The sequence below is a fragment of the Nocardioides islandensis genome, from assembly GCF_015352455.1.
In the GTDB taxonomy this organism is placed as follows: domain Bacteria; phylum Actinomycetota; class Actinomycetes; order Propionibacteriales; family Nocardioidaceae; genus Nocardioides; species Nocardioides islandensis.
In genome coordinates, this window is sequence record NZ_JADKPN010000007.1 from 1 (window position 1) to 112,301 (window position 112,301).

Genomic DNA, 112,301 nt, shown 5'->3' on the forward strand with positions numbered 1-112,301 from the left:
AGCTGGTCGTCGACCCACCGGGCGCTGGGCAACGGGAGGGTGCGGGTCTGCTGGGCGACCCGGCGGGCCTGCCAGGCCGGCACCCGCAGCGCCTGGACCCTCCGCCACAGCCGCGGGTGCCGGTGCACCAGGTCCAGGGCGTCGCCGATCAGCGCGGCGGCCGCCCCGGGGGTGATCCGCAGCCGCACCGCGAGTGGTTCGGCGGTGAACGCCGCCACCTCCGGTGTCCCGTCCCCACCCAGCGCCTCGGGGGACTCCAGGACGTTCGAGCGGTCGGTCGCGGGGTGCAGCACCGCCCACTGGTAGGCCAACGCCAGCTTCCGCGCCGTCGCCCGTCGCTCCTCGGCATCGCTGTCGGAGAGCGCATCGAGCACACCGCTGGGATCGAGGTCGACGACCTCGAACCGCTCCACCACCGCCGTGCTCATGTACCCACCCAAGCACCGACCACCGACAGTCCCCCTGCCTCAGAACCCCTTGTCCACAGTGAGAATCAGGCTGTTTGATCCGCGAGGATTGGGCCGTGTTTCCCGGCCGGTTGACCCGCTTGTCCACTGGCTTCGTGCCTTGCTCTTGATCCGTCACCGGCCGGGAAGTGGCGCGCACCGGCCGGACGGAGTGTGACCTGATAGGAGCTTGGCCGCGCCTCGTCACTGTGCTGTCCGCCCGACCGGCTGCTGTGCGCCGTCCCATCGATAGGCAGAGAAGGGCGGCAACACCCATGGTAGGAACCACTCGATCGCACCAAACGATCACCGGTGGCGTAGACACTCACGCCGATACCCATACCGCGGCGGCACTGGACCCGGTGGGTCGCCTGCTCGGTCACCACACCTTCCCCGCGAGCGTGACCGGATACCAGCGGTTGCTGGACTGGCTCGGCGGGTTCGGTGAGGTCGGCATCGGCGGTGTCGAGGGCACCGGCCCCTACGGCGCCGGCCTGGCCCGACACCTGACCGCCCAGGGGATCGAGATCGTCGAGGTCGACCGCCCCAACCGGCGAACCCGTCGTCGTGAGGGCAAGTCCGACCCGATCGACGCGATCGCCGCAGCGCGCGCGGTGCTGGCCGGAACCGCCACCGGAACCCCCAAGACCCGCACCGGTGTGGTGGAGGCGATCCGCGTACTCCGCGTACTCCGCGTGGCTAGAAGCGGCGCCATCAAGGCCCACACCGCCGCGATCAACGCGCTGCACCAGATGACCATCACCGCACCCGACCCGCTGCGCGACCAGCTGATCGGGCTCAGCTCGGTTCGCCTGGTCACCACCTGCAGCCGACTGCGACCCGGCGAGAACCTGGCCGACCCCGACCAGGCGGTCAAGCTCGCACTGCGGCGCCTGGCCCGGCGCTGTCAGCAACTCCACGACGAGATCCGGCAGGCCGACCACGACCTCCGGTCGTTGATCAGCACCACCGCACCCCAGCTCATCGCCCGAACCGGTGTCGGACCCGAAGTCGCCGGACCGGCATCGACTGAACAGAGGCGGCGACCGCGCCGCCAACAGCGCCCTTCACACCGTCGTCATCGTCCGAATGCGCTACCACCAGCCCACCCGCGACTACGTCGCTCGACGCCGCCAGCAAGGCCTCAGCAACCGCGAAATCAGTCGCTGCCTCAAACGCTACGTCGCCCGAGAACTCCTCCCCCTGATCCGAAAAGCCCTCACCAACTCCCCTTGACGATCTATAGGAGCCTCAAGGGATTCCCGGCACCGGTCTCGTGACGGGACTTCGTCCCTCCTCGACCAGCGGATGTTGCCGGGTCTCGTGACGGGACTTCGTCCCTCCTCGACCGGCGGGCGACCTGCCCGTTGTGTCAGCGAGCCGACAGACGCCGGGCGGCCGGAGGGCGCACAGTAGGGGCGCTTCTTGTGGGGAGGAGCAACGTCGAGCGGGTGTCGGTCCTCCGGGATCGACACCCGCTCCCGTACGTCGGGACCAGCGTCAGTTCTCGGCGGCGCGCTCGGCGCCACGGCGCCAGCGGATGCCCGCCTCGATGAAGGCGTCGATGTCGCCGTCGAAGACGGCCTGCGGGTTGCCGACCTCGTAGCCGGTGCGCAGGTCCTTGACCATCTGGTACGGGTTCAGCACGTAGTTGCGCATCTGGTCGCCCCAGGTCGCCTGCACGTCGCCCTTCAGGTCCTTGAGCTCGGCGGCCTCCTCGGCCTTTTTGATCGCCAGCAGCTTGGCCTTGAGGATCACCATCGCGGAGGCCTTGTTCTGAAGCTGCGACTTCTCGTTCTGGCAGGAGACGACCGTGCCGGTGGGGATGTGCGTGAGCCGGACCGCGGAGTCGGTGGTGTTGACCGACTGACCGCCCGGACCGGACGACCGGAACACGTCCACGCGGATGTCCTCGTCGGGGATGTCGATCTCGTCGGTCTGCTCCAGCACCGGCACGACCTCGACGGCGGCGAACGACGTCTGGCGGCGGCCCTGGTTGTCGAAGGGGCTGATCCGCACCAGGCGGTGCGTGCCCGCCTCGACCGACAAGGTCCCATAGGCGTACGGCGCGTGGATGGCGAAGGTGGCCGACTTCAGGCCGGCTTCCTCGGCGTAGGAGGTGTCGAAGACCTCGACGGGGTACCTGTGCTGCTCGGCCCACCGGACGTACATCCGCATCAGCATCTCGGCGAAGTCCGCGGCGTCCACGCCCCCGGCGCCGGAGCGCACGGTGATGAGGGCCTCGCGCATGTCGTACTCACCCGACAGCAGGGTGCGGACCTCGAGCGCCTCGACGGACTTCTTCACCTTGCCGAGCTCGACCTCGGCCTCGGCCAGGGACGCCGCGTCGTCGACCTCCTGGCCGAGCTCGACCAGCGCCTCGAGGTCCCCGATCCGGCTGTCCAGGTCCGAGAAGCGGTCCAGCTCGCCCTGGAGGGCCGAGAGCCGGCCGGTGACCCGGGTGGCGTTGGCCTGGTCGTCCCACAGGTCCGGCGCCGCGACCTGCTCACCGAGGTCGGCGATCTCGCGGCGCATGCCGTCGAGGTCGAGCACCTGACCGATCGTGCTCATCGTCGCCCGGAGCTGCTTGATCTGGGTGTCGTAATCGGGTCCTGCCACGAGGAGCAAGGCTACGGGGCGGGAGAAGACCCGGCGAATCACCCGCAACCGGCCGCCGCCGACACCTATCCTCGGCGCCATGACGGAGTACGGGGGTTACTCAGCCCCGCCAGTGCCACCTCCGCCTGGCGACGAGGATGAGAAGAAGTCCGACCAACCGGTCGAGATCCCGTTGTGGGCGATCGTCGCCGCCGGGGTGGTCGCCCTCGCCCTCGTGGTCGTCGCCGCTGTGATGGTCCTGCGTCCGCCCGGCCGGGACGAGGGTCCGGTCGGTCCGCTGCCGACCTCCAAGCCGTCGTACCCCGCGACGTGGAACCCCAAGATCAAGCCGATCGCCGACAAGGCGGCCGTCATGCGCAGCCTGGACTTCGACCACCCGGTGCCGGTGCGCTTCCTGACGTCGAAGAAGTTCGACAAGACGCTGACCGGCGAGGGTGAGGAGTTCACCCGGGAGGACCGTGCCCAGCTGGAGCACCAGACCGCCCTGCTCCGCGCGCTGGGCCTGGTCACCGGCGACCTGGACCTGGCGGAGGCGGCCTCGAGCGGGTCAAGCGGCGGCGTGCTCGCGTACTACGACTTCGAGGACGAGCGGATCACGGTCCGGGGGAAGAAGATCACGCCGGCCGTCCGGGTCACCCTGGTCCACGAGCTCACGCACGTGCTCGACGACCAGAACTTCCAGGTCGGCGACCGGCTCGACAAGCTCGAGAAGCAGGCGGAGAAGGGTCCCGACACCCCCGCCGCCGCCGTGCTCCGCGCGATGGTCGAGGGGGACGCCCGGCGGGTGGAGTCGGTCTACCGGGGCTCGTTGCGCGAGGCCGACCGCCGGGTGCTCGCCCGGTACGAGCACCGCCAGTTCGTCGAGGCCCAGGAGCGCGTCGGCGACGACGTACCTCCCCTCTTGGTCACGCAGGCCTCAGCGCCGTACGTGCTGGGTGAGGGACTGATGCAGACCCTGGCGACGAACGGCGGCAACGACTCCGTCGACCGGCTCTTCCGCAAGCCGCCCGTCCACGACTCCATCCTCCTCGACCCCTACCGCGTCATCAGGCGCGACACCGGGGCGACCAAGGTCGCGGTGCCGTCCCTGGCAGCGGGTGAGAAGGAGTTCGTGTCCGGCGAGCTCGGCGTCCTCTCCTGGTACTTCATGCTCGCCGAGCGGCTCCCGCTCGGGCAGGCCCTGACCGCCGCCGACGGATGGGGAGGAGACGCGTACGTCGCCTTCGACCGCGGGGACACCACCTGCGCGAAGCTGGCCTTCGCCGGCCGCACGAAGGAGGCCACCTCGCGGATGCGCTCCGCGCTGGACCAGTGGGCCGCGGCCGCGCCGGGGGAGCAGACCGTGACGTCCGCCGGGGGACTCGTGCGCGTCGCGTCCTGCGACCCCGGCACGGGCGTCTCCGATGCCGCCGACACCTCCCAGGCCGCGCTGGGGCTCCTGGCCACCCGCGCGGCAGCCCTCGTCGCCATCGCCAAGCAGGGGGCGACGCTCGAGGCGGCCTCGTGCGTGGTGTCCAAGCTGCTCGCGACCTTCTCGGTGGACCAGCTCAACGACCCGGAGTACGTGCAGCTGCCGTCCGTCCAGGCGCAGCTGTACCAGATCGGCGTCTCCTGCCGCTGAGGCGACGCCTCAGCGCCTGGCCGAACGCCGGAAGAACCCCTTCTGCGCGGCGTACAGCTTCGGCAGCTCCGCGGCCAGGGCGTCGTACGTCGCGCGGTTGCGCGGGTCGGGCCGGAACGGCTCGTCGGTGGGCACCGCGCCGCGGACCTCGTCGCGGGTGAGGGCGCCCAGCGCGAGGCCGGCGACGAGTGCGGAGCCGCGCAGCCCCGCCAGCCAGGGGTCGGTGACTCGGACGACGGTGCGGTCGGTCGCGTCGGCCAGCACCTGGCACCACAGGTCCGAGCGCGCTCCCCCGCCGACCAGGCGGAGGTCGTCGAGGCGGCCGCCGACGAACCGTTCGGCGGCGCCCAGCAGCCAGGTGGCGTTCAGCGCGACGCCCTCGATCACCGCCCGGGTCAGGTGACCACGTGTGCTGGTCTCCCCCACGCCGTGGAAGCCCGCCCGCGCGTCGCGGTCGTCGACCGGCGACCGCTCGCCGGTCAGCCACGGGGTGAAGACCACGCCCCCGGCGCCCGGCGGCGTCGAGCCGGCCTCGGCCAGCAGCTCCTCGTACCCCGTCGTGGGCGCGGTCGTGTCCCGCCACCACTGGAGGTTGCGGCCGGCCGAGTCCTGGTTGTTGGCCAGCAGGTACGACGCGTTGTCCAGGCCCGGCACGCTGGCCTGCTGGCGGAACACGTCGGTCTTCTTCCTGGCAATCGGAGCGCTGATCCACGCGGTCGTGCCGATCGATGCGTGCGGCTCGCCCAGCCCGATCGCGCCGGCCCCGACCGCCGCGGCGTGCAGGTCCGGCAGGCCGGTGACCGCCACCGCCGCGGGCGGGATGCCGAGGTCGGCGGCGACCTCGGGCAGCACCGGTCCGATGACGGAGCCGGTGGCCACGAGCGGCGGTAGCTGCGCCCCGTCCACGCCGGCGAGCCGGACCAGCACGTCGTCGTACGCGAGCCTGCCGAGGTCGCGGTTGTCGGTGAGCCACGCCGCGGTCATCGACGCCAGGGTGGCGGCCGGCACCCCGGTGAACCGCATGGTCAGGTAGTCGACCGGCTCGAGCACCCAGCGCGCGCGGGCGAGCACGTCGGGCTCCTCGTGCCGGAGGTACAGCAGGTGCCCGACGGGATCCGCGCCCGACGTCGTGGGGATGCCGCCGCTGCGGCGCAGCCAGGTGGCCAGTGGCTTGGGCGCGTACCCGGAGACCGGTCCGCCGACCAGCGCCTTCGAGTACGGCGCGCCGCGGGTGTCGCTCCAGAGCACGCACGGGCCGACCGGCCGACCCTGGTCGTCGACCGGGATCGTGCTGGCCCACTGGCCCGTGACGCTGACGGCGACCACTCGGTCGCGGCCGGGCGCGCGGCGTACGGACTCACCGATCACCCGCCACCAGAGCTCGGCGTCCTGGGTGTGAGCGCCACCGTCGCCCACGGTCGTCGGCACCGGCGTGTGCTCCCACCAGACGACCTCGCCGCGCACCGTGACGAGCCCGACCTTGGGACCGCCGGTCCCCAGGTCGATCGCGAGGACGAGCTCGACTGGATCACTCATGGGGCCGGAGGCAGGGCCTGCTGCTTGTCGAGCATGTCGTCCATGACCATCACGATGAAGTCGGAGGTGGCCTGGTCGAGGCCGCCGGCCACGCCGCCGTAGATGGCGCCGGAGAACGCCTCCTCGCCGGCCGCGTGCTTCTCGTGCGCGTAGGCGACGGCGTCGGCCAGGTCGGCGGCGAACGCGTCGACGACGCCGGCGCGGGTCTGTGGGCGGGTGACGGCCATGTGGATCGCGTTGGGGTACTGCTGGCCGTTGAACCGCCAGCCCTTCGGGCCGAGGAAGTCGACGAGGTGGTAGATCTCGAACTCGTCGCTGGTGAAGGAGAAGCAGAACGTCGGCGCGCCGGCCGTGCCGTCGCCCATGATCCGCAGCTCGGGGTGCGACCGGACGACGTCCATCATCGAGGCGGCGGTCTCGAAGATCTCGACCGCGTGCTCGCGGTAGCCCTCACGGCCCAGGGACACCATCGCGGCCCACGTGCTCGCGATCAGGCCGCCGGAGCGGGAGCCCTCCATGCCGGGCGACATGTACTTGCCGCCCGACCAGTCGAGCAGGTGGAAGTACTGCGCGTTGCGCAGCGCCTTGTCGCGGAACAGCAGCGTCGAGGAGCCCTTGAACGCGTAGCCGTACTTGTGGGTGTCCGCCGAGATCGTCGTGACGCCCGAGACCCGGAAGTCGAACTCCGGGATCTTCAGCCCGGCGTCCTCGGCGAACGGCAGGATGAAGCCACCAAGACAGGCGTCCACGTGCATGCCGACGCCCCGCTCCGCGGCCAGCGCCGCGAGCTCCGCGATCGGGTCGATGGTGCCGTAGGCGTAGTTCCCGGCCGAGCCCATGATCGCGATGGTGTTCTCGTCGATGAGCCCGGCCACGGCGTCCAGGTCCACGGCCGTGGTCCGGGGGTCGACCGGCGCCACCCGCATCTCGATGCCGAACAGGTGGCAGCCCTTGTCGAACGCCGCGTGCCCGGTCTCCGGCTTCACGAAGTTCGGCTGCGTGACGCCGCGGGTCTCGCGGGCGTGCTCGCGGTAGGCGACGAGCGCGTGCAGGATGCTCCCGGTGCCGCCGGTCGTGACCAGCCCGGCCGGCGCACCGTCCTCCACCGCGTCGGCGTGCAGCAGGTCGAGGGCCATCGCGATGACCTCGCCCTCGTACTTGGTCTGGCTGGGGCACATGTCCCGCTGCAGGGCGTTGACGTGGGCGTACATCCCGAACGCCTCGTTGAGGAACTCGTAGTGCTCGTGGTCGCCGCAGTACATCGTCCCGGAGATCTTCCCGGTCTCCCAGAACGCGTCCTCCTCGGTCGCCATCTCCCGCATCTCGGCGAGGACGTCGGTCCGCGGCCGGCCGTGCTCGGGGAGGGTGCGGTTCACGGCGTACCGATCGGCGTACGGGTAGTCGTTCACGAACCCGGATCCTACGGATGGGGCACACTCGCCCCCATGACCGAAGGCACAGCAGCCGACACCAGCTGGCTCGAGTCCATGCCCGAGGTCTACGACCGGTGCCTCGGGCTGGCCACGTTCGCGCCCTTCGCCGCGGACATCTCGCTCCGGGCGCTCGAGCTGCCGCACGCCCGCGTCCTCGAGCTGGCCGCGGGCACGGGCATCGTCACCGCCGGCCTCGTCGAGGCGCTGCCGGACGCCGAGATCGTGGCGACCGACCTGAACCAGGCGATGGTCACCTACGCCTCGTCGCGCACGCCGGGGCCGACCTGGGAGGTGGCCGACGCGCAGGAGCTGCGGTACGCCGACGGCTCCTTCGACCTGGTCGTCTGCCAGTTCGGGGTGATGTTCCTGCCCGACCGCGTCGGCGCGTACCGCGGCGTGCGCCGGGTGCTCGCGCCGGGCGGCTCCTTCCTCTTCAACGCCTGGGACACCCTCGAGACCCACGAGGTCGAGGCCGCCGTCATCGACGCCCTGGCCGAGCTGATCCCCGACGACCCGCCGGACTTCCTGCGCCGGGTGCCGCACGGGTACGCCGACCCGAACCGGATCCGCGCCGACGTCCAGGCCGCCGGCCTCCACGTCGCCGAGCTGGAGCGGGTCGAGCTGGTCGGGCGGGCCCCGTCGGCGAAGGTGCTGGCCGAGGGCTACTGCCTCGGCACCCCGCTGCGCTTCGAGATCCAGGAGCGGGCCGAGCTCGGCGACATCGTGCCGAAGCTGACCAAGGCCCTGGCCCGCCGCCTCGGCGACGGGCTCATCGAGGGGTCCATGGCGGCGTACGTCGTCCGCGCGACCAAGCCCGAGTAGGGCCCCGACGGGAGACGACCGGTGTTCCACCCCTGGGGTACCTCACACCTGGTCGTCCTGGGTGTGTTCGCCGTCGGCGTGGTGGTGCTGCTCGCGATCGGCCCGCTCGTGCGCGGCCGGCCCGTCGAGCGACCGCTCGCCGTCGCGCTCGCCGCCGGCAACATCGTGCTCGGCCTGATCGGGACCGTCACCGAGTTCGGCGACGGGTCGTTCAAGGGGAACCTCCCGCTCCAGCTGTGCGACTTCGCCTGGGTCCCCGTCGCGTGGGCGCTGCTCACCCGTCACCCGCTGGCCCTCGCGCTCGCCTACTACTGGGGGCTGACCCTCTCCCTCCAGGCGATGGCCCAGCCGACGCTCGACGAGGCCTTCCCCGACCCGAACTTCTTCGCCTTCTGGGGCAAGCACGTGCTGCTGGTCTGGGGCGCGGTCTACGCGACGCTGACGCTCCGCCAGGGACCCGACTGGCGCGGGTACCGGCGGGCCGTGGCCGCGACCGCCCTCTGGGTCGGCGTCGCGATGTCGGTCAACGGCCTGCTCGACACCAACTACGGCTACTTCAACGCCAAGCCGGAGGGCACCGTCCTCGACTACCTCGGCCCCTGGCCCTGGTACCTGCTCGCCGAGGTCGCCATCGTCGCCGGCGGCTGGGCGCTGATCACCATCCCCTGGATGCGGAACCGCAGACCGTCCGGGACCGATGTAACACCGGGGACCACTCGCGACAGGTAGGGGCATGAACAGGATCCCCCTGCGCCGTGCGATCGCGCTCGGCGCCACCCTGCCCATCCTCCTGGTCGGAGGCGCCTACGCCGCCAGCCAGGCCGGTCTCGACCACGCCGGTGACCATCCCTCAGACCACCGGGCGTCGCCCGCCGAGGAGGTGCGGCCGACCGGTGCGCCCACGAGCGAGGCCACCCCGAACGGCCCGGCCGCCCTACCCGACCAGGCCTCCGACCGTGCCAGCCAGGCCATCGCCGAACGAGGTCGTGACGCCCACGCCCAGGGCCCCAAGTCCGAGGAGACCACCGAGGCCGCCGACGAGCCGACCGAGGACACGACGGAGTCGGCGGGTCCCGGGTACGGGCCCGGCGTGCACGCGGGGCCGCACGGTGACTACGGCCCGGACAACCACCCGGACAGCACGAACCACCCGGGCGGTGACGACCACCCCGACGCCGACACCCACCCTGACACCACGAACCACCCCGGCAACGCGGAGTAACCCGACCCGGGTGCCGTTGCGGAGGGGTGAGAACCACCAAGACGGTCGTCGACCGGAGCGGTTGATCCGGCGCCGGCTGCCCGAGCATGCTGGGGCCGGACCGACCCGGTCCGAGGAAGGAGCACACGATGCCGCACCCAGGTCCCGACCTGGCCGTGGCCGTGCCCACGCTCGAACCGGACGACCTCCTGGTGGCGCGCCTGGCCGCCGCCGCGGGCCGATCGGCCCAGACGATCGCCGCCGGCTCCCCCGTGGCCGGCAGCACGGGCTGGAAGATCGCCGCGGCGGCGGCCAGTGTCGCCGTCGTCACCACCGGGGGCGCGTACGCCGCCGGCGTGATCGGCGACTCGGGTGAGCCCACGCCCACACCTGTCATCTCGCAGTCGCCGTCCGAGGACCACGCGCCCGATCCGGCCCCGGTGCTCGACGGGGTGGTCGCGCCCACCGACCCTGCGAGCCGACCGTCCGCACAGCCAGCGGGCCAACCCGCAGGCCAGCCGTCCGGCCCGCCCCCGAGCGCCGGACCGACGGCGGCACCGTCCGCGTCGCCTCCCGCGCCACCGTCCGGGGTGCCCACGGGACAGCCGTCCGGCCTGCCGACGGGTGGTCCCGGCAGCCACCCGACCGGCCGCCCGAGCTGGGCGGCCAGTCCGTCGCCGACCCATCGGCCGATCGACCCGGGCTCCGGCGGGCCCACGGATGCACCGACCCACACTCCACCGACCGACGCACCTCGTGGTCGATGACGACGACCTGATCCGCCGGGCCAAGGGCGGTGACGGGGACGCCTGGCGCGAGCTGTACCGAGCCCACGCGGGCCGGCTGGTCGTCTGGCTCCGGGCCGTGTCCGGCACCGACGCGGCGCTGGGGCCCGAGGACGTCGCGGCCGAGGCATGGCTGACCGCGGCCGCCAAGATCGCCGAGTTCCACGGGACCGCCCAGGAGTTCGGCGCCTGGCTGTTCGGGATCGCCCGCCGGGTGGCCGCCAACGCGCGCCGCCGCGCGGGGCGGCGGCGCACGTGGGGGGCCACGCCCGAGGACCTCGACGCGTTCGCCCCGCCGGTGCCTGCTCCCGACGACGTCGAGCGGACGGCTTGGATCAGGTCCGTGCTGGCCGACCTACCGCGACGCGAGCGCGAGGTGGTCGCGTGCCTGGAGGTGATCGGCCTGGACGTCGCCGCCACCGCCGAGGCCCTGGGCATGTCGGCGACCGCGGTGCGCGTCGCCCGTCACCGGGGCCTGCGGCGGCTACGGGCGCTGACCGCGCTGGTCGCTCACGGGATGGTGTAGGTCAGCTCCAGCTCGTCGGCCCACGAGGAGCACGCGCAGCCGTCCGGCGACGGCAGGTCGGCGAGCACGGTGGCCAGCAGGCCCTTGAGCCGCTCGATGTTGGCCGCGAACATCTCGAACACCTCGGCCTGGCCCACGCCCTCACCGCTCTCCACGCCGGCGTCCATGTCGGTGACCAGCGCGATCGCCGAGTAGCACATCCGCATCTCCCGGGCGAGGACGGCCTCGGGGTGGCCGGTCATGTTGACCAGGCTCCAGCCGGCGGCGGCGTAGGACTGCGACTCCGCTCGTGTCGAGAAGCGCGGCCCCTCGATGACCACCATCGCGCCGCCGCGCTTCACCCCCGGGTCGGCCGCGGCCAGGGCGGTGGCGAGGCGGTCGCAGTACGGGTCGGCGAAGGGCGCGTGCACCGCTCCGGTCTGGACGTAGGTCTGGATGCGGCCGCTGGTCCGGTCGACGAGCTGGTCCGGCACGACGACGTCGCCCGGCGCGACGCTGGGCAGCAGGCCGCCGACCGCGCACGGCGCCAGCACCTGGCGCACACCGAGGGAGCGGAGCGCCCACAGGTTGGCCCGGTAGTTGATCAGGTGCGGCGGGTACGCGTGGCCCTGGCCGTGGCGCGGCAGGAACGCGACCGACACCCCGCCGACCCGGCCGACGGCGATGTCGGCCGACGGGGCGCCGTACGGCGTCTCCACCGGCACCTGCGTCGCGTCGTCGAGGAACTCGTAGAAGCCGCTGCCGCCGATGACCGCGACCGACGCGGGTGGGGTGGACACCCCGCCACCCTAGAGTTCTGGTGTGTACGACGAGCAGTTCCTCGGGGCGCCCGTCGCCACGCCCGTCGTGACCGGTGACGCGGCGGCCGACGTCCTGGACGTCGACGGGACGACGCGGTGGGACTACACCCACTTCTCGCTGGTGATGAGCGCCTCGCGCCGGCTGGCCCGTTGGGTCGCCTGGAACATCGACGGGCTGGCGCTGTTCCCGTCCGACTCGATCCCGCGGTCCGACGACTTCCGGCTGGACCAGCGACTGCCGGCCGCGGCGCAGACCGGCGAGGAGGTCTACGCCGGCAACGACCTCGACCGCGGCCACCTGGCGCGCCGCTCGGACCTGCTGTGGGGCACGCTCGCGGAGGCGCAGGCGGCCAACCACGACTCGTTCTTCTTCACCAACATCACACCGCAGATGAACGACTTCAACCAGTCCGGGCTCGACGGGGTGTGGGGACTGCTGGAGAACGCCGTGCTCGAGCAGGCGGACCTCGAGCGCCGCCGGCTGACCCTCCTCGCGGGACCGGTGCTGGGCGGGGCCGACGTCGAGTACCGCGGGGTGCTCATCCCCGGCGCGTTCTGGAAGGTCGTGGTCTACGTGCTCGACGGCACCCTGCGCGCCCGCTGCTTCGTGCTGGCCCAGGAGGTCGACCCGATCCGGGCCGCGGGCACCCTCGACGACTTCGCGACGTACGAGGTGACGCTGGCCGACCTCGAGGCACTCGTGTCCCTGTCCTTCGAGTCGCTGCACGAGCCGTCGGTCGCCGTGCCGGCGGACGTGCCGCCGCGCCGGGTCACCGACGTCCGCGAGATCGACTGGTAACGGCGTTGGTCGCGGCGCTCCCCGGGCGATCTGGAGGTGACATGCTCGCCTCTGCCGAAGGAGCCTCCCCGTTGCCCGCCCAGACCGCCACCCTCTGGTCGACCGACCAGCGCGCCCGCCTGGTACGCCTCTGCGGAGCCGTCGTCGGCGACGCCGGCGCCGCCGAGGACCTCGCCCAGGAGACGCTGCTCACGGCCTGGCGCCTCCAGCACCGGCTGACCGAGACCGACCGTCCGGGCGGCGCGGAGGCCTGGCTGAACGCCATCGCCCGCAACGTCTGCCGGCGCTGGCTGCGGGCGCGCGGCCTCGCCCCTCTGCCCGTCGCCGAGCCCGACCCCGGCGAGGCGCACGACCTGGACTCGGTGCTCGAGCGCGAGGAGCTCGTCGAGCTGCTCGACCGGGCCCTCGGGCTGCTGCCGGCCGCGACGCGGGACGCGCTGGTCGGGCACTACGTGGAGGAGCTCAGCCACGCCGAGATCGCCACGCGGCTCGGTACGTCGGCCGACGCCGTGTCGATGCGCGTCAGCCGCGGCCGGTCTCGCCTGAGGTACCTGCTGGAGACCCGCTTCGCCGGCGACGCGCTGGCCGAGGGCTGGACCGGCCGGTACGGTGCCGGCTGGCGGGCGACGCGGCTGCGGTGCGTCGACTGCGGCCGCGCCGGCGTCGAGGTACGTCAGGACGACGCCGAGGTGGCGTTCCGCTGCCGGCTGTGCGACCCGGCCGGGCTGTCAGTGCACCTGCCGCTCGACGCACCGGTGTTCGGCGCCCTCGTGGGTGAGGTACGCCGGCCCAGCGCGATCCAGGCCCGCATCGCGGTGTGGACCCACACCTACTGGCGGTCCGCGGCTCCGGCGTGCGTGCGCTGCCACCGGCCGGTCACGCCGCGGCCCTACACGCGGCCCGAGCTCGGCCACTGGTCCTCGCGGCACGGGTGGGTGGCGACCTGCGACGGGTGCGGCGAGCAGGTGACCGGCTCGCTGACCGGGCTGGCCCTGGCACATCCCACGGTCCGGGAGGTGCGGCGGCGCGAGCCGCGGCTGCGGGCCCTGCCGGTCCGGGACGTCGTCCGCGACGGGTCGCCGGCCAAGGTCGTCGAGTTCGGCACCGACGACGGTCCGGCCGTGAGCGCGGTGTTCCTGCGCGAGTCGATGCGACTCGTGCACGTCGGCGTGACGTCGGGCTAGCCGTGCTCGCCGTCCTCCGGCGGCGCGACTTCTCCCTCCTCTGGCTGGCCGGCCTGGTGTCGGTGGCCGGCGACTGGGTGCTGATGACCGCGCTGCCGTTCTTCGTGTACGCCGAGACCGGCTCGACCCTGGCGACCGCCGGCATGACGGTGGCCGAGCTGGCACCGGCCATCGTGCTCACCTCGCCCGCCGGCGTCTTCGTCGACCGGTGGGACCGCAAGCGGGTGCTCGTGGTGACCAACCTGCTCCAGGCCGCGACGGTGGCCGCCCTGCTGCTGGTGGGCGAGGGCCAGTTGTGGGTCGTGTACGTCGTGGCGGCGGTCCAGTCCGCCGTCGCGGCGTTCGCCGGGCCGGCCGAGTCGGCCCTGCTGCCGACGCTGGTACCGCGCGACCTGCTGGTCGAGGCCAACGCGATGAACGCACTGAACAACCGGCTCGGCCGGCTCGCCGGCGTACCCCTCGGCGCCGCCCTCTTCTCGTGGTGGGGCCTGGAGGCGGTCGTCGTCGTCGATGCGCTGACGTTCGTCGCCGCGGCCCTGCTGGTCGTGCCGATCGTGGCGCCGCGCCCGCCGCGGGCCGCCGAAGAGGAGGTGCTGGGGTTCTGGCGGGAGTGGCTGGCCGGCGTGGACGTCGTCCGCACCGACCGGACGATCGCGGTGCTGTTCGTGGTGTTCGGTCTGATGACGTTCGGCGGCACGATGCTCGACCCGCTGCACGTGCCGTGGGTGCGCGACCTGCTCGGCGAGGGGGTCGGGGTCGTGGCGCTGCTGTCCATGGTGTCGTCCCTCTCCGGCATCGCCGGGTCGCTCGTGGTCGGCGCGCTGGGCCACCGGGCCTCGCCCCGGCACCTGATCGGCTGGGGCTCCGCGCTGGCCGGGGTGCTGTTGCTGGTGAAGTTCAACGTGCCGGTGCTGTGGCTGGCCGTCGCCTTGTCCGTGGTCGGCGGCGTGACCGCGGTCGCCTCGTCGGTCGGCGTCGAGACGCTGGCCCAGGAGCGCACGCCGGAGCACGTGCGGGGTCGGGTCTTCGGGTCGCTCCAGGCCTCGATCTGGCTGGCCAGCCTGCTCGGCGCGGCGGTCGGCGGCGTGCTCGGCGAGGTGGCCGGCCTGGTGCCCGCGCTCGACCTCGCGGCGGCGCTGGTCGGCCTCTCGGGTGCCGTCGTGCTGGCGATGATCCCCGGTCGGGTCTCGTCAGAGGCCGGCCAGCACGGCTAGCGCGTAGGCGCGCTCCGGCTCGACGTCGACGTGCCGGCTGCCGTCGGTCAGCACGACGGCGTACCCCTCGACCTCGCCGGGCACCCGCTCGAGGCCCGCGAACCGCTCCCCGAGCAGCTCGCGGAGCTGGTGCTCCCACGGCACCCACAGCACCTCGTCGGCTGCCACGCTGTCGAGCGCCCACTCGGTCGTGCCGTTGAACCGGATCAGCCGGCCGCTCGGCAGGTCGCGCACCTCGATGACCATCTCGCTGACGATGAACGGCTCCTCGAAGCCGCGGTCCGGCACGAAGAACCGGTCCCCTGCGGAGGGCGTCCACGCGACGCCGGCGCGCTCCATCGCCGCGCGCAGCGCCCGGGCCGTCTGTTCGGTGATCACAGACCCATTGTCGGCCCATGGTCGCCTGCAGCCCCTACGCTGCACCGGTGGCGGTGCTCGTGCAGCTCGTGGTGAGCGCGCTGATCGCCGCGTTCGGCCTCGTCGCACCCGCCTCCGGGCCGGCCGGCCCGCCGAACCCGGACTACTGCGGCCTGCACTACGGGCAGGCGCTGGGCGAGGTCTTCACGTGGCAGGGCTTCACGTTCCAGAAGTACGTCGGAGACGCGGCCTGCGAGACCCACCGGCAGGGCACGTACTCCGCCGACGACGTCCGCGTCGACGACTCGGGCAACCTGGTGATCTCCGCCAGCCGCGACTGCGGCTGGCCGTCGCCGTGCGGCGCCCCGACGTACTCCATCGGGCGGGTCAAGCTCGTCGAGCCGCAGATGGGTGGCATCGACTTCGAGTGGGGCTTCGAGGCCAAGCTGCCCGAGGCCTCCGTCCCCGGCGCCCGGAGCGCGCTGTGGCTGGTGAACCTCGACCAGATCCACTGCGACCCGCTGTGGGGTGAGCTCGACGTCCTGGAGTGGTACTCCTTCCAGCCCGACAAGGTCCACTCCGCCACCCACGTCACCTGCACCGACGCGACGTACTCCAGCTGGCACCACAAGCCGGACACCGCGGCGTGGTCCGTCGGCGGCCCGACCGGCTTCCACCGGTACGTCGTGCGCAAGCAGGGTCTGACCGTCAGCTACCTCTTCGACGGCGAGGTCTACGCGACCGACACGTGCTCGGACGTGATCGCGGCCTCGACCTGCGCCGCCGTCCTCGACAAGCCGTGGACCGCCATCCTGCAGACCGCCGTCTTCGCCGACGACTCCGGACCCTTCACCCGCCCCGACCCCGACGCGGCGTTCCCCACCCAATCCCTCGTGGTCAGGGACATGTGGGTCAGGCCAGCACCGCGTGTCTAGATCGAGGGGTGTGGACCGTAACCCCCGAGGTGGTCCGCCGTTCACCTAGTAACAGCAGGACCGCGCGCGAGGACAATCCTGATGTCTGCCCCGTGTCCGGCCCCCCACGGAGATCCACACCAGGGCAGACGAATACGGGGAGATTGTCCATGCCTGCACGTCTTCTTCCGGCGGCTGTGCTGCGCCTCGCGACGGCGGTCGTCGTCGCGGTAGCACTCAGCGTCGGATTCGCGACCGCGGCCTTCGCGGTCACCAACGACTACCACCCGACCCAGGTGTCGAGGGACTTCTCGACGTCCGTCGGCGGGTGGACCGGGAGCAGCGAGACCGTCGGTCTCCTCTGCCTGCCGCCACTCACCTGTCCGACCGCCACCACCGCGTACGTCGCCAACGGCGGCACCGGCGGAGCCGGCGACGGCTTCCTCCGGTCCACCTTCTCCGGCGTGGCCGGCGTGGTCGGCACCAGCCGGACCGAGTGGACCAGCCCGACGTTCACCTACAACGGCGCCGGTGGCAGCACGCCGGACTCGGTGTTCTTCACCATGGACCGTCGCGTGGACGCGGCCGCGCTGCTGGCGCTGGTCAGCGGCGCCCGCTACCGCGTGTTCCTCGACGACCAGACGAGCCACACCACCCTGAAGGTGCTCGACCGGGCCGCGACCCAGCAGCCCACCTGGGCCTCGGTGACCGCCGCCACGGTCGTCCCGGGCGACCTGACCGTGGGGCACGACTACAAGCTCCGCATCCAGACCGACATCGACGCCCTCGTGGGCGTGCTGCCGGCCGGCACGTTCGACTACGACAACGTGCTGCTGCGGGCGAGCAAGGCCGACCCGTCACCGACCGACACCGACGGCGACGGCGTCCCCGACTCGAGCGACAACTGCCCGAGCGTCGCGAACCCCGGCCAGGCCGACACGGACGGCGACGGCATCGGTGACGCCTGCGACGCGGTGCCCGCCACCGACACCGACGGCGACGGCATCCCCGACTCGAGCGACAACTGCCCGACCGTCTCGAACCCCGGCCAGGCCGACACCGACGGCGACGGCATCGGCGACGCGTGCGAGAACCCGCCGACGGGGCCGGACACCGATGGTGACGGCGTGCTGGACTCCACGGACAACTGCGTGAACGTCCCGAACCCGAGCCAGACCGACACGGACGGCGACGGCATCGGCGACGCGTGCGACAGCACGCCGGGCGGTCCGGACACTGACGGCGACGGCGTGCCGAACGTGCCCGACAACTGCGACACCAACCCCAACCCGGGTCAGGCCGACAGTGACGGTGACGGCATCGGCGACGCGTGCGACAGCACGCCGTACGGTCCCGACACCGACGGCGACGGCACCCCGGACGGCAAGGACAACTGCAAGACGGCCGCCAACCCCGGCCAGGCCGACACCGACCACGACGGCATCGGTGACGCCTGCGACACCACGCCGTACGGCCCGGCCTCGTCGACCTGCCAGGGTGTCCCCGCGTTCGTCCAGGACGGCAGCGTCAAGGGCGACCGGCTGCGCGGCTCCGCCGCCGGCGACCGCATCCGCGGCGCCGAGGGCGACGACCGGGTCCTCGGTCGGGCCGGCAACGACTGCCTCAAGGGCGGTGCCGGCAAGGACACCATGCGCGGCCAGGCCGGCCGGGACGTCATCTCCGGCAACGCCGGCCGCGACATCCTCACCGGTGAGACCGAGGGCGACGTGATGCGCGGCCAGCGCGGCGACGACCTGCTGAAGGGTGGCCGCGGCAAGGACCGCCTGCTCGGCGGCGCCGGCAAGGACCGTCTGCTCGGCGGCTCCGAGGGCGACCTGCTGCTCGGTGCGTCCGACAACGACCGCATCGTCGGCGGTGGCGGCAAGGACGTCCTGAGCGGCGGCAAGGGGAACGACATGATCCTCGCCGCCGACGGCCACCGCGACATCGTCCGCTGTGGCGGCGGTCGCGACCGCGTGGTGGTCGACGCCAAGGACCAGGTGTCGGTGAGTTGCGAGGTCGTCGTCGTCCGGCGGCGCTGACGCAGGAGGCTGACCAAGGTTCGCCCCCGAGGGGGAGGACCCGTCGTCAGGCTCGCGCCCCCACGGGGCGCCAGCCGGGCGGCGGGTCCTCCCCCACTCGTCCGTCCACGGCCTCGCGCACCAGGTCCGCCTGCCCGGTGTGGCGGCCGTACTCCTCGACCATGTCGAACAGCACCCGGCGCAGGCTGACCGGCCGGCCCACCATCGCTGCCTGGGCGACCTGCTGGTCGAGCCCGGCGTGCTGGATCGCGTCGGCGAACCCCGCGCGGGCGCGCGCGACCGCGCCGTCGTACAACGCGTAGAGGTACGCCGGGTCGTCCTCGGCCGCGGAGGAGAACTCCCAGTCGTCGTCGCCGTCCCAGCCGTTGGCGGCCCACTCCCCCGGCATGGCCTCACCGGCGGTCTTCACGGAGTACGCGTAGTCCTCCTGCGCGGCCAGGTGCTTGAGCAGCCCGCCGAGCGTCAGCGTCGACGGCCCGAACCTGGCGGCCAGCCCGGCCGCGTCCAGGTCGTCCGCCTTGTACCGGAACGTCCAGCGCAGCCGGTCCAGGGCACCGAGCAGGTGCTCGGCCTCGGTGCCGTCGAAGGTGGGCTCCCACGGCCGGTCGTCGGACGTGCTCGTCGCGGGGATGTCGCTCATGGACCCGACGCTAGGCCCAGTTCCGGACGTCACGCGTCCGGAAGCGTGCCCACCGGCTCGTCCTCCTGACCCGGCGTCGGGTCGAGGAACACGTGCCGCACCTCGGGATAGGTCTCCCGGATCCGGTGCTCCACGTGGTCGGCGGCCTCCTCGAGCTCCTCGGGGCTGAAGTCGCTGGCCAGGTCGACCCGGGCCGCCACCAGGACCTGGTCCGGCGCCAGGCGCATCGTCAGCAGCTCGAGCACGCCGTCGACACCGTCGGTCCCGCGGATCAGCCGCACGATGCCCTCCTGCATCTCCTCCGACACGGCCTTGCCGATGAGGTGCTCGGCGTTCTGACGGCCCAGCCCGTAGGCGACCAGCACGAGCAGCACCGCGATCGCCAGGGAGGCGAGCGCGTCGAAGACGTGACTGCCGATGGCCTCGTCCAGCAGCAGCCCGGCCGCCGCCAGCAGCAGTCCGGCGAGGGCGACCCCGTCCTCCCAGACGACCGCGCGCAGCGCCGGCTCGGCCTCGGTCCGCAGGTGCGAGGCCGTCGAGCGGCCGGCCGCCGCAGCCTCGCCCCGCAGCTGCCACACCGCCCGCACGAACGACGCTCCCTCGAAGACGAACGCGACCGCGAGCACGACCAGCGACCAGAACGGCGAGCCGGTGTCGCTCGGGTGCAGCAGCGCCGCGACACCCTGGTACGCCGCGAAGCCGGCGCCCAGCACGAAGATCCCGACCGCGGCCAGCAGCGACCAGAAGTACCGCGCCATCCCGTGCCCGAACGGGTGCCGGGGGTCCGGTGGCCGCTGGCTGCGCCGCAGCGCGGTCAGCAGGAAGGCCTGGTTCATGGTGTCGCCCACCGAGTGCGCCGCCTCGGCGAGCATCGCCGAGGACCCCGACGCCAGACCGGCCACCAGCTTGGCCACCGCGATGAGCAGGTTCGCGGCGCCGGCCACGAGCACGGTCCGCGCGGACTCCTCCTCGGCCTCGCTCACCCGGACCATCTTGTCCCACTGGTCTAGTTCCCGTTCCCGCGGTGCCCGCTGCTGCCTACATTGAGGAGGCATCGGCGTCTCGGGCCTTTTGAAGGAGCACGTGATGGTGCCTCGCGCCCGCGCATCCCTGGTCCTGACCGCCGTCGCGTCCGTGGTGGTCGCCGGCACGCTCGCGGCTGCCCCGGCGCCCGCCGCACGTGCAGGCGCCCGCGGCGATGCCGCCGCGAAGGCCCGGCCCGCGGTCCCCGGGAAGGGTGACCGGGACCGCGACAAGATCGCCGACGACCTGGAGGCCGCACTGGCCGCGGCCCGTCCGGGCGAGCGGGTGCGGGTGATCGTCCAGGGCACGTCCCGCGCGACAGCGCGAGCAGCGGCACCGAGCTTGAAGGTGGGACGTACCTTCCGCACCATCCGCGGCTTCGTCGGCTCGGTGAGGCGCGGCCAGGTGACCGCCCTCGCCCACGCCCCCGGCGTCACCCGCGTCGAGCTCGACGGCCAGGCTCGCGCGCTCGACGAGTCCGGGAACTCCGACTACGGCGTCGACGCCGCCCGCGCCACGGGCGCCGCCACCGACGGCACCCTCGACGGCAGCGGGGTCGGCATCTGCATCATCGACACCGGCATCGACCCGAACCACGAGCAGCTCGCCGGCCGGGTCGTCGGCTGGAAGGACTTCGTCAACGACCGCGCCACGCCGTACGACGACCACGGCCACGGCACGCACGTCGCGGGCATCGCAGCCGGCCGTCCGACCGGCCCGGCGAACGCGGCGTACGGCGGTGTGGCGACCGGCGCCTCGCTCATCGCGGTGAAGGTGCTCGACAGCACCGGGGTCGGCGACGACGCCGACGTGGTCGCCGGCATCGAGTGGTGCGCGGCCCGTTCGGACGTCGACGTGATCTCCATGTCGCTGGGCAGTCCTCCCTCCGACGGCTCGGACGCCGGGAGCCAGGCGGCCAACGCCGCGGTGGCGGCCGGCAAGGTCGTGGTCGTCGCGGCCGGCAACAGCGGCGACGCCCCCGGCACCGTCAACTCGCCCGGCGTGGCCACCGACGTGGTCACCGTCGGCGCGGCCTCCGACCCGTCCGCCCTGGCCGGGTCGACGGACACCGACAACGGCCTGTACCTCGCGGGCTTCTCCAGCCGCGGCCCGACCACCAACCCGGCCGCGCCGACCAAGCCCGACGTGGTCGCGCCCGGCCTCAGCGTGGTGGCGGCGAAGGCCGGGACGACCTCGTCGTACTGGTCGCTCTCCGGCACCTCGATGGCGACGCCGTTCGTCGCGGGCGTGGTGGCGCTCGGCCTCGAGGCCGACCCGGCCGCCACCCCGGCCGAGGTCAAGCAGGCCCTCCACACCTCGGCCCAGGACGCCGGCAGCCCCGGCGCCGACAACGAGTGGGGCTGGGGCCTGGTCGACGCGCGGTCGTTCGTCGCCGCGCTGGGCGCGACGAGCGCCGGGACCGCCGCGTGGCCGGGGCACACCGTGCTCACCGGGTCGGTGGGTTCGGGCGCGTCGGTCGACTTCCCGTTCGACGTGAGCACCGCCGGCCAGCCGCTCGGCGTCACGCTGCGCACCACGAACGGCGCGGCGACCTGCGCGCTGCCGCTGGGAGGTACGTGCTGGTACGGCTACGAGTGGTCGCCCGACATCGACGCCTACCTCGTGAACCCCTCGGGCACCGTCGTGGCGATGAGCCGCTGCATGCTCGAGGCCAGCAACAACAACTGCGGTGCCCCCGGGCGCTTCGAGACGCTGGGGATCGCCAGCGCCGTCGCCGGCACGTGGAAGCTGCGCGTGGAGTCCTTCTCCGGTGCCGGGTCCTTCGCCGCCGACGTGTTCGGCGCGCTCGGCGCCCCGCCACCCCCGCCGACGCCACCCGCCGCGCCGACCCTGAGCGCCCAGGCGGTGTCCACGTCGCAGGTGGACCTGAGCTGGGCCGCCGTGCCCGGCGCCGACGGCTACACGCTCGACCGCTGCACGGGCACCGGCTGCACGACGTTCGCGACGATCGCGCCGTCGCTCACCCAGACCTCGTTCAGCAACACCGGGCTGGCCGCCTCCACGTCGTACTCCTACCGGCTGCGCGCCTACAACGCGGGCGGCCCGTCGGACTGGAGCACCGTGGCCACCGCCGTCACGCAGACGCCCGTCGTGCCGCCGCCGGCGACGCCGACGCTGAGCGCCCAGGCGGTGTCCTCGTCGCAGGTCGACCTGAGCTGGGCCGCCGTGCCCGGCGCCGACGGCTACACGCTCGACCGCTGTACGGGCACCGGCTGCACGACGTTCGCGACGATCGCGCCGTCGCTCACCCAGACCTCGTTCAGCAACACCGGGCTGGCCGCCTCCACGTCGTACTCCTACCGGCTGCGCGCCTACAACGCCGGCGGCCCGTCCGGCTGGAGCAACGTCGCCACTGCCGTCACCCAGGCCCCGCTCAAGATCCCGTCGACCCCAGTCGGGCTGACGGGCACCGCGACGCCCGGCGTGATCACCCTGACCTGGCAGGACTCGGACACCGAGACGGGCTACCGGGTGCTCCGGTGCGGCACGCCCTCGTGCACGCCGACGACCGTCATCGCGACGCTTCCAGCCGACACCATCTCCTGGCCGGACACGACCGTGGTGAAAGGCGTGGCGTACCGCTACATCGTCCAGGCCTACAACGCCGCGGGCAGCCGTCCGTCGCGGATGATCAGCGTCAAGGCGCGCTGACCGGTCAGGCGCGACGAGCCGTCAGCAGGAGGTACTCCCACTCGAGCACGAGGTACCCGCTCTCGCCGACGTCGAAGCGCTCGGCCAGGCCGTCCAGGGCCGCGTCGAGCTCGGCGGCCTTCTCGGCGTCGGGCTGCTGCTTGTACGCCGCGATCGTCGGGCCGTAGTTGGTCTTGAAGAACTCACGGAAGTCGGCCGGCTCGGCGAACAGCGTGACCTTGACCGTGCGCGTCTCGGTGCGCACGTCGGTGACCCGGTCGCCCAGCAACCCGCGGACGTGGTCCTCGTCGCCCCACAGCGGGGGCGGCTGCACGCCGGCCGGCGGCGGCGCCACGAACGGCTTCATGGTGGCGAACATCTGGCCGATGAAGCCGGCGGGCGTCCAGCTGACCAGGCCGATGCGGCCGCCCGGCGTCACCACGCGCAGCAGCTCGTCGGCGGCTGCCTGGTGGTGCGGGGCGAACATGATGCCGACAGCGGAGACGGCGACGTCGAACTGGCCGTCGTCGTACGGCAGCCGCTCGGCGTCCGCGACCTGCCATTCGAGGACCGCGCCGCGCTCCCGCGCGTGCGCCTCGCCCTGCTCGAGCAGCTCGGGCGTCAGGTCGCTGGCGATCACCCGGGCGCCGGCGAGCGCCGCGGGGATCGCGACGTTGCCGCTGCCCGCGCCGACGTCGAGCACCAGGTCACCCGTGCGGATGCCGATGGCCTCGACGAGCACGGGGCCGAGCTCCGCGATCAGCTGGGTGGCCACGGCGTCGTAGTGGCCGGAGGCCCACATCGCCGCGTGCTTGGCCTTCAGCTGGATGTCTTCGTCCTGATCGATGATGGTCATGGAGCAACGCTAGGAAGGGCGAGGGGCCGCGCGGATCCGCGCCGACGCGCAACATCGGCAGCAGTACGACGGGTGGCGACTACGCGTGCGTACGCACCGGCGCGCCGGCGTGCAGCCGCGCGACGGCGGCGGTCCGGGCGTTGCGGCCGGTCAGGTCGAGCTTGCCGTAGAGGTTCTGGAAGTGCCGCTCGACGGTGCGCACGCTGAGGGTCAGCGCCCCGGCGATCGCGTCGTTGTCCAGGCCGTCGGCCGCGAGCCGGAGCACCTCGAGCTCGCGCGGGGACAGCACCCGGTCGAGCGCCGCGGAGGCCGTGGGCGCCCCGTCGGCCGCCATGAACCCCTCGATCTCCTCCACGAACACCGGCCACGCCGGCTCGTCCTCGAGGACGATGTGGTTGCGGCTCTCGAGCGGCACCAGGCGCACGTCGGGCAACAGCGTCGCGAGCGTCCGAGCGTGCTCGAAGTCGTTCATCCGGTCCTCGACGGAGTGCACCACGAGGGCGGGCATCCTCAGCCGGCCCAGGTCGTCGGTGGCGTCGGCGAGCAGCCGCTGGGTGCGCGCGACGTACGCCGTCTCGCCGGTCACCGCCACCCGCTGCAGCTCGTCCAGCCAGGACATCTGCTCCTCGGTCGCCCCGGGGATCATCAACGTGGTGAACACCCGCCGGAACTCCGGCGTCGGCCGCTCCCAGCCGACCTTGATGATCTGGTTGATGGCGTCGCTCATCGCCAGGTCCTCGGGCGTGGGGTCGCGCATCGCGCACGCGTAGGAGCCGTAGAAGATCATCCGCGTCACCCGGTCCAGGTGCTCCGCGGCGTACCTGATCGCCACGGGTCCGCCCTGCGACATCGCCATCACCGCGAACCGGTCGAAGCCGGCGTGGTCGGCGACGGCCGCCATGTCCCCGATGCGGGCCTCGAGCGAGTGGTCGTCGACGTCGCGGTCGGAGAGACCGTGCCCGCGCTCGTCGTAGCGGACCACCGTCGCGAAGCGTCCGAGGTCGCGCAGGAAGTGCTGCCACACCGGGCTCTGCCAGTCGTGCTGGAGGTGGCTCAGCCAGCAGGTGGTGACCAGCAGGGGTGGCCCGTCGCCGTGCACGGCGTAGGCGATGCGGACGCCGTCGGGGGCGCGGCAGAACCGCACGTCCTGGTGTCCGATGCCGCGCACCCGATCAGGATAGGCCGGGCGTGATACGTGGTCTTCGACACACAATTGCGCTGGCCCGTATCACTACCGGTGTTGCATGCTCCTGGGGGGAGTGATGACGATGCGGGACACGGTCGACGGGGACCCGGCCTCGGTCTGGGACACCGCTGGTGCGTCCTTCGCACGCTGGCGTTCCGGCGACCCGTCGGCGCTCGACGAGCTGGTGCGGGTGATGAGCCCGATCCTCTGGCACGTCGTCCGGGCCACCGGCCTGGACAAGGAGCAGTCCGAGGACGTCGTGCAGACGGCCTGGCTCGCCCTGGTCCGCAGCGCCGAGACCGTGGGCGACCCGCAGGCGGTGGCGCGCTGGCTGTGCACCACGGCCCGGCGCGAGGCCTGGCGGGTCGGCAAGACCGCCGGCCGCTCGACCGCGGTCGAGGACGACGCCCTCGAGTGGCACCTGCCGTCGCAGCCCTCCCCCGAGTCCGACGTCGTGCTCAAGGACGAGCAGTCGCGGCTGTGGGAGTCGATGAAGGTGCTGCCCGAGCGGTGCCAGAAGCTGTTGCGCATCGTCGCGATGGAGCCGAGGCCCGACTACGCGAGGATCGCGGGCGAGCTCAAGATGCCCATCGGCAGCATCGGCCCGACCCGTGGCCGGTGTCTCGACAAGCTCCGCAACGAGCTCCAACGAACAGGTGCGGACCGATGACGACTCCCGACCTTCCCATCGACGGGCCCATCGACGGGCCCTTGGACGGGTCCAGCGACGACGCGCTGATGCTCGAGATCCGTCGCCTCTGGGAGACCCTCGACCCGCCGCCCGGCGACCTGGCCGACGGGGTGCTGGCCACCCTGGCCGCGATCGACCTGGAGTTCGAGTTCGAGCTGATGACGCTCGTCGACTCGCACGACGCCCTGGCCGGCGCCCGCTCGTCGGCGGCCCAGCTGGCCGAGGTCGGACAGTGGTCGCTGGAGTTCGCGGCACCCGACTTCCGGGTCCTGCTGCGGATCAGCACGTCCGGCAACCGTCGTCGCATCGACGGCTGGGTGCTGCCCCGCACGGGCATGCGCATCCAGGTCTCCGGCGCCTCGGCCGGGCACCCGGCCTACGACGGTGCCGAGGTGGACCAGCACGGCCGCTTCGAGATCACCAACGTCTCCCCCGGCCTGTCCCGGCTCTGGTTCCTGCCCGAGCCCGGCGACACCGACAGCTCCTCGCGTCTGCCGGTTGCCACCCCACCGTTCTGGATCTGAGGCATCCTTCTCGGGACCGTACCGATCGCGAGCAGACGAGGATCCCATGGCAGAGCCGAAGACGCCCAAGCCGCCCAAGCCGTCCAAGCCCCCGAAGCCGCTCGGTCCTCCGAGCCCGCGGCCGTACGAAGAGCCGCACTGACGCATCGACCCGCACCAGCCGTCCGGGAGGGACACGTGGAGCAGGAGAAGTCGAGGCCCGCGCGAGGACCGCGCCCGTCGTCACGGCGTGAGCCGCGGGTCCCGCCGCCGGGCTTCCTCGAGCGGGTGAACGGCCGGGTCCTCGACCCGAGCACCGCGCTGGCGGTCAAGGGTGTCGACCCACGCTCGACGGTGTACGTCGGCCCGCGCCTGCTGGTCTCCCGCGGACCGCGCGACGAGGCCACGATCCGCGCCCTCGAGCAGGTCGCCGAGCGCCTGGGCTGGTCGGTGACGGTCAGCCGGGCGACCGCCTCGGTGACCCGCGACGAGAAGGGGCGCGTGATGTTCGCGACCACCGTCTGGGAGCCGGTGGAGCGCCGCGACGACGGCAGGTACTTCGACGACGACGCCGAGACCGCCGCCGGCGAGGTCGTCCGGTTGGACCTCCAGGTCGCCGACAACCGCGCCACCCAGGCCCCCGACGGCTGGGTCCTGCTGCAGAACGCCCGGGCCGAGGCCAAGGAGCTCGCCGAGCTCCAGCAGGTCGGGCTCGACCACGTCGTGCTGATCCGCGGCATCGGTGCGAACCCGTACGAGGAGACCCACCCCTACGAGGAGACCCACCCGTACGAAGAGACTCATTCCACGCCGGTCGCCACGTACGGGACGCCCGGGAGCGGCGGACGCCAGCCGGTGATGTACGTGGGACCACCGCCCGTGCGCCACGCGACCGTGAAGGGCCGGCGTCCCGTGGTGGCGACGCTCGACACCGGTTGCGGCGTGCACCCCTGGCTGACCGGCGTGGTGCGCACCGACGTCACGCTGGGCACCGACCCGGTCGGGTACGTCGACCCGGCCACCGACCCGGAGCGCTGGCCCGACCAGGTCGGCGCACTCGACGGCGGCATCGACGCCCTCGCCGGGCACGGCACGTTCATCGCCGGGCTCGTCCACCAGGCGTGCCCGGACGCGGACATCGTCGCCTTCCGGATCGTCGGTTCCGAGGGTCCGATCGTGGAGAGCGACCTGGTGGAGGCACTCAAGGACGTCAAGGAGGTGGCGCGTCGCCACCGCGACGGTGAGAGCGGCGGTCACCCGATCGACGTGCTCAGCCTGTCACTCGGCTACTACCACGAGACACCGGAGGACGAGCAGTTCGACCCGACGATGGCCGGGATCCTCGCCGAGCTCGGCGCGTGCGGCGTGACGGTCGTCTGCTCGGCCGGCAACGACGCCACCGACCGCCCGTGCTTCCCGGCCGCCTGGTGCCCGTGGCCCGACCCGGCCCAGTCGATCGTGGCTCCCGACCCCGCGGTCGTTCCCGTCGTCGCCGTCGGGGCGCTCAACCCCAACGGCACCGATGCCCTGTTCAGCAACGTCGGGCCCTGGGTCCGCGCCTGGGCCTTCGGCGCCTCGGTGATGAGCACGCTGCCGCCGTTCCAGGGCGGGCTGCAACCCGTCGCGCGGACCGAGCTGGACGAGCGCGTCCGCGAGTCGATCGACCCCGACGACTACACGGGCCGGTTCGCCCTCTGGAGCGGGACCTCGTTCGCGGCACCACTGTTCGCCGGGCGTGTCGCGGCCCAGATGCTCGGGTCGATCGACCCCGCGCACGACACCCGGGCCGACGCCGTGGCCCGCGGATGGGATGCGGTGGCTGCCCTGACGGACCTCGCGCCATGATGGAGCGGTGCCCGACGCCCCCCAGCTGCACCAGCGCGCCGTCACGCTGATCAACGACGGGGACTTCGAGGGCTCGGCCGCACTCCTGGCCGAGGCGCGAGGGCTCACCGAGGACCCCGACCTGCTGGCCCGGATCGACCTGACTGCGGCGTACATCGCGTCCCAGCAGGGGGCGATGCGCGCCGGCATCGAGCGCTGCCATGCGCTGCTCGACCGACGTGGCCTGAGCGCGGAGACGCGCGGCCTGATCTGGTCGCAGCTCGGCCTGATGCACAAGCACGTCGGCGACACCGGCACCGCGCTCGCGGACTACACCACCGCCATCGGACTGCTCCAGGACAGTCCCGAGCTGAGCCGGAGCCTGCTCAACCGCGCCAGCCTGCACCTCCAGCGCGCGGACGCCGCCTCGGCCGTGTCCGACCTGACGCTGGCAGTCGACCTGCTGAGCGATGAGGACGCCCCCGAGCGCCGGGCCCGCGCCGAGCACAACCTCGGGTACGCGCGGCTGCTCACCGGCGACCTGGTCGGCGCACTCCAGGCGATGGACACCGCGCGCTCCGTGCTGGCACCGCTGTCCGCGGTCAGTCGCGCCGTCGGTGAGCAGGACCGGGCCGAGGTGCTCACCGCCGCCGGCCGGGCCAGCGAGGCGGTGATCGCGCTCGAGCGTGCCGCTGCGGCGTACGGCGACCACGGCCTGCGCGTCTACCAGGCCGAGTGCGAGCTGACCCTGTCGCGAACACTCCTGCGGGACGACACCGCCGAGGCGCGCAAGGTGGCCCAGCGGGCGGCCCGGCGTTTTCGTGCCGCCGGAAGCGAGGGACAGGCGCTGCGGTCGGACGCCGTGGTCACGCTCGCCGAGATCGCCGAAGGTCGCTCCTCGATCGCGGTCCTCCGGCGCGCCGACGAGCTCGCGGTGCTCCTCAAGCACCACGGCCACCGGCGGGACGCGGCCATCCTCCAGCTCCAGGCTGCCCGGGTGGCCATCCGTCGCGGCGAGCTCGCCGGAGCCAGGGAGCGGATCAACCGGGTGCACGTGACCGAGGACTCGCCGGTGGCCACCCGGCTGCTGTGGCGCGAGGTGCGCTCCGACCTGGCCCGTGCCCGCGGCGACCGGCGGCACGCGCGCGACCACGTCCGCGCGGGGCTGGCCGACCTGCACGCCTGGCAGTCGTCGTTCGGCAGCCTCGACCTCCAGAGCACACTCGTCGGCCACGGGAGGGCGCTGGCTCTGCAGGGCCTGCGGCTGGCTCTCGAGGAGGGTTCGCCCGAGCTGGCCTACGAGTGGAGCGAGCGGGCCCGCGCCCTGGTCAGCCGGGTGACGCCCGTCAGACCGCCCGCCGACGAGCGGCTGGCCGCGGAGCTGACCGAGCTGCGCGTGCTCCACGCCGCCGACCCCTCCCCGCACTCCCTCGACGGCCGCCGGCTCGACGACCTCCGCGACCGGATCCGCGAGAAGAGCTGGTACGGCGACGGCAGCGGCGAGGTGGGCGAGCCGGCCGCGATCGCGGAGGTCCAGGCGGAGCTGACCGCCACCGACGCGTGCCTGCTCGCCCACATCGTGGTCGACGACTGGGTGACCGCCGTCGTGGTGACCGGTCGCGGAGCCCACACGGTGCGGCTGTGCGAGGTCGGCCCGGTGAGCGGGGACCTGGACCGGATCTCGGCGGACCTCGACATGGCGGCCTCGCAGCTGGCGGGGCCGTTCGCGGCTGCCATCCGGGCCTCGCTGGACGAGCGGTTGATGGTGGTCTCCGAGCTGCTGGTCACCCCGCTGCTGTCGCTGGTCGGCGACCGGCGCGTCGTGCTGACCCCGTCGGCGCAGCTCGCGGGCACGCCGTGGACCCTCCTGCCCGGGCTGGCCGGCCGTCCCGTGACCGTCCCGCCGTCGGCCACCCGCTGGCTGGAGCTGCGACGTACCTCCCGGGCCGAGCGCCCCCGCGTCGGCCTGGTCGCCGGCCCCAACGTCGCCCGCGCCGAGGAGGAGGTCTCCCGCGCGGCGGCCGCCTGGCGGGGAGCCACAGTGCTGACCGGCGCGGGTGCCGCGGCCGACCGGGTGACGTCCCTGGCCACTCGCGTCGACGTGCTGCACCTGGCCGGGCACGGCCGGCATCCGGGCGACAACCCGCTCTTCTCCGCCATCGACCTGGCCGACGGCCCGTGGTTCGGCTACGACATCGACCAGCTGCCGCACACGCCTCACACGGTGGTGCTGTCGTCGTGCGAGCTCGGGCGAGCCTCGGTGCGCTCGGGCGACGAGGTCGTCGGGATGACCGCGGCCTGGCTGCACGCCGGCGCCGCGTGCGTCACGTCGTCACCGACCCTGGTGGCCGACGACGTGGCCTGCGAGGTGCTGGCGGGCTGGCACCGCCGGGTGGCCGGGGGCGCCGAGCCCGCCGACGCGCTGGCCGACGCGGCCGCGGCCCTGCCCGCGGACGCCGCGCCCTCGCCGTTCCTCAGCTTCGGCGCCGGTTGGTGACCCGCCGAAAAGTCCTCTGATCCCACGTATCAAGCCGGGAGGTACGCACTCCTGGGAGTGCAGGGGGGATCCGGTCTGGTGAGTCGGAATCGGGGGATTCGAACCACCTACCGTGACCGGGAGCGGGTCGGCAGCGCGAGCGCCGGCCCGCTCCGTCATGTCCGGGACCTCTCAGGCGACGTCGACGGCTCCGGACTCACCCTCCAGGGGTCGCCCGTTGAGCTTGGCCTTCACGAAGGACAGCACCGACGCGACACGGCCCCCCGGCGCCTTCCAGTACTCCGCCGACTCGGCGGCCACGCGCAGGAGCACCACGTCGGGGTCACCGGGACCGTCGGGGAACCACGCGTCGACGACCGGGTTCCACATCTCCTCGGCCAGGCGACGGTCGTCGACGATGGCGGCCTTGCCGGCCACCGACAGCCAGTCGCCGGAGCCCTGGAACGACAGGTTCACCCGCGGCCGCGCGACCAGGTCGGCCGCGTGCTCGCTGGAGCGCGAGATGAAGAACCACGCCTCCAGGTCGTCGGTCACCTGCTGCGGCGTCATCGGCCGCGCGTGCAGCGCACCGTCCGGGGCCGTGCTCGTCACCATGCAGAAGCGCGCGTCCTGTGCGATCTCCACGGCCCGTCGCCGCGCACGGTCGTCCGACGACTCCGGCTCCGGGCGTTCGGTGGGGTCGGGCGTCCAGTCGTCGTGCTGGCTGTCCTCCACGGGGCCTCCTCGAGTGACCGTCGGGTGCGGGTCCACGAGCGTCGCACGTGGCTCCGACGGGTTGCCACACCCCTAGGTGGATGCCGGACGTCGCTCGTGGTGGGCGCCTGGGTGGGGCGCTCCGTCACCGCACCATCGTGACCAGGTCGTGCGCGCCGTCCTCGCGGGCGGCCTCGACGAAGTAGCGCGTCCGGCCGTCCCCGAGCGGCACGGCGGCGGCGTACCGGAAGGCGCCGTCGGCGTACGGCGACCGGATCGGCGAGATCGTCGGGTCCGGCACCAGCCGGCCCTGCCCGTCACCGTCGTCCCAGACGGCCACGCCAGTGGTCTCGAACCAGTTGGACTCGGCGTCCGGACGGCCGTCGTAGAGGACCGTCAGCGGGTCGTGGCCGACGACCGTGGTCACGCGCGCCCCGCGCGCGTCCCACTCGCCCGGGCGACCGCGGAGCACCTCGCCGCGGTCGGTCCAGTCGAGGCCGTCGTCGCCGGTGAGGTAGCGCGTCGTCATCCGGTCCTCGTGACCGGCGTCGTCGAGCGGGTGGCAGCACAGCCACAGGTGCCAGCCGCCCCCCGATGACCGAGCGTCGCGGGTGATCACCGGGTCCTTGACCGCCGTGTGCGCGTCGCCGGGGAGCACGACCTGCTGGTGGCCGGCCGCGAGGCCCTCGACGGTGGGCGCGGTGAGGCTGTCGACCCACCAGTGCTTGGAGCCGGGCGTCGCGCACGACAGGTAGAGCCGCCACCCCAGACCGGGCACCGGCACGAGGACCGGGCGTTCGAAGGACTCGGCACCGAACGCGTCGCGCTCCACCTCGGCGACCTGCTCGAACGTCTCGCCGTCGCCGGAGCGGGCGACGACGACGGTGACCCCGCGGCCCTCGGTGAGCGGGCGGCGTACGCGCCAGGTCAGCCAGAACACGCCGTCCACGAGCACCGCGCTGGCCGCGCCGGACCAGTTGCCGGCGCCGATGCCGGGCGCGGGCGCGACCACGCGGAGGTCGTCGCCGTACGACGGCAGGTGGGTCACAAGTAGAGGCCGGTGTTCTCGGCGTCGCCGAGTCGCTCGGCGGCCACCGCGTGCACGTCACGCTCGCGCATCACGACGTACGTCTCGCCCTGCACCTCGACCTCGGCCTTGTCCTCGGGGTCGAACAGCACGCGGTCGCCGATCTCGACGGAGCGGGCGTGCGGGCCGCAGGCCACGACCCGAGACCAGACCAGGCGCCGCGCGCCGAGGGCCGCCGTGGCGGGGATGACGATGCCGCCCGAGGAGCGGCGCTCGCCGGCCTCGCGGTCGATCTCGACGAGCAGCCGGTCGTGCAGCATCTTGATCGGCGCCTTGTCGGACATGAGGCTCTGCTCGCTGATCAGCGCACGACGCGGCGGACGACCGCGAACACGGCGACGACCCCGACCACGCCGCCGGCGACCTTGAGGATGTTGTCGGTGCGTGGGTGACCGGTGGCCGGGTCGACGAAGAAGGCCTTGATGGAGCTGACCTCACGGCTGACGATCGTCTTCGGGTTGGCCCGGTAGACGAGCTGGTCGATCGTGTCGGCCAGCCGGTCGCGGGTCGCCTCGATCTCCCGCTCGAGCGAGGACATCTCGTTGGTCACTCCCGCAGGCTACCAACGAGGCCCCGCGCGTTAGCGTGGCGCTCGTGACCGAACGACTTGCGGTGGGCGACGTCGCCCCGGACTTCACGCTCACCTCCGACACCGGCGAGGAGGTCTCGCTGTCCGGCCTGCGTGGCCGCAAGGTGATCGTGTACTTCTACCCGGCCGCGATGACCCCCGGCTGCACCACTCAGGCCTGCGACTTCACCGACTCGCTCTCGTCGCTGAAGGCGGCGGGGTACGACGTGCTGGGGATCTCCAAGGATTCCCCCGCCAAGCTCGCCAAGTTCCGCGAGCGGGACGGCCTCACCATCACCCTGCTCTCCGACCCCGACCTGTCCGCGATGCAGGCGTACGGCGCGTACGGCGAGAAGAAGCTCTACGGCAAGCTCGTGGAGGGCGTCATCCGCTCCACGTTCGTCGTCGACGAGGACGGGAAGATCGCAGTGGCGCAGTACAACGTGAAGGCCACCGGCCACGTCGCCAAGCTACGCAGGGACCTCGGCCTCGCCGCCTAGGATCGGTCCGCACTCGCCGGAGTGGTGGAACTGGCAGACACGCAGGTCTTAGGTACCTGTGCCTTCGGGTGTGCGGGTTCGAGTCCCGCCTCCGGCACGCGGATCAGCCGCGCAGAGCCGCGCCGATCAGCGGGCCGATCTCGCGCAGCGCCTTGCCACGGTGGGAGATGGCGTCCTTGTCGCCGGGCGTCAGCTCGGCGGTGGTGACGCCGGGGGCTTCGTCGGCCTCGAACACCACGTCGTAGCCGAAGCCCCCGCTCCCGCGCGCTTCCCGCACGACGTGGCCGTGCATCTCCCCGCGCACGACGGCCTCGGTGCCGTCGGGGTGGCAGAACGCGACGACGCACACGAAGTGGGCCGTACGCCGCTGGGCCGGCACCTCGGAGAGCTGCGCGAGCAGCAGCTCGTTGTTGCGGGCATCCGACTTGGGCGGGCCGGACCAGCGGGCCGACAGCACGCCGGGCATGCCGTTGAGGGCGTCCACGCAGATGCCGCTGTCGTCGGCGACGCTCGGGAGGCCGGTCGCGGCCAGGCCCGCCCGGGCCTTGAGCAGGGCGTTGCCCTCGAACGTGGGGCGGTCCTCGACCGGCTCGTCGTACGCCGGCACGGCGTCCAGCCCGACGACGACGATGCCCGGGGCGTGCTCGGCCAGGATCCGCTGCATCTCCTCGAGCTTGCCGGCGTTGCGCGACGCGAGGAAGAGTCTCACCGGTCGGCGGTCTGGGCCAGCGCCTCCAACTGGAGACGGGTCAGGTCGGCGCAGCCCTGCTCGGCCAGGGCGAGCAGCGCATCCAGCTCGGCGCGGTCGAACGGCACGCCCTCGGCCGTGCCCTGCACCTCCACGAACCTGCCGTCGCCGGTCATCACGACGTTCATGTCGGTCTCGGCGCGGACGTCGTCGTCGTAGTGGAGGTCCAGTCGTGGCGCGCCGTCGACGATGCCGACGCTCACAGCGGCCACCGAGCCGGTGAGCGGCTCGCCGGCGAGCGCCCCCGTCGACCGGAGGTGGGACACGGCGTCCGCGAGCGCGACGTACGCGCCGGTGATGGCGGCGGTCCGCGTGCCGCCGTCGGCTTGGAGCACGTCGCAGTCGAGGACGATGGTGTTCTCGCCCAGAGCCTTGTAGTCGATGACCGCCCGCAGCGAGCGGCCGACCAGTCGGCTGATCTCGTGGGTGCGGCCACCGATGCGGCCCTTCACCGACTCGCGCTCCGAGCGGGTGTTGGTCGAGCCGGGGAGCATGGCGTACTCCGCCGTCACCCAGCCCAGCCCCGAGCCCTTGCGCCAGCGCGGCACGCCCTCGGAGGCCGAGGCGACGCACAGCACGCGCGTGCGACCGAACTCCACCAGCACCGAGCCCGCCGCGTGGTCGAGCCAGTGGCGGGTGATGGTCACAGGGCGGAGCTCGTCGTCGGCCCGCCCGTCGGATCGCTCGGTCATGTCTGGCGACCCTAACGGGCGGGTCCGACGACCCCCGTTGCTGGCCCTACTTCACCTCGGCCCGAAGGACCCTCCACACGCCGATGAGCAGCGGCAGCACCAGCCAGATCAACCCGGAGGTCAGCAGCTGGGCCCACTCCTTGCCGGTGACGTCGGCCTCGATGATCGGGTTCTGCGCGTTGTTGAAGTCGATCCAGGGCCGGATGTCCTTGAACCAGCCCATCAGCGCCGAGCCGAGCTCGAACAACCCGGGGAGCACGAACGAGTACACGAAGTACACGACGATCGCGGCCGCGGTGTTGAGCAGCAGCATGCCGAAGGCGAAGCCGGTGCTCATCGAGAAGACGTAGAGCAGGAAGAAGCAGAACAGCTGGAACGGGCCCAGGTTCCAGGTCACCTGGTTGTCGCTGAACGCCGCGTACAGGCCGTTGGCGCCGATGGTCAGCGCGAGGCCGAGGACGACCGCGATCAGCGCCATGATGAGCGTGCCGACGTACTTCGCGGCCAGGAACCGGCTGCGCGAGGGCTCCAGGGAGAACGTCACCATCGCCGTCCGCTGGCTCCACTCGCTGGTCACGGACATGACGCCGAGGACCGGCAGCAGGATGTTCATCGGGATGTTGGCGCCGGCCGCGAAGTCGTTGAAGCCCACCGTCTGGTCCTGGGCCAGCACGACCCAGAGCTGGATGACGAGCACGAGGGCGGTCAGCGCCGCGATCGAGATCAGCAGCCAGCGGCCGGCGCGGGTGTCGACCATCTTGCGCAGCTCGACGTGGACCAGCCGGCTGAAGGGCACCCGTTCGGTCTGGCTGATGTCGAGGGTCATGGCAGTGCTGCCAGGGACCGTGGTCACAGGCTGGCTCCTTCCGGGGCGGGCGCGGCGGAGACGTCGTCGCGCTGCGTGTCGGCGGTCAGCTCGAGGAAGAGGTCCTCGAGGCCGCCACTGGCCGTGCGCAGCTCGGTGAGCACGATCGAGCGCTCGGCCGCGAGCCGGCCGACGTCGACGGGCTGGGCATCGACCCGGATCCCGTCGGCGACCGGCACGAACGACAGGCCCCGGTCGGTGAGAGCACCGGTGAGCTGGTCGTGGTCGAGCGCGGTGACGAGGGTGCCCGCGCCGCCGGCGTTGGCGAGCAGCTCGGCCTTCGAGCCGCGAGCCACGATCTTGCCGCGGCCGATGAGCAGCATCTCGTCGGCGATCTGCTCGACCTCGTGGAGCAGGTGGCTGGAGAGGAGCACCGTGCCGCCGCGGTCGGCGTACCCCTTGAGCAGCCCGCGCATCCACCGGATGCCTGCGGGGTCCAGGCCGTTGGCCGGCTCGTCGAGGATCAGCACGGACGGGTCGCCGAGCAGCGCGTGCGCGATGCCGAGGCGCTGGCGCATGCCGAGCGAGTAGTTGCGGATCCGCCGGCGCGACTCGGTCTCGTCGAGGGAGACGAGCTCGAGCATCTCGTCGACCCGCGACATCGGCAGCCCCATCGTCTGCGCGCCCAGCGTCAGCACCTCGCGGCCGGTGCGACCGGCGTGCTGGGCCGAGGCGTCGAGCAGCACGCCGACGTGCCGGCCGGGGTTGGGGATGTCGTGGAAGTGGAGGCCGCCGATCGTCACGTCGCCTCGCGTCGCCGGGGTGAGCCCGACCATCACCCGCATGGTGGTGGTCTTGCCCGCGCCGTTCGGGCCCAGGAAGCCCGTCACCGTCCCCGGCCTGCACGTGAAGCTGATGTCGTCGACCGCCGTGAAGCTCCCGTAGACACGGGTGAGTCCTTCGACCTTGATCATGAGCCGATCCTTGCGGGCCCGGACCAGGCGGGCATCGGACCTCGGCATCGATCGCGGCGACGAAAGTAGGGGGTCGGCCGCATACCCGCGACCGCTGCTGCGCGACGTACGACGCCCCTAGCCTGGCCCCATGGAACGGCCCCCGCCCGAGCTCTACCAGCCACGGCTGACGTGGTGGAGCCACACGTGGCGGTACGCCGTGTGCCTGGTGCTCACCGTGATGGTCGCGTTCGAGCCGGTGCAGGACGAGTGGAAGGCCGACCGGGCCTACCTCTGGCTGGACCTGACGGTCGGCGCCGTGAGCTTCGTGCTCGTGTTCTGGCGGCGCCGCTTCCCGCTGGGCGTCGCGGTGGTGCTGACGGTGTTCGGCGCGTTCAGCACGACCGCCTCCGGGCCGGGCGTGCTCGCCGCCGTGTCGCTGGCGAGCCGGCGGGTGTGGTGGCAGATCGTGCTGGTCGGCGGCCTGAACCTGGTGGCCGGCCAGGTGTACCGCGTCCTCGTCCCGGGACAGTCGTCGACCGACTCCTGGTGGCTGGACCTGATCGTGATCACCGCCTTCACCGCGGGCGCGCTGGCCTGGGGCATGTACATCGGGTCGCGCCGCGAGCTGGTGTGGACCCTCAAGAACCGCGCCGAGCGCGCGGAGGCCGAGCAGGAGCTCCGGGTCGGCCAGGCGCGCGGCAACGAGCGGGCCCGGATCGCCCGCGAGATGCACGACGTGCTGGCGCACCGCATCTCGCAGATCTCCATGCACGCGGGCGCGCTCGGCTTTCGCAGCGACCTGGACGCCGACCAGCTGCGCGAGCACTCCAACGTGATCCGCGACCTCGCCAACGCCGCCCTCGACGACCTCCGCGGCGTCCTCGGCGTGCTCCGCGACCCGGAGACCGGCGCCCTGGCCTCGGCGCCGCAGCCGACCTGGGCGGACCTGCCCGCGCTGGTGGAGCAGGCCCGCGAGGCGGGGTTTCACGTCGAGTTCGTGGACCGGCTCGACGGCGACCAGGCACTTCCGGACGTGGTCGGGCGGACGCTGTACCGGATCGTCCAGGAGGGCATCACCAACGCCGCCAAGCACGCACCCGGCGCGGTGCTCCGCATCGAGGTGAGCGGCACGCCGCAGGACGGCGTCGACATCACGCTCAGCAACCCGATCGGCTGGGGTCCGACCGCGACGCCGGGCTCGGGGCTCGGGCTGATCGGGCTGACCGAGCGCGCCGAGCTCCGCGGCGGGCGCCTCGAGGGGCGGCGGGACGGCCAGCGGTTCGTCCTGCACGGCTGGATACCGTGGGCGGCCTGATGACGATCAGGCTCCTCATCGTCGACGACGACCCGCTGGTCCGCTCGGCGCTCACGTTCATGCTGGGCGGCCAGCCGGACCTCGAGGTGGTCGGCGAGGCGGGCGACGGCCAGGCCGGTCTCGACGCCGCCGCCGACCTGGGGCCGGACGTGGTGCTCATGGACATCCGGATGCCGCGGATGAGCGGCCTCGACGCGACGCGCAGGCTGCTGGCCGGGGACGACCCGCCGCGCGTCATCGTGCTGACGACGTTCGACGCCGACGAGTACGTCGCGGAGGCGCTCGCGGCCGGCGCGGACGGCTTCCTGCTCAAGGACACCGCGCCGCCCCAGGTCGTCGACGCGATCCGCAAGGTGGCCGACGGCGAGCCGATGCTCTCCCCCGCCGTGACGCGCTCGCTGATCCGCCAGGTCGCCGGCACCACGCGCAGCACCGCGGCGGTCGCCCGCCTGGCCGACCTGACCGAGCGCGAGCGCGACGTCGCGCTGGCCGTCGGCCGGGGTCTGAGCAACGCCCAGATCGCAGCCGAGCTCTATCTCTCGGTGCCCACGGTGAAGGCGCACGTCTCGCGGCTCTTCGACAAGCTGGGCGTCACCAACCGCGTGCAGATCGCGCTCTGCGTGCACGACGCCGGGCTGGCCTGAACGACCCTGCCGGGTCGCCTCACCGGGGCCGGACGGCCTCCGAGCGCGCCGACCGAGGTCCGTCGCCGATCGCGTTCGAGGCGGTCACCGCGAACACGTACCTCCCGTGCGTCAGCTGCAGGACCAGCGCCCGGTCGCCGGGTGCGGCGAGGTACGAGCCGGTGCGGCGCGTGCGGCCCGAGGCGTCCAGGCGCCAGATCGTCACGGTGTACGACGTCACCGGCGAGCCGCCGGTCGTGGCCGGCGGCAGCCAGCGCACCTTGACCGTCGTCGGGCCGCCCGCCTTTCCCGGCTTCACCTGCGTCAGCCACGGGGCCGACGGCACGGTCAGCAACGGCTGGGCCGTCGGCGTCACCGTCGGCGTCACCGTCGGAGTCGCCGTCGGGGTCACCGTCGCAGTCGCGGTGGCCGTGGCCGTCGCGGTGGCCGTCGCGGTCGCGGACGCCGTCGGGGACGAGGTCGGGGACGAGGTCGGAGCGGAGGTGGGTGCGCTGGTCGTCGGCGTCGCCGTGACCGGCCCGCCGGAGAAGGCGCCCGTCGTCGCGGCGCGGGTGGCGACCGTGCTGGAGCCGGCGACGTTCTGGGCCGCGACCCCGAGTGTGTAGGAGGTCTGCGGGTCCAGGTTCATCGCCGTGTAGGAGCGCGCCGAGGCGGGGAGCGTCACAGGGCCGGCGCCGTTCACCGTCACGACGTACCCGGTCACCGGAGTGCCACCGCTGACGGCGGGCGCGTCCCACGTGAGCCGCAACCCGTGGGCGGCCGAGTCACGGTCGGCGGCGACGACGACCGGGACGCTCGGCACGTTCGCGGGCGAGACGGCGTCACAGCCCGAGACCGCCAGCAGGTACCGGCCCACGCTCCCGTAGTCGCTGTACCCCAGCGTCGCGTCGTCCAGGCCGACGCCGTCGACCTCGAGGTAGTAGGTCCCCGGGTCCAGGCTGCGCGAGATCGAGGCGTCCAGGCCGGTGACGACCGGCGACCAGGTGCCCGCGCGCGCGGCCGGAGGTGCGGACGAGGCGAGCAGGCCGCCCGAGGCGTCGAGCAGCCGCAGCCGGGAGTCGAGGTCCGCGCCGAGCGCCGCGGGCGCGACCGACGCGGTCAGGGCGCCGCTGCACGAGCGGGTGATCCGGAAGGAGTCGACGTCCGCCCGTGAGCCGACCAGCCCGGAGACGTTCGCCGCGGTCGAGCCCAGCGAGTACGCCGTCACCGAGCCGTTGCCGAAGTCGTCGCCGACGAGCGCGATGCCGTGCGAGGCGACGACGGCGAAGTCGTCCTGGGTCTGGGTGGCGCCGGCGTAGTCGCCGATCGAGAACTGGGTCAGCGGCGTGTACCCCGCGCCCATGACCGGCGACCAGATCCGGGTGCCGGTGGTGTCCTGGTAGTACCCCGACAAGCCCTCGCCGTCGTGGCGCAGCCCAAGGGTGTGGCCGACCTCGTGGGCGGCGATCTCGGCGATGTTCGCCGCGGTGTAGCCGGGCGCCGCGAGCGCGAACGCCGGCTGGTAGTACTCCGGGTAGCCCGTCATCACCGCGTCGTACGTGGCCACGTAGGCGACCCCGGCGCACCCGCCACCGCAGCCGCTGACCGTCGCGCGCAGCGAGGTGTCGGCGGTGATCGCGACGCGGGCGCCGTACGCCGTGTCCTCGTCGGAGGTACGGGCGAGACCGGCCGTGCCGGGGTCCTGCGTCGTCACGTCGACGCCGAACGGCGCGTAGTCCTCCGCCACCCGGGCCCAGACCTCCTGCACGACGTCGAGCTCGGCGTTGGAGAACGCCGGGTCGCCGTCGACCGAGTACGCCGGCACGGTGAGCGCGGGCGTGCCGGAGGCGTTCCAGGCGGTGTCGTGCACCGCGTACCCGTCGAAGTCGAGGTAGATCACCCGCGTCGCCGTCGGCCGCGAGTGCAGCAGGAAGGTCTGGTCGTAGGGCTGCGCCGCGGCCTCGGTCGGGGCGGACGCGGTGGCCGCCGCCACCTCCGGCGCCTCGTCGGCGTAGAAGAGCCGTCCGGCGGTGTCCACCCACGCGGTTTCGTCGGCGTCCAGGGTCTCGGTCAGCGCGCGAGTGGTCAGGCCGCTGCGGTGCGCGGCCTCGCCGACGTCGGCGCCCAGGCGAGCCAGGGCACGGCTTCCGTGGGCGGGTGCGGCCATCAGCGGGGACGGGCCCTCCGGCCGCTGGTCGGGCGTGAGCGCGCCGGCAGCCGCCGGCACGCCGAGCAGCAGGCAGAGACCGGCGACGACAGAGGACGCCGATCGCACCGACCGAGGTTCGCGTCTGCCGCGGCGTGTCGTCCGTCGATCCCGGGGACAACGTGTTGACGACTAGACCAGGTACGTCGCCCCGGTCGTCGCCAGCGAGATCTCGCCGTCGTACTGCGACTTCGCCTCCGCCATCGCCAGATCCGGGTCGTGCCACGGCGGCACGTGCGTGAGCACCAGCCGGCCGACGCCGCCGGCCGCGGCCGCGCGGCCGCCGTCGGCGCCGGTCAGGTGCAGGTCCGGGGGGTTGCGGTCCTCGCTGCGGAACGACGCCTCGGCCAGCAGCAGGTCGGCGCGGTCGGCCAGCCGGTCGAGGCCCGCGCAGGGGCCGGTGTCACCGGAGTACGCGAGGGTGCGCCCGCCGGCCGTCACGCGGAACCCGAACGCCGGCACCGGGTGCACGACCGGCACCGCCTCGACGACGAACGGGCCGACCTCGACGCTCGGCCGGTGGTCGAGGAAGTCGAACTCCTCGGTCATGCCGGGGTCCGGGTCCAGGCCGTAGGCGACCGCCATCCGGCCCGCCGTGCCCTCCGGGCCGTGGACCGCCAGGCGCGGCTGGGCGCCGGACGGGTGGTAGCGGCGCAGGACGTGGTACCCGCAGAGGTCCATGCAGTGGTCGGGGTGCAGGTGGCTGAGGAACACCGCGTCGACGGCCAGCGGGTCGGCGTACCGGTGCAACGCCCCGAGCGCCCCGGACCCGAGGTCGAGCAGGATCCGCCACGTGCGACCGGCGCCGTCCTGCTCCTCGAGCAGGTAGCAGCTGGCGGGCGAGTCCGGCCCCGGGTAGGAGCCGGCGCAGCCGACGACGACCAGCCTCATGGCACCAACGTCCCCGTGAACTGGCGCGCGGCGGCGAGCTCGGGTCCGAGGAACCGGCGGCCGATCCGCTCGAACTCGTCGGGGGCGCCGGTGGTGAGGAAGCGGTACGCCGGCTCGCCGGACTGCCGCATCAGGTCGGTCGCGACGAGCATCTTGTAGACGTCCTTGGCGCACTCCTCCGCGCTGCTCACCAGGGTGACGTCGTCGCCCATGACGTAGGAGATGACGCCGGTCAGCAGCGGGTAGTGCGTGCAGCCGAGGATCAGCGTGTCGATGCCCGCGGCCACCAGCGGGTCCAGGTACTCGTGGGCCACGCCGATCAGCTCGTCGCCGCCGGTGACGCCGGCCTCGACGAAGTCGACGAAGCGCGGGCAGACCTGGGTGGTGAGGCTGACGTGCGGGGCCGCGGCGAAGGCGTCGTCGTAGGCCATCGACTCGGCCGTCGACCTGGTGCAGATGACGCCGATGCGGCCGCTGCGGCTGGCGGCGACCGCGCGGCGGGTGGCCGGGAAGATGACCTCGACGACCGGCACGTCGTAGCGCTCGCGGGCGTCGCGCAGCATCGCCGCACTGGCGGAGTTGCAGGCGATGACCAGCGCCTTGACGCCGAGCGCCACGAGGTGGTCGAGGCACTCGAGGGCGTACTCCCGGACCTCGCCGATCGGCTTGGGTCCGTAGGGCTGGCGCGCGGTGTCGCCGACGTACACCACCGACTCGTGCGGGAGCTGGTCGATGACCGACCGGGCGACCGTGAGGCCGCCGAACCCGGAGTCGAAGATGCCGATCGGCGCGTCGACGTGCTGCACGTGTCGAGGCTAGGGGCTCGGACCCGCCAAACCACGATGAACGCGACCGTGACAACGGGCACACGTAACCTGTCGGGATGCGCTCCCCCTCCCGTGCCACGTTCGCCGCGGCCGTCCTCGGGCTCGTCCTGGGCGCCGCTCCCGTCGCTGGTGCGTCGCCCGCGCCCGAGGCCTCGCGACAGGCCCCGGAGATCACCCGGGTCCTGGTCATCTCCGTCGACGGCCTGAACCCGGACGCGATCACCCAGCTCGGCGAAGCCGGCACCCCGATGTTCCACCTGATGATGCGCGAGGGCGCCTGGACGTTCAACGCTCGCACCGAGGTCGAGCAGACCGTCACCCTGCCCAACCACACGAGCATGTTGACCAGCCGCCGGGTCGACAAGGCGCTCGGCGGCCACGGCGTCACCTGGGACGACGACCGTCTGGTCCCCCGCACCGTCCAGGCCGCCGCCGGACACCCGGTCGCGTCGGTGTTCTCGCGGCTCGAGCACGCCGGGCTCAGCACCGCGATGTTCGCCACCAAGACGAAGTTCTCGCTGTACCCGCGGTCCTGGCCCGCCATCGACCGCTCGCTCATCCTGCTCGACCAACGAGAGCTGCGGCGCAAGGCCGGCGGCGACCTGTCCGACCGGACGCGGGCGTTCACGTTCGTGCACTTCTCGGCCCCGGACCTCGCTGGCCACGCGTCGGGCTGGATGTCGCCGGCCTACCTGACCGCCGTCAGGAAGACCGACCGGCAGATCGACAGGCTCTTCTCCGTCCTCTTCCGCGACCCGGCCCAGCGTGACCACACGCTGCTCATCGTCACCTCCGACCACGGCGGGCAGGGCACCAGCCACTCGACCGCGTCGGCCTACGCCGACTACCGGATCCCCTTCCTGGTCATGGGTGGCGGGGTCCCGGCCGGCGTCGACCTCTACAGCCTCAACCCGACGTACGCCGACCCCGGCACCGCCCGCCCCGGCTACGCCGCCCCTCGCCAGCCGATCCGGAACGGCGACGTCGGCAACCTGGTCCTCGACGTGCTGGGCTTCCCGGCGATCCCGGGCAGCGAGCTCGACGCCGCGCAGGACCTCGAGATCACCGCTCCCTAGCGGAACCAGAGCTCGCTCGGCAGCGGCCACGGGTTGTGGCGGCAGCCGTCGAGGCCCTTGGACTGCTGCATCATCACCGGCGCCAGCCGGCCCGGACCCGGGCAGCCGAGGTGGCCGTGGCCGAGCCAGTGCCCGGTCTCGTGGTTGACGACGAGGTTGCGGTAGTCGCGCAGCGTCTTGCCCGCGCCGTTCCAGGACGGTGAGGCGTACAGCCAGCGGGCCTGGTTGATCACGACGTAGCGACCGGCGCGACAGCTCCACTGCACGCTGCACGTCGAGGAGAAGCGCGGCAGCCAGCTCGCCTCCGCGAGCACCAGCGAGAAGTCCGAGGCGCCGCGGACCCGCTTGAAGACCACGCCCGCGTTCCGCCAGCCGCGCGGGTCGGCGTACGTCTGGGCGGCCAGGCGGGCGAACACCCTCATGCTCGCGGTGATCCGGCCCCGGGACTCGATGCGGTAGGTGACGGTACGGCGCGGCGGGATGCGGTAGCCCACGGTGCCGTCGCCGCGCGCCGTCGCCTGCGACCAGTCGTAGCCGCGCTTCTTGACGTACACGCGGGCCTTGATCCTCTGCCCGACGTCCGCGACACCGAGGCGGTAGGTCTGACCCGTGGCGCCGGCGATCTCGGTCGCGCCGCGGAACCACTGGAAGCGGTACCTGTCCGGCGTGCGGTTCCACGTGCCCCGGGTGACCTTGACCGTCCGCCCGTACCTCAGCACGCCCTCGACCTCCACGCCGCTGCGCAGCTGCAGACCACCGCGCTCGGCGACGACCGGCGCCATCGCCGCGCCCGACGGGAACGGCACGAGTAGCGCGGCCGCCAGCACTCCTGGGAGGAAGGCACGCATGGCGACACCCTAGGACGGAGACGTTTCATGCTGGTCGAGCCGTGAGGCCGGCCACGGCCGAACGCGTCGAGACCCCGTGAGCCTTCCGGGTCTCGACACGGGCTCGCTGGCGCTCGCCCGGCTCGACCACCATGAGAGGCCTCAGGCCCAGAGCTGGCCCTCGAGGGCGTCCTCGGCCTCGTCGATCGTGCCTTCGTACGCGCCGGTCGACAGGTACTTCCAGCCCCCGTCGCAGACGACGAAGGCGATGTCGGCGCGCTGGCCGGCCTTGACCGCCTTGGCCGCCTGGGCCAGCGCGGCGTGCAGGATCGCGCCGGTGGAGATGCCGGCGAAGATGCCCTCCTCGTCGAGGAGCTCGCGGACGCGGCGTACGGCGTCGCGCGGGCCGACCGAGAAGCGTGCGTCGATCAGCGTCTCGTCGTACAGCTCGGGGACGAAGCCCTCGTCCATGTTGCGCAGGCCGTAGACGAGCTCGCCGTACCGCGGCTCGGCGGCAACGATGCGCACCGTCGGCTTGTTCTCCCGGAAGAACCGCCCCACGCCCATCAGCGTCCCGGTCGTGCCGAGCCCAGCCACGAAGTGCGTGACCTCCGGCAGGTCGGCCAGGAGCTCTGGTCCGGTGCCCTCGTAGTGCGCGCGGGCGTTGGCCTCGTTGCCGTACTGGTAGAGCATCACCCAGTCCGGGTGCTCGGCCGCGACCAGCTTGGCCTGCCGCACCGCTTCGTTGGAGCCGCCGGCGGCGGGCGAGGAGATGATCTCGGCGCCCCACATGCGCAGCAGCTGGCGCCGCTCGTCCGAGGTGTTCTCGGGCATCACGCAGACCAGCCGGTACCCGCGCAGCTTGGCCGCCATCGCCAGCGAGATCCCGGTGTTGCCGGACGTCGGCTCCAAGATGGTGCAGCCCGGCCGCAGCAGCCCCTGCTTCTCGGCGTCCATCACCATCGCCAGCGCCGCGCGGTCCTTGATCGAGCCCGTGGGGCTGCGGTCCTCGAGCTTGGCCCAGAGGCGCACGTCGGGGCTCGGGGACAGCCGGGGCAGCCCGACGAGCGGGGTGCCGCCGACCGAGGAGAGCAGGTCGTCGTGGCGGCTCATCGGAGGAAGTACTCCGGGTCGAACGACGCCAGGGGGATCACCCGGACCCGTGGCAGCTGGACGTTGAACGCCCCGACGTCGCTCTCCAGGTCGAGGATCTCGACGCCGGCCGCGCTGAGCTGGCCGCTGGTGAACTCGGGGAACGCCATCACGCCCACCCGGCGCCCCGCCGCCTGGAGCTGGAGCAGGTGCGGGGCGAAGTCGCCGTCGTGGCTGACCAGCAGCACGTCGGCATCCTCGTGGCCGAGCAGCGCGTCCATCGTGCGCTGGATGCCGACGTCCACGACCTTCTGGTCGGAGGGACCGGAGAGCGGGATGACGCGGTAGCTCAGCGCGAGCAGCGCCTGCACGAACGGCACCGGCAGCTGGCCCTGCGAGGCGTTGATGAAGAACAGCCCGGTGGCCTCCTGGCCCCAGTGCTGGGTCGCGAACTCCGTCACCCGCTCCCAGCGGGGTCGCTCGTCGGGCTGCGGGCGTCGCTGGAGGATGGACGTCCCGATGGTCGCGTCGATGTTCTCGCCGTCGACGAGGACGAACGTCCGACGACCGGTCGGGGTCACGGTTCCGCCTATCCCTGGCCGCCGGCGACCGCGGGCAGCACCACGACCTGGTCGCCGTCGCTGATCTCGGCCTCGAGACCTCCGATGAAGCGGACGTCCTCGTCGTTGACGTACACGTTCACGAACCGGCGCAGTCCGCTCTGCTCGATGAGCCGTTCCTTGATGCCGGGGTGGTTGGCGTCCAGGTCGTCGATCACCGCCGCGAGCGTGGTGCCCTCGGCCGTGACGGCCTTCTGGTCGCTGGTGTAGCTGCGCAGGATGGTGGGGATGCGGACCTCGACGGCCATGGGTCACTCCTTGGTCAGGGGGAGAAGGTGGGGGACGACGGAGACCTCTTCCTCGGTCACCTCGCCGTCCACGATCCTGAAAGACCTGAACTCCACAGGGCCCTCGTTATTCCCGTGCTCGCGCGTGCCGACCAGCACGTAGTGGGCTGCGGGCTCGCTCGCGAGGCCGATGTCGGTGCGGCTCGGGTAGGCCTCTGTGGCCGTGTGGGAGTGGTAGACGACGACGGGTTCCTCGTCGCGCGACCACATGTCCTTGTACAGCGCGAGCAGCTCGGTGGAGTCGAACTCGTAGAACGTCGGGCTGCCCGCGGCGTTCACCATTTCGACCACGCGCTCGGCGCGGTCGCTGCCCTCGGGGCCGGCCACGATGCCGCACGCCTCGTCGGGGTGGTCGCGCTTGGCGTGCGCGACGATGCGGTCGTACGTCGCCTGGTCGATGGTCAGCATGGCCCTCAAAGCCTACGGGCGGACGTCACCGCACGAACCGCGCCGCCTGCTCACCGGACAGCGCGTCGGCGATCCGCTGCCTCATCGACCCCGTCATCTCCGGCATCGCGTGCACCGGGTACCAGCGCACGTCCTGCGACTCGTCGTCGGCCACGTGCGCGTCGCCCGAGACGTAGGTGCAGGCGAACGTGAGGTCGAGGTACGACGCGCGGTCGCCGTTGACGTGCACTACGCCGGGGTAGGCGCTCGTCGAGGCGAGCCGGTCGACCGAGACCACGACCCCGGTCTCCTCGAGTGCCTCGCGCGCCGCGGCGTGCGCCGGTTCCTCGCCGGGCTCCGGGATGCCCGTGATGGGTGTCCAGTGCCCGTTGTCGGCGCGCTGCACGAGCAGGATCTCCTGCGCATGGACCGGTCCGCGGGTCACCACCGCGGTGATCCCCGGCAGCCACATCTCCCGCTGCCCGATCAGCTTGCGGATCTCGACGACGAACTCAGGGATCGGCACCCGGTCACCCTACGGAGACGCGGCGGCCTCAGTGCGACAGGGCGTCGACCAGGGTCTCCTGCAGGTACCCCATCCAGAGGTAGATGTCGTGGGCCTGACCGCGCGGGTCGTCGTCGGGGAGCGTCTCCCAGTACTCCTCGTCGCCCTCCTCGACCTCCAGCCGGGTGGCCAGGGCCAGCCGGATGTCGGTGAACGAGCGCAGCCACGTCTCGGCGGTCGGCTCGTCGAGCTCGACGTCGAAGACCAGCCCCTCCTCGGTCAGCTCGGGCGGCAGCCCGGCGTCCTCGAGGACGTCGATGACGGTGATCGCCGCATCCGCCTTCCCGTCGCGCAGCGCGCTCTCGGTGAACCGCCGGAAGTCGCCGGCCGACTCGGGGTCGTCGGGGTACGCCGTGGGGAACAGCCGCGCGAGCACCGGGTCCTCCGGCTCCTCGGTCGGCCCGGAGAAGTCGAGCATCGCCTCCAGCGGGTCGGTCTCGGTCGCCGGGACGGCCCGCTCGTTGCGCAGCAGCTCGACCAGCTGGGAGGCCAGTGACCGCAGCAGGTCGGCCTCGAACCCGGAGAAGTTGGCGATGACGAGGCGGGACTTGCGGTGGCGGGCGAAACCGCTCATCACCGTCGGCTCACCACTCCCACGTCACTGCTTCTCCATCGTCGCCCAGAGGCCGTACTCGTGCATCGCCTGCACGTCGCGCTCCATCTCCTCGCGGCTCCCCGCGCTCACCACCGACTTGCCGTCGTGGTGCACCTCGAGCATCAGCTTCTCGGCCTTCTTCTTCTCGTAGCCGAAGTACTTGGTGAAGACGTAGGTGACGTACGACATCAGGTTCACCGGGTCGTTCCACACGATCGTCACCCAGGGCGTGGCGAGCAGAGTGATGTCGTCCTGCTCCGGGGTGGCGGTGGGATCGACCTCGACCGGACTGGCTGTCGACACGTGTCCCATCGTGACACACCGCTGGGGCCCCGCTGCGGCCCTACGCTGACCGCGTGACCTCGACGGCGCTGCTCACCGACCACTACGAGCTGACCATGGTCCAGGCGGCTCTCGGCAGCGGCACCGCGCACCGCCGGTCCGTCTTCGAGCTGTTCGCGCGACGACTGCCAGAAGGGCGCCGGTACGGCGTGGTGGCCGGTGTCGGACGGATGCTCGACGCCCTCGAGACCTTCCGGTTCGACCAGGAGGCGCTGGCCATGCTCGGGGGCGTCGTGAACGACGAGACGCTGGAGTGGCTGGCGGCGTACCGCTTCTCCGGCGACGTCTGGGGGTACGCCGAGGGCGACGCGTACTTCCCCCACTCGCCCCTGGTCATCGTCGAGGGCACCTTCGCCGAGGCGGTGGTCCTCGAGACGCTGCTCCTCTCGATCTACAACCACGACTCCGCCATCGCCTCCGCCGCCTCGCGGATGACCATGGCGGCCGGCGAGCGGCCGTGCATCGAGATGGGCTCGCGACGCACCCACGAGGAGGCGGCGGTGGCGAGCGCGCGGGCGGCGTACGTCGCCGGCTTCGCCAGCACCTCGAACCTGATGGCCCGGCGCAGGTACGGCGTGCCGACCGCCGGCACCAGCGCCCACAGCTTCACGCTCCTCCACGACGACGAGGCCGACGCGTTCCGCGCCCAGGTGTCCTCACTCGGGTCCGGCACCACGCTCCTGGTCGACACCTACGACGTGGAGGACGCCGTCCGGCTGGGCGTGGAGATCGCGGGCACCGGCCTGGGCGCCGTACGCCTCGACTCCGGCGACCTCGGCGTGCTCGCGATGCGCGTGCGCAAGGAGCTCGACGACCTCGGTGCCACGAAGACGCGGATCGTGGTGACCAGCGACCTCGACGAGTACGCCATCGCGGCGCTCGCCGCCGCGCCCGTGGACGGCTACGGCGTCGGCACGCAGCTGGTCACCGGCAGCGGCTCGCCGACGTGCGGCTTCGTCTACAAGCTCGTCGCGCGCGAGGACGAGGACGGCCGGATGATGGCGGTCGCCAAGAAGAGCGTGGACAAGATCTCCATCGGCGGCCGCAAGTACGCCCTGCGGCGGATGGACGAGCACGGGGTCGCCGAGATCGAGGAGATCGGCATCGGCACGCCGCCGGTCGACGACGGCAACGACCGCGAGCTGCTCGTGGAGCTGGTCCGCGACGGCGAGGTCGTGGGCCGCGAGCCGCTCGACGCCGCCCGGGCGCGGCACGTCGCGGCCCGCGCCGAGCTGCCGTGGTCGGTCCAGCAGATGTCGAAGGGAGAACCCGTCATCCCGACCACGTTCGTGGAATGAGGGGCCGACTGGTTGGCTGGGTCCCATGGCCCTGGTGACCTGCGACTTCTTCTCGGACTCCCTCGAGGTCGGCTGCTCGATGAACGTCGTGCTGCCGCAGCCGACCGAGGAGCAGATCGGCGTGGACGGCGACCCGGACAGCCGGCCCGTCCCCCGGACCGACTTCCCCGTCCTCTACCTGCTGCACGGCCTCTCCGACGACCACAGCGCGTGGCTGCGCTACACCTCCGTCGAGCGGTACGCCGCCGCGGCCGGGCTCGCGGTGGTGATGCCGGCGGTGAACCGCAGCTTCTACGCCAACGAGCGCACCGGCGGCCGCTACTGGGACTTCATCAGCGAGGAGCTGCCCACCATCGTCGGCAACTTCCTGCGCGTCTCGCAGGACCCCGCCCGGACGTACGTCGCCGGGCTGAGCATGGGCGGGTACGGCGCGATGAAGCTGGCGCTCTCCCACCCCGACCGGTTCGCCGCGGCGGCAACGCTGTCCGGGGCGCTGGACCTCGACGAGCTGTCCTCGCGGCCGGAGCGGGCCGAGCTCTTCGAGCGGATCTTCGGTGACTCGATCCCCGACGACGCCGACGTGTTCAAGCTGCTCGCCAAGGCGGACGCCGAGACGCTCCCCCGCATCCACGTCTCCACCGGCACCGAGGACGCGCCCGGCCTGGTGGACGGCAACCGCCGGTTCGTGGCCGCGCTCGAGGAGAAGGGCGCCGACGTGACCAGCGACTTCCGGCCCGGCGAGCACGTCTGGTCGCTGTGGGACGCGCTGCTGCCCGAGGTCATCGACTGGATGCTGGACCCTGCCCCGGACCCTGCCAGGGCGTGAGCCGCGGGTACCAGCCGGGCACGTGGCGGCGGTACTCGTCGTACGACTCCCCGTAGGTCGCCTGCAGCGTCGGCTGCTCGTAGCCCAGCACGAACGACACCACTGCGACCGCGAAGACCGCCAGCCACGCCACGACGGCGCCGCTGCCGAACGCCACGGCCTGGCCCAGGATGATCGCGCCGACGGCCAGGTACATGGGGTTGCGCACCCAGCGGTAGATCCCGCCGACGACCAGCTCCTGCGTCGGCGCCACCGGCGCGGGGGTCCCCCGGCCCTCGCGGACGAACTGCACGAAGCAGGCGACCAGCACGGTCACGCCGACGACCACCAGCACCAGGCCGAGCGTGACGGACACCGGCGCGGCCGGGTCGGAGTAGCCCGCAGTCAGCAGCCACGGCACCACGCCGCCCATCACGCCCGGCGCCACCAGGAAGAACAGCACGCTCCCCCATGCCGCGTGGCTCACGCGACGCACACTAGCCTCGTCGCATGGCCCGCGCCCTGATCGTCGTGGACGTGCAGAACGACTTCTGCGAGGGCGGGTCGCTGCCGGTGGCGGGTGGCGCGGAGGTCGCCTTCGACATCGGCGCGCTGCTGCACCGGTGGGTGCAGAAGGGCCCGGACGCGCCGGCGTACGACGTCGTCGTGGCCAGCAAGGACCACCACATCGACCCCGGCACGCACTGGGACCGCGAGCCCGACTTCCGCGAGTCGTGGCCCGTGCACTGCAAGGTCGGCACCGACGGGGAGGCCTTCCACCCGAACCTGGACCCGCAGCCCTTCGACGCGATCTTCCTCAAGGGCAACCACGAGGCGGCGTACTCCGCCTTCGAGGGCCGCAACCTCGACGGTGTGCGCCTCGCCGACTGGCTGCGCGAGCGCGCGGTCGAGGAGATCGACATCTGCGGGATCGCGACCGACTACTGCGTGCTCCAGACCGCCCTGGACGCGGTGAAGGAGGGTCTGTCGACCACCGTGCTGCTCGATCTCTGCGCCGGCGTGGCGCCGGAGACGTCGACGGCGGCGGTGGGGCAGATGCGGGACGCCGGGGTGGAGATCCTGCGCTAGTCGTGCTGGCCGGGGCCCGCGGCCTCGGCTTCGCGCTGGTCGGTCAGCACCCGCTCGATCGCCGGCACCATGGCCTTCATCAGCGCCTCGAGCGCGGAGTGCGGCCGCACCATCACCCGGAAGTCGGCCACCAGGCCGTGCGCGTCGAGGCGCAGCAGGTCGATCCCCTCGACGGTCTTCATGCCGACCTTGGCCTCGAAGACGGCGGCGAAGCCGCGGCCGTCCTCCTCGAGGAAGGTGCGTGTGTAGTGGAAGTCCTGGAGGGTCCGTGCGACGGCCTTGAGCAGCACGATCGTGGCCGCCTTGCCCTCGTAGGGCTCGAACACGGCGGGACTGCGGAACACCACCTTCTCGGCGAGCATGTCCGACGCCGTGTCGATGTCGCCGCGTTCCAGAGCGGCCAGGAAGACCTCAGGTTCCACGTGCACTCCCCTCGTACCCCGGCCGCCTACGCCGGTCGGCGCGCACAGTCTGCCTCCTCCGGGCGTCCCAGGCGGCCATTTCCCGGGCGCTCGGTCAGTCGCCCCACTTCTCCGCCAGGTGCTTGACCACCGTGAGGTTGCGGTTGGTGGCCACCCCGAGCAGCTTCTCGACCATCGCGTTGCTGAGCCGGCCGCGTGCCGACGGCGTGACGACGAGCAGGTGCGCACCGCGGCCCTTCACGACGGCCAGGTCCTCTCCGTGGTCGAGGTCCTCGAGCTTCTTGACGTCCGCGGCCGCGGGCTTCTCCTTGAGCAGCGACACGTAGTGCGCGCCGGTGTTCTGGTGCTTCTCGGCCACGGCCACCGCGTCGGTGGCGACCTGGCGCAGCTCCGCCGGTGTCATCACGATCGTCGGCACCTCGAAGCCGGCGTGCTTCCTGAACGCCTGCTCCAGCTCCTTCTCGACCTTGGCTCGCGAGCGCAGGCTCGAGGCGAACCGCACGTTGCCGGTGTTGATGTAGGTCTCCACGTCGGTGAAGCCGCAGTCCTCGACGGCCTCGACGATCTTCGCCTTCGGGAACTTGCGCGTCGGGCCGAGGTTGATCGCCCGCAGGAACGCGACGTACGTGGGCACGCTCACATCCTGCCGGAATCTGCGCGGGGACCGTCGGCCGTAACGGTGGAAGCTCAGAGGTTGCCGCGCTTCTCCTGCTCGCGCTCGATGGCCTCGAAGAGCGCCTTGAAGTTGCCCTTGCCGAAGCCGAGCGAGCCGTGCCGCTCGATCAGCTCGAAGAACACCGTGGGGCGGTCGCCGAGGGGCTTGGTGAAGATCTGGAGGAGGTACCCGTCCTCGTCGCGGTCGACGAGGATCCCACGGCGCTGGAGCTCCTCGATCGGCACCCGCACCTCGCCGATGCGGGCCCGCAGCTCGGGGTCCTCGTAGTAGGAGTCGGGGGTGGCGAGGAACTCCACGCCGTTGGCGCGCAGCGCGTCCACCGAGGCGATGATGTCGTTGGTCGCCACGGCGAGGTGCTGGGCGCCGGCGCCTCGGTAGAACTCGAGGTACTCGTCGATCTGCGACTTGCGCTTGCCGATGGCCGGCTCGTTGAGCGGGAACTTCACGCGGTGGTTGCCGTTGGCGACGACCTTCGACATCAGGGCGGAGTAGTCGGTGGCGATGTCGTCGCCGATGAACTCGGCCATGTTCACGAAGCCCATCACCCGGTTGTAGAAGCCGACCCACTCGTCCATGTGGCCGAGCTCGACGTTGCCGACGATGTGGTCGAGGGCCTGGAACAACCGCTTCGGCTGGCCGTCCCGCTTCTCCCAGGTGGACTCCGCTGCGACGTACCCGGGGAGGTACGGGCCGTCGTACCGGCTGCGGTCGACGAGGGAGTGGATGGTGTCGCCGTACGTCGCGATGGCAGCGATCCGCACGGTGCCGTGCTCGTCGCTCACGTCCTCCGGCTCGCGGACGACGCGGGCGCCGGCGCGACGCGCCTGCTCGACGCACTTGTCGACGTCGGGGACCTCGAGCGCGATGTCGGTGACGCCGTCGCCGTGCTTGCGGTGGTGCTCGACCAGCGGGCTGTCGGGGTCGACCGCGCCGTTGATGACGAAGCGGATCGAGCCGGAGCGCAGCACGAAGGACTTGTGGTCGCGGTTGCCGTGCTCGGGGCCGGAGTACGCCTCGAGCCGCATCCCCCACGCGGACTGGTAGTAGTGCGCGCTCTGCGTGGCGTTGCCGGAGATGAACACGATCGCGTCCCAGCCGGTGACCGGGAAGACGTCGCTGTCCTCGTCGTACTCGACGAGCCCGACGAGCTGCTTGAGCTGGTCGAGGCTGAGGTCGGCCTTGAGCTCGTCCTCGGTCAGGGCGCCACCGGTGGAGGGGGTGTCGAACGTCGTCATGCGGTCAGACTCCCCGAGCAGGGCAGAGTGTGCAACAGTACGGCGGAACACTGAGCAACTTGTCCACTCGCGGAGGCAGCCATGGACGTCCTGGACCGCAAGGTGATCGACCTGTTCGCGGCTGAGCCGCGCATCGGCGTCCTCGAGGCGTCCCGCCGGCTCGGCGTCGCCCGCGGCACCGTGCAGGCGCGGCTGGACAAGCTCGCCGACTCCGGCGTGATCACCGGCTGGGGCCCCGACCTGTCCACCGAGGCGCTGGGCTACCCGGTGACGGCCTTCCTGACCCTCGAGATCCGGCAGGGCGCCGGCCACGAGACGGTCGCGGCCCACCTGGCCCAGATCCCCGAGGTCCTCGAGGCCTTCACCATCACCGGCGCCGGGGACATGTGGGCGCGCGTCGTCGCCCGCTCCAACGCCGACCTCCAGCGCGTCATCGACCAGGTGCTCCGCCACGACGGCATCGACCGCTCGACCACCGTCATCGCCCTGGCCACCCAGATCCCGTTCCGCGTGCTGCCGCTGGTGACCTCGCTCGCCTGACAGCCGAGTTGCGCCCCCGGCACGGCCGAGTTGCGCCCCCGGCACGGCCGAGTTGCGCCTCCGGCACGGCCGACTCGTCCTCAAGGCGCAACTCGCATGTCCCGGAGACGCAACTCGCGCGTCCCGGAGGCGCAACTCGACTCAGGACGTCCGCCGGGCCGCCAGCTCCCGCAGGTGGTTGATCCGCGCCCGTAGTTGGTCGGCGGAGGCCACGGCCGCGGCGGGGCCGCCGCAGTGCTTGCGAAGGTCGGCGTGGGTGACGCCGTGGGGCTGACCGGTGCGGTGGTGCCAGGCCGCGACGAGGCCGTTGAGCTCGCGGCGCAGGACGGCGAGCTGCTCGTACCGGGTCAATTCGGTTCCTGAGGAGGCGAGGGACGAGCCGTCTCGAAGGGCGGCCACCTCGTCGGCCGGATCCGCCGTGGGCCGTCGCGAGGCCTGGCGCTGGTGCAGCAGCGCCCGTACCTGGTCGGGCTCGAGCAGCCCGGGGATGCCGAGGAAGTCCATCTCCTCCTCGGACCCGACGTGCACCTCCCCGGAGTGGCCGAACGTCGCGCCGTCGAAGAGCACCTGGTCGAACCGGGCCTGTGAGCCCAGCGCCTCGAACGACCCGAGGAGGTCGTCGGAAGCGCCTTCACCGGCCTCGGCCCGGGCGAGCAGGGCGGCCTCGGCGTCCATCAGGTCCGCGTCCGACGAGATCGGCCGCCCGAGCACGTGGTCGCGCTGGCGCTCCAGCTCCGCGGCGTACCCGAGCAGGTGCGGCACCGACGGCAGGAACACCGACGCGGTCTCGCCGCGGGCGCGCGCCCGCACGAACCGGCCCACGGCCTGCGCGAAGAACAGCGGCGTGGACGTCGTCGTCGCGTAGACGCCGACGGCGAGACGGGGTACGTCGACGCCCTCGGACACCATCCGCACCGCGACCATCCAGCGGGCGTCGGAGTCGGTGAACTTCGCGATCTTCGAGGACGCGAGCTTCTCGTCGGACAGCACGACCGTCGGCGCCTCCCCGGAGATGCGGCGCAGCAGCGTGGCGTAGGACCGCGCCGCGTCCTGGTCGGTCGCGATGACCAGCCCGCCGGCGTCGGGCACGTGGCGACGTACCTCGGTCAGCCGGGAGTCGGCCGCCCCCAGGACCGCCGGGATCCAGGAGCCGGCCGGGTCGAGGGCCGTCCGCAGCGCCTGGGCATGCAGGTCGGCCGTCAGCGGCTCCCCCAACCGCGCGGCGATCTCGTCGCCGGCACGGGTGCGCCACTGCATCTCGCCGGAGTACGCCATGAACAGCACCGGCCGGACCACGTGGTCGGCGAGCGCGTGCTCGTAGCCGTAGGTGAAGTCGGCGACCGACCGGGGTACGCCGTCGGCGCCGGGCGCGTAGGTGACGAACGGGATCGGGTTGATGTCGGAGCGGAACGGGGTGCCGGTCAGCGCCAGTCGCCGCGTCGCCGGCTGGAAGGCCTCGCGCACGCCCTCGCCCCACGACAGCGCGTCACCCGCGTGGTGCACCTCGTCGAGGATCACCAGCGTCTTGTAGTTGTCGGTGCGGATCCGCATGGCCAGCGGGTTGACCGCGACGCCGGCGTACGTCACCGCGATGCCGACGTAGTCCTTCGAGGTCCTGCCCCTGCCCGCGGCGTACGTCGGGTCGATGGGGATCCCCGCACGGCCGGCGGCCTCGGCCCACTGGCGCTTGAGGTGCTCGGTCGGGGCGACGACCGTGATGCGGTCGACGACGCGGCGGCCGAGCAGTTCGGCGGCCACGGTGAGCGCGAACGTCGTCTTGCCGGCGCCGGGCGTCGCGACGGCGAGGTAGTCCCGGGGCGAGCGGGCGACGTAGTCGTTCATGGCCGCCGTCTGCCACGCGCGCAGGGACGGCGCCGTCCCCCATGCCGCTCGCTCGGGCCACGCGGGTCCGAGAGAGGTCACGCTCCGCCTTCACCGCCCGGGTCGCCTGAATTCTCTGGGAGGGACTCCCAGATCTCCTTGCAGTCCGGGCACACCGGGAACTTCTCCGGCGCCCGGCTCGGCACCCAGACCTTGCCGCAGAGGGCCACGACCGGGGTCCCCATGACCATGGCCTCGGTGAGCTTGTCCTTCTCGACGAAGTGCGAGAACCGCTCGTGGTCACCCTCGTCCGTCGTGACGGTACGGCGGTCCTCCAGGGTCTTCGTCTCGGTCGAGAAGCCGATCTGGGTCACCCGTCGGAGTCTACGGCCCGGCCTGGACAGGTTTCGGATCGACGGGCCAGGGTGGGTGGATGCGCACCTTCCTCGGGGCGGCCGCGGCCGCCGTACTCACCTTGTCCACCGCGGCCACGATGCCCGCCGACGCCGGCACCCTCTCGGGTCACGCAGCGGGCCTGAGCTGGAAGCGCGTCGACCTGCCGCACTCCCACCAGAGTCTGCGCGGCCTCGACGCCGTCGACGCGAAGGTGGCCTGGGTCAGCGGCGACGACGGCGGCGTGTGGCGCACCGTCGACGGCGGCGCGACGTGGAAGGACGTCCGTCCCGACGCGGAGAAGGCGCTGGCCTTCCGCGACGTCGAGGCCGACAGCGCGCTGGACGCCCAGGTGCTGGCGATCGGCCCGCGCGGGCAGAGCCGGATCTACCAGACCGACGACGGTGGCAGGACGTGGGCGCTGCGGTTCAAGAACACCGAGGCCACGGCGTTCTACGACTGCCTGGCGATGTTCCCCGACGGCCTGCACGGGTTGGCGATGAGCGACCCGGTCGACGGCAAGTTCCGGGTCATCGCCACCCAGGACGGCGGGCACACCTGGAAGAAGGTCGACCCGTCCGGGATGCCGAAGGCCAAGGACGGCGAGTTCGGCTTCGCGGCCAGCGGCACCTGCCTGGTGACCGCGGGGGTCAAGGATGCCTGGATCGCGTCGGGCGGCACCGCGGCGCGGGTCTTCCACTCCACCGACTACGGCCAGACCTGGTCGGTGGCGAAGACGTCGATCCCACCGAACGCCGACGGCGGTGGCGTGTTCTCGCTGGCGTTCACGACCTCGAAGGTCGGCATCGCCGTGGGCGGCAACTTCCTCGAGGAGGACAACGGCCGCAAGATGACCGCGCGTACCGGTGACGGCGGCGCGACCTGGGTGCGCGGCGGCAACGTCGGCGGGTACCGCTCCGGCGTCGACTGGGTGCCCTTCTCGAGCACCGCGGTCGCGGTCGGCCCGAACGGGACGGACGTCACCACCGACGGCGGCAAGACGTGGACGGCCATCGGGAAGACCGGCTTCCACTCCGTCCAGTGCGTGGGCACGATCTCGACGACCTGCTGGGCCAGCGGCCCCGACGGCATGGTCGGCAGGCTGCGGGGCCTGCCGAAGGGCTAGGCGGCCCCGGAGACCGGCCAGCAGACCTCGGTCGTGTGGGCGAGCAGGTCCGCCGGGTCGCCCGTCGGCGCGTACCTCTCGCGGATCGGCCCGTCGGAGGCGATGGCCCGGTCGAGCACGCGGCGGCCCAGGGCGCCGTACGCCCGGTCGAGGTCCATCGCCGGCCCGTCGAAGACGGTGACGGCCACCTGGGCGGCCGGGACGACGTACGGCGTCACGCCGGGCGGCAGCCGGTCCGGCACGGTCGCGACCGGCACGAAGGCGACCAGGTCACCGATGGTGTCGGTGAAGAAGTCCGTCGGGAACATCGTGCCGTCGAGGCCGGACCGGGTGGCACCGGAGGCGCGCAGCGCACGGTGGAGGGTGCGGAACGACTCCATCCACCAGGCCACCACGTCCGCGCCGGAGACCCGTGAGCGGATCGCGATGGTGGTCAGGTCCGGATCGGCGCGGTACTCGACGGGGAACTCCCCGTCCTCGGCGAGGAGCATCCGCTTGAGCGACTCGACGGTCGCCCGGGTCTCGGCGAGCTGGGCGCTCATCTTGTCCAGGTGGTCGACGATGACGCGGTTGCGTGCCGGCTCGTCCGGGGCGTCGAGGAACTCGCGCAGCCGCCCGATCGGCAGGTCGAGCTCGCGGAACCGGCGGATCAGCTGGGCGGTCGCGACCTGGCCGGCCTCGTAGAACCGGTAGCCCGACGAGGGGTCGATGCGGGCCGGGGCGAGCAGGCCCTCCTCGTGGTAGTGCCGCAGCGTCTTCACCGACAGGAAGGTCATCTTCGAGAACTCGCCGATGCTCACCAGCTGGTCGCTCATGGGCCCAGCCAACAGTCTCCCCCTGGGGGAGGGTCAATGCCGCCCGGGCCCTTGACCCTCCCCCTGCGGGAGACCGGAGCGTCCTCGACATGGACACGACACACGAATTGCGCAACGAACCGGGGTGGGGACCCCTGGCCGTGCTGATGGGCGGCATCTTCCTGGTGGTCCTCGACTTCTTCATCGTCAACGTCGCGCTGCCGTCGCTGCAGACCGACCTCCACGCCACCAGCAGCGGCCTCGAGTGGGTCGTCGCGGGCTACGGCCTGACCTTCGCGGCCCTCCTCATCGCCGCCGTCCGCCTCGGCGAGCGCTGGGGCCGGCGGCGCGTCTACGTGCTCGGCATCGGCGTCTTCGTGCTCGCCTCCGCGGCGTGCGGCGCCGCGCCCACCATCGAGACCCTGGTCGCGGCCCGGCTCGCCCAGGGCGTCGGCGGTGCCATGGTCAGCCCGCTGGTGCTGGCGCTGGTCCGCGACGTGTACGCCGGCGGCCGGCTGGCCAGGGCGATCGGCATCTACTCCGCCGTGATGGGCCTGGCCGCGGCCTCCGGGCAGCTGATCGGCGGGGCGCTCATCTCGGCCGACGTGGCCGGCCTCGGGTGGCGCGCGATCTTCTGGGTCAACGTGCCCGTCGGCCTGGCCGTGGTCGCCGGCGCGCCCCGTCTGCTCCCGAACCGCCGTGGCGCGGCCGCCCGCGTCGACGTCGCCGAGCTGCTGCTGGCGACGGTGACCCTGACCGCGCTGCTGCTCCCGCTCATGGAGGGCCGCCGGCTCGACTGGCCGGCCTGGACCTGGGCGAGCCTGGCGCTGGCCGGGGCGAGCGCCGTGGCGACGTACGCCCGCGGCCGCACCCTCGTGGCCCACGGACTGCGTCCGCTCGTCGACCCGGTGGCGTTCCGCTCGTCCACGGTCCGCGTCGCGGTGGCCTGCCAGGGCTTGCTGTTCGTCGGGATGGCGTCGTACTTCCTGGTGCTCGCGCTGTACCTGCAGCTCGGCCGCGGCCTCTCGGCCCTGGAGTCCGGGCTGGTCTTCACGCTGGTGGCCATCCCCTACATGGCCGGCACCGTCGCGGTTCCGCGCGTCGCCGCCCGGCTGGGCACCCGCACGGTGGCGAGCGGCGCGGCGGTCTTCGCCCTCGGCCACGTGGCCCTCTGGGTCGCGGTGCGCACCGACGCCTCCGTGGCCGACCTGGCTCCCGGCCTCGTCCTGGCCGGGCTCGGGATGGGCGTCGCCCTCACCTCGCTCATCGGCGCGGCGATGACCGGTGTCGAGCCGGCGACCGTCGGTGCGGTCTCGGGCGTGCTCTCCACCGTCCAGCAGGTCGGCAACACCCTCGGCGTCGCCGTCGTCGGCATGGTCTTCTTCGGCGGCGTGACGGCCGGGTACGACGTGGCGATGGCCCACAGCCTGCTCGTGCTCGCCGGCACCACCACCGCGGTCGCGCTGCTGGCGACCCGGCTGCGGCCGGCGGTCAGTTCAGGTCGGGGTCCAGAGGTCGCGTCGAGTGCCAGGCCAGCTCACCCGGTTGGCGGCGGAGCACGTCGCGCCACAGGCTGACGGTGTCGTCGCGGAAGCAGTCGGGAGGGAGGGAGGGCACGACGTACCAGCTGCCCTCCTCGATCTCGCCCTCGAGCTGACCGGCGCCCCACCCGGCGTACCCGGCGTAGATCCGCAAGCCGGACAGGCTGCCGTCGATGAGCTCGACGGGAGTGTCCAGGTCGATCACGCCGATCTCGTCGGTGACGACGCGGTAGCCGACCGGGGTGTCGTCGCTGGACCGCAGCCGGCCGACCGCCAGCGCGCCCTCTGTGGAGACCGGGCCGCCCTGGAACAGCACGTCCGGCTGGGCCACGACCGACGCCCAGGGCTCGAGCACGTCGGACACCGGCACGGTCGAGGGCCGGTTGAGCACGACGCCGAGCGCGCCGTTCTCGTCGGCGTCCAGCAGGAGCACGACCGTCTCCGCGAAGTTCGGGTCGACCAGCTGCGCGGTGGCCACCAGCAGCTGACCGGCGCGCAGGTCGGTCATGCGACCAGTGTGCCGTACCTCCCGAGCAGCGCCTGCTCCTTGGCGGCCGCGACGCGGGTGGCCCGCGCCATCGTCTCGTCGAGCGGGTGCTCGGTGTAGTGGTCGATGATCGCGCGGACGCCGGGCAGCTCGCCGGCGGTCTGGCGCCAGGCGTCCAGGGCCGCGGCCTCCTGCTCGTCGGGGTGCCGCATGATCTCGTGCTCGATCCGGCCGGCCAGGCGGGTGTGCCAGCGCAGCTGGAGCGCGCCGAGCAGCGTCAGCTCGTCGCCGAAGGTCTCGCGGGCGCCGGGGACGTCCATGGGCAGCAGGCCGTCGCGGCGGGCGTCGGCGGTGGTCAGCACGTCGCGGAGAACGGCACCGCGGTCGTGGAAGCTCTTCCAGGTCATGAACTCGCTCCTTGTCTCGTGGGGGTTCACATACCATCAGTACGTACTTACGGTATGTAATCGGACGGCGGTATGCAAACCTCTCCGCCCGTGACCTGGGTCATAGGGTGACGGCGTGAGGGTCAAGGGTCAGATCCGACGGGGTCGCCGGGCGGAGTACTCCGCCACCACCAAGCGGGCCCTGGTCGAGGTGGCCCGCGAGCTGTTCACCGAGCAGGGGTACGCCGGGACGTCGCTCGACGCGATCGTGGCCGGCGCCGACGTGACCAAGGGCGCGCTGTACCACCACTTCGCCGGCAAGCAGGCGCTGTTCGAGGCGGTCTTCGAGAAGGTCGAGCAGCACGCGTCCCGGGCGATCCACGACCGCATCAAGAACGAGAAGGACCCGTGGGAGAAGGCCCGGGCGGGGCTGCGCGCGTTCCTGGAGGTGGTCCGGGACCCGACGTACCGTCGCGTCGTCATCCAGGACGGGCCGGCGGTGCTGGGCTACGAGCGCTTCCGCGAGCAGGAGGAGCGGTCGACGTACGCCAACGTGCTGGTGATCGTGACCTCGGTGCTCAGCACGGGCGAGTGGGACCTCGAGCCCGCCATGCAGCGCACCTTCGCGACGATCTTCTTCGGCGCGATGTCCGCGGCCGGCGAGTCGGTGTCGCTCGCCGAGGACCCGGAGGCCGCCGGCGACCGCGTGGAGGCCGCCATCGGGATCATCCTGGACGGCCTCCAGGCGCTCACTTCTGCCAGGTGACGTTGCCCGGGCCCGCCGGGACCAGCTCCATCCACACGTGGCCGGCGGGGACGGTCAGCCGCTTGCCCTTGAACTCCAGCTCGAGGATCGAGCTCAGCGCGTCCTTGTGCCACGTCGCGCGGACGACGCGCCCGCCGTGGAACAGCCAGGCCTGGCCGTCGCCGACGAACTGGGTCTCGGGGACGTGGTTGCCGGCCGGGTCGAGGTACCCCGCGTCGCCGACCTTCACCTGGAGCGTGAGCACGGTGTCGGCCGGGAACTGGTCGTCGGCGCCGGCGTTGGAGTTCGTGTTCTTGTAACCGTCACCGTCGTAGGACCACTCCGTCGTGTGCCCGCCGGAGAACTGCACGGCGAACGACGAGGCCTTCTTGCCCTGCGGCAGGTCGCTCCCGTCGCCCCACGGCAGGTAGTCGGCCGGCCGGACCTCGGGCTGCTTGATGGACTTCGCCGTGGCGGTGAGGTGGGCGAAGAGGTTGTACGGCGCGGAGCGCGAGGTGTCGCGGTACGTGCCGGCGCCGCCCTCCTGGATGAACGGGATCTTGGCGCCCTGGATGCGGTTGATCGTCACGCGGGCCGCACCCGACGTGATCACGGTCGCGTCGTCGTGCGGCACGATCCCGATGTCGCTGGCGCGCATCGAGCGCACCGGGCCGGCGTTGTCGGGGACCTGGGAGTAGAAGAAGACCGCCAGACGGGTCAGCCCGCCCTCGACGAGCTCCTCGACGACGAGGTCGGCCTTGCTCAGGCCGACCTGCGGCGCGCTGGACGTCGTGTTGTCGATCTTGGTGACCAGGATCGGGTGCTTCTCCACCGAGCTGTCGCCGTCGGCGACGGGCAGACCGGTCAGCGGCCAGGTGTCCGGCTCGGCGACCTCCTCGTCACTCGCCGAGGGCGTGAACGGCGTCGACGGGTCGGCCTGCGGAGTGGCCGACTTCGAGTCGTCACCCCCGCCGCACGCGGCCAGGCTGGCGGCCGTCAGGGTGGCGGCGACGAGGACGGAGAGTGGGCGCAAGGAAGGGCGCACGTGGGTGACTCCGATCAGGGGCAGAACACGAATCTGCTCCATTGTGGTTGTCTTTCAGGGGCGATCCGCGCAGGAGCGGGGTGTCGGCGCGTCGGTCACGGACCACGGGCTCACGTTCAGACGAGCGTGGCGCCGCCGTCGACGTACAGCACCTGGCCGGTGACGTACGACGCCTCGTCGCTGCACAGGAACGCGGCCACCGCGGCGATGTCCTCCGGGAAGCCGACGCGCTTGACCGGGTTCCGATCGGCGGCGGCGGCGCGGAAGTCCTCGACGCTCATCCCGACCCGGGCGGCCGTGGCGTCGGTCATGTCGGTGGCGATGAAGCCGGGGGCGATGGCGTTGACGTTCACGCCGAACGGGCCCAACTCGATGGCGAGCGTCCGGGTGAAGCCCTGGATGCCCATCTTGGCGGCGGCGTAGTTGGCCTGGCCGCGGTTACCCAGCGCGCTGACGCTGGACAGGTTGACGATCTTGCCGAACTTCTGGCCGGTGAAGACCTTCTGCGCGGCCCGGGACATCAGGAACGCGCCCCGCAGGTGCACGTTCATCACGGTGTCCCAGTCGTCCTCGGACATCTTGAACAGCAGGTTGTCGCGGGTGACGCCGGCGTTGTTGACCAGGATGTGCAGCCCGCCCAGTTCCCCGACGACCCCGGTCACGGCGGTCTCGACCGAGGCCGAGTCGCCCACGTTGCAGGCGAGGCCGAGGTGACCCTCCCCCAGGCCGGCGGCGGCCTCCGTCGCCTGGCCCTCGTCGAGGTCCAGGACGGCGACCTTCGCGCCCTCCTCGGCGAACCGTCGCGCCGTGGCCAGCCCGATCCCGCGGGCGGCTCCGGTGACGACGGCGACCCGCCCGTCGAATCGGCCCATGTGACGTCCTCCTGTGTCGCAGCTCGGCCCCCGCCTCAGCCCGTCACTGTAGGACGGCCGGGATCGGGGTCGGCCACCGGTCCCGCGCCGGTGGGGTGCTTCTCCCGCGCCGTGCCGGCGATGGCCGCGACGACCAGCACGATCCCGAGCACGCCGAACGCCGCGAGCCGCTCGCCCAGGAAGGCGGCGGCGGCGACGGCCGCGGTCACCGGCTCGCACAGCGTGGCGACGACCGCCGCGCTGCTGGTGGTCGTGCGCAGGCCGGAGTAGAGGAGGGCGTAGGCCAGGGCGAACGTGAGCGCGCCGAGGTACAGGAGGGTCAGCAGTGCGACCGGGTCGGTGGTGCCGTACGGACCGCCGGCGACCAGCGCCACCGGCACCAGCCCGCAGGCGCCGACGACGGTGGCCGTCGTGGTCAGCACCAGTGGTGCCGTCGAGCGCGCGAGGGGCTCGCCGACGGCCGTGGCGACGGCGTACGCCGAGCCGGACGCGATCGCGGCCAGCACGCCGGGCACGGGGTGCGGCCCCGTCTCGCCGAGCCCGGCCGACCCGCTGACCAGCACCAGCCCGCCCAGGGCCGCGAGCACGGTGAGCACCTCGACCAGGTCGGGCCGCCGGTGGTGCCGGACCGCGTCGCGGATCGTGAGCGCCAGGGGCGCGACGCCGAGGCTGACGACGGTCGAGACGGTGACGCCGACCCAGACGACCGAGGCGAAGTAGAGGGCCTGGTACGACGCGGTGGCCAGCCCGACGAACACGGTCGGCCCGGGGCGTTCGCGCAGCAGCCGCAGCACGCCGCGGAGCTGGCTGCTCAGCACGCAGGCCGCGAGCAGGACCAGGGCGGCGATCGACGTGCGGTAGGCGCTGATCGTGGTCGCCGAGAGGTCCGCCCCACCCATCGAGGGGTCGCGGATCACCGTGACGGCCAGCCCCCCGGTGCCCCAGAGGACACCGGCGAGGCAGATCTGGAGGAGCCCGGCGCGCTTCCTCATGCGAGGGCCGCGCGCACGCGGTCGGCGTAGGACGTCATCTCCGCGTCGTCGGCGTACTTCGTGCGCGGCCAGAAGAACCCGCGCAGCCCGTCGCCCTTGGTACGCGGCACGACATGGAGGTGCAGGTGCGGCACGGACTGGCTGACCGTGTTGTTCGTCGCCACGAACGAGCCCTGCGCTCCGAGGCCCTCGACCATCGCCGTCGCCAGCCGCTGCGCCTGGGCGAGGAAGCCGTCGCGCAGCCCGGCGGGCAGGTCCGGCAGCGTGACGACGTGCTGGCGCGGCACGAGCAGGACGTGCCCCTTGAAGACCGGGCGGATGTCGAGGAAGCCGACGAAGTCGTCGTCCTCGAGCACCCGTGCCGCATCGGTCTCCCCCGCGACGATCGCGCAGAACAGGCACGCCATGGGCGTCACGCTAGCCAGCAGGCTCCGCCGCTCCGCGCAGCCGGGCTGCCTCGCGGACGAGGTGGTCGCGCTCGCGACGGTCGGTGGTGCGGTCGGCGGCGGCGCGCAGGTCGGCGTACGCCGCGTCGCGGTCGCCCGCGAGCTCGCGGAGGTGGCCACGGACGGCGTACAGGCGCGGGTGGCCGGCCAGCCGCGGCTCGACCTCCGCGACCAGCGCGAGGCCGGCCTCCGGGCCCTGCGCCATCGCGGTGGCGACCGCGCGGTTCAACGTGACGATGGGGTTGCCGGTGACCTGCTCGAGCAGGTGGTAGAGCGCCGTGATCTGGGGCCAGTCGGTCTCGTCGGCCGTGGCGGCCCGGTCGTGGACCGCCGCGATCGCGGCCTGGATCTGGAAGTCGCCGACCTCGCCGTGCCCGACCGTCCCGTCCAGGAGGTCGGTGCCCTCGCGCACCATCGCCCGGTCCCAGCGGGTGCGGTCGTGGTCGGCGAGCGACACGAACCGGCCGGCCGGGTCGAGGCGGGCCGGGCGGCGCGCCTCGATCAGCAGCATCAGGGCCAGCAGGCCGGCCGTCTCGGCGTCGGCCGGAGCCGCTGCGCGCACCATGCGGGCCAGCCGGATCGCCTCGCGCGAGAGCTCGCCGCGCTGGGCGTCGTCGCGCGCGGCGCCGGCGTACCCCTCGTTGAAGAGGAGGTACAGCACCCGCAGCACGCTCGGCAGCCGTTCGGCCACCTCGTCCGGCGAGGGGCTCTCGAAGCGCGCACCCGCCTTCTTGATGGTGGCCTTGGCGCGGGAGATGCGCTGGGCCATCGTCGGCTCGGGCACCAGGAACGCCGCGGCGATCTCCGCCGTGGTGAGGCCGCCGACCGCGCGCAGGGTGAGCGCGATCGCGCTGGCCGGGGTCAGCGACGGGTGGCAGGCGAGGAACAGCAGCGCCAGGCTGTCGTCGCGGCCGATGATTTCGGTGTCACCAGGCTCGTCGGGCTCCTGGTCGGCGACCTTCTCCTCGCGGGCGCGGCGGCTGGCCTCGCTGCGGTAGGCGTCGATCAGCCTGCGGGTCGCGGTCTGCAGCAACCAGGCTCGCGGGTTGCCGGGGAGCCCGTCCTCGGGCCAGTGCCGGTACGCCGCGATCAGCGCCTCCTGGACGGCGTCCTCGGCGCCGTCGAAGTCGGCGTACCTCCGGCCGAGCACGCCGAGGACCTGCGGCGCGAGCCCGCGCAGCAGGTCCTCCAGCCCGGGCTCGCCGCTCACGTGCCCCGGGCGGAGTCGAGGTAGTCGAGCATGTCCGCGACCCCCGACGGCCCGTCCTCCATCACCTGGCGGACGTGGGTCGGCTGGCCCGTGGGGACGCCGCCGCGGCCCGGTACGGCGGAGACCAGCGCCGCGATCTCGAGCGCGCGGGCCTCGTCGGGGACCTCGACGATCAGGTAGCCGGCGAGCCACTCCTTGAACTCCTGGAAGGGCCCGTCGGTCACCACCGGCTCGCCACCGGGGCCCGAGCGGACGATCTTGGCGCGGTCGGGCCCGGTGAGGATCGTGGAGTCGACCAGCTCGCCGCTCTCCCGCAGCTGCCGGCCGAGCACCTCGTAGTAGTTGAGGTGCGCGCTGACCTCGTCCTCGGTCCACTCCTCCATCGGCGTGGGGTCGGCGCCCGGCTCGAACGTCGTGCCCAGCAGGTACTTCGGCATCTGCGGCCTCCTGTCTCCGTCGGCGCCCGCGTGGCGCCGTACGTAGGAGGGACGGAGCCGCCGGCCGGTCCTCGACATCGTGCCCCAACGCGGAAGATCCCCGGCACCAGGTGCGGGGGATCTTCCGTGTCGATCGTCACGAGGTGATCGTCGGTGGAGCTGGCGGGAATCGAACCCGCGTCCTCGAGCGTCGAACCAGGTCTTCTCCGGGTGCAGTCGGTGAAGGCGTTTTCTCGGCCCCGGCGCTCGCACAGACACGTCGCCGACAGGCCCAGTCAGGAAAAAGTCCCGGTCACTCCTCCTGACAGGAAGTGACCAGCAAGTCCCCTAGATGAGGCCAGGGTCCGGGACGGAGACGGATGCCCGGTCTGACCCTTCGTTCACCGCTCAGGCGGCGAGAGCGAAGTGACTGCGCTTAGCGTTGGCAGTTGTTGTTTTCCAGCGATCGTTTACGAGATGACGCTGGCTCCTCGACCCGCTTCTCCTGGAACTAACGTCCCAAGTCGAAACCGATCAGCCCCTCTTGAGTTGTGAAGCCCCCAGTCTAGTCGGCGGTCGCCACGACCGCTGATTCGGGCGACGAACCGAAAAGACGGGCACCGTTGTCCCAACACACCGCTCGGAGCCACGATTCCCCGAGGTCGAGGGCCGCGAGCGACTCCAGCTGGTGGAGGTAGGGGTACGGGATCGTCGGGAAGTCGCTGCCCAGCAGCACCTTGTCCCGGAGGTCGCGCAGGCGGGGCAGGAGCGAGGGAGGGTACGGCGCCAGGTCCTCGAAGAAGGTCGTGAACGCCATCGTGGTGTCGAGGTGGACGCGCTCGTACCGCTCCGCGAGCGCCAGGAACTCCACGTACTCCGGCGCCCCCAGGTGCGCGACCACGAGGCACAGCCGCGGCCACCGCGCGAGGATCGCCGCCATCGGCCCTGGTCCCGTGTACGCGTTGGACACCGGTCCCGAGCCGGCGTGCAGCACGACCGGCGTACCGCTCGCCTCCAGGCGCGACCACACCCCGTCGAGCAGCGGGTCGTCGAGGTCGAAGGCGCCGACCTGCACGTGCACCTTGAACACCTCGATGCCCGCGTCCACCAGCGCGCCGACGTACGCCGCCGCCTCCGGCTCCGGGAAGAACGTCCCCGACCACAGCACCTCGGGCACTTCCTGGGCGAAGGTGCGGGCCCAGTCGTTGAGGTACGTCGCGACGCCGGGCTTGTGCGCGTACGGCAGCGCCGAGAAGCGGCGTACGCCCAGCTCCCGCAGCAGCGCCACCCGGTCCGGCACCGGGACGCGGTAGCGGATCGGCCAGGCGCGCCCGATCTTGGGGCCGGCGTGGTCGAAGTGGTCCCAGATCAGGCGCTGGAAGTCGGGCGGGTGGAAGTGCACGTGCACGTCGAACAGGCCGGGCAGCCCGAGGTCCCGCCAGAAGGCCCGGGTGGCGTCGACGGGCTCCTCGCGAGAGGTCAATCCATGCCCTTGAGCCGGCGACCCAGCGCCTGCTCCTTCTCGCGGTCGGCCTGGCGCGCGGCCAGCGACTGCCGCTTGTCCCAGGTCTTCTTGCCCTTGGCCAGGGCGATCTCGACCTTGGCCCGGCCGTCCTTGAAGTACAGCGCCGTCGGCACGATCGTGAAGCCCTTCTCGCTCACCTTGCGCTCGATCTTGTCGATCTCGACGCGGTTGAGCAGGAGCTTGCGCTTGCGGCGGGCGGAGTGGTTGGTCCAGGTGCCGTTGGTGTACTCCGGGATGTGCACGCCGTGGAGCCACGCCTCGTGCTCCTCGATGTCGACGAACCCGTCGACCAGGGACGCCCGACCTTCGCGCAGCGACTTCACCTCGGTGCCGACGAGCACCAGCCCGGCCTCGTAGGTGTCCTCGAGGTGGTAGTCGTGGCGGGCGCGCCGGTTCGACGCGACCAGTTTGCGCCCCTGCTCCTTCGGCATTGCGCCATCCTCTCAGGGGCGAAAACCGCTGGTCGAGGAGGTTGCGCTAGCAACCGTCACGAGACCCCGTGACGGGATCGCGGCCGTCTCGCCGGGTCTCGTGACAGGCGCTAGCGCGCCTTCCTCGACCAGCGGAGAGCGGCTCTCAAAAATACTTCATCGGGTCGACGGGGTGGCCGTTCTCCATGACGGTGAAGTGGAGGTGGCAGCCGGTGGACCAGCCGGTGGTGCCGACGTACCCGACCGTCTCGCCGCGGCGGACGACCTGGCCGCTGCCGACGGCGTACCGGGAGAGGTGGTTGTAGATGACGGTGATGAACTTGCCGTTCACCATGCCGAGGTTGATGTAGAGGCGGTTGCCCCAGACCGAGGAGTAGTACTCGGTGAGCACCTTGCCGTTGCGCACCGCCACCAGCGGTGCGCCGCAGGGGGCGCCGAAGTCGTCGCCGTCGTGCAGGCCCCAGTAGTGGTAGATGGGGTGGATGCGATAGCCGTACGGCGAGGTGATCGGCCCGCTGACCGGGTGCATGAGCAACCCGTTGGTGTCGACCGGTCCGCCTCCGTGGGCCGCCGCCTTGCGGGCCTCACGGGCGGCCTTGCGGCGGGCGCGCTCGCGGGCCTTGCGGATCGCCTCCTGGATCAGCCGCTGGATCTTGGCTTCCTGCCGCTTCAGCTTGGCCAGGGCCTTCTTGTCCTTCTGCTTGGCCTCGAAGGCCATCGCCTCGGCGTCCTTGCGGTCGCCGACCAGTCCCTTGACCTTGTCCTTGGCGTCCAGCGCCTCCTGGGTCAGCTGCTGCATCTCGACGAGGTGGTCGGCGGCCTCCTGCCGCTTCGCGGCGACGTCGGCGGTCGCCTCCTGCACCTCGTTCTCGTGCACCTTGAGCAGCACCTCGGCGGCCTGGAGGTCGTCGTAGGCGTTGGACTGCTTGTCCATGATCGAGCTGTTCGCCTCGTGCTGGCGGGTCAGGTCGGCCGGCGACTGGGCGTCCATCAGGCTGCCGATCGCCATCAGCCCGGGGTCGCCCTGCTCGTAGATCGAGGTGATCGCGTCGACGACCGCCTCGTGCTGGTCCTGGAGCGCGCTCTTCCCCTGGGCGACGTCGTCCTGGGCCTGCGCGAGGCGGGCCTCGGCCGCGGCCAGGGCCGCCTTCATCTCCTCGTCGCGCTGTCGCGCGACCTCCAGCCGCGCCCGTACGTCGCCCAGCTCGGCGCGCGCCTCGGTGAGCTGCTCGCGGGCGTGCGACAGGGCCTGCGTGGCCTGGCGCAGCCGGGCGCTCGACTCGTCGAGGTCGTGGTTGGCCCGCTCGACCTTGCGGTGCACCTTCTGCTGCTTGTCGCGCAGCTCACCGGCGTTCGCGGTCGGCACGGAGGGGAGGGTGAGGGCTCCGACCGCCAGGGCCAGGGCGACTGCAGCCGTGGCCGTGCGTCGGCAACCGATGCGGGGGAAGGAACGCACCTGTACGCCTTTGGGTGTTCGGGGAAGTGAACACCGTCGACGCTAAGGGACGCGCACGTGCCGATCGCGCCGACACGCGGAGCCGAGAGGCGGGTCAGGCAGGCGGGTCAGGCAGGCGGGTCAGACCTTCAGGTACTTGCCGGTCAGCACCACCGTCGGCACCAGCGTGAGCGCCGGACCGAGGACCGCGACCAGCAGCACCGCGACCTGCACCTGCGACCAGTCCACCCAGGGGATGAACACGAACTGCGACGCCAGCTGGCCCTGGACGACGTAGTTCTCGAACGCCACCAGCGCGCCGATCGCCAGCAGCACGCCGACCGCCGCAGTCACCAGCGCCTCCAGGAGGAAGGGCAGGGCGATGTACACCGTCGAGGCCCCGACCAGCCGCATGATCCCGATCTCACGCCGTCGCGCGAACGCCGTCAGCCGGATCGTGTTGGCGACGAGCAGGATCGCGGCGAACACCAGGAACAGCGACGTACCCAGGGATCCCCATTGCAGCCGGTTGATCGCGGAGTAGATGGGGCCGAGGGTGTCGCGCTCGTCGCGGATGTCGGAGACGCCGTCCAGCCCGCTCACGGCACTCTTGATGCCCTCGAACTTCTCGGGGTCCTTGAGCTCGATCCACACCGACTGCGGCATGTCGTCGGCGGTGATGATCGAGTTCGGCCCGTCGAACTTGCCGACGTAGGTCTCCTTGAGCTTCTCGAACGCCTCGTCCTTGGTCTCGAAGTGGTAGCCCGCGACCTCCGGGTTGTCCTCGATGACCTTGGAGATCGCGGCCTTCTGGGCCTCGGTGACCTCGCCGAGACAGGAGGCGTTCGCGTCGCGGTCCTTGCAGAGCCAGACGGTGATCTGGAGCTCGCTGCCCCAGTAGTCGGCCGCCTTGGTGGCCTGCATCTTGAGCAGGGCGCCGAGGCCGACGAGGGTCAGCGAGACGAAGAGCGTGAGCACGACCGCCAGGTGCATCGACAGGTTGCGACGCAGGCCTTGGCCGAGCTCGGTGAAGGTGTAACGCACAGGGGAGGTCTCTTTTCCGGGGTCCGGTGGTCGCGGCGGTGTCGGGTCAGTGGGAGAAGCCGTAGCCGCCCTGGGCCTGGTCACGGACGACCTGCCCGGCGCTCAGCTCCACGACCCGCTTGCGCATCTGGTCCACCACGCCGTGGTCGTGGGTCGCCATCACCACGGTGGTCCCCGTCCGGTTGATGCGGTCGAGCAGCTTCATGATGCCCACGGAGGTGGCCGGGTCCAGGTTGCCGGTGGGCTCGTCGGCGATGAGGATCATGGGCCGGTTCACGAACGCCCGGGCGATGGCGACGCGCTGCTGCTCGCCACCCGACAGCTCGTCGGGCATCCGGTCGCCCTTGCCCTCGAGGCCGACCAGCTCGAGCGTCTCGGGCACCACGCGGGTCACCTCGGAGCGCGACTTGCCGATCACCTGGAGGGCGAACGCGACGTTCTCGTTGACGGTCTTGTTGGGCAGCAGGCGGAAGTCCTGGAACACCGTGCCGATCTGCCGGCGCAGCCGCGGCACCTTCCAGCCCGCGAGCCGGTTGATCTCCTTGCCCGCCACGTAGACCCGCCCCGCGGTCGGCCGCGCCTCGCGCAGCACCAACCGGAGAGCCGTGGACTTGCCCGAGCCGGACGCGCCCACCAGGAACACGAACTCGCCCTTCTCGACGTCGATGCTGACGTTCTCGAGGGCGGCGTGTCCCTGTCCGGGATAGGTCTTGGAGACCTTTTCGAAGCGAATCACCGGATCGAGGTTAGACGAGGTGACCCAGCCATCCAGAAACGCGGGCGGAGTGTTGGGGCCCCCTAGGCTGACGGGCATGTCGCCGGTACGACGGCTCGCCGTCCCGGCGGCCCTCCTGACGCCGGCCCTGGGGCTGGTCCTGGTGCTCGTCCTGGTGCTGGCCGGCTGCTCGGGCGACGCGTCCTCCACCCCGGCCTCCGCACCGACCACCGTGGCGAGCGACGACGGCACGCCACTGGCGGACGTCGACACCAGCGCCCTGGTCGTGGGACGGGCGCCCTTCTGCGACCTGGTCGATCCCGCGACCATCACCTCGGCGCTCGGGTCCGAGCCGACCGAGGTGTCCGCGCGGCGCAGCGGCCAGCGGGCGCACGTCACCGACGACGTGACCGACGTCGTCCACGAGTTCGGCTGCACGTGGGCCGCGGGCGGCAGTCGCGCCGAGGCCTGGGTCTTCGTGCCACCCGTCACCCGGCCGCGCGCGACGGCCCTGGCCCGGCTCGCCCGGCAGAGGGCCGGGTGCACCGAGCTCGCCGACGCCCCGGCGTACGGCGACCCCTCGGTGGCCCTGTCCTGCCGCCTCGACAGTGACAACGGCACGGGCATCGCGGTCAGCTACCGCGGGCTGTTCGGCGACGCCTGGCTGGCGTGCTCGCTGACGACGCCCGGCGGTGAGCAGGAGGAGCTGACCGACCGCGCCGGACGCTGGTGTGCCGCCGTGGCGGAAGGCGCCGCCCAGCACTGAGGTCGCGCGGTCAGGCCGCGGGCGGGATCGTCACCTCGCGGATCAGGTCGGCCGCGGCCTCGATCCCGGCCGCGTCGTCCGCGGCGCCGTTGACGTTGACGGTGATGAGGACCCGCCCCTCGTACAGCTGGCCCTGCGGGCCCAGGGCCATCACGCACGCAAAGGCCTGGTCGCCGGCGTCCACGTCGGTGACGTCGCCCTTGCAGAGCGCGCGGGTCTGGATGGCGTAGTCGGTGGGGTCGATCTGCACGTCCACGCGGCTGAGCATCACGCTCGGGCCGCCGTTCGCGACCGGGTCGAAGAAGCAGGCGTGGACGGTGCCGGCCGTCTCGATCGTCTGCGCGCCGACGGCCTCGCTGACCTCGTCCTGGGTGAGGTACGGGCAGCCCTCGCGAGCCGCGGCGGGCGTCGACGAGGAGGCCGTGCTCGGGGAGCCGGTCGAGGGGGGATCGGTGGCCGTGCGGCTGCTCCCCTGGTCGCCGCACGCGGTGAGTCCGAGCAGCACGACGCAGATCGCCGCCACCCGCCCCGCCGAGGTCCGCATCCCCGCGTTCTCCCTTCCAGACCGACTGCCGATGCTAGCCGGGGAGTGTCCGTGTTCCGGAGGCCTCTACCCTGCGGCCGTGACCACCTTCGCGGACGTGCTGGCCCGGCGCATCGGGGACGACCCGGGCCGACCCCTGGTCACTTTCTACGACCTCACGTCCGGGGAGCGCGTCGAGCTCTCGGTGACGACGTACGCCAACTGGGTCGCCAAGGCGGCCTCGCTGCTCGCCGACGAGCACGAGCTCGAGCGCGGCCAGCGGATCCGGCTCGACCTGCCCACGCACTGGCTGGGTCCGGTGTTCCTCGGCGCGGCCTGGACCCTGGGCATGAGCATCGCGCTCGACGACGACCCGGGCCAGGGGCCCGACGCCGTGGTCACCGGACCGGCCGGGCTCGAGCGATGGGCGCCGTACGCCGACCGGATGCCGGTGCTCGCGTGTGCGCTGCTGCCCCTGGGCGTGCGCTTCGCCGACCCGCTGCCGGCGGGCGTGCACGACGTGGGCGTGGAGGTGTGGTCGCAGCCGGACGCGTTCGCGCCGTGGGACCCACCGACGGGAGTGGACGTCGCCACCGACGGGCTCAGCCAGGACGAGCTGTGGAGCCGGGCCGCCGTCGGACCCTCTCTCTCCGACGGCGGCCGGCTCCTCGCAGTGGCGAACCCGGCTTCCCCTTCCGGTCTCGCCTCCTTCGTCGAGCCGTTCGCGCGGAACGGCTCCGTCGTCCTCGTCTCGGCTCCCGACGGCCCGCTCGACGTGCACCGCCTCGAGGAGCTGGCGTCCGCCGAACGGTGCACGCACCGGTTCCTGGGCCTCGACGACTAGCCCGCCAGGTCGTACCCCTTGAACCCCTGCCCGAGGAACACTCGCTTGCCGAAGCCGGTCGTCGTGCCGGGCAGCAGCCAGAGGTTGCCGGTCTTCTTCTCCCGCACCACCACGCCGGGATGGCCGTTGACCCCCATGTCGCCGACGCCCACCATCCAGTCGTACTGCTTCACGTTGAGCCTCAGCGCGGTCGAGCCGACGAAGCCGCCGGGGCCGTTGCCCGGGTACAGCGCCAGCTTGGAGCCGGTGCGGAACAGGCTGTCGGGAGCGCCGTCGGTGTCCCAGCGGCCCACGGGCACCTGGACGCCGGCGCTGATGCCGCGGTACGCGGCGTACGCGGGCAGCAACCCGTTCACCCCTGCGCCGGGGTAGATCATCATCGCGCCGCGGTTCGGCTGCCCCATCAGGTCGGGCCAGCCGTCGCCGGTCATGTCGCCGACCGCGGCCAGCAGCTTCACGTCGCGGAACCCGACGGCGAGCCGGGTCGCCGCCGCGAAGTGGCCCTGGCCGTCGCCGCGGTAGAGCAGCAGCCGGTCGGAGCGCTTGTTGCGGACGATCATGTCGGCGGCGCCGTCGCGGTCCCAGTCGCCCGCGCTGAGGATGTCGCCCGCCCGCTTCAGGAACAGGCCGGAGGCGATCGGCGTCCCGGTCTCGTAGGTCCCCGCGTTGCGGAACAGCACCAGCGAGTCGCCGCTGCGCCCGATGATGTCGGGGGCGGTGCCGCCGTACGCCGAGGCTCCGGCGTTCAGCCCGGTCACGCCGCCGAACCCGGGCACCGGGCCGAGCGCGTGGCCGAACCGGCCGTTGCCGCGGTTCGGCTTCACGTAGACGTCGCTGGACCCGGCGTACCGCACCAGCAGGTCGACCATCCCGTCGCCGTTGAAGTCACCGTGGCCGGTGATGGTGTCGAAGCCCTTCCAGCTGCCCCGGATCCGGACCGGGTCGCTGAACCCGACGCCGGAGATGCCCGGCACCAGGTAGAACGCGCCTTCGGTGCCGCGAGCCACGATGTCCGGCCGACCGTCCCCGTTGACGTCGCCGGGGCCGTCGATCATGTCGTACTTGCCCCAGCTGTCGCCCAGCTCCTTGACCGAGAACCCCGCCTGGCCGTCGCCCAGGTAGGCGTCGAGCCGGCCAGTGGCGGGGTCACGGGCGACGAGGTCCGCGTGCTCGTCGCCGTTCAGGTCGCCGGCGACCGTGATGAGGTCGTGTCCGGCGAGGGTGGCGAAGGTGCTCACCGGCGCGCCGAAGCCGCCGTTGCCGTCGCCGGGCCGCACCTCGGTGACGCCGTCGGCGGCGGAGCGGGCCAGCAGGTCCGCCTTCCCGTCTCCGGTGACGTCGGGAACCAGGGCGGTGAGGTCGTACGGCGTCCAGCCGCCGCCCAGCGACACCGGCGCGCCGAAGCGCGTCATGCCGTTGGTGGGCAGGACGTACACCTGCTTGTCGGACTCCTTGCGGAGCAGCAGGTCGGGGTACGGCGAGCCCACGAGGCTGGACTCGAGCTCGCGCCCGGCCCAGCCCTGCTGCGCCGCGGCGGCGTACTGACGGATCAGCGGGATCTGGGCGTAGAGGTACTTGCCCGGGCAGGCCGTCGACGCGGCGTCACGGTGGCCGTTGATCGCCTCGAAGTAGCGGCTGCCGACCCACTGTTGCGGCGAAGCCGCGTCGACGCCGTGCAGGCTCAGCTTCCAGGCGAACAGCACGCCGTAGGCCTGGAGCAGCGCGGCACTCGGCTTGGCCGTCTCGTAGTTGCCGATCGCCGACATGGCGAAGGAGTTCTCGTTGTAGTTCAGCGTGTGCGCGCCGACGACGGGGCGGTCGACGCCGCCGTACCGGCCCTCCCAGATGCGGCCGAACTTGTCGACCAGGAAGTTGTAGCCGATGTCGGACCAGCCCCGGGACTGCGTGTGGTACGCGTAGATGCTGCGCAGGATCCCGGGCACCTCGTCGGGCGTGTAGTCGTTGGCGTTGACCGTGTGGTGCACGAAGCCGGCGTGCACCTCGCTGTAGTGCAGCGACGACTTCTCGCGGATGTTCTCGTTCGCGCCCCACTGCGCGCGCGAGTAGATGACCGGCTGCGGCGTGTACGTCGCGGCCGCGAGCCCGAGCCGGCCCTGGGAGGCCTCCCCCTCCGCGGCCTGCAGGGCGGCAGCGTCGTACGCCGAGTGGGAGCCGTCGTTGCCGTCCATCGTGCTGGTGTCGATGGCGGCCCGCTCCTCGGCGGTGTGCTTCGGCTTGCCGGGCGCGACCACCGACAGCTTCATGTCGGTCGGCAGCGCGCCCTTCGCGCTCGCCCGGACCTGGACGTCGTCGACCCGGCCGACGAGCAGCGGGTCGGTGCCCGGCCGCGCGTGCCGGGCCTCGGCGGTGCCCGGGTCGGGCCCGTGGTCGTCGTGGTAGGCGAGGTCCGTCCAGCCCGACCAGGCGCCGTTCGTCAGGGTGCGCACCTCGAACGACAGCGCGGTGTCGGGGATGTTCTCGCCGTGGGCCCAGGTGACGCCGACCGCGCCGTACCCCGTGACCTTCTGCGGCAGGCTGGTCAGGCGGGCACCGCCGCCCCGGGCCGCGGCGACACGGGCTTGCGGCGTGGTGAGGATGCGGCCGTGGGCCGGGCCGAGCCTGCCGTACGTCCCGGTCGTGGCCTGCGTCAGCGGCACCTCACGGAGCTTGGCGCTCACCGGGCCGGTCGGCACCTTGCTGGTCCTCAGCGCCTCCTCGCCGTACGCCGACATCAGGGCGCCCGCCTCGGGGCCCGACGGCTCGCTCACCACGTCCAGGCTCACCACGCTCACGGCCGGGGTGAGGGCCGCGCACACGACCGCGAGGGCCAGCAGCTGCTGGCACGCGGTCACGAATCGGGCGCGAAAGGGGGTGGGGCCGGAAGGCATGAGGGGCTGCTCCAAGTGCGAGGGGAAGAGTCACACGAGTAGCAACTTTCACACGGGTCACAGGAGTGCCGGAAGAGTTTCTGAGTAACTACAAACCTGTAATTTCCAGTCGACACGCCGGTCGACCTGCGATTTATCTCAGGAATGTGGCCGCGCGACCACGAGATCGCGGCCGATCTCGGCGGCGGACCGCACGCCGGCCAGCCGCAGCGCCAGCGAGCGGTGTCGAGACCCCGCAACCGATCCACGCTCGTTTCCACAGGCCTGGCCCACGGACCACCGCAGCGGGTCGGATCCGTCGACCCTGACCCCATGGCTTTCGTGTACATGCTCGAGTGCGCCGACGGCTCCTTCTACGTCGGGAGCACCGTCAAGTCCCTCGAGGCGCGGCTCTGGGAACACCAGCAGGGCCTCGGTGCGGCGTACACCGCTCGCCGGCTCCCGGTCCGGCTGGTGTGGCACGAGGAGCACGAGCACATCGCCCTGGCGTTCGGCCGCGAGAAGCAGATCCAGAACTGGGGCCGCCCCAAACGCATCGCCCTCATCGAGCAGCGGTACGACGACCTCCCCGGGCTCGCCCGGAGGCGAGGCAAGAAGCCGAGGCCCTAGAACCCTCACCGGGTCTCGACACGGGCTCGCCCAGGGGCTCGCCCGGCTCGACCACCATGCGGCGCCCATGCCGGTCGAGCCCGCGAGCGCCAGCGCCCATGCTGGTCGAGCCCGCGAGCGCCAGCGAGCGGTGTCGAGACCCGGTGACCCGAACGCGATGGTCTCGACACGGGCTCGCCCAGGGGCTCGCCCGGCTCGACCACCATGCGGCGCCCATGCCGGTCGAGCCCGCGAGCGCCAGCGCCCGTGGCGGTCGAGCCCGCGAGCGCCAGCGCCCATGGTGGTCGAGCCCGCGAGCGCCAGCGAGCGGTGTCGAGACCCCGGTGACCCGAACGCGATGGTCTCGACACGGGCTCGCCCAGGGGCTCGCCCGGCTCGACCACCATGCGGCGCCCATGGTGGTCGAGCCCGCGAGCGCCAGCGAGCGGTGTCGAGACCCGGTGACCCGAACCCGATGGTCTCGACACGGGCTCGCCCAGGGGCTCGCCCGGCTCGACCACCATGCGGCGCCATGGTGGTCAAGCCCGCGAGCAGGTCAGATCTCGGAGCCGAGCTCCTCGTCGGTGCCCTCGGACTCGTCGTCGTACTTGACGTACTTGATGCCGGCCTCGACCTCGCCGTCGAAGCCGAGGACGCCCTTCTCGAGGACCAGGACGCGGTCGCAGATCTTGCGGACCGAGCCGGCGGCGTGGCTGACGTAGAAGATCGTGACGCCGCTGTCCTTGATCTCCTGGAGCTTCTTCATGCACTTGACCTTGAAGGGCTTGTCGCCCACGGACAGAGCCTCGTCGGCCAGGAAGATGTCGGCGTCGACGTGGATGGCGATGGCGAAGCCGAGGCGGGCGTACATGCCCGAGGAGTAGTAGCCGACCGGGGAGTCGAGGAAGTCGTCGATGTCGGCGAAGGCGGTGATCGCGTCGAACTTGCGGTTGGTCTCCGCCTCGCTCATGCCGAGGATCGCGGCGTTGAGGTAGATGTTCTCGCGGCCGGTGAGCTGCGGGTGGAAGCCGGCGCCGGTCGCGATCAGGCCGGCGATGCGGCCTCGGGTCCTGACCGAGCCGGCGTCCGGGGCCATCACGCCCTGGACGACCTTCAGCAGGGTGCTCTTGCCCGAGCCGTTGAGGCCCATCAGGCCGATCGCCTCACCCTGCTGCACCCGGAACGAGACGTCGTCGAGCGCCAGGAAGGTGTTGGTCACCTGCTGGCGGCGCATCATCGCCACCGAGACCTGCTTGAGGGTGCGGTGGTACTGCTTGGTGAAACGCTTCGAGACGTTCTCGACGACGATCGAGTCGGTCATCACAGCCTCTCCGGCATCTTGTTCTCGAACCGGTTGAAGATCCGCTGCGCGATGACGAGCAGCACGAACGCCCCGGCCAGGGCGACGAACCCGCGCGTGAACAGGTGGTCGGGCATGCTCTCGGCGATCGTCGCCTTCTGGTCGCTGGTGGTCGGCACCCAGAAGCACCGCTGGACCAGGAGCACGGCGTCGGCGATCGGGTTGGCGAGGTAGAGGTCGGTGTGACCGCGGAACCGCTCGGCGACGATGGAGTAGGGGTACATCATCGGGACGCCGAAGCGGATGAAGTTGTTGACGACCGCCACGATGTTGCCGGTGTCACGGAGGAAGACCTGGCTGACGCTGAGCGCCACCGCGAGGGCGAGCGCGAAGACCATGATGATGCCGTAGCCGAGGACCCCCGCGACCAGCGCGGTGAGGTCGGGCGCCCACCCGGTGAAGAACAGCGCGATGCCGAGGATCACGAACTCCGGCCACAGGTGGTAGATCGACACCAGCAGCGACGCGAACGGGAACATCTCGCGCGGCATGGCGCTCTTCTGGAGCAGCGCCGAGTTGCGCACGATCGACCGGGTGCCGGCCGCGACCGTCTCGGTGAACAGCCCGACGACCATGATCGAGGCGAAGACGTGGATCGCGAAGTGCTCGATGTTGCCGCCGCGGCCCATCAGCAGCGTGAAGATGAAGATGTACATCAGGAACTGGGTCAGCGGCGTGATGTAGGACCACAGCATGCCCAGGAAGGACCCGGTGTAGCGCGCGGTGACCTCGCGCTTCACCAGCAGCTTCAGCAGGTAGCGGTGCTGGAGGATGCCGCGAATGCCGCCGGTGGGGGCGGGCGAGACGAGGGGTACGTCGGCCAGCGCGGCCGCGCGGCTGGCGGCGTCCCGCGGGCGCTGGGGTTCGAGCAGGTCAGTCACCGGTGCCCTCCATCCACGGGGCGAGTGTCTTCTCCCACGCCTCCGGCGAGGTGATGTCGCCGAGCGCGGCGCGGTACTCCTCGACCAGCCGCGGCCACTCGCGGCGCAGCTCGGAGTGGATGGCGAGCGTCTTCTTCAGCAGCTCGCGGTAGTGCTGCGGGTCCCGGCGGTAGAGCGCGGCCGACGTGCCGTCGTTCATGGAGACGATCGCCGAGTCGTACGTCGCCAGGCGGTACCACTTGGCGTCCATCGCGGTGAGCTCGGCCTCGGGGAACTCCTTCGAGAGCTCGCGCACGGGCCGCAGCTGACGGATGGGCGCCAGACCGGCCGTGACCAGCTGCGCGAGCCGGCCGGGGATCTCCGAGCCCGGACCCTTGCCCTTGCGCGGTGGCTTCGTGCGCCGGATCGGCGGGAACGCGTCGGGGTCGGCGTGCAGCTGGGCGTCGGTCCACTGCTTGCGGAACGCGTTGACCTCGGCCAGCGCCGTCGGCAGCGTCTCGTGCAGCTTGTAGGGCCCGGCCAGGACGTCCTGGATCGCGCGGTGGCGCAGCTCGACCGTGGAGTACTGCAACGAGACCAGGTGCTTGATCTGGTGGTTGAGGCTCTCGCGGACCAGCCGGCCACCGTGCGGGTACGGCGAGTGGAGCAGCGCCGAGATCAGCCGGTTGCGGTGGTGGAAGTAGGCCTGCCAGTCGACCGCGTCGTTCTTGTCGGTCCACGGCACGTGCCACACGGCCGCACCCGGGAAGGTCACGGTCGGGAAGCCCGCCTCCTTCGCGCGCAGGCCGAGCTCGAGGTCGTCCCACTTGATGAAGATGGGCAGGGACAGGCCGATCCGCTCGAGCACCACGCGCGGGATCAGGCACATGAACCAGCCGTTGAAGTCGACGTCGACGCGCTTGTGCAGCCACCGGGCGGACCGGATGTTGCGGGCGGCGAGGTCCCAGTCGGAGTACCCGTCGAGCGGCGTCTGCCACCAGAACCGCCACGGCTGCACGATCTCGCCGAAGCTGTGCAGGCGCGACCGCGAGAACAGGGAGAACATGTGGCCGCCGACGATGGTCGGGCGGCGGGTCAGGTCGCCGAAGGTGACCGCGCGGACGATGCCCTCGGGCTCGCAGACGACGTCGTCGTCCATCATCATCGCGTAGGTCGCGGTGCCCTTGCGCACGGACTCGAGCTGCCCGCGGGCGTAGCCGCCCGAGCCGCCGAGGTTGCCCTGCTCGTTGATGACCAGCAGGTCGCCGAGGGCCTTCTGCGCACCGGCGAACAGCTCGTGGTCGGCGACCTTCTGGGTGCCCTGCTCGGACACGAACACGGTGTCCAGGTAGGGCCGCAGCGTCTCGTCCTCGCCGATCTGGGTGAGCAGCTTGGCGCAGAAGTCCGGCTTGTTGACGGTCGTGATGACGATGTCGACGGTGCCGTGCTTGTCGGGAGCCCGGTCGGCGGGCACCTCGGCCGTCCACTCCGCCGACTCGACGAGGGCGTCCTCGTCGCCGGCCACGACGTCGTACCAGTACCAGCCGCCGTCGACGAACGGCGTCAGCGTGAGGTCGAACTCGAACACGCCGCGGTCACCGTCGACCGTGGCCGCGTCGACACGCTGCGAACGGCCGTTGGCCATCGACTTGTAGACCGTGACGCTGGCGCCCTTGCCGGCGACCGTGACGGTCAGCCGGACCTCGCTGACGACCGACCAGCGGCGCCAGTACGACGCCGGGAAGCCGTTGAAGTAGGTGCCGAACGAGATCTTGCTGCCCTGGCGCACCCGGAACGCGGTGCGCGACTCGATCTGGTCGGGGTGCACCGCGCGACCGGTCGAGGTCGACTGGCGGATGGCGGCGTTGTTGAGGTCCTTGGCCGCACGGTTGCCGCCGATGTCGTAGCGGTCCGCGTCGAGCTTGGGCTCCTCCGGGTCGACGTACAGCGCGAACACGTCGGTGTCGCGGTCGATCGGGAGGATCTGGCGCTGCAGCAGGCGACGTACCTTGGGCGTGTCCTGGTCCATGGTCTCCGCTGTTGTCGTACTCATTCGTCGACTCCTCCGGAGGTCAGCTCCGCGCCGGCCGCGAAGTGCGGCTTCAGCTTGTTCTCGTACATCGACAGCGCCGACCCGATGGCCATGTGCATGTCGAGGTACTTGTAGGTGCCGAGGCGCCCGCCGAACAGCACCATCGGCTCGCGCTTGGCCAGCTCGCGGTACTTGAGCAGCTTCTCGCGGTCCTCGGCGGTGTTGATCGGGTAGTACGGCTCGTCGCCCTCCTCGGCGAAGCGGCTGTACTCGTGCACGATCACGGTCTTGCCGGGCAGGTGGGTCTTCACCCGCTCGGGGTGGAAGTGCTTGAACTCGAGGATCCGGGTGTAGGGCACGTCCTCGTCGTTGGCGTTGACGACCGAGGTGCCCTGGAAGTCGTCGACGTCGACGACGCTCTCCTCGAGGTCGACGGTGCGCCACGAGAGGCGGCCCTCGCGATTGTCGAAGTACTCGTCGACCGGGCCGGTGTAGACGATCGGCACCTTGCCGACGTACTCCTCGCGCACGTCGAAGAAGTCGGTCTCCAGCCGCACCTCGATGTTGGGGTGGTCGGCCATCCGGGTCAGCCACGCGGTGTAGCCGTCGGTGGGCAGGCCCTCGTAGGTGTCGTTGAAGTAGCGGTTGTCGTAGGTGTAGCGGACCGGGAGCCGGGTGATGATGTCCGGGCTCAGCTCGGTCGGGTCGGTCTGCCACTGCTTGGCGGTGTAGCCCTTGATGAACGCCTCGTAGAGCGGCCGGCCGATCAGGCTGATCGCCTTCTCCTCGAGGTTCTCGGCCCCGTCGGTGTCGAACTCGCTCGCCTGCTCGGCGATGAGGTCGCGAGCCTCCTCCGGGGTGTGCGCCTTGCCGAAGAACTGGTTGATCAGGCCGAGGTTCATCGGCAGCGAGTAGATCTGCCCCTGGTACTTGCCGAAGACGCGGTGCTGGTACGACGTGAAGGTGGTGAACCGGGTGACGTAGTCCCAGACCTTCTGGTTGGACGTGTGGAACAGGTGCGCGCCGTACTTGTGCACCTCGATGCCGGTGGTGGGCTCCTTCTCGGAGTACGCGTTGCCGCCCAGGTGGTGGCGCCGGTCCAGCACGAGCACCTTCAGCCCCAGCTCGGAGGCGCAGCGCTCGGCGATCGTCAGTCCGAAGAAGCCACTGCCGACGACGAGCAGGTCCGGCAGGTTCGGGCCAGCCGATGGGTCGGACAAAGAATTCCCCTGACGATGAATAACGGCGAGATAACCCTGCCGAGTCTAGCGACGGGTGGGTACGCCACCCGATTCCGCGCGCATGCGGCGAGCGTCACGCACGGCCCGCATCACGTTGCCCGCCTCGGCCCGGCCGCCGCGCAAGGGGCTGAGAGCCACGACGGCCGCGCTGATCGCGTAGGGCTTGGCCCGCACCAGCGCGTTCTGCCCGTGCCGGAAGTGCACGACGAACAGGTTGCGGTACATGTAGTAGCCCTTCCAGCTCTCCAGGGCGAGCTCCTGGGAGAACGCGAGCTGGCGCACCAGGACGGCGTCGCGCACGGCCCAGATGCGGTACCCGGCCTTGCGGGCGCGCAGGGCGAAGTCCGCGTCGTCGTAGAAGATGAAGAACTCCGGGTCCGGGAGCCCCACGGCGGCGACGACCTCGTGACGGACCAGGAACCCCTCGAAGGCGACGACCTGGATCTCCACGAGGGGCGGCATCGCGTCGCGGGTGCCGTACGTCGTCTCGACGCTGGCCGTCTTGGGCTTGATCGCCAGCGGGTTGCGCAGGTCGAAGGTGGTCGCCGACTTCTCGACGAGCCTGCCGTCGAGGTCCTCGCGCACGCACATCAGGCACGGCTCGTCCACGGCCATCAGGGTCGCCAGGCAGTCCGGCGCAGGCACCACGTCGTCGTCCATCAGCCAGATGCGGTCCCAGCCCGCGACGTACGCCGTCTCCATGCCGATCCGGAACCCGCCCGCGCCGCCGACGTTCTCCTCGCTCCGGATCACCTGGAGGGGCAGGTCGTGCCGGTCGAGCACCTGCTGGGTGTGGTCGCCGCTGGCGTTGTCCACCACGATGACGGCGTCCGGCTGCCAGGTCTGCGCGACCAGCCCGTCGAGCATCCGTCCGAGCAGGTCGGCGCGGTTGTGGGTGACGACGACGACGGCGACGGACTCCCTCGCGGGCTCACCCACGGAGGTACCTCCGGTGGCCGGTGAAGTCTCCGCGCAGGCCGGCGTACATGGCCGTGGCGCTGATGACGAGGCGGGCCGGGCTCGGACGCGTGAACGTGTAGAACCACGCCGTCTTCGCCACGAACGCCAGCGCGGCCGGCCAGCCGCGGTAGTCACGGAGGTTGACCAGGTTGTTGCGGGCCATGCAGTAGTGCTTGAGGTCGCTGGGGCTGTGGTTGTACGTCGTGCGGCCGAACGCCATGGGCGTGCCGAGGTCGTCGGTGGCCGGGTGCAGGAAACGCGCGGCGACCACCGTGCCGGTGCGGGCGCCGGCCCTGCGGGCGCGCCAGAGGTACTCGACGTCGTCGCCCCAGATGAAGAACTCCTCACGCGGCGTGCCGATCCGCTCGACGAGCTCGCGGGTGACCAGCACGCCGTTGAAGGGGATCACCACGTCGGGGATCACGCCGTCGCGCGCGGCCGCCTCGACCTCGCTCATCCGGTGCACCACCGTCGCGCGACCGGGCAGCCGGATCGGGAAGCACAGCCGGGTCGGGTCCTGCTCGGCCAGCACGGCGGGCCCCCAGAAGTCGTAGCCCCCGTCGGTGTCCCAGTGGCTCAGCAGCACCTTGAGGCAGTCGGGCTCGGGCACGCCGTCGTCGTCCATCAGCCAGACGAGGTCGGCGCCCGCGTCGTAGGCCGCTCGGGTGCCGACGTGGAAGCCACCGGCGCCGCCGCGGTTCTCCGTCAGCCGCACCGCCGTGACCGGCTCGGGCTGGGCCGCCAGCCACTCCCCCGTCCCGTCCGTCGACGCGTTGTCGACGACCAGGATCTCGGCCAGGCTCTCGGTCTCCCGGAGCCGGGCGACCAGGCGCTGGAGCAGGGCCAGCCGGTTGAAGGTGACCACGACCGCGACGATGCGAGGTACGGGGCGATCGGTCACCGCTCCATCTTGTCAGCCGAGCCGGCCGCCGCCCCTTCGGCGGCGTCGCGGGCGAGCCCGTCAGGCCGCGGTCGAACGCCGCCGCTCTCGACGCCGCCGCCGAGGTGCCCACAGACCGTCACGCCGGCGAGAGCAGGCCGACGTGATCGTCGACCTCGTGCGGCGGACAGAACGATCAGTCGCTGCGGTAGGCACGCGTCGGCGTGACGACCTCGAACTGGGCCATCATCCCGTGGTCCTCGTGGTCCAACATGTGGCAATGCAGCATGAACACGCCGGGGTAGTCGGTGAACCGGGCGGCAACGTCGACGTACTCGCCAGGGTCGAGCCGCCAGGTGTCCTCGAGGCCGCGCTCCCATGGTGGGGGTCGCCTCCCGTCGCGGCTGACGGTCAGCCACTGCTCCTCGTGGAGATGGATGTAGTGCGTCACATCGCTGGCGTTGCGCAGCCGCCACCGCTCGATGGAGCCCAGGGTCACCCGGTGGTCCACCCGCTGCGGATCGAACTTCTTGCCGTTGATCGACCAGAACGAGCCGTGGTCGCCGTGGTCGGTCAGGTCGAATGTCCAGGTCATGGCGACCTTGCCCGGGACGGGGAGCCTGGGGGCGGGGCGCAGGCGGTCGGGCACGTGCGAACGCTGGTGCGCATGACCGCGGACCCGGAACTGCATGACTGCGGCCGACCGGGTGCCGGTGCCCGCCACTCCGTCGCTGCGCGGGACCGTGTCGAGGATGACGTTCTGGTCGCGCCGGCCCCGGAAGTCCACCACGACGTCGGCCCGCTGGGCAGGGCCGAGCAGGATGTCCTGGCGGACGACCGGGTGCGGCAGTAGCCCACTGCCGGTACCGACCTGGACGAACGGCCGACCATCTGAGAGCGCGAAGTCGTAGGCAGAGGACAGCGAGGCGTTCAGGATGCGTAGTCGGTACCGGCCCGGCTTCACCCGCAGGTACGGTGCGAACTGGCCATTCACCAGGATCTTCGTGCCGACGGTGGCGTCGTTCGGCGGCGCGTGAGGGCCGGTCATCCAGTCGCGCATGTCCGGGCCGGGGAACGGATCGGTGAGCTGGTTTCGGGTGGTGAGGCTCCGATCCGCGACCAGCAGGGGTACGTCGTAGGCGCCGTGCGGCAGGCGAAGTCGGTCCTCGCGCGGGTCGGTCACCAGGAACATCCCCTGGAGACCGCGCCAGTTGTTGCGCGCCGTCACGCCCATCCGGTGGTCGTGGTAGAAGCGGAAGCTCGCGCGCTCCGGCCGGCCGGCGTCGACGAGGGGATAGGTGTAGGTCCTGCGCGCGCCGGCGCGGATGAGATAGCGCGAGGGCTGGCCGTCGTCCGCCGAGGAGTGGTGGCCGCCGTGCTGGTGCACCGTCAGGCCCCCCGCGCTCGTGGGCAGGTCGTTGACGAACGTGACCCTGGTGGCAGCCCCCGTCGGCCGCTTGATCGTGGGACCGGGGTACGTGCCGCCGTACGTCCACATCCGGGTCCACGGGCCATGCGGCATGACCTTGACCGACGCCTTGCGAATGTCGATGGTGATATTGCTGCCGCTGAGGACAGGAGGGACGCGCAGCGCCTGCTCGAACCTCGGTGGCTTCGGGGCGGCACCAGGCTCCCCGGTCACCAGCAGGGTCCCGCGCATGCTGGGATGGAGGCTGCAGTAGAAGGAGTACTCCCCGGCGCCGAGGGTCGACGGCAGGGTGAGGGTCCGAGTCGTATGCGACGGGACGACGAGGTAGAAGAGTGGATCGCCCAGGGTCCCGACCGCCTCCGAGGTGACCGTGTGCGTCATCTCGTCGTTGTTGACGACGCTCAGCACGCCGCCCTGCTCGACCGACACCGACGAGGGGCTGTAGCCGGTCACCGCTCCCCCGGGCGGTATCACCACAGTTGCCGTGGCCCGCAGGGTCGGCGGCGGTGGTACTGCCGAGGCGCGGGAGGGATCGCCGCGGCCTGAGAGAGCGACCAAGGTGGCCAGCGCCACCGCCGAAACCACCCCGAACCTTCCGGTCCTCCGCCGTCCCACCGTCGAAGTGTGCGTCAGCGCGCCGGGCGCGCCACCGGACATCGGCAGTGGTCTAGCCCACTGTGTCGAGGTCGGGTTGCCGCTCCGATCCGCAGATGAGTTCACTCGGCCGCCAGCCCCAGCCTCATTCCGCGCGATCGGCCAGCCCAAGGGCATCCCGAGCTTCCTGGGAATGCCTGGCTCGATCATCCAACGAGCCATGGATGATTGCCTGGGGACGTGGTCGCTCAGCAGACTGACGAGTCTTAATGCAACCGCGAAGGAGTGAGCATGTCCCTGATCTCAGCTCGACTGAGGAGATTCTCGGTGATCCTCGCGTTTGTCGCCCTGATGCTTGCAGCACTTCCGGGCTTGCCGGCAAGCAGCGCCGACGGCGCCTCGAAGCTCAAGGCCAAGACCTGGACCGTCAAGGTCGGCGCGCAGTCGCGTTCTGGTGCCGTCCAGACGATGGCCTACGGCCCCAAGAAGGTCTCGATCAACGCCGGCGACACCGTGCACTGGGTCTCCAACGCGATGGAACCGCACACCGTGTCGTTCATCAACGCTGCGCACCCCGCCGTCCCGTTCGACTTCACGATCGCCTACATGACGGAGGCAACGCCCCAGGCAACGATCTCCAAGCCCGGCCAGTTCCGCAGTTCCGGCATCATCGCCCCGGAGCCGGACGCAGTCTTCCCGAACGCCGTCAAGACCTACGACCTAACGTTCCTCAAGCCCGGCAAGTACCACTATCTGTGCTACCTCCACGGCAAGGCCATGTCGGCTGTCGTCGTCGTCCGCAAGGCTGGCACGCCGTACCCGCACACCCAGGCCGAGTACAACGTCATGGCCAAGAGGGCCTCGAACTCCGACATCGAGCACGGGCTCAACCTGTGGGCCAACGCCCTGGGTGCTTCCGATTCGCACCACGTGTTCGTCGGCGCGTCGGACATGAGGGCGCTGGTCAACCGGTTCATCCCCGGCAGCGTCGTGGTGAAGGTCGGCGAGAGCGTGACGTTCGACTTGGGCGCGAACGGGTTCCCGGTCCCGCACACCATCACGTTCGGTCCGCCTCCGCAGAACCCGCTCGCGCCTGCCGGTGACCCGACGAACTATCAAGGCGGCACCCTGAGCTCAGGCGTGCTCGTGGCTGCGCCGTTCTCTCCGGGGCCACACACGTTCACGGTGACGTTCACCAAGGCCGGCACCTACCCGTACATCTGCCTCCTCCACGGAGGCATGGGCATGGTCGGCCAGGTGACGGTGCAATAGCCCCGCAACCTGCCTTGCTGACACCTCGGGGTCGAGCGGCGACGAACGCCGCTCGACCCTGAATGTCACTGCCACCCCACGTCGGCTGCCCGCAGATGCGTCAGAACACCGTCCAGTCGGAGTACGTCGTGAACGCGTCCAGCGCGGCCAGCCCGGCGGCCGAGCTGCCGGAGGGGCCGAGTGCCGGACTCCACACGCAGGCGACACCCCGGTCGGGGATGACGGCCAGGATGCCTCCGCCGACGCCGCTCTTGGACGGCAACCCCACCCGGTAGGCGAACTCGCCGGCCGAGTCATAGGTGCCGCAGGTCAGCATCACGGCGTTGATCCGCTTGGCCTGCCGCGCGCTGAGGAAGGGCGATCCATCGGACAGGACGCCGTCACGGGCGAGGAACAACGCGGCCAGCGCCAGCTCGCGGCACGTCATCGAGAGGGCGCACTGCGCGACGTACTCGTGGATCACCTGGTCGACGGGGCACTCGAGGTTCCCGTAGCTGGCGAGCAGGTGGGCGAGGGCCCAGGTGCGGTGGCCGGCTTCGAGCTCCGACCGAGCCACCACGGGATCGCTGCCCACGTCGGCCCGGCCACTCTCCCGGCGCATCAGGTCGCACAGGGCGTCACAGGCGCCGCCGGTCAGCGCGTGGAGCCGGTCGGTGACCACGAGCGCGCCGGCGTTGATGAACGGGTTGCGCGGTCGCCCGGCCTCCTGGTCGAGCTGGAGCAGGGAGTTGAACGGGTTGCCGGAGGGTTCGCGGGACACGCGGTCCCAGATGCCCTCTCCCTCGGTGGCGACCACCAGCGCCAGCGTGAAGACCTTGCTGATGCTCTGCACCGAGAAGCGGACGTCGGCGTCGCCGACGGCGTGCACCTGGCCGTCGCAGGACGCGACCACCATCCCGAACTGGTGCGGATCCACCGCGGCCAGGCTCGGGATGTACTCCGCCAGCCGGCCCTGACCCACCTCGGGAGCGGCGGCCTCCTGCGCGCGCAGGAGGGCATCCATGATCTGCACGTCACCATCCTCGCGCGTCAGGCCGCGGACGGATCCGGGGCCGGGCGGCGCGGATCGGTGGTCGACGACGTAGCGGCCGCGCGTGCGATAGTTCCCCGTGGTCAGATCGAGGAGGTCCTTGGCGGCCTCGGCCGCCCGGTGGTTCCTGGTGGCTTTCCTGGCCGCAGTGGTCGGAACCATCTTCGATGGCACGGACGCGGACTGGCTCTCGGAGCTGATGGTCTACCCGGCGGGCTTGGGCGTCGGCTGGGGGCTGGTCAACGTCGGCCGGGCGATGCTTCCGGACAGGTGGCGCCGAGCCAGGTCCCCGGAGGGATAGCCGGCATGGCCGACCTGGCTGCCTTCGCGGACGCGCTCGCCGGGCTGGAACGAGCGTTGGTGGACGCCGGCCTGTGGGAGGTCGACGAGCCGACAGCCGAGGCCATGGCCGACGCCGGCGCGTTCGGGATTGGCGCGATGACCTTCGGGCAGTGGCTGCGGTGGGTCCTCGTACCGCGAGCCCACCAGGCCTTGGACGCCGGCGTGCTGCCGGGGTCGAGCAACGTCGCGGCGTACGCCGTCCGCGAGCTCGACGGCACTCCCTCCGGCGACCGCCTGGTCGAGGCGCTGGCCGCGTTCGACGCCGCGGTGGAGAGCCGCTGAATGGCGCTGCGGGATACTCCCGCGCATGGAGGTGTCCATACGCCCTCTGACGGGGAGTGAGTGGCCGGCGGCGCGTGCTCTGCTCCATCGCGCCTTCGTCGACGAGCCCTTCACCGTGGAGATGTACGGTCCGGCGATCCTGGATCGGTGGGGTGGGTCCTGGAGCCTCTATGCCGGGCTACGGGGTGACGACCCGACGGTCGTCCTGGGCGCTCATGCGAGTGACGTGCTGGTCGGCGTCGTCATGGGAAGCCCGGCCGGGCGTTGCCGGCTGTGCCACGTGGCGGCGCGCGAGCCGCGGCCCGACGACCACCACCTCGCCATCGACTGGCAGTTCCACCAGAACGCCGCCCACGTCCATGCCCAGCTCGGGGAGCACGCCTGGGTCGACAAGGCTGCCGTCGAACCGGCCCTTCACGGCCTGGGCATCGGGCGCCGGCTGCTCGAGGCACTGGCCACCGCCCTCGAGAGCGAGGAGCCGACGGAGCTCGTCCTCGAGTGCGCCCCCGATCGGGTCGCCTTCTACGCCGGCCTGGGCTACGAGGTGCACAGCACCTTCACCGATCCTGCAGGCCCCGATGCGTACTCGATGCGACGCAGGATCGGCTGACACACCCCGGACCCTCGGTCAGCAGGCGGCTCCGAGGTCGTCGGCCTGGTTGGCGGCGTACCCGTTGCTGAGGTTCCCGACCGAGCCACCGGTGACGACCTGCGGGGGCGCAGGGGTCGGGTCCGGGGCGGGCGTGGGGTCGGTGGCCGGGGTGCCGGCGTCGGCGGGAGTGGACGCCGGCGCCTCGCTCGTGGCCGGCGGGGCGGCCTCCTGGGTCTGCGGCTCCGGGGTCTGGCCCTCGGCGCGGGCGATCGCGGTGGTCACCATGGTCCGGATCGTGGGGATGTCCGGATGCGCCGTGACCACCATCGGGGGGACCAGGGACACGGTGGAGACCTTCTGGCCGCGGGCCTTGAGGGCGAGGGAGATGAAGCGGTCGACCTCGCTGGGCGGGATGTTGGTGGAGATCATCGCCGAGGAGGCGTTGGCGATCGCCTCGAAGTTGGTGACGGCCGTCTGCGGGCTGATCTGCTTGAGCATCGCGCCCATCACGCACTTCTGGCGGGCCATCCGGGAGTAGTCGTCCGAGCCGTCGCGGGCGCGGGCGAACCAGAGCACGTCGTGGCCGTCGAGCTTGCGGAGGCCCGGCTGGATGTACCCGGTCACGTCGCTGCCGAGGCCGCCGACCGGGATCGGCTGGCGGACCCGGAGGGTGACGCCGCCGACGGCGTCGACGAGGTCGCGGAAGCCCTGGAGGTTCACCATCGCCCAGTAGTTGATCTTCAGGCCGGTGATGCCCTGGATGGCCATGATCGTGGCGTCCACGCCGGGGTGCTTCGACTTCCCGAAGAGGGCGGTGTGGTCCTCGGCCCAGGTGCTCACGCCGTTGAGGTAGCAGCCCTCGCAGGAGAAGCCCTTCGGGAACTGCTTGGCCATCACCGAGCCCTTGGCGAACGGGAAGTCGGCCATGTTGCGCGGGAGGCCCACCAGCACGGTGCGGCCGGTCTCCTCGTCGATGCTCGCGATCGTCATGGAGTCCGGGCGCAGGCCCCAGCGGCCGGCGCCCGAGTCGCCACCGAGTAGCAGCACGTTGAAGCGGCCGTGGTGCGCGGAGGTCACCTCGCTGCCGGAGAACATGGTGAGGATGAAGTCGCGCTGCACGCCCACGATGTGCGCGCCGAAGAGCAGGGTGCCGGCGACCGAGAAGCACAGGATCCCGTTGACGCCGACGACCGTACGGCGGTGGCTGAGGTTCAGTGACAGGGGTTGGCCGAGCCGCCACGCGTCCACCAGGAGAGCGGCCCAGCCGACGGCGAGCGCCATCAGCACGAACCGCAGCAGGTTGAGCAGCGCTGTGTCGGAGGCGGCCCAGAAGACGTACTCGTGCCACAGCAGCCCGGCGGGGATGCTCAGCACCAGCAGCGTGACGGCCACCATCCACGTACGCATCGCGAACCGCCCGACCTGCCGGTTGCCCGCGACCAGCTGGGCGGAGCCGGGCACGACCAGCGTCATCGTCATCAGCATCAACGCGCGCCGGTAGCGGATGTGGGCGGCCCGGTCGCGCACCGTGGTACGCGGGTGGGCCGGATCTGACCCGGGGGAAGATGCGGGCGGCATCGAGCGGTGCCTCTCGTGCTGGGGAAGGAGCGTGAGACGTGCCCAGTATCACCAGTCACACCCGTCCCACCGGGGTACGACGCGCCGACACGGTCCGGCAGGGGTCCAGGCGGTACCGTCACCGCCATGACGGCTACTCCCCCGGGCCACGGCCCGGGCGACGGCGCGCCCGAGGAGGGCACGCCGGAGTACGAGTGGCTCTACGGCGCGGGGGGCCAGAGCGCTGACCAGTCCGCAGACCCCGGTCGGCCGTCGTCGTCCGGCCGCCACCGGGCTGCGCCACCACCCCCGGACGACGCCACCCGGCCCGTCCCCCGCCAGGAGCGCGCCCAGCCGCCGCGCTCCGAGGAGCGCCCCGAGGAGACCCGGGTCATGGAGATCCATCCCCCCTCGCAGTCCCGGACCCCGATGAACCCGCGCGAGCGGCGTTCCCTGCTGCGCGCCGAGGCCGACGACACCCAGGCGCGCCGCTCGACACGGCCCACGCCGCCCCCCGTCGCGCCCCCACCGCCACCGAGCCGTTCCCGTGGCCGGTTCCGGCCGCGCTTCCGGTTCCGCTACATCTTCCTGCTCCTGCTGCTGTGGCTCGTGTTCCTCGTCGTGGTGCCGCTGATCGCCTGGAACAAGGTGACCAAGGTCGACGCGATGCCCTCCGGCGACCGGCCCGCCGACCAGCCGGGCACGACGTACCTGATCGTGGGCAGTGACTCCCGCGCCGACCTGACCGCGGCGCAGCGCAAGGAGCTGAACACCGGCGGCGACGTCGGCCAGCGCACCGACACGATCATGCTGCTGCACACCGGGTCCGGGCCGAACCTCCTGATGTCGATCCCGCGCGACTCGCTGGTCCCGATCCCGGGCCACGGCACCACCAAGATCAACGCGGCCTACGCGTACGGCGGGCGCAAGCTGCTGATCCGCACCGTCGAGGCCAACACGGGCATCCGCATCGACGACTACGTCGAGATCGGGTTCAGCGGTTTCGTGGGCCTGGTCGACGCGGTCGGCGGCATCGAGATCTGTCCCAAGGAGGACATGGTCGACGCGGACGCCAACCTGCGGATCAAGAAGGGCTGCCAGGACGTCGACGGCAAGGTCGCGCTGGCCTACGCGCGCTCGCGCCACGCGCAGCAGCTCGGCGACCTGGACCGCGCCGCCCACCAGCGCGAGGTCGTCGCGGCCGTGGGCAAGAAGGCGATCTCGCCCTTGTCGGTCGTGAACCCGTTCCGCTACTGGAACCTGAACATGGCCGGCGCGGACTTCGTCACCGTCGACAACGACATGAGCCCGCTGGCCGCCGCCCAGTTCGCGATGGCGATGACCAAGGTCAACGGCAGCGACGGCCTCACCTGCGGCGTGCCCATCACCGACCTCGCCGTCCACTGGGACCAGGCGCGGTCCAAGGACATGTTCCAGCGCATCATCGAGGACGACACCGGCGGCATCGGCAAGGACCTCTGCACGCCGTCGGGCCTCGTGCGCTAGGTGAACGAGCCGCCGATCTCGCGGCTGTGGCCGACGAACGTGGCCACGACGGTGTCGCCGCCCGGCCCGTGACTGGTGACCTCGACGTCGTACACGCCTGACCTGCCCTCCCGCGACCGCTCCGTCGCGGTCGCGGTGAGGACGTCGCCGAGGTGGGTCGGGGCGCGGAACCGTACCTCGGCCCCGGCGGCCACCGTCTGCCGGTCGTAGCTGTTGCAGGCGAAGGCGAACGCCGAGTCGGCCAGGGTGAAGGTCAGGCCGCCGTGTCCGATGTCGTGGCCGTTGACCATGTCCTCGCGGACCGTCATCCGCAGCACCGCGCGGCCGGGTCCGACCTCGACGATCTCCATGCCGAGCGACTGGCTCGCCCGGTCGCCGGCCCACATCGCGGCGGCCGACGCCTCCGCGACCTCCTGGGCCACGTCGTGGGGGACCGTCACCGGATCGTGCGGGCGAGCAGCTCCTCGAGCACGCGGTAGTGCCGCTCGGCGCCCTCCTCCTGGTAGGCCGGCGTGTCGTTCATCGTGTAGCCGTGCGGGGCGTTCGGGTAGACGTCGTTGATGAACACCCGGCCGGCCCCGGAGAGCGTCTCGCCCAGCGTGCGCACGGCCTCCGGAGGCATCCCACGGTCGTGGTCGGCGTGCCCGAACGCGAACTCCGCCCGGGCGTGCGCCAGCCCGCGGTGCGGGCTGAGCTCGTCGTCGGTGACCAGCCCACCCCCGTGCCAGCCGCCGACCGCGGCGATGTCGTCGGGATGAGCCGTGGCGGTGCGCACGGCGAGCCGGGCGCCCATGCAGTAGCCGGTGGTGCCGAACGGCCCGTCCGCGGCACGCTCGCGCAGGGCGGCGAGGTACGCCGGGGCGTCGGCGAGGAGCTGGTCCGGCGTCAGCCCCTTGACCCGGTCGAAGACGTGCTCACGTTCGTCGACGAGCTCGGCGACGGTGCCGTTCCGGTGGAACACGTTGGGGGCCAGCACCGTGTAGCCCCAGCCCGCGATCCGCTCCAGCATCATCTCGATCTGCGGCCGCAGCCCGTAGGCGTCCATGAAGAAGAGGACACCGGGCGCGCTGCGGTCGTCCGGTCCGGCGACGTAGGCCTCGGCCGTGCCATCCGGGACCGGGATCTCGATGGAGGTCGTCACCGTCGCAGGCTAACCCCGGTGGTCAGGGCAGCTCGGACTGGATCCCGGAGAGCAGCTGGCGGGCCATCACGATGCGCTGCACCTGGTTGGTGCCCTCGTAGATCTGGGTGATCTTGGCGTCGCGCATCATCCGCTCGACCGGGTAGTCGCGGGTGTAGCCGTAGCCGCCGAGCACCTGCACGGCGTTCGTGGTCACCTCCATGGCGACGTCCGAGGCGTAGCACTTCGCCGCCGCACCGAAGAACGTGAGGTCCTTGTCGCCGCGCTCGGACCGGCCGGCCGCGGCGTAGGTGAGCTGGCGGGCGGCCTCCACCTTCATGCCCATGTCGGCCAGCAGGAACTGAAGCCCCTGGAAGTCCGCGATCGGCTTGCCGAACTGCTGGCGCTCCTTCGCGTACGACAGCGCGTAGTCGACCGCGCCCTGCGCGACGCCGACGGCCTGGGCCGCGATGGTGACCCGGGTGTGGTCGAGGGTGCGCATCGCGGTCTCGAAGCCGGTGCCCTCCTCGCCGATGATCCGGTCGGCCGGGATGCGCACCTGGTCGAGGTACACCTCGCGCGTCGGGCTGCCCTTGATGCCCAGCTTCTTCTCCGGCGCCCCGAAGGAGACGCCCTCGTCGGACTTCTCGACCACGAAGGCCGAGATCCCCTTGGCCCGGGCACTGGACGGATGATCGGGGTCGGTCACGGCCATCACGGTGTAGTACTCCGAGACGCCGGCGTTGGTGATCCAGCGCTTGACGCCGTCGAGCACCCAGTCGTCCCCGTCGCGCACCGCGCGGGTCTTCATGGCGGCGGCGTCGGAGCCGGCGTCCGGCTCGGAGAGGCAGTAGGAGAAGCCGCCCTCACCCGAGGCGAGCTTGGTCAGGTACTTCTTGCGCAGCTCCTCCGAGCCCGAGAGCAGCACCGGCATCGAGCCGAGCTTGTTGACCGCCGGGATCAGCGAGGACGCCATGCAGACCCGGGCGATCTCCTCGATCACGATCACGGTGGCCAGCGCGTCGGCGCCCGCGCCGCCGTACTCCTCCGGCACGTGCGGGGCGTGGAAGTCGGCGGCCTGGAGCGCGTCCGCGGCCTCCTGCGGGTACCGGGCGTTCTCGTCCACGTCCGCGGCGTACGGCGCCACCTTGGCCTCGCACAGGTCCCGGACGGCCTCCCGGATCGCCTGGTGCTCCTCGGAGAGCGCGAAGAGGGGGTACTCACTCATGGGGCCAGCCTAGGCTCGGCGACGTGAGCGAGTGGCAGCGGCAGGAGTGGGTGGACCTGATGCTCGACGAGTGCGAGACGTGGGCCGTGATCGGGCTCCACGACCCGCGCCGCACGGCGTACTCGATCGCCGAGCTGCTCCAGCGGAAGGGGAAGCGCATCGTGCCCATCCACCCGCTCTGCGGCCCGGGGTGCGAGCCGGTGCTGGGCGAGCCCGGGTACGCCCGGCTGGCCGACGTCCCCTTTCCGGTCGACGTGGTCGACGTGTTCCGGCGGTCGTCGGCCGCCGGTGAGTTCGCCGACCAGGCGGTGCAGGTCGGCGCACGCGGGGTGTGGTTTCAGCTGGGCGTGATCGACGAGGACGCGTTCCGCCGCACGGTGGCCGCCGGGACGCCGATGGTGATGGACACCTGCCCGGCGATCGAGTACCGCCGCCGGTCCTGACGTACGAAACGTCCGTCTCGCGCCTCCTTGACCTGGGCCAAGTGTCATGACGAGGGCCCGAACCTCTGACAGGATGAACCGGTCATTTCTGTCTCGGGTCCGCAGGTGAACAGGGGGACGCATGCGCCTACGCGCCCGGGGCCTCGTGACCGCGCTCTTCGCGGCCCCGCTGCTGCGCAGGATCGGCTACCACGTCCAGGTGATGACCCGGAACGTCGACAAGACGTTCTTCGTCCGGCTGTTCGCCGGGCTGTTCTTCGTGGTGCTGGTCGCTGCTCTCGGCGTCAACGCCTTCGAAGGGGACCGCTCGAGCGTCGGCGGCTGGTTCGGCGACCTGGGCGAGAACTTCTACTGGGGCGTGACCACGGTGATGGGCGCCGGCGACTCCTCGCACGTGACGTCCGTCGTCGGCTTCGTGATCAGCTGGCTGCTGGTGCTGTTCGGCGTCGCGATCGTCGCGACGATCACCGGAGCCCTCGTCGGCTTCCTCATCGACTTCTTGCTGAAGGAGGGTCAAGGCATGGGTGCCTCTGGCTACCGCGACCACATCGTGGTGTGCGGCTGGAACTCCACCGCCCGGGAGCTCATCGCCGAGCTCGACGGCGACGACTACGACCGCAAGATCGTGCTCATCCACGAGGCGGACAAGAACCCCGGCGGACCGGGGGTGTACTTCGTCAACGGTGACGTGACGAGCGCCGACGACCTGCGCCGGGCCGGCATCGAGGAGGCGATGGCCGCGGTCGTCTGCCCCGCCGACGCCTCCAACGAGGCCGACATGCGCTCCATCCTCACCGTGATGGCGATCGAGTCGATCGCCCCGCAGGTGCGGACCGTCGTGGAGGTCAACAACCCGGCTCACGTCGAGCACTTCCGGCGTGCCAAGGCCGACGAGATCATGGTGACCTCGCGGATCGCCTCGCGGCTGCTGGCCCGCTCCTCGCTGTACCCCGGGCTGGCCGAGCTGGTCACCGACATCGTGTCCGGCGGCGAGGGCTCGGAGCTCTACCGCGTGAACCTCCCCGACGAGTACATCGGGCTGACCATCGACGAGCTCTCGTCCAAGCTCCGCTCCGAGCACAAGGCCACGCTGCTGGCCATCGGCCGCGGCGGGCGCGCGTTCGTCAACCCGCACCCCGAGTTCCGCCTCGAGATCGGCGACGACGCCCTGGTCGTGGCCGAGTCCCTCGGCACGCTCGAGCCGATGGACGCCGACTACACCGAGACCTCGCCCGCGACCTGACCGTCATGGTGGTCGAGCCGTGAGGCCGGCCACGGCCGAGCGCGTCGAGACCTCGCCTGGACGCTCACCGGGTCTCGACACCGCCTCGCCTAGCGGCTCGGCGGGCTCGACCAGCATGAAGCGTCAGAAGCCCAGCCTCTGCGGGCTGTTGGCCTGGCGGCGCACGACCGCGCCCTTCTCCTGGGCCTCGGTCCTCAGCCGGGCCTGGAAGTCCGACATCTGCTGGCGCAGGCCCTCGTCGGAGGCGGCCAGGATGCGGACGGCGAGCAGACCGGCGTTGCGGGCGCCGCCGACGGCGACGGTGGCGACCGGGACGCCGGCGGGCATCTGCACGATCGACAGCAGGGAGTCCAGCCCGTCGAGCTGCTTGAGGGGCACCGGGACGCCGATGACCGGCAGCGGCGTCACCGAGGCGAGCATGCCCGGCAGGTGGGCGGCTCCGCCGGCGCCGGCGATGATCACCCGCAGCCCGCGTCCGGCGGCCTCCGTGCCGTAGGCCAGCATCTCGGCGGGCATCCGGTGCGCGGAGACGACGTCGGCCTCGAACGGCACGCCGAACTCCTCCAGCGCCTTCGCGGCGGCCTCCATGACCGGCCAGTCCGAGTCCGAGCCCATCACGATCCCGACGAACGGCTCACTCACGGGACTCACTCACTCTCGTCTCCCAACTCGCCGGCGAACCACGCCGCCGCGTGCCGTGCCCGCTGCAGGCAGTCGGCCAGGTCCTCACCGTAGGCGTTCACGTGCCCGACCTTGCGGCCCGGGCGCAGGTCCTTGCCGTAGAGGTGCACGCGCAGCTGCGGGTCGCGGGCCATCGCGTGCCGGTACCCGTCGTACAACCGGCCCGTCTCGTGCTGGTCGACGGTGGGGCCGCCCAGGATGTTGACCATGACCGTCCACGTCGACCGGGGCGCCGGCGACCCGAGCGGGAGGTCGAGCACGGCGCGCAGGTGGTTCTCGAACTGCGAGGTCACCGCGCCGTCCTGGGTCCAGTGGCCGGTGTTGTGCGGCCGCATGGCCAGCTCGTTGACCAGGATCCGCCCGTCGGTGGTCTCGAAGAGCTCGACCGCGAGCACACCGGTGACGTCCAGCTCGCCGGCCACCCGGAGCGCCAGCCGCTGCGCCTGGCCCGCCAGCGCCGGGTCCAGGTCCGGTGCCGGGGCCACGACCTCCGTGCAGATGCCGTCGGTCTGGAGCGACTCCACGACCGCGTACGCCGCCGCCTGCCCGCTCGGCGACCGCACGACGAGCGCCGAGAGCTCGCGCCGGAAGTCGACGCGCTCCTCGGCGAGCAGCCGTACCCCGGCCGCGTCGGCCACGGCGAACGGCTCGATGCACTCCTCGGCCGAGGTCACGAACCAGACGCCCTTGCCGTCGTACCCGCCCCGGGTGGTCTTCAGGACGCACGGCAGCCCGAACGCCTCGACGTCGGCGACGGTCCTCACGACCGCGTTGCGCGGACACGGGACGCCGAGGTCCCGGAGGCGCTCGCGCATGACTGCCTTGTCCTGGGCGTGCACGAGGGCGGCGGGGCCGGGCCGGCAGGCGACGCCACCGGCGGTCAGCGTCTCGAGGTGCTGGGTCGGGACGTGCTCGTGGTCGAAGGTGACCACCTCGCAGTCGCGGGTGATCGCGGTGAGCGCGTCGAGGTCGCGGTAGTCGCCGACCTCGTGGTCGGGGATCACCTGCGCGGCGGACACGTCCGGTCCCTCGGCCAACAGCCGCAGCGGGATGCCGAGGGCAGCGGCCGGCTCGGCCATCATCCGCGCCAGCTGGCCCCCGCCGATGACGGCGACGCGCGGCGCGCGCGAGGACCCGTCCGTCGGAGGCACGGCGTCAGCGTAGTGACGCCCTCACACCTCGACCGGAGCGGCCACCTCGAACCGCAGGCCGCGGCCCCGGATGGTGCTGATCAGGCTCGGGCGACGGGAGTCGTCGCCGAGCTTGCGGCGTACCCAGCCCAGGTGCACGTCGATGGTCTTCGACGAGGTCCAGAAGTTGGCGCCCCACACGTCGCGCATCAGCTCGTCGCGGCTGACGATCTCGCCGGGCCGGGAGACCAGGGCGTGCAGCAGGTCGTACTCCTTGCGGGACAGCACGATCTCCCGTTCGGCGCGCCAGACTCGGCGTGCCGACGGGTCGACACGGACGTCCTGGACCTCGAGCACAGGGAAACGGTAGGAAAAACGCCGGTCCGGCGAGGCAAAACGGCGAAACTGGGTGCGGTCGGCTAGTGCCCGTGACGACTCAGTGGCGGCGTACGGCGACGGGTTCGAGCAGTCCGAACCCCCGGACCGGCCGCGCGGGCAGCCTCCGGGCCTCGAACTGGTCGGGCGGGAGCAGGTCGGCGGTGGCCTGGTCCACGATCACCCGGTTGCGCCGGGCGACGCCGGTGAGCCGCGAGGCGAGGTTGACCGGGGGGCCGAAGACGTCACCGAGCCGCATCACCACGGATCCGCTGGCCAGGCCGACGCGGACGTCCGGCATCCGCGAGTCGCGGCCGACCACGGTGATGATGCCCTCGGCCGTGTCGTAGGCGCGGATCGGGTCGTCGTTGACGAACAGCACCGCGTCGCCGAGCGTCTTGATGACCCGGCCGCGCTGGCCGGCGACCACGTCGGCGCAGCGCGACTCGAAGAGCTCGACCATGTCGCCGATCCGGCTCTGGGTGAGCTCGTTGGTCAGCTCGGTGAAGCCGACGATGTCGGCGAACCCGACCGTCATCGGCACCGAGCGCAGGTCCGCGTCGTTCGCGCCGAGCGCCTCGACCCGCGCGACGGCTGCCGCGAGGTGCCGGCGCCAGACGTAGACCAGCAGGCGCTCGAACGGCTCGTTCATGTGCTCGATCAGGTGCAGACCGGCCCGCGCGCGGCTGCCGGTGGCCTCGTCGCCGCCCTCGATCTCCTGCACGCGGTGCACGAGCGTGGCGACCTCCCAGTCCGCCAGCCTGGCCATCGTCTGGCCGACGGCGCGGGTCAGGGTGACGGCCATGTCGAAGTCGATCAGCCCGCCGTCGACCTGGCTCACCAGCGTGGAGACGGCCTCGGCATCCGATGCGGTGAACGCGACCTCCAGGCCGCGGTCGGGGAAGCCGAGCGCGCGCCACAGCCGGCTGGCCTGCTCGAGGGTGACGCCGGTCCGCTCGGCGACCTCGGACGCGCTGTAGACCGGGTCCTCGCCGAGGATGGCGAGCTCGAGGTCCTCGGCGGAGGGGCGGGCGTAGGGGCGGGCGTCCCGATCGTCTGCCGGCTCCTCAGATCCCTTCATTGCCGGGGATGCCGTCGTGCAGCTTGTGCAGCAGGTCGTTGAGGACGCGTTGCCGCTCCTCGACGCGCGGGATGTCGTGCAGCGGGACCTGGCCGTGCGTGCTGGCGTCGCTGATCACGAGCGTGCCGCAGCCGAGCAGCCGGTCGATGAGGTCCTTCTCGTACGCGACGTCGCTCACGCGCGTCAGCGGGATGTCGTGGCCACGACGGGTGATCACGCCGGAGCGGGTGATCAGGCGGCGGTTGGTGACGGCGTACCCCGCCACCAGCCAGTTGAGGAACGGCCACACCGACAGCCACAGGATCAGCGCCAGCGCGAGCAGCCAGATGATCAGGCTGACCGTGGAGTTGTCGATGGCCTTGTCGAGGAACACGGCCACCGCGAGCGCCACGACCAGCGCGAGGAAGGGCAGGATCAGCGCCTTCGGGTGCGTCCGGGTGTCGAAGACGATCTGCTCGCCCTCGTTCAGCAGGTTCTTCGAGATGGCCACGTCGTCATCGTGCCAGAGAGAGCCGCCATGCGGTCACGTGATCGTGGCGTGCACGACGTCCCCGGCCGAGACCGGGACGACGCCGTCGGGACCGGCCACGAGCAGGCGGCCGCCCTCGTCGATGCCGGTGGCCTCGCCGCTCAGCGTGGAGCCGGTGGGCAGCTCCACCCGTACCTCCCGCCCGACGGTGGCGCACGCCCCGGCGTACGCCGTGCGCAGCGCCCCGAGCTCGCCGCGCTCGAAGGCGTCGTACTCGGTGCGCAGCCTCTCGAGCAGCGCGGACAGCAGCTCGGTGCGGTCGACGTCGTACCCCTCGACCGCCAGCGACGTGGCCGTCTCCAGCGGCAGCTCGTCGGCGGTCATGCCGACGTTGATGCCGATGCCGACGACCACCGCCGGGCCGCCGGCCAGCTCGATGCGCTCGGTCAGGATCCCGGCCAGCTTGCGGTCCTCGAGCAGCACGTCGTTGGGCCACTTCAGCGCGGCGGGGGCACCGAGCCGGCGCAGCGCCAGCGCCGCGGCGTACCCGGTGAGCAGCGGCAGCCACGGCCAGTCGGACGCGGGCGCGCGCGGCGTGAGCAGCACCGACACGGTGAGGGCGGAGCGGGCCGGCGTCTCCCAGGTACGGTCCAGCCGGCCGCGCCCCGCGGTCTGGTGCTCGGCCACGACGACCAGCCCCTCGCCCGCTCCGGAGCGGGCGCGGTCGGCCACCACCGCGTTGGTCGACGGCGCCTCGTCCAGCACCTCCACCGACCAGTCGGTGGGTGTGACCAGGCGGTCGAGGTCCAGCGGAGGGCGATCCGTCACGGGCACTACATTGGCCCAGGTGAGCGCATCTGTGCATCCGGGCGAAGGGACAGACGTCCCGCAGGACATCGACATCCACACGACGGCCGGCAAGCTCGAGGACCTCGACCGGCGGCTCGACGAGGCGGTCCACGCGGGCTCGGCGAAGGCGATCGAGAAGCAGCACGCGAAGGGCCGCAAGACGGCCCGCGAGCGGATCGCGCTGCTGTTCGACGAGGGCTCGTTCGTGGAGCTCGACGAGCTGGCGAAGCACCGGTCGACGGCGTTCGGGCTGGAGAAGAAGCGGCCGTACGGCGACGGCGTGGTCACCGGCTACGGCACCGTCGACGGCCGCCAGGTCTGCGTGTTCTCGCAGGACTTCACGATCTTCGGCGGGTCGCTGGGCGAGGTCTACGGCGAGAAGATCACCAAGGTGATGGACCTCGCCATCAAGACCGGCTGCCCGATCGTCGGCATCAACGAGGGCGCCGGCGCGCGGATCCAGGAAGGCGTGGTCTCGCTCGGGCTGTACGGCGAGATCTTCCGCCGCAACGTGCACGCCTCCGGCGTCATCCCGCAGATCTCGATGATCATGGGCTCCTGCGCGGGTGGTCACGTCTACTCCCCCGCGGTCACCGACTTCACCGTGATGGTCGACGGCACCTCGAACATGTTCATCACCGGCCCGGACGTCATCAAGACGGTCACCGGCGAGGACGTCACGATGGAGGAGCTCGGCGGCGCACGCACCCACAACACCAAGTCCGGCAACGCGCACTACATGGGGTCCGACGAGGAGGACGCCATCGAGTACGTCAAGGCGCTGCTCTCCTACCTCCCGCCCAACAACCTCGACCCGGCGCCGTCGTACGACGAACCGGCCGACCTCGACTTCTCCGACCTCGACCGGTCGCTCGACACGCTGATCCCGGACTCGCCGAACCAGCCCTACGACATGCACGACGTGATCACCGCGACCGTCGACGACGAGGAGTTCCTCGAGGTGCAGGCGCTGTTCGCGCCGAACATCATCGTCGGCTTCGGCCGCGTCGAGGGGCACCCGGTCGGCGTGGTCGCCAACCAGCCCATGCAGTTCGCCGGCACCCTCGACATCGACGCCTCGGAGAAGGCCGCGCGGTTCGTGCGGTTCTGCGACGCCTTCAACATCCCGGTGCTCACGTTCGTCGACGTGCCCGGCTTCCTGCCCGGCACCGACCAGGAGTGGAACGGCATCATCCGCCGCGGCGCAAAGCTGATCTACGCCTACGCCGAGGCGACCGTCCCGCTGGTCACCATCATCACGCGGAAGGCCTACGGCGGTGCCTACGACGTGATGGGCTCCAAGCACCTCGGCGCCGACATCAACCTGGCCTGGCCGACCGCCCAGATCGCGGTGATGGGTGCGCAGGGCGCGGTGAACATCCTCTACCGCAACCAGCTCAAGGAGGCCGACGACCCCGAGGCGCGTCGCGCCGAGCTCGTGACCGAGTACGACGACACGCTGGCCAACCCGTACATCGCGGCCGAGCGGGGGTACGTCGACGCGGTCATCTCCCCCCACGAGACCCGCGTCGAGGTCGTCCGCGCGCTGCGGCTGCTGCGCACCAAGCGCGAGACGCTGCCGGCGAAGAAGCACGGGAACATCCCGCTGTGAGCGAGACCCAGCCCGTCCTGCGCATCGTCAAGGGCGACGCGACGCCCGAGGAGGTCGCCGCCCTGGTGGCGGTGATCGCGTCGATGGGCGGCGGCGAGCCGGCGACGCCGAAGCCGCGCAGCACCTGGTCCCACCCGGCCCGCGGCGTGCGGTCCGTGCACCGACACGGCCCCGGCGCCTGGCGGGCGTCCGGGCTGCCGCGCTGACGTGCGCACCGAACCGGACGCCGTACGCGTCCTCTGCTTCGGCGACTCCAACACCCACGGCACGCCCGCCGACGACCCGGAGTACGTGCGGCTCGACGCCGACGTCCGCTGGACCGGGCGGCTCCAGACGCTCCTCGGCGCCGGCTACGAGGTCGTCGAGGAGGGGTTGGCCGGGCGGACCACGGACATCGACTACGTGGACCGGCCGCACTGCAACGGCCGCACCGCCTTCCCGATGGCCCTGCTGTCGCACCACCCCTTGGACGTCGTGGTGGTGATGCTGGGCAGCAACGACTTCAAGACCTGCTTCGACGGGCGGTCCGCGGCCACCATCGCGGGGGCGCTGCACGGGTACGTCGACGACGTGGCCACCTACGTCACCGACCGACAGGGACGTACCCCGGCGCTGCTCCTGCTCAGCCCGATCCTGCTCGACGACAGCATCACGGCGTACGTCGACCCGACCGGCAACGGCTTCGACGACCGCAGCCTGGAGGCCTCCCGGGCGCTGGCCGGCGAGATCCGCACGGTCGCGCAGGAGCGCGGCGTGCTGTTCGCCGACGCGGCCTCGGTCGCCCACGCCGGCGGCGACGCCCTGCACCTCACCGCCGACTCGCACCAGCCCCTGGCCGAGCTGGTGGCAGAGATCGTTCAGGGCACCCGCACGCCGCCGACGGAGTAGTCCCTGCCGACGGGGCGAGCAGCCGACCGCCCCGTCTCGACATCGGCGTACCTCTCACACCTCCCGTCACACGCCGGGGCGGTGTCGTGGTGCCTCGAGCCCGGCGACCGTCGCCGGCACGAGCACGAAAGGCACACCGACATGACCCTCTTCATGGACGCCCACACCATCGAGGGCGGCGTCTCGATCACCGACGTCGCGGCCGCCCACGCAGCCGACCTGGCCACCCAGGACTCCCACGGCGTCAACTACGTCCGCTACTGGGTGGACGAGGCGGCCGGCAAGATCTTCTGCCTCGTCGAGGCGCCGGACGCCGACGCGGCAGCCGCCGTGCACCGCGAAGCCCACGGCCTCGTCGCCGACGAGATCTACACGGTCACCGAAGGCGTCTGACACCTCCACCGGGCAGCGGCGTGGCTCCGAGCCCGCCGCTGCCCCCGACCGCCGTACCGCACACCCACGCACCACACCACCAAGCAGGAGCTCGACACCCATGGACCCGATGACCACCTACCTCGCGCGCGCCGTCATCCAGGCGCGGCTGGACGCCGCCGAGGAGCAGCGCCCCGGACGGATGATCCTGGCCGCCCGACGAGACGCACGGCGCCGCAGACGACGATCGGCCGTCGCGGCGTGGTGGCACCACCCACCGTGGCGACGTGCTCGCGTCGAGCTCCCGGCCCTCGCGACCGCGGCGACACCGCCGCTGCTCCCGCCGTCCGTCGAGGCCGCACGACTGCTGGACGCGACCGCCCACCGGGTGGCCGAGGGCGGGACCGGGTGCGAGGCCGCCGTGCTCCGGGCCATGTCCGAGGTGGCGGCCGCCACGGCCCCCGGGGCCGCTGCGGCGCTCGTCGACGCGACAGGATCCGAGACATCCAGGCTCCGCGCGTTCGGCATCGTGCACGCCCACCTGGTCGACGTGCTGGGCCCGCCGGAGCACGCGCTCCTCCTCGACCTCGTGGAGGGCCGACGCGACGGGGCGGCGCCCGAGCGACAGGTGGCGTGATGCGATCTGTGCCACGCTGCGGCCCGTGAGCCCGACCGACGCGGACAGCGCCCGGTACCCGGCGTCGGGGCTCACGGTCCACCTGCTCGGGCGGCCCCGCATCGACGTGGACGGCGCACCGGGCTATCGCTACCGGAGCCGCAAGAGCTGGGCCTTGCTGGCCTTCCTGCTGCTCTCCGAGCGTGCGCCCACACGCAGCCGGCTGGCGTCCCTGCTCTTCGCGGAGGCCGACGACCCGCTGGGGGCGCTGCGGTGGTGCCTGGCCGAGATCCGCCGGGCCCTCGGGCCGGCTGCGGTCCTGGACGGCGATCCCGTCAGGATCTCCCTGCCTCACGGTGCCACCGTGGACGTCGACGTGCTCGTCCGCGGGCACTGGAGCGCCGCGATCCAGCTGCCGGGCCTCGGCAGCGACCTGCTCGACGGGATCGGCATCGCCCACGCAGAGGCCTTCGAGTCGTGGCTGCTCTCCGAGCGTCGGCGGGTGGCTGCCGCCTCGGAGTCGATCCTGCACGAAGCGGCCGTCGGGCTGCTCGCGCGCGGCGAGCTCGACCGGGCCCGGGAGCTGGCCGTGCGCGCCGCCGTGATGAGCCCGCTGGACGAGAACATCCAGGCGCTGCTCATCCGGCTCTACCGGTTGTCCGGGGACGACGACGCGGCCCGCCGCCAGTACGACGCCTGGTCAGCCGTCGCGGAGCGCGAGCTCGGCGCCCCGCCAGGAGCCCCGGTCCTGCTCGCGATGCGGGAGGGCCCCCGGGCCGCACGCGAGACACCGGCGGCCTCGCTCCACGCCGTGACCGAGGCGGGATCCGCGGCCGTCTCTGCGGGCGCGCTCGCGGCAGGGGTGGCGTCGTTCGAGAACGCCGTCGTGCTCGCCGACCGCAGTGGAGCCGACAGCGACCGCATCCAGGCCAGGTTGGTGCTGGCCGAAGCACTCATCCACACCCTCGGAGGGCTGGACGAGGCCGGCATCACCACCCTCAACGAGGCCGAGCGCATCGCCGTCGCCAGTGGCGATCGCGACGCGACGACGCGCGTCCAGGCGGAGGTCGGGTACGTCGACTTCCTGCGCGCCCGCTACGACCGCGCCGAGCGGTCCCTCGGCCAGGTCCTCGACGAGGAGACGGCCAGCGCGTCGGTGCGGGCCAAGGCGATGACCTACCTGGGCTCGGTGGCCAGCGACCGGGCCGACTACCCGAGGGCCGTCGACCTCCTGACCGACGCCGTCGAGCGATCGCACTCGGTCGGCGAGCCGCGCCGCGAGGCGTTCGGCCTCTCCATGCTGGGCCGCGTCAGCCTGTTGCGTGGCGACCTGGTCGAGGCCACCGAGACCCTGGAGCGGGCCATCGACCTCGGCGCGCGCGACCACTGGCTCTCCTTCCTGCCCTGGCCGCAGGCACTGCTGGGGCAGGCCTGGCTGGGCCTCGGCGACCTGGACGCGGCGCACCGGACCCTCGACCAGTCCTTCGCGCGCGCCTGCCAGATCGGTGACCCGTGCTGGGAGGGCATCTCGGCGCGAGGACTGGCTCTGCTGGCGGAGGCCCGGGACGACCCGGACCGTGCCCTTTCCCTGCTCCTCGACGCACGTACCCGCGCCAACCGGCTGGCCGACCCGTACGTCTGGCTGGACGTCTACATCCTCGACGCACTGTGCGAGATGGGCCGCCGCCACGCGCATCCTCAGACCGCCGCGTGGGCCGAGGCCATGCTCGACCGCGCCTCCCGGACCGGCATGCGCGAGCTGACCGTCCGCGCCCTGCTGCACCGGGCGGACTCGAGGGTGCCGGGGGACGCCGAAGCGGCGGTGCTCCTGGCCGCGGACATCGACAACCCCCGGCTGGTCCCGCTGGTGGCGGCGGTCGGCGAGACCTCACACCCCGGGTCACACGGTCGGGCGATGTCCTGAGGGCTCAGGCCCGGCGACCAGCGCCGGGCCGCGCACCGAAGGACGTCCCATGACCGTCTCCACGCAGTCCACGACCACGATCCCGACCCCAGGCTCACCCACCGGCCCCGGAAGCCGGGACGGCTCCCGGTGGGTCCGCGCCCGCCGGCTCGGCGGCTACGCCGCAGGGCTCCTGCTCGTCGCCGGCGCCGGCGCGCTCATCCTGAGCGGGCCGTCCGCCTACGAGGCGGACGACGGCGGCGGCTCGGCGTACACCCGCCCCACCCCGGCCCTCGGCGGCCAGACCCTCGCGGCGTACGTCGCGGACCACCAGGACGCCCGCCTGAGTCGGCAGGCGGGCTGAGCGGGACGGCGCACCGGGCTCAGGCCGGGTCCTGGATCAGCCCGATGCGGTTGCCCTCGGGGTCGGCGACGACGGCCACCAGCCGGCCGCCGCCGACGTCCTGCGGCTCCTTCACGCGCGACCCGCCCGCGTCGACGACGCCGGACATCGCGGCGTCGATGTCGGACGTGTGCCAGTAGGCGACCGACCCCTTGTCGGCCGGGTCCTGGACGGGCGTGAGGCCGACCTCGTGGTCGCCGTCGGTCCAGCCGACGTAGTACGGCGAGTCGGTGGACGGGTCGCCGAGGATGGCCGACCAGGCGGCCTTGGCCGCGGCCAGGTCCTCGACGACGGTCAGCACGGTCTTGAACATGACGGGGCTCTCCTTCGTTGTCACGAATCGGTTCGGTGGTTCGTCACAGGAGTGACGAGCCCGCCGAGGAGGATGTGACCGATGACCGACGAGATCCTGCTGGCCGAGCAGTTCGAGGCCGAGCGACCCCGGGTGCGCGGCCTGGCCGCCCGCATGCTGGGCAACGACGCGGCCGCCGACGATGCCGTCCAGGAGGCCTGGATCCGGCTGGTCCGGACCGACCAGCGAGGCGACGAGATCGACAACCTCCCGGGGTGGCTGACCACCGTCGTGTCGAGGATCTGCCTGGACGTCCTGCGCAGCCGTACGGCGCACCGGGAGGACGCCTTCGCCGACGACGCCGACGTGGTCGACACCGCCCCGACGCCCGAGGAGCAGGTCGAGCTGGTCGACGCGGTCGGCCAGGCCATGACCGTCGTGCTGGACACGCTCGCCCCCGCCGAGCGGCTGGCCTACGTGCTCAAGGACGTGTTCGCCGTGCCGTTCGACCAGATCGCGCCGATCATCGGCCGCTCCGAGGTGGCCACGCGCCAGCTGGCCAGCCGCGCCCGTCGGCGGCTCCAGGAGCCCGAGCCGCGCGAGGACCTGGCCGCCGCGGACGCGGCCGTCGTGGACGCGTTCATGGCGGCGTCCCGGGACAACGAGTTCGCCGCCCTCCTCGAGCTGCTCGACCCGGACGCCGAGGTGCTGACCGACCAGGCCGCCGCGGCGATGGGCTCGCAGGCGACCTACCTCACCGGCAGCAGGAACATCGCGGAGTTCTTCGCCGGGCGCGCCAAGGCCGCCCTGCCCGCCACCCTCGACGGCGGCGCGGCCTCCTGCTGGCAGCACCTCGGCGAGGTCAAGGTGGTCTTCGCCTTCACCGTGGTCGACGGCAAGGTACGCCAGATCGAGCTGCTGGCCGACCCGTCGGTGCTCACGCGTGTGGGCCGACGGTCACCTCGCCGATCGTGAGCGTCGCGTCGCCCTCGAGGACCTCGCCCAGCCGGGCGACCTGCTCCTCCAGGGCGGCGACCCGGGCCTTCAGAAGCCGCCGCAGCGGCTCGACCGTGACCGCGATCCGCCGGCCCGACCGCTTCTGGTGCCAGACGCCGGCCACCTCACCGTCGACGAGCAGCACCGGGTAGTTGCCCGCCTGGCCCGACGGCACCAGCGCCCGCTCGGCGGCCCGGCCGGGAAACAGCCGGTGCCGCGGACGGCTGCCGACGACGAACGCGTCGAAGTACGGCAGCAGCCGCACCCCGCCCGGCTGCTCCCCGTCGTACCTCGCACCCCTCAGGTCGTACGCCGGCTCGCCGTCGAGCTCGACCCGCTCCAGGTCCGCGTGGCCGGACATCCGCTCCGTCGCCCACGCCGGCGTGCAGCCGAACCACGGCGCGAAGCTCGCCGGCGTCGCCGGGCCGTAGCCCCGCAGGTACGAGGAGATCGCCCAGTCGACCGCCTGGTCGGCGTCCACCTGCTCGGTGTCCGGCGGCCTGGTGTAGGTGACCTTGCGGTCCCGGTCCGGCCCGTAGCAGAGCGCTCCGGCGTACGCCGCCCGGTCGGTCGCCTGGCGCCACCTCGGCCAGAGCGTCTGGAAGGCGGGCATCACGGGCTCGGCCGCCCACGCCCCCGCGAGGTCGCCGACCGCCTCGGTGAGCTCGTCGACGGTCAGTGCGGCGTCGGTGAGCGCCGTGCGGATCGCGTCGATGACCGTCGTCGTCTCCTCCGCCGACATCCGCACGCCGTCGGGGAACGGGCTCTGGTGCGGGACCGCTCCGAGCGCGGCCATCCACCGGCCGAGGTCGGCGGTCGGCAGCAGGTGCACCGTGCCGCGCGGGCCGAACGTCTTCACGAGCGACTGCTCCTCCCACAGCGCGCGGCGGACGTCGGCCCGCGTCGCCCCCTCGACCCGCACGGCCGCCGACACCTCGGCCGCGGACAGGATCTGCGCGTGCACGCCGCTCACCGCTGCGGCGACCTCGGCCACCGTGGTGTCCGACGCGAAGGGCGCCGCCAGGCCGTGGTGGGCGAGGCGCCGGGCGTTCGCCTGCTCCCAGGTGACCGTCCTCACCGGGACGCCCGCGCGTAGCGACCGGCCAGGCGTGCGACCGCCTCGGCCAGCTCGGGCGACTCGACGACCTCGAAGTCCGCGTCGAGCACGCCGATCCAGAACGCCAGGTCCGCGTGCGTGCGCGCGCCCATCGTCAGCAGGCACGCGGCGTCACCGCGCGGCTCCACGCCACCGCCCTCCAGCCACGGCCCCATCCGGGCGACGACGTCCTGCGCCGGCAGCCGCACCAGCACCTTGCCGTAGGCCTGCTGCTGCACGGCGCGGATCTTGGAGGCGACCCACTGCGCGACGTCCTCGGCCGGCAGGTCGCGCAGCCGGAACCGGTGACCGGTGGACCGGGTCTCCTTGAGCCGGTCCACGCGGAACGTGCGCCAGTCGTCGCGTTGTGGGTCGAAGGCGACGAGGTACCAGCGGCGTCCCCAGTTGACCAGCCGGTACGGCTCGACCTTCCGCTCCGAGCCGGCACCCGAACGGTCGCTGTAGTCGAACCGGATCAGCTCGCGGTCGCGGGCGGCGTTCGCGATGAGGGTCAGCAGGTCACCGTCGACGGCCGGGCCGCGGGAGTAGGGTGCCACTCGCGCCGTGTGCGACTGGAGCGCGTCGACGCGGTGGCCGAGCCGCTTCGGAAGCACCTGCTGGAGCTTGGTCAGCGCCCGCAGGGCGCTCTCCTCCATCCCGCTGACCGCGCCGCCGCTCGCCGTACGCAGGGAGACGGCCACGGCGACGGCCTCCTCGTCCTCCAGGAGGAGCGGCGGCATGGCCGTGCCGGCCACGAGTCGGTAGCCGCCGATCGGCCCGCGGGTGGCCTCGACGGGGTAGCCCAGGGCACGCAGCCGCTCCACATCGTTGCGGACGGTCCGCGTCGTCACGTGCAGCCGGGAGGCCAGCTCGGGACCCGGCCACTCGCGCGGCGTCTGCAGCAGGGAGAGGAGCGAGAAGAGCCGTCCCGACGTCGCGGTTGGTGTCTCTGACATGACTCGAAGATTACCTGCAATGAGGAACGAAACGTTCCTGATCGGTTCCTAGGTTGAGGCCATGACAACTCAGACCCTCGAACGGCCCACCGCGGTCGTCAGCGAGCAGCCGGAGAAGCACGAGACGAGCAAGTGGATCGGCTTCAGCGTGATCCTCAGCGCGATGATCCTGAACATCCTGGACTCGACGATCCTCAACGTCGCGGCCCCGTCGATCCAGCGTGACCTGACGCTGTCGGCGTCCGCGCTGGAGTGGATCGCCGCGGCGTACACGTTGGCGATCGCGGTCGGCCTGCTGGCCGGCGGTCGTCTCGGCGACGCGTTCGGCCGCAAGCGGATGCTGATGACCGGGCTCGTCGGGTTCGTCGCGTCGTCGGTGCTCTGCTCGGTGGCCTGGTCGGCGGACGTGCTGGTCGCGGGCCGGGTGGCCCAGGGGCTGGCGGCGGCGCTGATGATCCCGCAGACGTTCGGGCTGATCCGGGACGTGTTCGGTCCGGCCGAGATCGGCAAGGCGTTCGCGGCCTTCGGCCCGGCGATCGGGCTCTCGACGGTCCTCGGCCCGGTGGTCGCCGGCCTGCTCATCAAGCTGGACGCGTTCGGCACCGACTGGCGCTCGCTGTTCCTCATCAACGTCCCGGTCGGACTGTTCGCGATCGTCGTCGGCCGCAAGGTCCTGCCGGACTCCGAGCCCGCCCACCGCGGCGCCCGACTCGACTGGGTCGGCCTGGCCCTGACCGCGGCCGTGAGCTTCCTCGTGGTGTTCCCGCTGGTCGAGGGGCGGACCCTGGGCTGGCCGGTGTGGCTGGTCGCCGTGGCCGCCGCCGCGGTCCCGCTGCTGGTCGTGGTCGGCAAGCGTCAGCAGGGCCGCATCGCGCGGGGGGAGACGCCGCTCGTCGAGCTCAGCGTGCTGCGCAAGCGGTCGTACGTGTCGGGCGTCGTCTTCACGATGGTGTTCTTCGGCAGCATCGTCGGGTTCTCGCTGACGACCGGCCTGTTCCTCCAGATCGGGCTGGGCATGACCCCGATGAGGGCCGCGCTCTACCTCGCCGGCTTCGCCGTGGGCGCGTTCTTCGGCTCCGGTGTCGGCGCCTGGGCCACCACCGCGGTCGGCCGCCCGATCCTGCACGTCGGCCTGGCCATCATGGGCGTCGGGACGTTCGTCCTCTACGCCTCGGTCCGCGGCGCCGCCGACATCGGCTGGCTGCAGCTGGTGCCCGGCATGGTGGTCTACGGCCTCGGGATGGGCATGATCTTCGTCCCGCTGTTCAGCATCATCATGGGCGAGATCGAGGACCACGAGGTCGGCTCGGCCTCCGGGATGCTCGAGTCCTTCCAGCAGCTCGGCGCCTCGATCGGCGTGGCCGCCCTGGCGACGCTGTTCTTCGCCACCATCAAGCTGGAGGACGGCGGCCCGGTCGCCGCGGCCGTGGCCGGTCGGCACGTGCTCGCCGCCGAGCACACCCTGCTGGTCTCGCTGGTGCTGATCGCGGTGGCCTTCGCCATCGGGTTCCTGCTGCCGAAGAAGGCCCGCGCGATGGGTCACTGAGGCCACCCACCTCAGCGTTTCGTCTGCGGTCTCGCCTGGCCTGTCACGCCGGGCGGCCGCAGACGAATCGCTGCGTCGGGGTCGATCAGGGCTG

General features: G+C 72.0%; 118 protein-coding genes, 1 tRNA gene, 1 other RNA gene and 1 pseudogene (1 of these 121 running past the window's edge). 47 read left to right on the forward strand and 74 right to left on the reverse strand.

Annotated elements, in window-relative coordinates; genetic code table 11:
• Positions 1-428, reverse strand: a pseudogene (locus ISU07_RS12455) (DUF222 domain-containing protein); the annotation flags it as partial.
• A gap of 293 nt (positions 429-721) precedes the next feature.
• Here ISU07_RS12455 and ISU07_RS12460 point away from each other — a divergent pair.
• Entirely contained in the window at positions 722-1,726 is a 1,005-nt protein-coding gene (locus ISU07_RS12460; protein WP_228521819.1) for an IS110 family transposase, read from the forward strand.
• Positions 1,727-1,946: 220 nt separating this feature from the next.
• On the opposite strand, the gene prfB is transcribed toward ISU07_RS12460, so the two are convergent.
• Entirely contained in the window at positions 1,947-3,065 is a 1,119-nt protein-coding gene (prfB, locus tag ISU07_RS12465) for a peptide chain release factor 2 (protein WP_194707137.1), read from the reverse strand.
• A gap of 79 nt (positions 3,066-3,144) precedes the next feature.
• On the opposite strand from prfB, the gene ISU07_RS12470 reads away from it, so the two are divergent.
• Positions 3,145-4,686, forward strand: coding sequence for a hypothetical protein (locus ISU07_RS12470; RefSeq protein WP_194707138.1), 1,542 nt, complete (start codon positions 3,145-3,147; stop codon positions 4,684-4,686).
• A gap of 9 nt (positions 4,687-4,695) precedes the next feature.
• Here ISU07_RS12470 and ISU07_RS12475 read toward each other — a convergent pair whose 3' ends face one another.
• On the reverse strand, positions 4,696-6,222 hold the full coding sequence (locus ISU07_RS12475; RefSeq protein ID WP_194707139.1) for a xylulokinase: 1,527 nt from the start codon (positions 6,220-6,222) through the stop codon (positions 4,696-4,698).
• Positions 6,219-7,631, reverse strand: coding sequence for a pyridoxal phosphate-dependent decarboxylase family protein (locus ISU07_RS12480; RefSeq protein WP_194707140.1), 1,413 nt, complete (start codon positions 7,629-7,631; stop codon positions 6,219-6,221). The genes ISU07_RS12475 and ISU07_RS12480 overlap by 4 nt, the downstream gene beginning before the upstream one ends.
• Before the next feature lie 36 nt (positions 7,632-7,667).
• Between ISU07_RS12480 and ISU07_RS12485 the strand changes: the two genes are divergently transcribed.
• The 5 genes from ISU07_RS12485 (at position 7,668) to ISU07_RS12505 (ending at position 10,989) form a co-directional block, all read left to right on the forward strand.
• Complete coding sequence (locus ISU07_RS12485; RefSeq protein WP_194707141.1) at positions 7,668-8,477, forward strand: class I SAM-dependent methyltransferase; 810 nt, start codon at positions 7,668-7,670, stop codon at positions 8,475-8,477.
• 21 nt (positions 8,478-8,498) lie between these two features.
• Entirely contained in the window at positions 8,499-9,206 is a 708-nt protein-coding gene (locus tag ISU07_RS12490; RefSeq protein WP_194707142.1) for a YwaF family protein, read from the forward strand.
• A gap of 4 nt (positions 9,207-9,210) precedes the next feature.
• A complete protein-coding gene (locus tag ISU07_RS12495; RefSeq protein WP_194707143.1) occupies positions 9,211-9,699 on the forward strand; it encodes a hypothetical protein in 489 nt (162 codons plus the stop codon).
• A 128-nt stretch (positions 9,700-9,827) separates the two neighbouring features.
• The gene (locus ISU07_RS12500) at positions 9,828-10,445 is read left to right on the forward strand and encodes a hypothetical protein (RefSeq protein WP_194707144.1); all 618 of its coding nucleotides are present in this window, start codon (positions 9,828-9,830) and stop codon (positions 10,443-10,445) included.
• Positions 10,435-10,989 carry an RNA polymerase sigma factor gene (locus ISU07_RS12505; protein ID WP_194707145.1) on the forward strand — a complete coding sequence of 185 codons (555 nt, stop codon included), beginning with the start codon at positions 10,435-10,437 and terminating at the stop codon, positions 10,987-10,989. Before ISU07_RS12500 ends, ISU07_RS12505 begins: the two co-directional genes overlap by 11 nt.
• Here the strand turns inward: ISU07_RS12505 and ISU07_RS12510 are convergent.
• Positions 10,974-11,768, reverse strand: a complete 795-nt coding sequence (locus tag ISU07_RS12510) for an S-methyl-5'-thioadenosine phosphorylase (protein WP_194707146.1) — start codon at positions 11,766-11,768, stop codon at positions 10,974-10,976. The genes ISU07_RS12505 and ISU07_RS12510 overlap by 16 nt on opposite strands.
• A gap of 22 nt (positions 11,769-11,790) precedes the next feature.
• Here ISU07_RS12510 and ISU07_RS12515 point away from each other — a divergent pair, with 22 nt between their 5' ends.
• The 3 genes from ISU07_RS12515 to ISU07_RS12525 all read left to right on the forward strand — a co-directional run bounded on the left by ISU07_RS12515 (position 11,791) and on the right by ISU07_RS12525 (position 14,986).
• Positions 11,791-12,588: a DNA/RNA non-specific endonuclease gene (locus ISU07_RS12515; RefSeq protein ID WP_194707147.1), complete on the forward strand. Its 798-nt coding sequence runs from the start codon at positions 11,791-11,793 to the stop codon at positions 12,586-12,588.
• A gap of 71 nt (positions 12,589-12,659) precedes the next feature.
• Entirely contained in the window at positions 12,660-13,772 is a 1,113-nt protein-coding gene (locus ISU07_RS12520) for an RNA polymerase sigma factor (protein WP_194707148.1), read from the forward strand.
• A 2-nt stretch (positions 13,773-13,774) separates the two neighbouring features.
• Complete coding sequence (locus ISU07_RS12525; RefSeq protein ID WP_194707149.1) at positions 13,775-14,986, forward strand: MFS transporter; 1,212 nt, start codon at positions 13,775-13,777, stop codon at positions 14,984-14,986.
• Here the strand turns inward: ISU07_RS12525 and ISU07_RS12530 are convergent.
• The gene (locus ISU07_RS12530; RefSeq protein ID WP_194707150.1) at positions 14,963-15,364 is read right to left on the reverse strand and encodes a pilus assembly protein CpaE; all 402 of its coding nucleotides are present in this window, start codon (positions 15,362-15,364) and stop codon (positions 14,963-14,965) included. The genes ISU07_RS12525 and ISU07_RS12530 overlap by 24 nt on opposite strands.
• 47 nt (positions 15,365-15,411) lie before the next feature.
• Here ISU07_RS12530 and ISU07_RS24805 point away from each other — a divergent pair, with 47 nt between their 5' ends.
• Together ISU07_RS24805 and ISU07_RS12540 are read left to right on the forward strand one after the other, a co-directional pair.
• Positions 15,412-16,278, forward strand: a complete 867-nt coding sequence (locus ISU07_RS24805) for a glycoside hydrolase family 16 protein (protein WP_194707151.1) — start codon at positions 15,412-15,414, stop codon at positions 16,276-16,278.
• Positions 16,279-16,427: 149 nt separating this feature from the next.
• Positions 16,428-18,299: a thrombospondin type 3 repeat-containing protein gene (locus tag ISU07_RS12540; protein WP_194707152.1), complete on the forward strand. Its 1,872-nt coding sequence runs from the start codon at positions 16,428-16,430 to the stop codon at positions 18,297-18,299.
• A gap of 46 nt (positions 18,300-18,345) precedes the next feature.
• Here the strand turns inward: ISU07_RS12540 and ISU07_RS12545 are convergent, their stop codons facing one another.
• The gene (locus ISU07_RS12545; RefSeq protein ID WP_194707153.1) at positions 18,346-18,939 is read right to left on the reverse strand and encodes a mycothiol transferase; all 594 of its coding nucleotides are present in this window, start codon (positions 18,937-18,939) and stop codon (positions 18,346-18,348) included.
• 29 nt (positions 18,940-18,968) lie between these two features.
• Positions 18,969-19,922 carry a cation diffusion facilitator family transporter gene (locus ISU07_RS12550; protein ID WP_323742574.1) on the reverse strand — a complete coding sequence of 318 codons (954 nt, stop codon included), beginning with the start codon at positions 19,920-19,922 and terminating at the stop codon, positions 18,969-18,971.
• Positions 19,923-20,025: 103 nt separating this feature from the next.
• Between ISU07_RS12550 and ISU07_RS12555 the strand changes: the two genes are divergently transcribed.
• The gene (locus ISU07_RS12555; protein WP_194707155.1) at positions 20,026-22,635 is read left to right on the forward strand and encodes a S8 family serine peptidase; all 2,610 of its coding nucleotides are present in this window, start codon (positions 20,026-20,028) and stop codon (positions 22,633-22,635) included.
• A 4-nt stretch (positions 22,636-22,639) separates the two neighbouring features.
• Here ISU07_RS12555 and ISU07_RS12560 read toward each other — a convergent pair whose 3' ends face one another.
• Both ISU07_RS12560 and ISU07_RS12565 read right to left on the reverse strand, forming a co-directional pair.
• Positions 22,640-23,470, reverse strand: a complete 831-nt coding sequence (locus ISU07_RS12560; protein ID WP_194707156.1) for a class I SAM-dependent methyltransferase — start codon at positions 23,468-23,470, stop codon at positions 22,640-22,642.
• 79 nt (positions 23,471-23,549) lie between these two features.
• Positions 23,550-24,638, reverse strand: coding sequence for an alpha/beta fold hydrolase (locus ISU07_RS12565; RefSeq protein WP_194707157.1), 1,089 nt, complete (start codon positions 24,636-24,638; stop codon positions 23,550-23,552).
• Positions 24,639-24,714: 76 nt separating this feature from the next.
• Here ISU07_RS12565 and ISU07_RS12570 point away from each other — a divergent pair, with 76 nt between their 5' ends.
• From ISU07_RS12570 to ISU07_RS24815, 4 genes are all read left to right on the forward strand, one after another.
• Positions 24,715-25,326: an RNA polymerase sigma factor gene (locus tag ISU07_RS12570; RefSeq protein ID WP_228521822.1), complete on the forward strand. Its 612-nt coding sequence runs from the start codon at positions 24,715-24,717 to the stop codon at positions 25,324-25,326.
• Positions 25,323-25,871: a hypothetical protein gene (locus ISU07_RS12575; RefSeq protein ID WP_194707158.1), complete on the forward strand. Its 549-nt coding sequence runs from the start codon at positions 25,323-25,325 to the stop codon at positions 25,869-25,871. The genes ISU07_RS12570 and ISU07_RS12575 overlap by 4 nt, the downstream gene beginning before the upstream one ends.
• Before the next feature lie 177 nt (positions 25,872-26,048).
• Complete coding sequence (locus ISU07_RS24810; protein WP_194707159.1) at positions 26,049-27,695, forward strand: S8 family peptidase; 1,647 nt, start codon at positions 26,049-26,051, stop codon at positions 27,693-27,695.
• A gap of 7 nt (positions 27,696-27,702) precedes the next feature.
• Positions 27,703-30,171: a CHAT domain-containing protein gene (locus ISU07_RS24815; RefSeq protein WP_194707160.1), complete on the forward strand. Its 2,469-nt coding sequence runs from the start codon at positions 27,703-27,705 to the stop codon at positions 30,169-30,171.
• A 171-nt stretch (positions 30,172-30,342) separates the two neighbouring features.
• Here ISU07_RS24815 and ISU07_RS12590 read toward each other — a convergent pair whose 3' ends face one another.
• The 4 genes from ISU07_RS12590 to ISU07_RS12605 all read right to left on the reverse strand — a co-directional run bounded on the left by ISU07_RS12590 (position 30,343) and on the right by ISU07_RS12605 (position 32,501).
• Positions 30,343-30,885, reverse strand: coding sequence for a pyridoxamine 5'-phosphate oxidase family protein (locus ISU07_RS12590; protein WP_323742575.1), 543 nt, complete (start codon positions 30,883-30,885; stop codon positions 30,343-30,345).
• Between the two features lie 124 nt (positions 30,886-31,009).
• Positions 31,010-31,912, reverse strand: coding sequence for a hypothetical protein (locus ISU07_RS12595; RefSeq protein ID WP_323742576.1), 903 nt, complete (start codon positions 31,910-31,912; stop codon positions 31,010-31,012).
• A complete protein-coding gene (locus tag ISU07_RS12600) occupies positions 31,909-32,235 on the reverse strand; it encodes a GroES family chaperonin (protein WP_194707161.1) in 327 nt (108 codons plus the stop codon). The genes ISU07_RS12595 and ISU07_RS12600 overlap by 4 nt, the downstream gene beginning before the upstream one ends.
• A gap of 17 nt (positions 32,236-32,252) precedes the next feature.
• Positions 32,253-32,501 (reverse strand): DUF3618 domain-containing protein, encoded by a 249-nt coding sequence (locus ISU07_RS12605; protein ID WP_323742577.1) that lies wholly within the window; start codon positions 32,499-32,501, stop codon positions 32,253-32,255.
• A gap of 44 nt (positions 32,502-32,545) precedes the next feature.
• On the opposite strand from ISU07_RS12605, the gene bcp reads away from it, so the two are divergent.
• Both bcp and ISU07_RS12615 read left to right on the forward strand, forming a co-directional pair.
• Positions 32,546-33,019, forward strand: a complete 474-nt coding sequence (gene bcp / locus ISU07_RS12610) for a thioredoxin-dependent thiol peroxidase (protein ID WP_194707162.1) — start codon at positions 32,546-32,548, stop codon at positions 33,017-33,019.
• A 15-nt stretch (positions 33,020-33,034) separates the two neighbouring features.
• Positions 33,035-33,116, forward strand: a tRNA-Leu gene (locus tag ISU07_RS12615).
• Between the two features lie 6 nt (positions 33,117-33,122).
• Here the strand turns inward: ISU07_RS12615 and rdgB are convergent.
• The 4 genes from rdgB to ISU07_RS12635 are packed head-to-tail and all read right to left on the reverse strand — an operon-like array spanning position 33,123 to position 36,238.
• Entirely contained in the window at positions 33,123-33,728 is a 606-nt protein-coding gene (rdgB, locus tag ISU07_RS12620; RefSeq protein ID WP_323742578.1) for an RdgB/HAM1 family non-canonical purine NTP pyrophosphatase, read from the reverse strand.
• Positions 33,725-34,459 carry a ribonuclease PH gene (gene rph, locus ISU07_RS12625; protein ID WP_194707163.1) on the reverse strand — a complete coding sequence of 245 codons (735 nt, stop codon included), beginning with the start codon at positions 34,457-34,459 and terminating at the stop codon, positions 33,725-33,727. Before rph ends, rdgB begins: the two co-directional genes overlap by 4 nt.
• 46 nt (positions 34,460-34,505) lie before the next feature.
• The gene (locus tag ISU07_RS12630; RefSeq protein WP_323742579.1) at positions 34,506-35,312 is read right to left on the reverse strand and encodes an ABC-2 transporter permease; all 807 of its coding nucleotides are present in this window, start codon (positions 35,310-35,312) and stop codon (positions 34,506-34,508) included.
• Positions 35,309-36,238, reverse strand: a complete 930-nt coding sequence (locus ISU07_RS12635; protein ID WP_194707164.1) for an ABC transporter ATP-binding protein — start codon at positions 36,236-36,238, stop codon at positions 35,309-35,311. The genes ISU07_RS12630 and ISU07_RS12635 overlap by 4 nt, the downstream gene beginning before the upstream one ends.
• Positions 36,239-36,368: 130 nt before the next feature.
• Between ISU07_RS12635 and ISU07_RS12640 the strand changes: the two genes are divergently transcribed.
• On the forward strand, positions 36,369-37,535 hold the full coding sequence (locus tag ISU07_RS12640) for a sensor histidine kinase (protein ID WP_194707165.1): 1,167 nt from the start codon (positions 36,369-36,371) through the stop codon (positions 37,533-37,535).
• Positions 37,535-38,179 carry a response regulator gene (locus ISU07_RS12645; protein WP_194707166.1) on the forward strand — a complete coding sequence of 215 codons (645 nt, stop codon included), beginning with the start codon at positions 37,535-37,537 and terminating at the stop codon, positions 38,177-38,179. Before ISU07_RS12640 ends, ISU07_RS12645 begins: the two co-directional genes overlap by 1 nt.
• Before the next feature lie 19 nt (positions 38,180-38,198).
• On the opposite strand, the gene ISU07_RS12650 is transcribed toward ISU07_RS12645, so the two are convergent.
• The 3 genes from ISU07_RS12650 to murI form a co-directional block, all read right to left on the reverse strand.
• On the reverse strand, positions 38,199-40,433 hold the full coding sequence (locus tag ISU07_RS12650) for a fibronectin type III domain-containing protein (protein ID WP_194707167.1): 2,235 nt from the start codon (positions 40,431-40,433) through the stop codon (positions 38,199-38,201).
• Positions 40,434-40,496: 63 nt separating this feature from the next.
• A complete protein-coding gene (locus tag ISU07_RS12655) occupies positions 40,497-41,255 on the reverse strand; it encodes an MBL fold metallo-hydrolase (protein WP_194707168.1) in 759 nt (252 codons plus the stop codon).
• Positions 41,252-42,061 carry a glutamate racemase gene (murI, locus tag ISU07_RS12660; RefSeq protein ID WP_194707169.1) on the reverse strand — a complete coding sequence of 270 codons (810 nt, stop codon included), beginning with the start codon at positions 42,059-42,061 and terminating at the stop codon, positions 41,252-41,254. The genes ISU07_RS12655 and murI overlap by 4 nt, the downstream gene beginning before the upstream one ends.
• Before the next feature lie 77 nt (positions 42,062-42,138).
• Between murI and ISU07_RS12665 the strand changes: the two genes are divergently transcribed.
• Entirely contained in the window at positions 42,139-43,158 is a 1,020-nt protein-coding gene (locus ISU07_RS12665; protein WP_194707170.1) for an alkaline phosphatase family protein, read from the forward strand.
• On the opposite strand, the gene ISU07_RS12670 is transcribed toward ISU07_RS12665, so the two are convergent.
• From ISU07_RS12670 to clpS, 8 genes are all read right to left on the reverse strand, one after another.
• Positions 43,155-44,006, reverse strand: coding sequence for a DUF3152 domain-containing protein (locus tag ISU07_RS12670; protein WP_194707171.1), 852 nt, complete (start codon positions 44,004-44,006; stop codon positions 43,155-43,157). The two genes, ISU07_RS12665 and ISU07_RS12670, sit on opposite strands and share 4 nt — an antisense overlap.
• A 141-nt stretch (positions 44,007-44,147) precedes the next feature.
• Entirely contained in the window at positions 44,148-45,098 is a 951-nt protein-coding gene (locus ISU07_RS12675; RefSeq protein WP_194707172.1) for a PLP-dependent cysteine synthase family protein, read from the reverse strand.
• Positions 45,095-45,658 carry an NYN domain-containing protein gene (locus tag ISU07_RS12680; RefSeq protein WP_194707173.1) on the reverse strand — a complete coding sequence of 188 codons (564 nt, stop codon included), beginning with the start codon at positions 45,656-45,658 and terminating at the stop codon, positions 45,095-45,097. Before ISU07_RS12680 ends, ISU07_RS12675 begins: the two co-directional genes overlap by 4 nt.
• Before the next feature lie 8 nt (positions 45,659-45,666).
• Entirely contained in the window at positions 45,667-45,945 is a 279-nt protein-coding gene (locus ISU07_RS12685; protein ID WP_194707174.1) for a MoaD family protein, read from the reverse strand.
• A 3-nt stretch (positions 45,946-45,948) separates the two neighbouring features.
• Positions 45,949-46,392, reverse strand: coding sequence for a Mov34/MPN/PAD-1 family protein (locus tag ISU07_RS12690; protein WP_194707175.1), 444 nt, complete (start codon positions 46,390-46,392; stop codon positions 45,949-45,951).
• A gap of 25 nt (positions 46,393-46,417) precedes the next feature.
• On the reverse strand, positions 46,418-46,897 hold the full coding sequence (locus ISU07_RS12695) for an NUDIX hydrolase (RefSeq protein WP_194707176.1): 480 nt from the start codon (positions 46,895-46,897) through the stop codon (positions 46,418-46,420).
• Positions 46,898-46,925: 28 nt separating this feature from the next.
• On the reverse strand, positions 46,926-47,510 hold the full coding sequence (locus ISU07_RS12700; protein ID WP_194707177.1) for a DUF2017 domain-containing protein: 585 nt from the start codon (positions 47,508-47,510) through the stop codon (positions 46,926-46,928).
• Between the two features lie 24 nt (positions 47,511-47,534).
• Positions 47,535-47,843: an ATP-dependent Clp protease adapter ClpS gene (clpS, locus tag ISU07_RS12705; protein WP_194707178.1), complete on the reverse strand. Its 309-nt coding sequence runs from the start codon at positions 47,841-47,843 to the stop codon at positions 47,535-47,537.
• A 44-nt stretch (positions 47,844-47,887) separates the two neighbouring features.
• Between clpS and ISU07_RS12710 the strand changes: the two genes are divergently transcribed.
• Both ISU07_RS12710 and ISU07_RS12715 read left to right on the forward strand, forming a co-directional pair.
• On the forward strand, positions 47,888-49,171 hold the full coding sequence (locus ISU07_RS12710; RefSeq protein ID WP_323742580.1) for a nicotinate phosphoribosyltransferase: 1,284 nt from the start codon (positions 47,888-47,890) through the stop codon (positions 49,169-49,171).
• A 25-nt stretch (positions 49,172-49,196) separates the two neighbouring features.
• Entirely contained in the window at positions 49,197-49,997 is an 801-nt protein-coding gene (locus ISU07_RS12715; RefSeq protein WP_194707179.1) for an alpha/beta hydrolase, read from the forward strand.
• Here ISU07_RS12715 and ISU07_RS12720 read toward each other — a convergent pair.
• Positions 49,951-50,463, reverse strand: coding sequence for a methyltransferase family protein (locus ISU07_RS12720; protein ID WP_323742581.1), 513 nt, complete (start codon positions 50,461-50,463; stop codon positions 49,951-49,953). The genes ISU07_RS12715 and ISU07_RS12720 overlap by 47 nt on opposite strands.
• 23 nt (positions 50,464-50,486) lie before the next feature.
• On the opposite strand from ISU07_RS12720, the gene ISU07_RS12725 reads away from it, so the two are divergent.
• On the forward strand, positions 50,487-51,065 hold the full coding sequence (locus tag ISU07_RS12725; protein WP_194707180.1) for an isochorismatase family protein: 579 nt from the start codon (positions 50,487-50,489) through the stop codon (positions 51,063-51,065).
• Here the strand turns inward: ISU07_RS12725 and ISU07_RS12730 are convergent.
• The 3 genes from ISU07_RS12730 to hppD all read right to left on the reverse strand — a co-directional run bounded on the left by ISU07_RS12730 (position 51,062) and on the right by hppD (position 53,398).
• The gene (locus ISU07_RS12730; RefSeq protein ID WP_323742582.1) at positions 51,062-51,487 is read right to left on the reverse strand and encodes a nuclear transport factor 2 family protein; all 426 of its coding nucleotides are present in this window, start codon (positions 51,485-51,487) and stop codon (positions 51,062-51,064) included. The genes ISU07_RS12725 and ISU07_RS12730 overlap by 4 nt on opposite strands.
• 94 nt (positions 51,488-51,581) lie before the next feature.
• Positions 51,582-52,121 (reverse strand): DUF1697 domain-containing protein, encoded by a 540-nt coding sequence (locus ISU07_RS12735; RefSeq protein ID WP_194707181.1) that lies wholly within the window; start codon positions 52,119-52,121, stop codon positions 51,582-51,584.
• Positions 52,122-52,174: 53 nt separating this feature from the next.
• A complete protein-coding gene (gene hppD, locus ISU07_RS12740) occupies positions 52,175-53,398 on the reverse strand; it encodes a 4-hydroxyphenylpyruvate dioxygenase (protein WP_194707182.1) in 1,224 nt (407 codons plus the stop codon).
• A gap of 81 nt (positions 53,399-53,479) precedes the next feature.
• Here hppD and ISU07_RS12745 point away from each other — a divergent pair, with 81 nt between their 5' ends.
• The gene (locus ISU07_RS12745; RefSeq protein ID WP_194707183.1) at positions 53,480-53,938 is read left to right on the forward strand and encodes an Lrp/AsnC family transcriptional regulator; all 459 of its coding nucleotides are present in this window, start codon (positions 53,480-53,482) and stop codon (positions 53,936-53,938) included.
• 141 nt (positions 53,939-54,079) lie between these two features.
• Here the strand turns inward: ISU07_RS12745 and ISU07_RS12750 are convergent, their stop codons facing one another.
• Together ISU07_RS12750 and ISU07_RS12755 are read right to left on the reverse strand one after the other, a co-directional pair.
• Positions 54,080-55,861, reverse strand: a complete 1,782-nt coding sequence (locus ISU07_RS12750; RefSeq protein WP_194707184.1) for a DEAD/DEAH box helicase — start codon at positions 55,859-55,861, stop codon at positions 54,080-54,082.
• A complete protein-coding gene (locus tag ISU07_RS12755) occupies positions 55,858-56,133 on the reverse strand; it encodes a DUF3039 domain-containing protein (RefSeq protein WP_194707185.1) in 276 nt (91 codons plus the stop codon). The genes ISU07_RS12750 and ISU07_RS12755 overlap by 4 nt, the downstream gene beginning before the upstream one ends.
• 59 nt (positions 56,134-56,192) lie before the next feature.
• Between ISU07_RS12755 and ISU07_RS12760 the strand changes: the two genes are divergently transcribed.
• Entirely contained in the window at positions 56,193-57,278 is a 1,086-nt protein-coding gene (locus ISU07_RS12760; RefSeq protein WP_194707186.1) for a WD40/YVTN/BNR-like repeat-containing protein, read from the forward strand.
• Here ISU07_RS12760 and ISU07_RS12765 read toward each other — a convergent pair.
• Entirely contained in the window at positions 57,275-58,093 is an 819-nt protein-coding gene (locus tag ISU07_RS12765; protein ID WP_194707187.1) for a MerR family transcriptional regulator, read from the reverse strand. The two genes, ISU07_RS12760 and ISU07_RS12765, sit on opposite strands and share 4 nt — an antisense overlap.
• Before the next feature lie 89 nt (positions 58,094-58,182).
• On the opposite strand from ISU07_RS12765, the gene ISU07_RS12770 reads away from it, so the two are divergent.
• Positions 58,183-59,649 carry an MFS transporter gene (locus ISU07_RS12770; protein ID WP_194707188.1) on the forward strand — a complete coding sequence of 489 codons (1,467 nt, stop codon included), beginning with the start codon at positions 58,183-58,185 and terminating at the stop codon, positions 59,647-59,649.
• On the opposite strand, the gene ISU07_RS12775 is transcribed toward ISU07_RS12770, so the two are convergent.
• The gene (locus ISU07_RS12775) at positions 59,564-60,121 is read right to left on the reverse strand and encodes a YqgE/AlgH family protein (protein ID WP_194707189.1); all 558 of its coding nucleotides are present in this window, start codon (positions 60,119-60,121) and stop codon (positions 59,564-59,566) included. The genes ISU07_RS12770 and ISU07_RS12775 overlap by 86 nt on opposite strands.
• Positions 60,118-60,507, reverse strand: a complete 390-nt coding sequence (locus tag ISU07_RS12780; RefSeq protein ID WP_194707190.1) for a hypothetical protein — start codon at positions 60,505-60,507, stop codon at positions 60,118-60,120. Before ISU07_RS12780 ends, ISU07_RS12775 begins: the two co-directional genes overlap by 4 nt.
• A gap of 115 nt (positions 60,508-60,622) precedes the next feature.
• Here ISU07_RS12780 and ISU07_RS12785 point away from each other — a divergent pair, with 115 nt between their 5' ends.
• Positions 60,623-61,252, forward strand: coding sequence for a TetR/AcrR family transcriptional regulator (locus ISU07_RS12785; protein WP_194707191.1), 630 nt, complete (start codon positions 60,623-60,625; stop codon positions 61,250-61,252).
• Here the strand turns inward: ISU07_RS12785 and ISU07_RS12790 are convergent.
• The 12 genes from ISU07_RS12790 to ftsE form a co-directional block, all read right to left on the reverse strand.
• The gene (locus tag ISU07_RS12790) at positions 61,236-62,264 is read right to left on the reverse strand and encodes a DUF3048 domain-containing protein (RefSeq protein WP_194707192.1); all 1,029 of its coding nucleotides are present in this window, start codon (positions 62,262-62,264) and stop codon (positions 61,236-61,238) included. The two genes, ISU07_RS12785 and ISU07_RS12790, sit on opposite strands and share 17 nt — an antisense overlap.
• A gap of 128 nt (positions 62,265-62,392) precedes the next feature.
• The gene (gene fabG / locus ISU07_RS12795) at positions 62,393-63,148 is read right to left on the reverse strand and encodes a 3-oxoacyl-ACP reductase FabG (RefSeq protein ID WP_194707193.1); all 756 of its coding nucleotides are present in this window, start codon (positions 63,146-63,148) and stop codon (positions 62,393-62,395) included.
• Positions 63,149-63,183: 35 nt separating this feature from the next.
• A complete protein-coding gene (locus ISU07_RS12800; protein WP_194707194.1) occupies positions 63,184-64,140 on the reverse strand; it encodes a DMT family transporter in 957 nt (318 codons plus the stop codon).
• Entirely contained in the window at positions 64,137-64,547 is a 411-nt protein-coding gene (locus tag ISU07_RS12805) for an HIT family protein (RefSeq protein ID WP_194707195.1), read from the reverse strand. The genes ISU07_RS12800 and ISU07_RS12805 overlap by 4 nt, the downstream gene beginning before the upstream one ends.
• 10 nt (positions 64,548-64,557) lie before the next feature.
• Positions 64,558-65,796, reverse strand: a complete 1,239-nt coding sequence (locus ISU07_RS12810; protein WP_194707196.1) for an RNA polymerase sigma factor — start codon at positions 65,794-65,796, stop codon at positions 64,558-64,560.
• Positions 65,793-66,233: a YciI family protein gene (locus ISU07_RS12815; protein ID WP_194707197.1), complete on the reverse strand. Its 441-nt coding sequence runs from the start codon at positions 66,231-66,233 to the stop codon at positions 65,793-65,795. The genes ISU07_RS12810 and ISU07_RS12815 overlap by 4 nt, the downstream gene beginning before the upstream one ends.
• Before the next feature lie 151 nt (positions 66,234-66,384).
• Positions 66,385-66,754: a transfer-messenger RNA gene (gene ssrA, locus ISU07_RS12820) on the reverse strand.
• Between the two features lie 23 nt (positions 66,755-66,777).
• Positions 66,778-67,695 carry an amidohydrolase family protein gene (locus ISU07_RS12825; protein ID WP_194707198.1) on the reverse strand — a complete coding sequence of 306 codons (918 nt, stop codon included), beginning with the start codon at positions 67,693-67,695 and terminating at the stop codon, positions 66,778-66,780.
• Complete coding sequence (gene smpB / locus ISU07_RS12830) at positions 67,692-68,168, reverse strand: SsrA-binding protein SmpB (RefSeq protein ID WP_194707199.1); 477 nt, start codon at positions 68,166-68,168, stop codon at positions 67,692-67,694. The genes ISU07_RS12825 and smpB overlap by 4 nt, the downstream gene beginning before the upstream one ends.
• 145 nt (positions 68,169-68,313) lie before the next feature.
• Positions 68,314-69,534, reverse strand: coding sequence for a peptidoglycan DD-metalloendopeptidase family protein (locus tag ISU07_RS24820; RefSeq protein WP_194707200.1), 1,221 nt, complete (start codon positions 69,532-69,534; stop codon positions 68,314-68,316).
• 210 nt (positions 69,535-69,744) lie between these two features.
• Complete coding sequence (gene ftsX / locus ISU07_RS12840; RefSeq protein ID WP_323742583.1) at positions 69,745-70,647, reverse strand: permease-like cell division protein FtsX; 903 nt, start codon at positions 70,645-70,647, stop codon at positions 69,745-69,747.
• A 46-nt stretch (positions 70,648-70,693) separates the two neighbouring features.
• Entirely contained in the window at positions 70,694-71,383 is a 690-nt protein-coding gene (ftsE, locus tag ISU07_RS12845) for a cell division ATP-binding protein FtsE (RefSeq protein ID WP_194707201.1), read from the reverse strand.
• Positions 71,384-71,459: 76 nt separating this feature from the next.
• On the opposite strand from ftsE, the gene ISU07_RS12850 reads away from it, so the two are divergent.
• Positions 71,460-72,128: a hypothetical protein gene (locus ISU07_RS12850; RefSeq protein ID WP_194707202.1), complete on the forward strand. Its 669-nt coding sequence runs from the start codon at positions 71,460-71,462 to the stop codon at positions 72,126-72,128.
• 10 nt (positions 72,129-72,138) lie between these two features.
• Here the strand turns inward: ISU07_RS12850 and ISU07_RS12855 are convergent, their stop codons facing one another.
• The gene (locus ISU07_RS12855) at positions 72,139-72,672 is read right to left on the reverse strand and encodes a hypothetical protein (RefSeq protein ID WP_194707203.1); all 534 of its coding nucleotides are present in this window, start codon (positions 72,670-72,672) and stop codon (positions 72,139-72,141) included.
• Positions 72,673-72,751: 79 nt separating this feature from the next.
• Here ISU07_RS12855 and ISU07_RS12860 point away from each other — a divergent pair, with 79 nt between their 5' ends.
• Positions 72,752-73,495 (forward strand): TIGR03089 family protein, encoded by a 744-nt coding sequence (locus ISU07_RS12860; RefSeq protein WP_194707204.1) that lies wholly within the window; start codon positions 72,752-72,754, stop codon positions 73,493-73,495.
• Here the strand turns inward: ISU07_RS12860 and ISU07_RS12865 are convergent.
• Positions 73,492-76,383 (reverse strand): FG-GAP-like repeat-containing protein, encoded by a 2,892-nt coding sequence (locus ISU07_RS12865; protein ID WP_194707205.1) that lies wholly within the window; start codon positions 76,381-76,383, stop codon positions 73,492-73,494. The genes ISU07_RS12860 and ISU07_RS12865 overlap by 4 nt on opposite strands.
• A gap of 312 nt (positions 76,384-76,695) precedes the next feature.
• On the opposite strand from ISU07_RS12865, the gene ISU07_RS12870 reads away from it, so the two are divergent.
• Positions 76,696-76,992: a GIY-YIG nuclease family protein gene (locus ISU07_RS12870; protein WP_194707206.1), complete on the forward strand. Its 297-nt coding sequence runs from the start codon at positions 76,696-76,698 to the stop codon at positions 76,990-76,992.
• A gap of 535 nt (positions 76,993-77,527) precedes the next feature.
• On the opposite strand, the gene ISU07_RS12875 is transcribed toward ISU07_RS12870, so the two are convergent.
• The 7 genes from ISU07_RS12875 to ISU07_RS12905 all read right to left on the reverse strand — a co-directional run bounded on the left by ISU07_RS12875 (position 77,528) and on the right by ISU07_RS12905 (position 86,186).
• Entirely contained in the window at positions 77,528-78,292 is a 765-nt protein-coding gene (locus ISU07_RS12875) for an ABC transporter ATP-binding protein (protein ID WP_194707207.1), read from the reverse strand.
• The gene (locus tag ISU07_RS12880; RefSeq protein ID WP_194707208.1) at positions 78,292-79,212 is read right to left on the reverse strand and encodes an ABC transporter permease; all 921 of its coding nucleotides are present in this window, start codon (positions 79,210-79,212) and stop codon (positions 78,292-78,294) included. Before ISU07_RS12880 ends, ISU07_RS12875 begins: the two co-directional genes overlap by 1 nt.
• Positions 79,205-81,244: a glycosyltransferase gene (locus ISU07_RS12885; RefSeq protein ID WP_194707209.1), complete on the reverse strand. Its 2,040-nt coding sequence runs from the start codon at positions 81,242-81,244 to the stop codon at positions 79,205-79,207. Before ISU07_RS12885 ends, ISU07_RS12880 begins: the two co-directional genes overlap by 8 nt.
• Entirely contained in the window at positions 81,241-82,443 is a 1,203-nt protein-coding gene (gene glf, locus ISU07_RS12890) for a UDP-galactopyranose mutase (RefSeq protein WP_228521823.1), read from the reverse strand. The genes ISU07_RS12885 and glf overlap by 4 nt, the downstream gene beginning before the upstream one ends.
• Positions 82,444-82,488: 45 nt before the next feature.
• On the reverse strand, positions 82,489-83,403 hold the full coding sequence (locus tag ISU07_RS12895; protein WP_194707210.1) for a glycosyltransferase family 2 protein: 915 nt from the start codon (positions 83,401-83,403) through the stop codon (positions 82,489-82,491).
• Positions 83,396-84,325, reverse strand: coding sequence for a glycosyltransferase family 2 protein (locus ISU07_RS12900; protein WP_194707211.1), 930 nt, complete (start codon positions 84,323-84,325; stop codon positions 83,396-83,398). The genes ISU07_RS12895 and ISU07_RS12900 overlap by 8 nt, the downstream gene beginning before the upstream one ends.
• 175 nt (positions 84,326-84,500) lie before the next feature.
• Positions 84,501-86,186, reverse strand: a complete 1,686-nt coding sequence (locus tag ISU07_RS12905) for a multicopper oxidase domain-containing protein (RefSeq protein WP_194707212.1) — start codon at positions 86,184-86,186, stop codon at positions 84,501-84,503.
• 468 nt (positions 86,187-86,654) lie between these two features.
• Between ISU07_RS12905 and ISU07_RS12910 the strand changes: the two genes are divergently transcribed.
• Positions 86,655-87,599, forward strand: coding sequence for a cupredoxin domain-containing protein (locus ISU07_RS12910; RefSeq protein WP_194707213.1), 945 nt, complete (start codon positions 86,655-86,657; stop codon positions 87,597-87,599).
• Between the two features lie 100 nt (positions 87,600-87,699).
• Here the strand turns inward: ISU07_RS12910 and ISU07_RS12915 are convergent, their stop codons facing one another.
• On the reverse strand, positions 87,700-88,602 hold the full coding sequence (locus ISU07_RS12915) for a glutaminase (protein ID WP_194707341.1): 903 nt from the start codon (positions 88,600-88,602) through the stop codon (positions 87,700-87,702).
• 333 nt (positions 88,603-88,935) lie between these two features.
• Between ISU07_RS12915 and ISU07_RS12920 the strand changes: the two genes are divergently transcribed.
• Entirely contained in the window at positions 88,936-89,253 is a 318-nt protein-coding gene (locus ISU07_RS12920) for a YqcC family protein (RefSeq protein ID WP_194707214.1), read from the forward strand.
• A 25-nt stretch (positions 89,254-89,278) separates the two neighbouring features.
• On the forward strand, positions 89,279-89,863 hold the full coding sequence (locus ISU07_RS12925) for a GNAT family N-acetyltransferase (protein WP_194707215.1): 585 nt from the start codon (positions 89,279-89,281) through the stop codon (positions 89,861-89,863).
• Positions 89,864-89,881: 18 nt separating this feature from the next.
• Here the strand turns inward: ISU07_RS12925 and ISU07_RS12930 are convergent, their stop codons facing one another.
• The gene (locus tag ISU07_RS12930; RefSeq protein ID WP_323742584.1) at positions 89,882-91,372 is read right to left on the reverse strand and encodes an LCP family protein; all 1,491 of its coding nucleotides are present in this window, start codon (positions 91,370-91,372) and stop codon (positions 89,882-89,884) included.
• A 177-nt stretch (positions 91,373-91,549) separates the two neighbouring features.
• On the opposite strand from ISU07_RS12930, the gene ISU07_RS12935 reads away from it, so the two are divergent.
• Entirely contained in the window at positions 91,550-92,908 is a 1,359-nt protein-coding gene (locus tag ISU07_RS12935) for an LCP family protein (RefSeq protein ID WP_228521825.1), read from the forward strand.
• On the opposite strand, the gene paaI is transcribed toward ISU07_RS12935, so the two are convergent.
• Genes paaI through ISU07_RS12950 form a run of 3 tightly spaced genes read right to left on the reverse strand, consistent with a single transcriptional unit; the run spans position 92,905 to position 95,256 of the window.
• A complete protein-coding gene (paaI, locus tag ISU07_RS12940) occupies positions 92,905-93,348 on the reverse strand; it encodes a hydroxyphenylacetyl-CoA thioesterase PaaI (RefSeq protein ID WP_323742585.1) in 444 nt (147 codons plus the stop codon). The genes ISU07_RS12935 and paaI overlap by 4 nt on opposite strands.
• The gene (locus ISU07_RS12945) at positions 93,345-94,049 is read right to left on the reverse strand and encodes a dienelactone hydrolase family protein (RefSeq protein WP_194707217.1); all 705 of its coding nucleotides are present in this window, start codon (positions 94,047-94,049) and stop codon (positions 93,345-93,347) included. The genes paaI and ISU07_RS12945 overlap by 4 nt, the downstream gene beginning before the upstream one ends.
• Positions 94,050-94,071: 22 nt before the next feature.
• Entirely contained in the window at positions 94,072-95,256 is a 1,185-nt protein-coding gene (locus ISU07_RS12950) for an acyl-CoA dehydrogenase family protein (protein WP_194707218.1), read from the reverse strand.
• 23 nt (positions 95,257-95,279) lie between these two features.
• On the opposite strand from ISU07_RS12950, the gene ISU07_RS12955 reads away from it, so the two are divergent.
• On the forward strand, positions 95,280-95,699 hold the full coding sequence (locus tag ISU07_RS12955; protein WP_323742586.1) for a CoA-binding protein: 420 nt from the start codon (positions 95,280-95,282) through the stop codon (positions 95,697-95,699).
• Positions 95,700-95,820: 121 nt separating this feature from the next.
• Positions 95,821-96,942, forward strand: coding sequence for a potassium channel family protein (locus tag ISU07_RS12960; RefSeq protein ID WP_194707219.1), 1,122 nt, complete (start codon positions 95,821-95,823; stop codon positions 96,940-96,942).
• A 123-nt stretch (positions 96,943-97,065) separates the two neighbouring features.
• On the opposite strand, the gene purE is transcribed toward ISU07_RS12960, so the two are convergent.
• The 6 genes from purE to ISU07_RS12990 form a co-directional block, all read right to left on the reverse strand.
• Entirely contained in the window at positions 97,066-97,557 is a 492-nt protein-coding gene (gene purE / locus ISU07_RS12965; RefSeq protein ID WP_194707345.1) for a 5-(carboxyamino)imidazole ribonucleotide mutase, read from the reverse strand.
• 32 nt (positions 97,558-97,589) lie between these two features.
• Positions 97,590-98,774, reverse strand: a complete 1,185-nt coding sequence (locus ISU07_RS12970; protein WP_194707220.1) for a 5-(carboxyamino)imidazole ribonucleotide synthase — start codon at positions 98,772-98,774, stop codon at positions 97,590-97,592.
• Between the two features lie 21 nt (positions 98,775-98,795).
• A complete protein-coding gene (locus tag ISU07_RS12975; RefSeq protein WP_194707221.1) occupies positions 98,796-99,110 on the reverse strand; it encodes a winged helix-turn-helix domain-containing protein in 315 nt (104 codons plus the stop codon).
• 79 nt (positions 99,111-99,189) lie between these two features.
• The gene (locus ISU07_RS12980; RefSeq protein WP_194707222.1) at positions 99,190-100,209 is read right to left on the reverse strand and encodes an adenylate/guanylate cyclase domain-containing protein; all 1,020 of its coding nucleotides are present in this window, start codon (positions 100,207-100,209) and stop codon (positions 99,190-99,192) included.
• The gene (locus ISU07_RS12985; protein ID WP_194707223.1) at positions 100,196-100,699 is read right to left on the reverse strand and encodes a PH domain-containing protein; all 504 of its coding nucleotides are present in this window, start codon (positions 100,697-100,699) and stop codon (positions 100,196-100,198) included. The genes ISU07_RS12980 and ISU07_RS12985 overlap by 14 nt, the downstream gene beginning before the upstream one ends.
• Before the next feature lie 33 nt (positions 100,700-100,732).
• Positions 100,733-101,506 carry a biotin--[acetyl-CoA-carboxylase] ligase gene (locus tag ISU07_RS12990; RefSeq protein ID WP_323742587.1) on the reverse strand — a complete coding sequence of 258 codons (774 nt, stop codon included), beginning with the start codon at positions 101,504-101,506 and terminating at the stop codon, positions 100,733-100,735.
• 19 nt (positions 101,507-101,525) lie between these two features.
• On the opposite strand from ISU07_RS12990, the gene ISU07_RS12995 reads away from it, so the two are divergent.
• The 7 genes from ISU07_RS12995 (at position 101,526) to ISU07_RS13025 (ending at position 107,282) form a co-directional block, all read left to right on the forward strand.
• Positions 101,526-103,139, forward strand: a complete 1,614-nt coding sequence (locus ISU07_RS12995) for an acyl-CoA carboxylase subunit beta (RefSeq protein WP_456093963.1) — start codon at positions 101,526-101,528, stop codon at positions 103,137-103,139.
• Positions 103,136-103,345 (forward strand): acyl-CoA carboxylase subunit epsilon, encoded by a 210-nt coding sequence (locus ISU07_RS13000; protein ID WP_194707225.1) that lies wholly within the window; start codon positions 103,136-103,138, stop codon positions 103,343-103,345. The genes ISU07_RS12995 and ISU07_RS13000 overlap by 4 nt, the downstream gene beginning before the upstream one ends.
• 1 nt (position 103,346) lies before the next feature.
• Complete coding sequence (locus ISU07_RS13005; RefSeq protein ID WP_194707226.1) at positions 103,347-104,027, forward strand: GDSL-type esterase/lipase family protein; 681 nt, start codon at positions 103,347-103,349, stop codon at positions 104,025-104,027.
• A 141-nt stretch (positions 104,028-104,168) separates the two neighbouring features.
• Positions 104,169-104,420 carry a nickel-binding protein gene (locus tag ISU07_RS13010; protein WP_194707227.1) on the forward strand — a complete coding sequence of 84 codons (252 nt, stop codon included), beginning with the start codon at positions 104,169-104,171 and terminating at the stop codon, positions 104,418-104,420.
• A 100-nt stretch (positions 104,421-104,520) separates the two neighbouring features.
• Positions 104,521-105,036: a hypothetical protein gene (locus ISU07_RS13015; protein ID WP_194707228.1), complete on the forward strand. Its 516-nt coding sequence runs from the start codon at positions 104,521-104,523 to the stop codon at positions 105,034-105,036.
• 25 nt (positions 105,037-105,061) lie between these two features.
• Entirely contained in the window at positions 105,062-106,939 is a 1,878-nt protein-coding gene (locus ISU07_RS13020) for a BTAD domain-containing putative transcriptional regulator (protein ID WP_194707229.1), read from the forward strand.
• A 49-nt stretch (positions 106,940-106,988) separates the two neighbouring features.
• Positions 106,989-107,282, forward strand: a complete 294-nt coding sequence (locus tag ISU07_RS13025; RefSeq protein ID WP_194707230.1) for a hypothetical protein — start codon at positions 106,989-106,991, stop codon at positions 107,280-107,282.
• A 19-nt stretch (positions 107,283-107,301) separates the two neighbouring features.
• Here the strand turns inward: ISU07_RS13025 and ISU07_RS13030 are convergent, their stop codons facing one another.
• A complete protein-coding gene (locus tag ISU07_RS13030) occupies positions 107,302-107,634 on the reverse strand; it encodes a VOC family protein (protein ID WP_194707231.1) in 333 nt (110 codons plus the stop codon).
• Between the two features lie 81 nt (positions 107,635-107,715).
• Here ISU07_RS13030 and ISU07_RS13035 point away from each other — a divergent pair, with 81 nt between their 5' ends.
• Complete coding sequence (locus ISU07_RS13035) at positions 107,716-108,588, forward strand: sigma-70 family RNA polymerase sigma factor (RefSeq protein ID WP_194707232.1); 873 nt, start codon at positions 107,716-107,718, stop codon at positions 108,586-108,588.
• On the opposite strand, the gene ISU07_RS13040 is transcribed toward ISU07_RS13035, so the two are convergent.
• On the reverse strand, positions 108,551-109,687 hold the full coding sequence (locus tag ISU07_RS13040; protein WP_194707233.1) for a winged helix DNA-binding domain-containing protein: 1,137 nt from the start codon (positions 109,685-109,687) through the stop codon (positions 108,551-108,553). The genes ISU07_RS13035 and ISU07_RS13040 overlap by 38 nt on opposite strands.
• Complete coding sequence (locus ISU07_RS13045) at positions 109,684-110,661, reverse strand: helix-turn-helix transcriptional regulator (protein ID WP_194707234.1); 978 nt, start codon at positions 110,659-110,661, stop codon at positions 109,684-109,686. The genes ISU07_RS13040 and ISU07_RS13045 overlap by 4 nt, the downstream gene beginning before the upstream one ends.
• 61 nt (positions 110,662-110,722) lie before the next feature.
• Between ISU07_RS13045 and ISU07_RS13050 the strand changes: the two genes are divergently transcribed.
• A complete protein-coding gene (locus tag ISU07_RS13050) occupies positions 110,723-112,207 on the forward strand; it encodes an MFS transporter (RefSeq protein WP_194707235.1) in 1,485 nt (494 codons plus the stop codon).
• 85 nt (positions 112,208-112,292) lie between these two features.
• On the opposite strand, the gene ISU07_RS13055 is transcribed toward ISU07_RS13050, so the two are convergent.
• Positions 112,293-112,301, reverse strand: partial view of a hypothetical protein gene (locus ISU07_RS13055; RefSeq protein ID WP_194707236.1) — the 3' end only. 708 nt of this gene lie beyond the right edge of the window; only the last 9 of its 717 coding nucleotides appear in the window; the start codon falls outside the window, past its right edge; its stop codon occupies positions 112,293-112,295.

Coding starts and splice junctions, on each gene's coding strand:
- ISU07_RS12460 (WP_228521819.1), top strand. CDS start 722: ATGGTAGGAACCACTCGATCGCACCAAACGATCACCGGTGGCGTAGAC.
- ISU07_RS12470 (WP_194707138.1), top strand. CDS start 3,145: ATGACGGAGTACGGGGGTTACTCAGCCCCGCCAGTGCCACCTCCGCCT.
- ISU07_RS12475 (WP_194707139.1), bottom strand. CDS start 6,222: ATGAGTGATCCAGTCGAGCTCGTCCTCGCGATCGACCTGGGGACCGGC.
- ISU07_RS12485 (WP_194707141.1), top strand. CDS start 7,668: ATGACCGAAGGCACAGCAGCCGACACCAGCTGGCTCGAGTCCATGCCC.
- ISU07_RS12495 (WP_194707143.1), top strand. CDS start 9,211: ATGAACAGGATCCCCCTGCGCCGTGCGATCGCGCTCGGCGCCACCCTG.
- ISU07_RS12500 (WP_194707144.1), top strand. CDS start 9,828: ATGCCGCACCCAGGTCCCGACCTGGCCGTGGCCGTGCCCACGCTCGAA.
- ISU07_RS12540 (WP_194707152.1), top strand. CDS start 16,428: ATGCCTGCACGTCTTCTTCCGGCGGCTGTGCTGCGCCTCGCGACGGCG.
- ISU07_RS12545 (WP_194707153.1), bottom strand. CDS start 18,939: ATGAGCGACATCCCCGCGACGAGCACGTCCGACGACCGGCCGTGGGAG.
- ISU07_RS12555 (WP_194707155.1), top strand. CDS start 20,026: ATGGTGCCTCGCGCCCGCGCATCCCTGGTCCTGACCGCCGTCGCGTCC.
- ISU07_RS12560 (WP_194707156.1), bottom strand. CDS start 23,470: ATGACCATCATCGATCAGGACGAAGACATCCAGCTGAAGGCCAAGCAC.
- ISU07_RS12570 (WP_228521822.1), top strand. CDS start 24,715: ATGCTCCTGGGGGGAGTGATGACGATGCGGGACACGGTCGACGGGGAC.
- ISU07_RS12575 (WP_194707158.1), top strand. CDS start 25,323: ATGACGACTCCCGACCTTCCCATCGACGGGCCCATCGACGGGCCCTTG.
- ISU07_RS12600 (WP_194707161.1), bottom strand. CDS start 32,235: ATGTCCGACAAGGCGCCGATCAAGATGCTGCACGACCGGCTGCTCGTC.
- rph (WP_194707163.1), bottom strand. CDS start 34,459: ATGACCGAGCGATCCGACGGGCGGGCCGACGACGAGCTCCGCCCTGTG.
- ISU07_RS12635 (WP_194707164.1), bottom strand. CDS start 36,238: ATGATCAAGGTCGAAGGACTCACCCGTGTCTACGGGAGCTTCACGGCG.
- ISU07_RS12640 (WP_194707165.1), top strand. CDS start 36,369: ATGGAACGGCCCCCGCCCGAGCTCTACCAGCCACGGCTGACGTGGTGG.
- ISU07_RS12645 (WP_194707166.1), top strand. CDS start 37,535: ATGACGATCAGGCTCCTCATCGTCGACGACGACCCGCTGGTCCGCTCG.
- ISU07_RS12655 (WP_194707168.1), bottom strand. CDS start 41,255: ATGAGGCTGGTCGTCGTCGGCTGCGCCGGCTCCTACCCGGGGCCGGAC.
- ISU07_RS12665 (WP_194707170.1), top strand. CDS start 42,139: ATGCGCTCCCCCTCCCGTGCCACGTTCGCCGCGGCCGTCCTCGGGCTC.
- ISU07_RS12670 (WP_194707171.1), bottom strand. CDS start 44,006: ATGCGTGCCTTCCTCCCAGGAGTGCTGGCGGCCGCGCTACTCGTGCCG.
- ISU07_RS12675 (WP_194707172.1), bottom strand. CDS start 45,098: ATGAGCCGCCACGACGACCTGCTCTCCTCGGTCGGCGGCACCCCGCTC.
- ISU07_RS12685 (WP_194707174.1), bottom strand. CDS start 45,945: ATGGCCGTCGAGGTCCGCATCCCCACCATCCTGCGCAGCTACACCAGC.
- ISU07_RS12690 (WP_194707175.1), bottom strand. CDS start 46,392: ATGCTGACCATCGACCAGGCGACGTACGACCGCATCGTCGCGCACGCC.
- ISU07_RS12700 (WP_194707177.1), bottom strand. CDS start 47,510: ATGAGCGGTTTCGCCCGCCACCGCAAGTCCCGCCTCGTCATCGCCAAC.
- clpS (WP_194707178.1), bottom strand. CDS start 47,843: ATGGGACACGTGTCGACAGCCAGTCCGGTCGAGGTCGATCCCACCGCC.
- ISU07_RS12715 (WP_194707179.1), top strand. CDS start 49,197: ATGGCCCTGGTGACCTGCGACTTCTTCTCGGACTCCCTCGAGGTCGGC.
- ISU07_RS12725 (WP_194707180.1), top strand. CDS start 50,487: ATGGCCCGCGCCCTGATCGTCGTGGACGTGCAGAACGACTTCTGCGAG.
- hppD (WP_194707182.1), bottom strand. CDS start 53,398: ATGACGACGTTCGACACCCCCTCCACCGGTGGCGCCCTGACCGAGGAC.
- ISU07_RS12745 (WP_194707183.1), top strand. CDS start 53,480: ATGGACGTCCTGGACCGCAAGGTGATCGACCTGTTCGCGGCTGAGCCG.
- ISU07_RS12760 (WP_194707186.1), top strand. CDS start 56,193: ATGCGCACCTTCCTCGGGGCGGCCGCGGCCGCCGTACTCACCTTGTCC.
- ISU07_RS12765 (WP_194707187.1), bottom strand. CDS start 58,093: ATGAGCGACCAGCTGGTGAGCATCGGCGAGTTCTCGAAGATGACCTTC.
- ISU07_RS12770 (WP_194707188.1), top strand. CDS start 58,183: ATGGACACGACACACGAATTGCGCAACGAACCGGGGTGGGGACCCCTG.
- ISU07_RS12775 (WP_194707189.1), bottom strand. CDS start 60,121: ATGACCGACCTGCGCGCCGGTCAGCTGCTGGTGGCCACCGCGCAGCTG.
- ISU07_RS12780 (WP_194707190.1), bottom strand. CDS start 60,507: ATGACCTGGAAGAGCTTCCACGACCGCGGTGCCGTTCTCCGCGACGTG.
- fabG (WP_194707193.1), bottom strand. CDS start 63,148: ATGGGCCGATTCGACGGGCGGGTCGCCGTCGTCACCGGAGCCGCCCGC.
- ISU07_RS12800 (WP_194707194.1), bottom strand. CDS start 64,140: ATGAGGAAGCGCGCCGGGCTCCTCCAGATCTGCCTCGCCGGTGTCCTC.
- ISU07_RS12805 (WP_194707195.1), bottom strand. CDS start 64,547: ATGGCGTGCCTGTTCTGCGCGATCGTCGCGGGGGAGACCGATGCGGCA.
- ISU07_RS12815 (WP_194707197.1), bottom strand. CDS start 66,233: ATGCCGAAGTACCTGCTGGGCACGACGTTCGAGCCGGGCGCCGACCCC.
- smpB (WP_194707199.1), bottom strand. CDS start 68,168: ATGCCGAAGGAGCAGGGGCGCAAACTGGTCGCGTCGAACCGGCGCGCC.
- ISU07_RS12850 (WP_194707202.1), top strand. CDS start 71,460: ATGTCGCCGGTACGACGGCTCGCCGTCCCGGCGGCCCTCCTGACGCCG.
- ISU07_RS12855 (WP_194707203.1), bottom strand. CDS start 72,672: ATGCGGACCTCGGCGGGGCGGGTGGCGGCGATCTGCGTCGTGCTGCTC.
- ISU07_RS12865 (WP_194707205.1), bottom strand. CDS start 76,383: ATGCCTTCCGGCCCCACCCCCTTTCGCGCCCGATTCGTGACCGCGTGC.
- ISU07_RS12870 (WP_194707206.1), top strand. CDS start 76,696: ATGGCTTTCGTGTACATGCTCGAGTGCGCCGACGGCTCCTTCTACGTC.
- ISU07_RS12875 (WP_194707207.1), bottom strand. CDS start 78,292: ATGACCGACTCGATCGTCGTCGAGAACGTCTCGAAGCGTTTCACCAAG.
- ISU07_RS12885 (WP_194707209.1), bottom strand. CDS start 81,244: ATGAGTACGACAACAGCGGAGACCATGGACCAGGACACGCCCAAGGTA.
- ISU07_RS12915 (WP_194707341.1), bottom strand. CDS start 88,602: ATGGATGCCCTCCTGCGCGCGCAGGAGGCCGCCGCTCCCGAGGTGGGT.
- ISU07_RS12920 (WP_194707214.1), top strand. CDS start 88,936: ATGGCCGACCTGGCTGCCTTCGCGGACGCGCTCGCCGGGCTGGAACGA.
- ISU07_RS12925 (WP_194707215.1), top strand. CDS start 89,279: ATGGAGGTGTCCATACGCCCTCTGACGGGGAGTGAGTGGCCGGCGGCG.
- ISU07_RS12935 (WP_228521825.1), top strand. CDS start 91,550: ATGACGGCTACTCCCCCGGGCCACGGCCCGGGCGACGGCGCGCCCGAG.
- ISU07_RS12950 (WP_194707218.1), bottom strand. CDS start 95,256: ATGAGTGAGTACCCCCTCTTCGCGCTCTCCGAGGAGCACCAGGCGATC.
- ISU07_RS12960 (WP_194707219.1), top strand. CDS start 95,821: ATGCGCCTACGCGCCCGGGGCCTCGTGACCGCGCTCTTCGCGGCCCCG.
- purE (WP_194707345.1), bottom strand. CDS start 97,557: ATGGGCTCGGACTCGGACTGGCCGGTCATGGAGGCCGCCGCGAAGGCG.
- ISU07_RS12980 (WP_194707222.1), bottom strand. CDS start 100,209: ATGAAGGGATCTGAGGAGCCGGCAGACGATCGGGACGCCCGCCCCTAC.
- ISU07_RS13010 (WP_194707227.1), top strand. CDS start 104,169: ATGACCCTCTTCATGGACGCCCACACCATCGAGGGCGGCGTCTCGATC.
- ISU07_RS13015 (WP_194707228.1), top strand. CDS start 104,521: ATGGACCCGATGACCACCTACCTCGCGCGCGCCGTCATCCAGGCGCGG.
- ISU07_RS13025 (WP_194707230.1), top strand. CDS start 106,989: ATGACCGTCTCCACGCAGTCCACGACCACGATCCCGACCCCAGGCTCA.
- ISU07_RS13030 (WP_194707231.1), bottom strand. CDS start 107,634: ATGTTCAAGACCGTGCTGACCGTCGTCGAGGACCTGGCCGCGGCCAAG.
- ISU07_RS13035 (WP_194707232.1), top strand. CDS start 107,716: ATGACCGACGAGATCCTGCTGGCCGAGCAGTTCGAGGCCGAGCGACCC.
- ISU07_RS13045 (WP_194707234.1), bottom strand. CDS start 110,661: ATGTCAGAGACACCAACCGCGACGTCGGGACGGCTCTTCTCGCTCCTC.
- ISU07_RS13050 (WP_194707235.1), top strand. CDS start 110,723: ATGACAACTCAGACCCTCGAACGGCCCACCGCGGTCGTCAGCGAGCAG.